At 34.4% G+C, this 115,343-nt stretch carries 108 protein-coding genes, 2 tRNA genes, 2 pseudogenes and 1 CRISPR repeat array (1 of these 113 cut by a window edge); of the genes and pseudogenes, 35 read left to right on the plus strand and 77 right to left on the minus strand.

What is annotated here, in order from left to right; genetic code table 11:
• A protein-coding gene (locus G6R40_RS06090) for an efflux RND transporter periplasmic adaptor subunit (protein ID WP_165133024.1) crosses the window boundary here: on the plus strand, nucleotides 1-281 show its 3' end. 916 nt of this gene lie to the left of the window's left edge; 281 of the gene's 1,197 nt are visible here — the last part of the coding sequence; its start codon lies off the left edge, out of view; the stop codon is at nucleotides 279-281.
• A 41-nt stretch (nucleotides 282-322) separates the two neighbouring features.
• Here G6R40_RS06090 and G6R40_RS06095 read toward each other — a convergent pair whose 3' ends face one another.
• Both G6R40_RS06095 and truA read right to left on the minus strand, forming a co-directional pair.
• On the minus strand, nucleotides 323-2,065 hold the full coding sequence (locus tag G6R40_RS06095) for an ABC transporter ATP-binding protein (RefSeq protein ID WP_165133025.1): 1,743 nt from the start codon (nucleotides 2,063-2,065) through the stop codon (nucleotides 323-325).
• Nucleotides 2,066-2,068: 3 nt separating this feature from the next.
• Nucleotides 2,069-2,806, minus strand: a complete 738-nt coding sequence (gene truA, locus G6R40_RS06100) for a tRNA pseudouridine(38-40) synthase TruA (protein WP_165133026.1) — start codon at nucleotides 2,804-2,806, stop codon at nucleotides 2,069-2,071.
• Between the two features lie 251 nt (nucleotides 2,807-3,057).
• On the opposite strand from truA, the gene G6R40_RS06105 reads away from it, so the two are divergent.
• Nucleotides 3,058-3,552, plus strand: a complete 495-nt coding sequence (locus G6R40_RS06105) for a metallophosphoesterase family protein (RefSeq protein WP_165133027.1) — start codon at nucleotides 3,058-3,060, stop codon at nucleotides 3,550-3,552.
• Complete coding sequence (locus G6R40_RS06110; protein ID WP_165133028.1) at nucleotides 3,549-4,043, plus strand: DNA mismatch repair protein; 495 nt, start codon at nucleotides 3,549-3,551, stop codon at nucleotides 4,041-4,043. Before G6R40_RS06105 ends, G6R40_RS06110 begins: the two co-directional genes overlap by 4 nt.
• Nucleotides 4,044-4,045: 2 nt before the next feature.
• On the opposite strand, the gene G6R40_RS06115 is transcribed toward G6R40_RS06110, so the two are convergent.
• Nucleotides 4,046-4,594 (minus strand): YqgE/AlgH family protein, encoded by a 549-nt coding sequence (locus tag G6R40_RS06115; protein WP_165133029.1) that lies wholly within the window; start codon nucleotides 4,592-4,594, stop codon nucleotides 4,046-4,048.
• A 75-nt stretch (nucleotides 4,595-4,669) separates the two neighbouring features.
• Between G6R40_RS06115 and pdxH the strand changes: the two genes are divergently transcribed.
• Complete coding sequence (gene pdxH / locus G6R40_RS06120; protein WP_165133030.1) at nucleotides 4,670-5,314, plus strand: pyridoxamine 5'-phosphate oxidase; 645 nt, start codon at nucleotides 4,670-4,672, stop codon at nucleotides 5,312-5,314.
• A 29-nt stretch (nucleotides 5,315-5,343) separates the two neighbouring features.
• Here pdxH and G6R40_RS06125 read toward each other — a convergent pair whose 3' ends face one another.
• The 6 genes from G6R40_RS06125 to G6R40_RS06150 form a co-directional block, all read right to left on the minus strand.
• A complete protein-coding gene (locus G6R40_RS06125; protein ID WP_410497358.1) occupies nucleotides 5,344-6,150 on the minus strand; it encodes an aminotransferase class IV in 807 nt (268 codons plus the stop codon).
• A 52-nt stretch (nucleotides 6,151-6,202) separates the two neighbouring features.
• On the minus strand, nucleotides 6,203-6,589 hold the full coding sequence (locus tag G6R40_RS06130; protein WP_165133033.1) for an START-like domain-containing protein: 387 nt from the start codon (nucleotides 6,587-6,589) through the stop codon (nucleotides 6,203-6,205).
• 136 nt (nucleotides 6,590-6,725) lie between these two features.
• Nucleotides 6,726-7,922, minus strand: coding sequence for an aspartate aminotransferase family protein (locus tag G6R40_RS06135; RefSeq protein ID WP_165137551.1), 1,197 nt, complete (start codon nucleotides 7,920-7,922; stop codon nucleotides 6,726-6,728).
• Nucleotides 7,923-8,331: 409 nt separating this feature from the next.
• Entirely contained in the window at nucleotides 8,332-10,065 is a 1,734-nt protein-coding gene (locus tag G6R40_RS06140) for an OstA-like protein (protein WP_165133035.1), read from the minus strand.
• A 3-nt stretch (nucleotides 10,066-10,068) separates the two neighbouring features.
• Nucleotides 10,069-10,542 (minus strand): Fur family transcriptional regulator, encoded by a 474-nt coding sequence (locus G6R40_RS06145; protein WP_165133037.1) that lies wholly within the window; start codon nucleotides 10,540-10,542, stop codon nucleotides 10,069-10,071.
• 60 nt (nucleotides 10,543-10,602) lie between these two features.
• On the minus strand, nucleotides 10,603-12,564 hold the full coding sequence (locus G6R40_RS06150; RefSeq protein WP_165133039.1) for a KUP/HAK/KT family potassium transporter: 1,962 nt from the start codon (nucleotides 12,562-12,564) through the stop codon (nucleotides 10,603-10,605).
• 452 nt (nucleotides 12,565-13,016) lie between these two features.
• Between G6R40_RS06150 and G6R40_RS06155 the strand changes: the two genes are divergently transcribed.
• Nucleotides 13,017-13,205, plus strand: coding sequence for a DUF5522 domain-containing protein (locus G6R40_RS06155; protein ID WP_165133041.1), 189 nt, complete (start codon nucleotides 13,017-13,019; stop codon nucleotides 13,203-13,205).
• Entirely contained in the window at nucleotides 13,202-13,732 is a 531-nt protein-coding gene (locus G6R40_RS06160) for a DUF4136 domain-containing protein (protein WP_165133043.1), read from the plus strand. Before G6R40_RS06155 ends, G6R40_RS06160 begins: the two co-directional genes overlap by 4 nt.
• A 41-nt stretch (nucleotides 13,733-13,773) precedes the next feature.
• On the opposite strand, the gene G6R40_RS06165 is transcribed toward G6R40_RS06160, so the two are convergent.
• Nucleotides 13,774-14,613, minus strand: coding sequence for a restriction endonuclease (locus G6R40_RS06165; RefSeq protein ID WP_165133045.1), 840 nt, complete (start codon nucleotides 14,611-14,613; stop codon nucleotides 13,774-13,776).
• A 115-nt stretch (nucleotides 14,614-14,728) separates the two neighbouring features.
• Between G6R40_RS06165 and fabV the strand changes: the two genes are divergently transcribed.
• Complete coding sequence (gene fabV / locus G6R40_RS06170) at nucleotides 14,729-15,931, plus strand: enoyl-ACP reductase FabV (RefSeq protein ID WP_165133047.1); 1,203 nt, start codon at nucleotides 14,729-14,731, stop codon at nucleotides 15,929-15,931.
• A gap of 117 nt (nucleotides 15,932-16,048) precedes the next feature.
• Nucleotides 16,049-16,957: an endonuclease/exonuclease/phosphatase family protein gene (locus G6R40_RS06175; protein WP_165133049.1), complete on the plus strand. Its 909-nt coding sequence runs from the start codon at nucleotides 16,049-16,051 to the stop codon at nucleotides 16,955-16,957.
• Between the two features lie 114 nt (nucleotides 16,958-17,071).
• On the opposite strand, the gene G6R40_RS06180 is transcribed toward G6R40_RS06175, so the two are convergent.
• The 13 genes from G6R40_RS06180 to G6R40_RS06240 form a co-directional block, all read right to left on the minus strand.
• Complete coding sequence (locus G6R40_RS06180) at nucleotides 17,072-17,266, minus strand: cold-shock protein (protein ID WP_165133052.1); 195 nt, start codon at nucleotides 17,264-17,266, stop codon at nucleotides 17,072-17,074.
• Between the two features lie 21 nt (nucleotides 17,267-17,287).
• Complete coding sequence (locus G6R40_RS06185; protein WP_165133055.1) at nucleotides 17,288-17,716, minus strand: cold-shock protein; 429 nt, start codon at nucleotides 17,714-17,716, stop codon at nucleotides 17,288-17,290.
• 591 nt (nucleotides 17,717-18,307) lie between these two features.
• On the minus strand, nucleotides 18,308-18,634 hold the full coding sequence (locus G6R40_RS06190; RefSeq protein ID WP_165133058.1) for a helix-turn-helix domain-containing protein: 327 nt from the start codon (nucleotides 18,632-18,634) through the stop codon (nucleotides 18,308-18,310).
• Nucleotides 18,635-18,646: 12 nt separating this feature from the next.
• Complete coding sequence (locus G6R40_RS06195) at nucleotides 18,647-18,934, minus strand: hypothetical protein (protein ID WP_165133061.1); 288 nt, start codon at nucleotides 18,932-18,934, stop codon at nucleotides 18,647-18,649.
• Nucleotides 18,901-19,326: a transposase gene (locus G6R40_RS06200; RefSeq protein WP_165133064.1), complete on the minus strand. Its 426-nt coding sequence runs from the start codon at nucleotides 19,324-19,326 to the stop codon at nucleotides 18,901-18,903. The genes G6R40_RS06195 and G6R40_RS06200 overlap by 34 nt, the downstream gene beginning before the upstream one ends.
• A 127-nt stretch (nucleotides 19,327-19,453) precedes the next feature.
• Entirely contained in the window at nucleotides 19,454-20,944 is a 1,491-nt protein-coding gene (locus tag G6R40_RS06205; RefSeq protein WP_165133067.1) for a LuxR C-terminal-related transcriptional regulator, read from the minus strand.
• Nucleotides 20,945-21,053: 109 nt separating this feature from the next.
• On the minus strand, nucleotides 21,054-24,158 hold the full coding sequence (locus tag G6R40_RS06210) for a DUF11 domain-containing protein (RefSeq protein WP_165133070.1): 3,105 nt from the start codon (nucleotides 24,156-24,158) through the stop codon (nucleotides 21,054-21,056).
• Between the two features lie 18 nt (nucleotides 24,159-24,176).
• Nucleotides 24,177-24,707, minus strand: a complete 531-nt coding sequence (locus G6R40_RS06215) for a hypothetical protein (protein ID WP_165133073.1) — start codon at nucleotides 24,705-24,707, stop codon at nucleotides 24,177-24,179.
• Between the two features lie 218 nt (nucleotides 24,708-24,925).
• Nucleotides 24,926-25,552, minus strand: a complete 627-nt coding sequence (locus G6R40_RS06220) for a hypothetical protein (RefSeq protein ID WP_165133076.1) — start codon at nucleotides 25,550-25,552, stop codon at nucleotides 24,926-24,928.
• A 277-nt stretch (nucleotides 25,553-25,829) separates the two neighbouring features.
• Entirely contained in the window at nucleotides 25,830-26,375 is a 546-nt protein-coding gene (locus tag G6R40_RS06225) for a hypothetical protein (protein WP_165133080.1), read from the minus strand.
• A gap of 233 nt (nucleotides 26,376-26,608) precedes the next feature.
• Nucleotides 26,609-26,803 carry a cold-shock protein gene (locus tag G6R40_RS06230; RefSeq protein ID WP_165133083.1) on the minus strand — a complete coding sequence of 65 codons (195 nt, stop codon included), beginning with the start codon at nucleotides 26,801-26,803 and terminating at the stop codon, nucleotides 26,609-26,611.
• A gap of 83 nt (nucleotides 26,804-26,886) precedes the next feature.
• Entirely contained in the window at nucleotides 26,887-27,150 is a 264-nt protein-coding gene (locus tag G6R40_RS06235) for an RNA recognition motif domain-containing protein (protein WP_165133086.1), read from the minus strand.
• Between the two features lie 248 nt (nucleotides 27,151-27,398).
• Nucleotides 27,399-27,950 (minus strand): calcium:proton antiporter, encoded by a 552-nt coding sequence (locus G6R40_RS06240; protein ID WP_228455934.1) that lies wholly within the window; start codon nucleotides 27,948-27,950, stop codon nucleotides 27,399-27,401.
• 165 nt (nucleotides 27,951-28,115) lie between these two features.
• Here G6R40_RS06240 and G6R40_RS06245 point away from each other — a divergent pair, with 165 nt between their 5' ends.
• Nucleotides 28,116-29,324: a T9SS type A sorting domain-containing protein gene (locus G6R40_RS06245; protein WP_165133089.1), complete on the plus strand. Its 1,209-nt coding sequence runs from the start codon at nucleotides 28,116-28,118 to the stop codon at nucleotides 29,322-29,324.
• A gap of 244 nt (nucleotides 29,325-29,568) precedes the next feature.
• Here the strand turns inward: G6R40_RS06245 and G6R40_RS15245 are convergent, their stop codons facing one another.
• The 11 genes from G6R40_RS15245 to G6R40_RS06290 all read right to left on the minus strand — a co-directional run bounded on the left by G6R40_RS15245 (nucleotide 29,569) and on the right by G6R40_RS06290 (nucleotide 39,374).
• Nucleotides 29,569-29,697: a hypothetical protein gene (locus G6R40_RS15245; protein WP_262887668.1), complete on the minus strand. Its 129-nt coding sequence runs from the start codon at nucleotides 29,695-29,697 to the stop codon at nucleotides 29,569-29,571.
• A gap of 39 nt (nucleotides 29,698-29,736) precedes the next feature.
• Nucleotides 29,737-29,859 (minus strand): hypothetical protein, encoded by a 123-nt coding sequence (locus G6R40_RS15250; RefSeq protein ID WP_262887669.1) that lies wholly within the window; start codon nucleotides 29,857-29,859, stop codon nucleotides 29,737-29,739.
• A gap of 242 nt (nucleotides 29,860-30,101) precedes the next feature.
• Nucleotides 30,102-30,623: an integrase core domain-containing protein gene (locus G6R40_RS06250; RefSeq protein WP_165133092.1), complete on the minus strand. Its 522-nt coding sequence runs from the start codon at nucleotides 30,621-30,623 to the stop codon at nucleotides 30,102-30,104.
• Nucleotides 30,616-30,984, minus strand: a complete 369-nt coding sequence (locus G6R40_RS15365; RefSeq protein WP_165133095.1) for an IS3 family transposase — start codon at nucleotides 30,982-30,984, stop codon at nucleotides 30,616-30,618. The genes G6R40_RS06250 and G6R40_RS15365 overlap by 8 nt, the downstream gene beginning before the upstream one ends.
• Before the next feature lie 32 nt (nucleotides 30,985-31,016).
• The gene (locus tag G6R40_RS06260; protein ID WP_165133098.1) at nucleotides 31,017-31,286 is read right to left on the minus strand and encodes a transposase; all 270 of its coding nucleotides are present in this window, start codon (nucleotides 31,284-31,286) and stop codon (nucleotides 31,017-31,019) included.
• A gap of 84 nt (nucleotides 31,287-31,370) precedes the next feature.
• Nucleotides 31,371-32,642: a T9SS type A sorting domain-containing protein gene (locus G6R40_RS06265; protein ID WP_165133101.1), complete on the minus strand. Its 1,272-nt coding sequence runs from the start codon at nucleotides 32,640-32,642 to the stop codon at nucleotides 31,371-31,373.
• Between the two features lie 431 nt (nucleotides 32,643-33,073).
• Entirely contained in the window at nucleotides 33,074-33,619 is a 546-nt protein-coding gene (locus G6R40_RS06270; protein WP_165133104.1) for a helix-turn-helix transcriptional regulator, read from the minus strand.
• 652 nt (nucleotides 33,620-34,271) lie between these two features.
• Complete coding sequence (locus tag G6R40_RS06275) at nucleotides 34,272-34,943, minus strand: hypothetical protein (RefSeq protein WP_165133107.1); 672 nt, start codon at nucleotides 34,941-34,943, stop codon at nucleotides 34,272-34,274.
• Nucleotides 34,944-35,010: 67 nt separating this feature from the next.
• On the minus strand, nucleotides 35,011-35,601 hold the full coding sequence (locus G6R40_RS06280) for a hypothetical protein (RefSeq protein ID WP_165133110.1): 591 nt from the start codon (nucleotides 35,599-35,601) through the stop codon (nucleotides 35,011-35,013).
• A 280-nt stretch (nucleotides 35,602-35,881) separates the two neighbouring features.
• On the minus strand, nucleotides 35,882-38,695 hold the full coding sequence (locus G6R40_RS06285) for a thrombospondin type 3 repeat-containing protein (protein WP_165133113.1): 2,814 nt from the start codon (nucleotides 38,693-38,695) through the stop codon (nucleotides 35,882-35,884).
• Nucleotides 38,696-38,777: 82 nt separating this feature from the next.
• Nucleotides 38,778-39,374, minus strand: a complete 597-nt coding sequence (locus G6R40_RS06290) for a hypothetical protein (RefSeq protein ID WP_165133116.1) — start codon at nucleotides 39,372-39,374, stop codon at nucleotides 38,778-38,780.
• A 114-nt stretch (nucleotides 39,375-39,488) separates the two neighbouring features.
• On the opposite strand from G6R40_RS06290, the gene G6R40_RS06295 reads away from it, so the two are divergent.
• A complete protein-coding gene (locus G6R40_RS06295; protein ID WP_165133119.1) occupies nucleotides 39,489-39,812 on the plus strand; it encodes a transposase in 324 nt (107 codons plus the stop codon).
• On the opposite strand, the gene G6R40_RS15370 is transcribed toward G6R40_RS06295, so the two are convergent.
• The 7 genes and pseudogenes from G6R40_RS15370 to G6R40_RS06330 all read right to left on the minus strand — a co-directional run bounded on the left by G6R40_RS15370 (nucleotide 39,707) and on the right by G6R40_RS06330 (nucleotide 45,821).
• Nucleotides 39,707-39,955, minus strand: a complete 249-nt coding sequence (locus G6R40_RS15370; protein ID WP_165133122.1) for an integrase core domain-containing protein — start codon at nucleotides 39,953-39,955, stop codon at nucleotides 39,707-39,709. The two genes, G6R40_RS06295 and G6R40_RS15370, sit on opposite strands and share 106 nt — an antisense overlap.
• Before the next feature lie 77 nt (nucleotides 39,956-40,032).
• Nucleotides 40,033-40,563, minus strand: a complete 531-nt coding sequence (locus G6R40_RS06305; RefSeq protein WP_165133125.1) for a DDE-type integrase/transposase/recombinase — start codon at nucleotides 40,561-40,563, stop codon at nucleotides 40,033-40,035.
• 5 nt (nucleotides 40,564-40,568) lie between these two features.
• Nucleotides 40,569-40,856 carry a transposase gene (locus tag G6R40_RS06310; protein ID WP_165133128.1) on the minus strand — a complete coding sequence of 96 codons (288 nt, stop codon included), beginning with the start codon at nucleotides 40,854-40,856 and terminating at the stop codon, nucleotides 40,569-40,571.
• 64 nt (nucleotides 40,857-40,920) lie between these two features.
• The gene (locus tag G6R40_RS06315; protein WP_165133131.1) at nucleotides 40,921-41,919 is read right to left on the minus strand and encodes a hypothetical protein; all 999 of its coding nucleotides are present in this window, start codon (nucleotides 41,917-41,919) and stop codon (nucleotides 40,921-40,923) included.
• Nucleotides 41,920-41,922: 3 nt separating this feature from the next.
• On the minus strand, nucleotides 41,923-43,335 hold the full coding sequence (locus G6R40_RS06320) for a helix-turn-helix transcriptional regulator (RefSeq protein ID WP_165133134.1): 1,413 nt from the start codon (nucleotides 43,333-43,335) through the stop codon (nucleotides 41,923-41,925).
• A 667-nt stretch (nucleotides 43,336-44,002) separates the two neighbouring features.
• Nucleotides 44,003-45,335 (minus strand): annotated as a pseudogene (locus G6R40_RS06325) (IS1182 family transposase).
• A 282-nt stretch (nucleotides 45,336-45,617) separates the two neighbouring features.
• Nucleotides 45,618-45,821 (minus strand): hypothetical protein, encoded by a 204-nt coding sequence (locus G6R40_RS06330; RefSeq protein ID WP_165133137.1) that lies wholly within the window; start codon nucleotides 45,819-45,821, stop codon nucleotides 45,618-45,620.
• Between the two features lie 240 nt (nucleotides 45,822-46,061).
• Between G6R40_RS06330 and G6R40_RS06335 the strand changes: the two genes are divergently transcribed.
• The 3 genes from G6R40_RS06335 to G6R40_RS06345 are packed head-to-tail and all read left to right on the plus strand — an operon-like array spanning nucleotide 46,062 to nucleotide 47,441.
• Nucleotides 46,062-46,817, plus strand: a complete 756-nt coding sequence (locus tag G6R40_RS06335) for a hypothetical protein (protein ID WP_165133140.1) — start codon at nucleotides 46,062-46,064, stop codon at nucleotides 46,815-46,817.
• Nucleotides 46,818-46,829: 12 nt separating this feature from the next.
• Nucleotides 46,830-47,225: a DUF5675 family protein gene (locus G6R40_RS06340; RefSeq protein WP_165133143.1), complete on the plus strand. Its 396-nt coding sequence runs from the start codon at nucleotides 46,830-46,832 to the stop codon at nucleotides 47,223-47,225.
• Nucleotides 47,226-47,228: 3 nt separating this feature from the next.
• Nucleotides 47,229-47,441 (plus strand): hypothetical protein, encoded by a 213-nt coding sequence (locus G6R40_RS06345; RefSeq protein WP_165133146.1) that lies wholly within the window; start codon nucleotides 47,229-47,231, stop codon nucleotides 47,439-47,441.
• A 284-nt stretch (nucleotides 47,442-47,725) separates the two neighbouring features.
• Here the strand turns inward: G6R40_RS06345 and G6R40_RS06350 are convergent, their stop codons facing one another.
• The 18 genes and pseudogenes from G6R40_RS06350 to G6R40_RS06440 all read right to left on the minus strand — a co-directional run bounded on the left by G6R40_RS06350 (nucleotide 47,726) and on the right by G6R40_RS06440 (nucleotide 64,768).
• Complete coding sequence (locus G6R40_RS06350) at nucleotides 47,726-48,151, minus strand: DUF6943 family protein (protein ID WP_165133149.1); 426 nt, start codon at nucleotides 48,149-48,151, stop codon at nucleotides 47,726-47,728.
• Between the two features lie 752 nt (nucleotides 48,152-48,903).
• The gene (locus G6R40_RS06355) at nucleotides 48,904-50,373 is read right to left on the minus strand and encodes a hypothetical protein (protein ID WP_165133152.1); all 1,470 of its coding nucleotides are present in this window, start codon (nucleotides 50,371-50,373) and stop codon (nucleotides 48,904-48,906) included.
• A pseudogene (locus tag G6R40_RS06365) lies at nucleotides 50,355-51,932 on the minus strand (VPA1262 family N-terminal domain-containing protein). Before G6R40_RS06365 ends, G6R40_RS06355 begins: the two are co-directional and overlap by 19 nt.
• A 7-nt stretch (nucleotides 51,933-51,939) precedes the next feature.
• Nucleotides 51,940-52,785: a hypothetical protein gene (locus G6R40_RS06370; protein WP_228455935.1), complete on the minus strand. Its 846-nt coding sequence runs from the start codon at nucleotides 52,783-52,785 to the stop codon at nucleotides 51,940-51,942.
• A gap of 265 nt (nucleotides 52,786-53,050) precedes the next feature.
• Nucleotides 53,051-54,733: a PIN domain-containing protein gene (locus tag G6R40_RS06375; protein ID WP_165133164.1), complete on the minus strand. Its 1,683-nt coding sequence runs from the start codon at nucleotides 54,731-54,733 to the stop codon at nucleotides 53,051-53,053.
• An 88-nt stretch (nucleotides 54,734-54,821) separates the two neighbouring features.
• The gene (locus tag G6R40_RS06380) at nucleotides 54,822-55,322 is read right to left on the minus strand and encodes a hypothetical protein (protein WP_165133167.1); all 501 of its coding nucleotides are present in this window, start codon (nucleotides 55,320-55,322) and stop codon (nucleotides 54,822-54,824) included.
• 135 nt (nucleotides 55,323-55,457) lie between these two features.
• Complete coding sequence (locus G6R40_RS06385; protein WP_165133170.1) at nucleotides 55,458-56,396, minus strand: phospholipase D family protein; 939 nt, start codon at nucleotides 56,394-56,396, stop codon at nucleotides 55,458-55,460.
• A gap of 22 nt (nucleotides 56,397-56,418) precedes the next feature.
• Nucleotides 56,419-57,432 (minus strand): nucleotidyl transferase AbiEii/AbiGii toxin family protein, encoded by a 1,014-nt coding sequence (locus G6R40_RS06390; RefSeq protein WP_165133172.1) that lies wholly within the window; start codon nucleotides 57,430-57,432, stop codon nucleotides 56,419-56,421.
• Between the two features lie 5 nt (nucleotides 57,433-57,437).
• Nucleotides 57,438-58,034 carry a DUF6088 family protein gene (locus G6R40_RS06395; protein ID WP_165133174.1) on the minus strand — a complete coding sequence of 199 codons (597 nt, stop codon included), beginning with the start codon at nucleotides 58,032-58,034 and terminating at the stop codon, nucleotides 57,438-57,440.
• Nucleotides 58,035-58,295: 261 nt separating this feature from the next.
• On the minus strand, nucleotides 58,296-58,937 hold the full coding sequence (locus G6R40_RS06400) for an AAA family ATPase (protein WP_165133176.1): 642 nt from the start codon (nucleotides 58,935-58,937) through the stop codon (nucleotides 58,296-58,298).
• On the minus strand, nucleotides 58,900-59,739 hold the full coding sequence (locus G6R40_RS06405; protein WP_165133177.1) for a transcriptional regulator: 840 nt from the start codon (nucleotides 59,737-59,739) through the stop codon (nucleotides 58,900-58,902). The genes G6R40_RS06400 and G6R40_RS06405 overlap by 38 nt, the downstream gene beginning before the upstream one ends.
• Before the next feature lie 6 nt (nucleotides 59,740-59,745).
• Complete coding sequence (locus tag G6R40_RS06410) at nucleotides 59,746-60,003, minus strand: helix-turn-helix domain-containing protein (protein ID WP_165133179.1); 258 nt, start codon at nucleotides 60,001-60,003, stop codon at nucleotides 59,746-59,748.
• Nucleotides 60,004-60,119: 116 nt separating this feature from the next.
• Nucleotides 60,120-60,968 (minus strand): RteC domain-containing protein, encoded by an 849-nt coding sequence (locus tag G6R40_RS06415; RefSeq protein ID WP_165133181.1) that lies wholly within the window; start codon nucleotides 60,966-60,968, stop codon nucleotides 60,120-60,122.
• A 40-nt stretch (nucleotides 60,969-61,008) separates the two neighbouring features.
• Nucleotides 61,009-61,332, minus strand: coding sequence for a helix-turn-helix domain-containing protein (locus G6R40_RS06420; protein ID WP_165133183.1), 324 nt, complete (start codon nucleotides 61,330-61,332; stop codon nucleotides 61,009-61,011).
• 9 nt (nucleotides 61,333-61,341) lie between these two features.
• Nucleotides 61,342-61,506 carry a hypothetical protein gene (locus tag G6R40_RS06425; RefSeq protein WP_165133185.1) on the minus strand — a complete coding sequence of 55 codons (165 nt, stop codon included), beginning with the start codon at nucleotides 61,504-61,506 and terminating at the stop codon, nucleotides 61,342-61,344.
• A gap of 128 nt (nucleotides 61,507-61,634) precedes the next feature.
• Nucleotides 61,635-62,075: a helix-turn-helix domain-containing protein gene (locus G6R40_RS06430; protein ID WP_165133187.1), complete on the minus strand. Its 441-nt coding sequence runs from the start codon at nucleotides 62,073-62,075 to the stop codon at nucleotides 61,635-61,637.
• Nucleotides 62,076-62,094: 19 nt separating this feature from the next.
• The gene (locus G6R40_RS06435) at nucleotides 62,095-63,228 is read right to left on the minus strand and encodes a hypothetical protein (RefSeq protein WP_165133190.1); all 1,134 of its coding nucleotides are present in this window, start codon (nucleotides 63,226-63,228) and stop codon (nucleotides 62,095-62,097) included.
• A gap of 28 nt (nucleotides 63,229-63,256) precedes the next feature.
• Entirely contained in the window at nucleotides 63,257-64,768 is a 1,512-nt protein-coding gene (locus tag G6R40_RS06440; protein WP_165133193.1) for a hypothetical protein, read from the minus strand.
• A gap of 342 nt (nucleotides 64,769-65,110) precedes the next feature.
• Between G6R40_RS06440 and G6R40_RS06445 the strand changes: the two genes are divergently transcribed.
• Entirely contained in the window at nucleotides 65,111-66,658 is a 1,548-nt protein-coding gene (locus G6R40_RS06445; RefSeq protein ID WP_165133196.1) for an AraC family transcriptional regulator, read from the plus strand.
• 158 nt (nucleotides 66,659-66,816) lie between these two features.
• Nucleotides 66,817-66,942 carry a hypothetical protein gene (locus G6R40_RS15255; RefSeq protein ID WP_262887670.1) on the plus strand — a complete coding sequence of 42 codons (126 nt, stop codon included), beginning with the start codon at nucleotides 66,817-66,819 and terminating at the stop codon, nucleotides 66,940-66,942.
• Here the strand turns inward: G6R40_RS15255 and G6R40_RS06450 are convergent.
• From G6R40_RS06450 to G6R40_RS06470, 5 genes are all read right to left on the minus strand, one after another.
• Complete coding sequence (locus tag G6R40_RS06450) at nucleotides 66,939-68,186, minus strand: site-specific integrase (RefSeq protein ID WP_165133199.1); 1,248 nt, start codon at nucleotides 68,184-68,186, stop codon at nucleotides 66,939-66,941. The two genes, G6R40_RS15255 and G6R40_RS06450, sit on opposite strands and share 4 nt — an antisense overlap.
• Before the next feature lie 247 nt (nucleotides 68,187-68,433).
• A tRNA-Phe gene (locus G6R40_RS06455) sits at nucleotides 68,434-68,506 on the minus strand.
• Between the two features lie 44 nt (nucleotides 68,507-68,550).
• A tRNA-Phe gene (locus G6R40_RS06460) sits at nucleotides 68,551-68,623 on the minus strand.
• 97 nt (nucleotides 68,624-68,720) lie between these two features.
• On the minus strand, nucleotides 68,721-70,571 hold the full coding sequence (locus G6R40_RS06465; RefSeq protein ID WP_165133202.1) for a lysophospholipid acyltransferase family protein: 1,851 nt from the start codon (nucleotides 70,569-70,571) through the stop codon (nucleotides 68,721-68,723).
• Nucleotide 70,572: 1 nt separating this feature from the next.
• Nucleotides 70,573-71,811: an aspartate kinase gene (locus G6R40_RS06470; RefSeq protein ID WP_165133205.1), complete on the minus strand. Its 1,239-nt coding sequence runs from the start codon at nucleotides 71,809-71,811 to the stop codon at nucleotides 70,573-70,575.
• A gap of 356 nt (nucleotides 71,812-72,167) precedes the next feature.
• Here G6R40_RS06470 and fbp point away from each other — a divergent pair, with 356 nt between their 5' ends.
• Entirely contained in the window at nucleotides 72,168-73,187 is a 1,020-nt protein-coding gene (gene fbp, locus G6R40_RS06475) for a class 1 fructose-bisphosphatase (RefSeq protein WP_165133208.1), read from the plus strand.
• A 4-nt stretch (nucleotides 73,188-73,191) separates the two neighbouring features.
• On the plus strand, nucleotides 73,192-74,199 hold the full coding sequence (locus G6R40_RS06480; protein WP_228455936.1) for an o-succinylbenzoate synthase: 1,008 nt from the start codon (nucleotides 73,192-73,194) through the stop codon (nucleotides 74,197-74,199).
• Here G6R40_RS06480 and G6R40_RS06485 read toward each other — a convergent pair.
• A complete protein-coding gene (locus G6R40_RS06485) occupies nucleotides 74,196-74,660 on the minus strand; it encodes a DUF6702 family protein (protein WP_165133211.1) in 465 nt (154 codons plus the stop codon). The two genes, G6R40_RS06480 and G6R40_RS06485, sit on opposite strands and share 4 nt — an antisense overlap.
• 140 nt (nucleotides 74,661-74,800) lie before the next feature.
• Here G6R40_RS06485 and G6R40_RS06490 point away from each other — a divergent pair, with 140 nt between their 5' ends.
• From G6R40_RS06490 to G6R40_RS06535, 11 genes are all read left to right on the plus strand, one after another.
• Nucleotides 74,801-75,379 carry a HupE/UreJ family protein gene (locus G6R40_RS06490; protein ID WP_165133214.1) on the plus strand — a complete coding sequence of 193 codons (579 nt, stop codon included), beginning with the start codon at nucleotides 74,801-74,803 and terminating at the stop codon, nucleotides 75,377-75,379.
• A gap of 65 nt (nucleotides 75,380-75,444) precedes the next feature.
• Nucleotides 75,445-77,820: a M1 family metallopeptidase gene (locus G6R40_RS06495; RefSeq protein WP_165133217.1), complete on the plus strand. Its 2,376-nt coding sequence runs from the start codon at nucleotides 75,445-75,447 to the stop codon at nucleotides 77,818-77,820.
• 345 nt (nucleotides 77,821-78,165) lie between these two features.
• Complete coding sequence (gene groES / locus G6R40_RS06500; RefSeq protein ID WP_165133220.1) at nucleotides 78,166-78,444, plus strand: co-chaperone GroES; 279 nt, start codon at nucleotides 78,166-78,168, stop codon at nucleotides 78,442-78,444.
• 40 nt (nucleotides 78,445-78,484) lie between these two features.
• Nucleotides 78,485-78,841: a four helix bundle protein gene (locus G6R40_RS06505; protein WP_165133223.1), complete on the plus strand. Its 357-nt coding sequence runs from the start codon at nucleotides 78,485-78,487 to the stop codon at nucleotides 78,839-78,841.
• Nucleotides 78,842-78,887: 46 nt separating this feature from the next.
• Nucleotides 78,888-80,513, plus strand: a complete 1,626-nt coding sequence (gene groL, locus G6R40_RS06510) for a chaperonin GroEL (RefSeq protein ID WP_165133226.1) — start codon at nucleotides 78,888-78,890, stop codon at nucleotides 80,511-80,513.
• Between the two features lie 106 nt (nucleotides 80,514-80,619).
• The gene (locus G6R40_RS15135; RefSeq protein WP_228455863.1) at nucleotides 80,620-81,048 is read left to right on the plus strand and encodes a helix-turn-helix domain-containing protein; all 429 of its coding nucleotides are present in this window, start codon (nucleotides 80,620-80,622) and stop codon (nucleotides 81,046-81,048) included.
• A 23-nt stretch (nucleotides 81,049-81,071) separates the two neighbouring features.
• Nucleotides 81,072-81,908: an IS3 family transposase gene (locus G6R40_RS06515; protein ID WP_262887671.1), complete on the plus strand. Its 837-nt coding sequence runs from the start codon at nucleotides 81,072-81,074 to the stop codon at nucleotides 81,906-81,908.
• A gap of 243 nt (nucleotides 81,909-82,151) precedes the next feature.
• Nucleotides 82,152-82,784 (plus strand): response regulator, encoded by a 633-nt coding sequence (locus G6R40_RS06520; protein WP_165133229.1) that lies wholly within the window; start codon nucleotides 82,152-82,154, stop codon nucleotides 82,782-82,784.
• A gap of 14 nt (nucleotides 82,785-82,798) precedes the next feature.
• Complete coding sequence (locus G6R40_RS06525; protein WP_165133232.1) at nucleotides 82,799-83,410, plus strand: hypothetical protein; 612 nt, start codon at nucleotides 82,799-82,801, stop codon at nucleotides 83,408-83,410.
• Between the two features lie 581 nt (nucleotides 83,411-83,991).
• Complete coding sequence (locus G6R40_RS06530) at nucleotides 83,992-84,795, plus strand: sensor histidine kinase (protein ID WP_165133235.1); 804 nt, start codon at nucleotides 83,992-83,994, stop codon at nucleotides 84,793-84,795.
• 204 nt (nucleotides 84,796-84,999) lie between these two features.
• Complete coding sequence (locus G6R40_RS06535) at nucleotides 85,000-86,439, plus strand: M20/M25/M40 family metallo-hydrolase (RefSeq protein ID WP_165133238.1); 1,440 nt, start codon at nucleotides 85,000-85,002, stop codon at nucleotides 86,437-86,439.
• Between the two features lie 15 nt (nucleotides 86,440-86,454).
• Here the strand turns inward: G6R40_RS06535 and G6R40_RS06540 are convergent, their stop codons facing one another.
• From G6R40_RS06540 to G6R40_RS06555, 4 genes are all read right to left on the minus strand, one after another.
• Nucleotides 86,455-86,787, minus strand: a complete 333-nt coding sequence (locus tag G6R40_RS06540) for a 2Fe-2S iron-sulfur cluster-binding protein (protein ID WP_165133241.1) — start codon at nucleotides 86,785-86,787, stop codon at nucleotides 86,455-86,457.
• A 265-nt stretch (nucleotides 86,788-87,052) separates the two neighbouring features.
• Nucleotides 87,053-88,105, minus strand: a complete 1,053-nt coding sequence (locus G6R40_RS06545) for an NAD(P)/FAD-dependent oxidoreductase (protein WP_165133244.1) — start codon at nucleotides 88,103-88,105, stop codon at nucleotides 87,053-87,055.
• Nucleotides 88,106-88,198: 93 nt separating this feature from the next.
• A complete protein-coding gene (locus tag G6R40_RS06550; RefSeq protein WP_165133247.1) occupies nucleotides 88,199-89,404 on the minus strand; it encodes an RsmB/NOP family class I SAM-dependent RNA methyltransferase in 1,206 nt (401 codons plus the stop codon).
• 62 nt (nucleotides 89,405-89,466) lie between these two features.
• Nucleotides 89,467-90,306 (minus strand): HNH endonuclease, encoded by an 840-nt coding sequence (locus tag G6R40_RS06555; protein WP_165133249.1) that lies wholly within the window; start codon nucleotides 90,304-90,306, stop codon nucleotides 89,467-89,469.
• A gap of 314 nt (nucleotides 90,307-90,620) precedes the next feature.
• Here G6R40_RS06555 and G6R40_RS06560 point away from each other — a divergent pair, with 314 nt between their 5' ends.
• From G6R40_RS06560 to G6R40_RS06575, 4 genes are read left to right on the plus strand one after another with little or no spacing between them, the layout of a single operon-like run.
• On the plus strand, nucleotides 90,621-91,217 hold the full coding sequence (locus G6R40_RS06560; protein WP_165133251.1) for a TetR/AcrR family transcriptional regulator: 597 nt from the start codon (nucleotides 90,621-90,623) through the stop codon (nucleotides 91,215-91,217).
• A gap of 23 nt (nucleotides 91,218-91,240) precedes the next feature.
• Nucleotides 91,241-92,587 (plus strand): TolC family protein, encoded by a 1,347-nt coding sequence (locus tag G6R40_RS06565; RefSeq protein WP_165133253.1) that lies wholly within the window; start codon nucleotides 91,241-91,243, stop codon nucleotides 92,585-92,587.
• A 19-nt stretch (nucleotides 92,588-92,606) separates the two neighbouring features.
• Nucleotides 92,607-93,668, plus strand: a complete 1,062-nt coding sequence (locus G6R40_RS06570; RefSeq protein ID WP_165133255.1) for an efflux RND transporter periplasmic adaptor subunit — start codon at nucleotides 92,607-92,609, stop codon at nucleotides 93,666-93,668.
• 8 nt (nucleotides 93,669-93,676) lie between these two features.
• Nucleotides 93,677-96,865 (plus strand): efflux RND transporter permease subunit, encoded by a 3,189-nt coding sequence (locus tag G6R40_RS06575; RefSeq protein ID WP_165133257.1) that lies wholly within the window; start codon nucleotides 93,677-93,679, stop codon nucleotides 96,863-96,865.
• 640 nt (nucleotides 96,866-97,505) lie between these two features.
• Here G6R40_RS06575 and G6R40_RS06580 read toward each other — a convergent pair.
• From G6R40_RS06580 to dnaE, 3 genes are all read right to left on the minus strand, one after another.
• Nucleotides 97,506-99,083 (minus strand): T9SS type A sorting domain-containing protein, encoded by a 1,578-nt coding sequence (locus G6R40_RS06580; protein ID WP_165133259.1) that lies wholly within the window; start codon nucleotides 99,081-99,083, stop codon nucleotides 97,506-97,508.
• Nucleotides 99,084-99,310: 227 nt separating this feature from the next.
• Nucleotides 99,311-100,804 carry a GEVED domain-containing protein gene (locus G6R40_RS06585; protein WP_165133261.1) on the minus strand — a complete coding sequence of 498 codons (1,494 nt, stop codon included), beginning with the start codon at nucleotides 100,802-100,804 and terminating at the stop codon, nucleotides 99,311-99,313.
• A gap of 457 nt (nucleotides 100,805-101,261) precedes the next feature.
• Entirely contained in the window at nucleotides 101,262-105,908 is a 4,647-nt protein-coding gene (dnaE, locus tag G6R40_RS06590) for a DNA polymerase III subunit alpha (protein WP_165133263.1), read from the minus strand.
• Nucleotides 105,909-106,115: 207 nt separating this feature from the next.
• Between dnaE and G6R40_RS06595 the strand changes: the two genes are divergently transcribed.
• Nucleotides 106,116-106,802 carry a hypothetical protein gene (locus tag G6R40_RS06595; RefSeq protein WP_165133265.1) on the plus strand — a complete coding sequence of 229 codons (687 nt, stop codon included), beginning with the start codon at nucleotides 106,116-106,118 and terminating at the stop codon, nucleotides 106,800-106,802.
• A 37-nt stretch (nucleotides 106,803-106,839) separates the two neighbouring features.
• Here G6R40_RS06595 and G6R40_RS06600 read toward each other — a convergent pair whose 3' ends face one another.
• The 4 genes from G6R40_RS06600 to G6R40_RS06615 form a co-directional block, all read right to left on the minus strand.
• A complete protein-coding gene (locus G6R40_RS06600) occupies nucleotides 106,840-107,865 on the minus strand; it encodes a L,D-transpeptidase (protein WP_165133268.1) in 1,026 nt (341 codons plus the stop codon).
• 64 nt (nucleotides 107,866-107,929) lie between these two features.
• A complete protein-coding gene (locus tag G6R40_RS06605; protein ID WP_165133271.1) occupies nucleotides 107,930-108,883 on the minus strand; it encodes a YpdA family putative bacillithiol disulfide reductase in 954 nt (317 codons plus the stop codon).
• Between the two features lie 32 nt (nucleotides 108,884-108,915).
• Nucleotides 108,916-109,230: a chaperone modulator CbpM gene (locus G6R40_RS06610; RefSeq protein WP_165133273.1), complete on the minus strand. Its 315-nt coding sequence runs from the start codon at nucleotides 109,228-109,230 to the stop codon at nucleotides 108,916-108,918.
• Between the two features lie 2 nt (nucleotides 109,231-109,232).
• Nucleotides 109,233-110,147 (minus strand): DnaJ C-terminal domain-containing protein, encoded by a 915-nt coding sequence (locus G6R40_RS06615; RefSeq protein ID WP_165133276.1) that lies wholly within the window; start codon nucleotides 110,145-110,147, stop codon nucleotides 109,233-109,235.
• Nucleotides 110,148-110,334: 187 nt separating this feature from the next.
• On the opposite strand from G6R40_RS06615, the gene G6R40_RS06620 reads away from it, so the two are divergent.
• Nucleotides 110,335-111,579, plus strand: coding sequence for a dicarboxylate/amino acid:cation symporter (locus G6R40_RS06620; RefSeq protein ID WP_165133279.1), 1,245 nt, complete (start codon nucleotides 110,335-110,337; stop codon nucleotides 111,577-111,579).
• A gap of 66 nt (nucleotides 111,580-111,645) precedes the next feature.
• On the opposite strand, the gene G6R40_RS06625 is transcribed toward G6R40_RS06620, so the two are convergent.
• Nucleotides 111,646-112,173: a GNAT family N-acetyltransferase gene (locus G6R40_RS06625; protein WP_228455937.1), complete on the minus strand. Its 528-nt coding sequence runs from the start codon at nucleotides 112,171-112,173 to the stop codon at nucleotides 111,646-111,648.
• A 101-nt stretch (nucleotides 112,174-112,274) separates the two neighbouring features.
• Between G6R40_RS06625 and G6R40_RS06630 the strand changes: the two genes are divergently transcribed.
• The gene (locus G6R40_RS06630) at nucleotides 112,275-113,822 is read left to right on the plus strand and encodes a M20/M25/M40 family metallo-hydrolase (RefSeq protein ID WP_185670505.1); all 1,548 of its coding nucleotides are present in this window, start codon (nucleotides 112,275-112,277) and stop codon (nucleotides 113,820-113,822) included.
• A 352-nt stretch (nucleotides 113,823-114,174) separates the two neighbouring features.
• Nucleotides 114,175-115,222: direct repeats of the CRISPR family, unit length 47 nt; unit sequence GTTGTGAATTGCTTTCATTTTTCAGTATCTTTGAGATACGACACAAC.
• Nucleotides 115,223-115,343: the final 121 nt, after the last annotated feature.

Genomic DNA, 115,343 nt, shown 5'->3' on the forward strand with positions numbered 1-115,343 from the left:
CAGGTTTCAGTGCTAATGGCGAAATCGTCTTGGACAGTCAAAAAAATGCGTTGTTATTGGATGAATCTTTAATACAGTATGAAAAAGTAAATAATGTTGACAAATCTTTTGTGGAAATAAAACAGCCCGATGGCAGTTTCAAGAAAGTCTATGTTAAGCTAGGCGCCAGCGACGGTATTCGTGTACAAATCCTTTCAGGCATTGATAAAAATGCGGAAGTTAAAGTTTGGAATCCTTCGGATAAGGACAAAGAAGAACTCAAAGAAAAGAAAAACAAATAGCAAAAAAAAAGCGATTTCTAACGAAATCGCTTTTTTTATTATTACTCCTCAGACAAGCTATCGCGAGATTGATTATTGTACAACAAGGCATAATAACCATTAAGTGCGAGAAGGTCTTCGTGACGGCCTTCTTCAACGATTTTACCTTTTTCCATGACGATTATTTTATCAGCCTTTTCGATGGTTGACAATCGATGCGCAATGATAATGGACGTTCGTTCTTTCGTAATTTTTTCGGTGGCACGTTGTATTAGTTTTTCACTTTCATGATCGATGGAAGAAGTCGCTTCGTCCAAAATCAAAATTTTAGGATCCGACAAATAAGCTCTTAAAAATGATAAAAGTTGACGTTGTCCAAGTGAAATCGACGAGCCTCTTTCGCTAACAACATAATTGTAACCACCTGGAAGACTTTCAATAAAATCATCTACTTCAATCTCTTGTGCCACTTTTTTAATTTGCTCCATCGTGATGCTTTCGTCACCCAAAGTTAAATTTTCAAAAATAGAACCATGGAACAAGAAAACATCTTGTAGAACCACACCAATATGGCTTCTTAAATTATACAATTCATAATCACGGATTTCGACATCATCCAAAAGAATCTCGCCAGAATTGATATCGTACAATCTTGTGATTAAGCTAATTATAGTGGATTTTCCAGCGCCAGTGGCACCAACTATCGCCACCGTTTCGCCAGGATTAACTTTAAAACTAATGCCTTTCAGAACTTCTTGTTTTTCATCATAAGCAAAACGAACATCTTTAAATTCAATTTTACCATCAAATTCACTTTTAACAATTTTACCTTCATTGGGCATCGCATTATCTTCATCCATAACGCCCAAAACACGCTCGGCACCCACCAATCCTCTTTGGATATTATTAAATCGATCCGCAATCTGGCGCAATGGTCGAATCAGCATATTGATAAACTGAATAAAGGCGATAATAACACCCGCTTTCGCCTCGATAAAACCACCATAAAACAAGATAAAACCAATAAAAATTGACGAAATCAATTCAACTACAGGAAAGAACAATGAGAAGATAAAAACCGTTCTCAACAAAGCTGCTTTCAGCTGAATATTAATATCATCAAACTTTTTAAACTCCGCTTCTTGACGATTAAAAACCTGAATAATAGACATCCCAGACAATCGTTCTTGTACAAAACTATTTTGTATCGCGGTCCAGCTACGCTCGTCACCAAAAGCCTTTTTAAGTCTCTTTTGGAAAATACGCGTTATAATCACCATTAATGGTAAAATCGCTAACGAAATATAACTGAGCTCCACATTCGTTTGGAACATCATAAATAACACAAATGCAATTCTTAAGATGTCACCAAAAACCATCAAAAAACCGTCCGTATAGACCACCGCAATCGTCTCCACATCGCCAACAGCACGTGTCACCAACTGTCCCAAAGCGGTTTTATCAAAAAAAGATGTTTTGAAATAAATCAGCTTATGATAAAGTCTTTCACGAATATCCCGAATCACATTCTGTGAGATAAAATTCGAAAAGTAAACTAGGAAAAAATTGAGCAACATTTCCGCAATTACTAATCCTATTAGGATATAGATATGCTTCATCATCAATCCTGTATCTTTCAGTTTCGTGATATCATTATCGACAATTTCCATGGTCAAATAAGGTCGATATGTCGACACAATTGACAACAAAATTGAAATAATTAAAGTCAAAATAAACCAAGACCGGAACTTCATCCCAATCACAAAGAGTCTTTTAACTATGTCCCAAGTATTTTGCTTTTCCATGTTTTAATCTAAAAAATCATAACCAACATCTACCAAAAAAAGTCCGTGCGCCGGCGCCGATGTTCCCGCTGAGTTGCGATGTTGCTCTTTGATGACGCGATGCATATCCTCTGGCTTCAGCTTACTACTGCCGACTTCCACCATTGTTCCAACAATTGCACGAACCATATTTCTCAAAAAACGATCTGCCGAAATCGTAAATTTCAACAAACTTCCGTCTTGTTCCCAATTTGCGTGATAGATTTTACAAATATTGGTTTTGTTATCCGCATGAAGCTTTGCAAAACTTGTAAAATCCGAATACTCGAACAGTATTTTACAAGCTTCGTTCATCGCATCGACATCCAATTTTTTGCGCCACATTTGCCACGCCGAATCTTTTGTAAAAGGATCTTTTTCTTCAGAAATAAAATAATTGTAAGTTCTGTACGTCGCACTAAAACGGGCATGGGCATCGTCTGCCACTTCAAAAATACGTTTTACAGCAATGCTCTCTGGAAGAAAGCTGTTAAGGCGATGCACCAAATTGGGCATCAAAACTTCATTATACTCAAAATGCGCAAAAATTTTCTTCGCATGCACGCCCGTATCTGTTCTGCCCGCGCCCGTTGTTTTTATCGGTTGGCGAAGTAGCACGGACAAAGCCTTTTCCAGTTCCTCCTGGACCGTAATTTGGTTCGGTTGTATCTGATAACCAAAGTATGGCGCACCATCGTAAGAAAATTCTATAAAGTATCGCATTGGTGCAAATTTCCTGATTTTTTTCCAATAAAAATAATTTGGGCGTTCCTTTTTCGCCCTCGCTTTTCCATCCCAAAAAGTCGGGCTGTTCGCTATATCTTTCTGTAGAGGTGGCTTCGGCTCCGCTCAGCCACCCCTACAGAAAGGATGCCGCTGCCATCCCTAACGCGGGATAGGTCAACAGAAGTTAGCTTGCTCAATTTTAATTTAACAACCTTTCAAACCTCACAAAAAAATAAGACCTTTGCAACATGAAAAGGATTTTGCTACTTTCCGATACGCATTCTTACATGGATGACCGAATTTTATCTTACGCCAAAGACGCGGATGAAGTTTGGCATGCAGGCGATTTTGGAAATATGCACGTCATCGAAGAACTGGAAAAGCTAAAACCTTTGACAGGCGTATTTGGCAATATCGATGAGGCAAAAATCCGAACAATCTTTCCGGAAGTCAAAAGCTTCATGTGCGAAGAAGTTAAAGTGTTGATGATTCATATCGGTGGTTATCCTGGAAAATATACCGCTTTGGCAAAACAACATATTGCGTCCGAACAACCACAATTATTTATTTCGGGACATTCTCATATCCTTAAGGCAATGTATGATGAGAAGAACAAACTTCTTCACCTCAACCCCGGCGCTTGTGGAAAACAAGGTTGGCACAAAGTCCGCACCATGATGCGCTTCAGTATTATCGGGAAAGAAATTAAAGATTTAGAAATTATAGAATTGGGACCAAAATGAAAATCGGAGATGCTGTAAGTATTTTGGATGATGACCTGCGTGGACACATCACTTCTGTTAAGCCAAATGGTTTTGATATCAAAGACGCGTTTGGTTTTATTCACTTTTATCCAAAAGAAAAAGTTATTCTTTTAGACAAAAGTATTTACGAAAACATTAAGGTTTCTGTAAAAAAAGAAACGTCCAAGCCCATTTCTAAAAAACATAAAAAAGATGCTTTTCGTATTGACCTTCACTTCGAAAATTTGGTAAAAAAACCTTATGAATACGAGTCCTTTGAAAGATTAATGATACAAAAAGAAAAACTTTTGGAAGCCATCGACTTCTGCAGAACTCACAAACTGAAACGAATGATTATTATCCACGGTATCGGCGATGGTATTTTACAAAATATGGTGCACCAGGTTGTCCAAGGTCTAGCAGATATCGAGTATGACGACGATGGATTTTTCTTTCATCAATCGGGTAGTTTGGAACTTATTTTCAAATAAAATTAGTTCATAGTTACATCATCTGGCGAGTTTGCAAAAATCAAAAAATCGCCGCCCAAATTTTGCATAATATCGCGCCAAAGCCCTCTATCATTCGGGAAGGTATAATCTAGATTATAGACATCTACCACCGTCCAATATTTACTTCTAATTTCTGTTTCTAGCTGCATCGCTGCCCAACCAGAATAACCTGCAAAAACCTTAACATCGGAAAGATTAAGCTTTTCATCAACAATGGCTGCAACGACTTTTTCGATATCTTCTGTCAAATAAAAATCGTCATTAATAAGGCTATGTTTCTCGGTAATTGGCTCACCTTTAATGATAAAAAATATCTTCTCGCGTTCTACTGGTCCTCCGTCATACACTTCTACTTCGAAACCAAAAATATCCAACAATCTATCGCTCATCATTTTATTCTTTTTGTTGAGTATAAGACCGAATCCGCCATGTCTATCATGCTGAACCATCAGGACCACCGAGCGCGAAAATATATCGCCCGATGCGTCAGGTGTTGAGATTAAAAGTTTACCTTTGTAAGAGTTATTCATAACTCAAAACTAAGTAAAATTATATTTTACGCCAATTTTTTTGAAATAGAACTTTGGTAATTTAACATTTCAAATATGGAAGATCTTCATCAACACAGAAAATCTTACGAAAAAGCAGAACTTACAGAATCAGAAATCCGCGAAAATCCAATTGAACAATTTCGGGATTGGTTCTTAGATGCAGAAGAAAATCCGTTGGTCGCAGAAGCCAATGCGATGGCAATTTCAACGTTAGAGTCTGACGGCTGCCCACGCACCCGAATGGTTTTATTAAAAGCATATAGCGCCGAAGGTTTTATATTCTACACCAATTATGACAGTCGCAAAGGTCAAGCTATTAAATCCAATCATAAAGCTTGTTTGCATTTTTTTTGGCCAAGTCTAGAACGTCAAATCATCATCAAAGCCAATCTTGAAAAAATAGCGCCTAATCTCAGCGACGGTTACTTTCATTCGAGACCACGGGGCAGTCAATTGGGTGCTTTGGTTTCGCCACAAAGTCATGAAATCCCCAATCGGGAATTTCTAGAAAACAAACTTCAGGATTTGGAAAAAGAATGGGAAGGCAAGGAAATCCCAAGACCCGAAAACTGGGGAGGTTATTTGGCAAGACCTTACGAAATCGAATTTTGGCAAGGTCGTCCCAACCGACTGCATGACCGCATCCTATACCAATTAGAAAACAATCTTGACTGGAAAATAAAAAGACTCGCACCGTAAACGAGTCTTTTTTATATTTTAGAAAAACTTTAGAAACTCAACTTCCAAGCGTCTAGCATTTCTGTAAATCGAGTCGAGTCAAAGCTTTTGCTTCTGATTTTGGAAACAATATGAATTCCTTTTTCATCTGATATTCTAATAATTTCATCAGACTTTTGGGATTCGAAAGCAATAATCTCAGCTTCTTCTATTTCTGCCAATTTATTTTTATGAACAAAGGTGACAAAGCTTTCCATAAGTGGCGAAATATAAGCACCTTCTGTCTGTTTCGGAATTTTAATCACATTGTCTTGCAAAAACAAAAGATTCCCAAAGATACTTCTCGCAATACGTTTGCTGGGATTTAATAATATCAAATCGTCCAAATCATTATCTCTGGCATAAATGCTAGCATAGATATTCTCAGGACAATGCACTTTGATATTGCTAAGAAGATTGGCATTGACATTAATTTCTTTTATCATATCCAATTCGATTGTTCCTTGGATAGCTAATGGATCGCTAACTTCTTTCACTTCAAAATAAAAAGAAGTTTTGGCTTTCGGGAGATTAGCTTGATCTGCTTCTTCACGATAAACCATAAAATCTATAATCGCATTCTGAATATTTTTTTCTAAAACTTCTTTCTGAAAAAGCTCTTGAAAAAACTCTAAGGTGTAAGACAACGGAATATCAAATCGCATTTTGCGCATCGACGCCATGAGGAAAAAGTAAACTTCTTCTGCCATTATTAGCGTATTGTTGCGCACAAAAAAGGACACTTTTACCGCATCTCCGTATAAAAATGCGCGGTTGACCGTTTGTAGATTGTCTTCTATATATTGTAACTTTTGCATCATAAATAAAAAAATAATGAACGATAAATATCGTCCATTTTTATAAGTTTAACTAGGCTGCACCTAATTTTATTTTAAGGTTTTCTATGAGGTTTTCCCAATATAGACGATTTTCTTCCTCATCTCCTTCGTCACAAAAATCAGTAATATTGAGCGACAAATCTTCGGTAAGCTCATCGATGATAATTGTTAACTCGAAGAAATATTTTGAGCCTTCGTCTTCTTCCCAACGGAAACGAACAAAACTCTCTGGTTTGTAACGGATAAGCGTTGCTCTCTCGGCAGGCCCACCTCCCCAGCTAAAATAAAAATCATCTCCACGTTCTACCACTTCATCGGCAAACCACTCTGACAGACCTTCCGCACTTGCTAAATACTCGTACAATATCTCTGATAGACAGTGCATATTATATTCGTAGTGAACTTTCGTTTTTGCCATAAATCGTATTTATAATCAGGGCGCAATATATAAATTAATTTCTTATTTGCAAATGCTTTATTAAGCTTAAAAATAAAATAAATCACAAAAAAACATGTTTTTTGTCACTTAATCACTAATTCTTTAATACTTTGATTTAATAGTTTTTATCTAAATTCTTAACCTCATCGATAGCTTCCAAAATTATTTGGCATCCTATCGTAATTTCTTCATTAGAAATCGTCAATGGTGGTGAAATTCTTAAAAACTCATTGCGGTAGAGTTGCCAGAAAACAATAAGACCTTTTTCCATGCAACGTTTTGCAACCGCCAAAGTAAATTCTGGACTTCCGAGATCCACTGCCAACATGAGACCTTTGCCATTTACTTTTTTAATATTTGGATGTACCAATAGTTCTCGGAAAAGCTGCTCTTTCTCATCCGTTAAGGTCATAAGTCCACTTTCTAAAACTTCTTCTAAAGTAGCTAAACACGCCGCAGCAATCAATGGGTTACCTCCAAAAGTCGTAATATGTCCTAACTTCGGCGAATGGGATAAACTGTCCATAATCTCGCGAGATGCCATAAAAGCGCCTACTGGAACACCACCGCCCATACCTTTTCCCATCACCAAAATATCGGGAACAATGCCATAATGTTCGAAAGCAAATAATTTTCCGGTTCTTCCAAAACCAGGCTGAATCTCATCCAAAATCAACAATGCACCGACTTTTTCACAATGTTTTTTAAGATTGATAAAATAATCTTGCGACGGTGTTATAAAGCCTGCTGCCCCCTGAATGGTTTCTACAATAACGCAAGCCGTTTTTTCGGTTATTTGTCCAAAATCGTTTTGGTTATCATATTCAATAAAGTCAATCATGGGTAATAGTGGGCGAAACTCACGCTTGTGCACTTCGTTGCCAGCCACACTCAGCGCACCATGTGTATTCCCGTGATAAGCATTTTTGAAGGCAACAATCTCTTCTCTCCCCGTATATCTTTTGGCAAGTTTTAGCGCACCATCGATTGCTTCGGCGCCACTGTTAACAAGATAAGTAACCTCCAAAGGCTCGGGCGTTGCTTCTGCCAATAGCCGACACAGTTTAACAGGAGCTTCTTGTGCATATTCGCCATATACCATAACGTGAAGATATTTGTCCGCTTGATTTTTGATGGCGTTAACGACTTTGGGGTGCGAATGTCCTAATGTGTTTGCCGATACACCAGCAACAAAATCCAAATAAGCTTTTCCGTCTTTTCCGTAGATGTAACTACCTTCTGCTCTTTCGACTTCGAAACCGGCTGCATAAGGTGTTGTCTGTGCTTGATATTTGAAGAAATTATTTTTGATATCCATTTTAAAATTCTAAAACTTTATGAAGATGCAAATTTACGACCTAGAAATTGAACTAAAAACCAAGTCAAAGCTTTTATCAAAATAATCTTTAAAATTTAGGAGAATTTTTCATTTAATCTTTATGCTGTATGTTTTTAAATCTAAACATTTTTTGTCATTAACGTTACCGAACCTTAGATTCCTCAACTCGCTTTGCTACTTTCGGAAGGACAATATTGAAATATTATGATTACTAATTGACAATTATAAAATAGAAATCCCAATCTGCGCCCCGGCGTAGGCGGAACTCCTTTTGCGAGAGGCTATGCCGAGCAAAAGAGTGGGAGCCGAAGACGGAAATGGCGCCCAAATAAAAGCCTCATAAATTTTGAAAACTTATGAGGCTAAAGTATGTTTTAAAATACTATCGTTTCTCGCGAACGGGCGTTTTGGGTTTGTTTTTTTCGGCTTGTTTTTGACGTTCTGCTTCTGCCAAGTCGTAAAGTTTGTTGTCGGACTCATAGACAATTTCGTCATAATTGGGCGTATCGAGGAAGATATCTTCCCATTTTTTCGGTCGGTCTTTGGTATTCCAATTGAAGTCTGGAAAAAATCGTTTTTCGCGTGGCAACATACTCATGGGATAGATGTCGGATTGCGCGCCAATACGGCAAGTCACCGTCTCTAGGCGTTTTTCGATAAAGTCCGCCTCGATCTGTCCGCACACAGCGATGGCCACACCAATGCGGCTCATCTCTTTTGTTTTTTCGTTTTCTTCGTCGGCGTAAGCGATGGATTGGGCATTTTCGACAGCTACGGCTTTTTTGATTTGGCCTTTTTCGAAATAAATTCCCATCCATTTGCTTTTGATTTGATGGAACTCGTCTTTCATATTCAGAGAGTCCACTTTGCTGATAGCAAAGGCATTTCCAAGGACTTTTACCGAGTCGATATCTTGCGTCGTGGTGTTCATAAAAACCTTGACCTCGTCGCCTGTAATCTGCTTGGTTCCTGACCAAAGTATTGGATTTTTCATCAAATGCAAAATGCCATCGGTCTCATTATAAGACATCGAATCGGCGCGTGCTTGCATATTGGTTTTGAAAACGCGAACCTTGTGATAAGCGCGTAGATAGCTTTTTTTCTGATTGGTAGAATCGGGTTTTTGAAAACTTAAAAATCGATCTGCAGAAATATACATGGAGTCTTTTTCGAAAATCTTAACGGCGTAAGGCTTGTTGGTTATCATTGCAGAGTCTTTTAACTCATAGATTTCTGCGTAACCACCTTTAACAAAGCGTTTTTCTTTGGGATCGTCCAGCATGACATTTCCTGTTCCTTTTCCAAAGCCTGTATTTCTGTTATAAACGAGCTCGTCTCCTGTAAGAATTTTGCCGTTGTAGTGAATTCTTGAGTTTTTTCTGAGGTGCGAAATACCTGTTTTCCCATCGTGCTCGCCCAATTCTGTGTAGACATAATTTCCGTAATTCGTTTTACTACGAATGGTTGTAGGTCCAAAGAATTTTGAAAGTTTTGTTGTTTGATTGGTTTTGATATTATCACTTTCTATCGTGTAATCTTTAGCATCAATGGTAGAGTGTCCAACAAAATCGATGTCTTTTGTATTGACATAATAGGTTGCTGACTTGGTGTACATGATGTTTTGTCCATCAGAAATTGTTCCTCCTGTATTAAAATAGGCTGTATTAGGAACACGGTCGTAATATAAAATTTCGGTTTTGATGCTTTGCTTGGGATCGGTCAATACAACATTTCGGCGTGCGATACCACGTTGCGAATTTCCGTCATATTCCATTTCCTCAGCCGTAATTTTGGTACCATCGGCGTTTAGCAATACAACATTTCCGATGGCTTTCAGGAAATTTTCTTTTTGATATAAAACGACTTTGTCAGCTGTAAGAACCGAACCTTGATGTTCAAATTTAACATTTCCCGAAAAGACAAGATTTCCTTCGTACTGATCGGGTTTTACGCCAGACTCATCGGAGTGTATGTGCTGAACTTTTGACGCTTGTTCCTGTTGGGGCTTGGGCGCAAAAAAAGGATCTCTCGGGTTGTTATTATAAGGTGTCTGCGCAACAATCCGAAACAATCCCGATAGGCTGAATATTAAAAATAATAGAAAAAATTTGTTCATTCCTTATGACTTCTTATGGCCATAAAAATAAAGCGAATGCGTGTCTATTTTAACACCAAAAGCTTGTTCAATAGATTCTTTGATACCTTGAATTCTTGGATCGCAAAATTCAATAATCTCGGCGATTTCCTTATCGGTGCCATCTTTATAAATGACCAAGTGATCGTGTTGTTTATCAAAATAGGATTTCTCATAAGATGATGAACTCAATGTTTTTTCTCCGAATTGATGCTTTCTGATAAGACCTGCATCCAAGAAAATCTCAATTGTATTATAAATCGTCGCTTTGCTGACATGATACTTTTTTTGCATCATAATCAGGTATAAATCATCAACATTGAAGTGATGGTCCAAGTTGTATATTTCTTCTAAAATGGTATAACGTTCTGGTGTATTTCTAAAACCTTTTTCTAAAAGATATTGTCTTAATACATCTTTGATTGTTACTACATTTAGTTCTTTTTGTGTTGTCTCCATAATCGATTCGATAGGACAAAATTACAATTAATTTTTGTAATGATTAGCAAGTCACCAAGTCTAGACTTTTCTAATTTTGTCATGTACATAACCTTGCTCCAAAAGTGGCGCCGACTCAACAACCACATTGTGAGAGGCTACACCATAGGCTTTGAAATCATTGCTACCCATAGTTCTGACAAAATTATAAACATTCATAATGAGTTTTTCACGGATATTTAATAGATAATCGTTGATATAGACATTGTCGATGATCACAAATTTGAGGTCTGGTGGGATATTATGCGATCGTAATGACGGATAGCTGCTCTTAGAAGGAATCATCTCTTCGTCCATCATATCGTCTAAAACCTGTCCAAAATAATCGCTAATTCTTCGATCGACTTTGAAACCAAGCAAGAAATTTACTTTATAAATCGTACCTGGAAGAATTTCTTCAAGATGGTATTTGAAAGTATAAGGCTCTTCCTGATTAATAACACTTAAAATAAAATAATGATCGGCTCTTTTCGGTTGCGATTTTATAATAGAATAAATAATTTTTGACTCGACTTCGTCTTCTTTTTGGGCGCGGCTGAAGAAGGCTAAATTCGTAGCATATTTGGGAATTGTCTCGTCCAATTTCATATCCATAATCGTGGATACATAATTGTTAAGTTTGACAAATTTAACAAACTGCGTTTTGATTTTGCGACCATTATACCAGCCGTACATACAAATTCCGATGAAACCTGCTAGTAATACAGAAATCCACCCGCCTTCGAAGAATTTAATAATATTGGCACTAAAGAATCCAAGCTCGATGGTTAAATAGGTAACACCAAATAAAGCAATCCAAATTTTTGGCGTTCTTGTTTTGAAAAACCAAAATACCAACAAAATCGTCGTCATCAACATGGTTACCGTAATAGAAAGTCCATAAGCGGCTTCCATTCTACCCGACTCTTTGAAGAATACGACAATAATGACGCACATCAAAAATATTCCCCAATTAATTCTAGGGATATACATTTGCCCTTTGATACCCGATGGATAATCGATTTGTTGATTTGGCCAAAGGTTAATGGACATTGCTTCCGAAAACATGGTAAATGCTCCTGTAATTACCGATTGACTGGCAATAATTGCCGCCGCAGTTGCGATGATAACACCAGGAAGGATAAACCATTCTGGCATAATTCCGAAGAAAGGATTTTTACCATTAAACACCTCATGATAGTTGTTTAGTAACCATGCACCTTGACCAAGATAATTAAGAATCAACATGGCTTTTACAAAGATCCAACTAATTCTAATATTACTTTTTCCGCAATGTCCAAGATCCGAATAAAGTGCTTCTGCCCCAGTAGTACAAAGAAAAACCGCACCTAGAATAATAATGGCTGAAGGCGAATTATAAATTAATTTTACAGCGTAGATGGGATTAAAAGCTTTTAAAATATAAGGCGCGTCCAAAAGATGATAAAGCCCCAATGTCCCCAACATCAAAAACCAAATCACCATAACTGGTCCAAAAAACTTCCCAATAAAACTCGTCCCAAATTGTTGCACAATAAATATAATAAACAATATAGTTAAAGTAATAGGTACAACTGGCGGATTATGCACCACAAGCTCTAAACCTTCAACAGCCGACATCACGGTTAAGGATGGCGTAATAATACTATCTGCCACCAAAGCAGCAGCACCTATTATTGCAATAATATACAACCATTTCTTACGAATTCGTTTCACCAAAGAATAAAGAGAAAGTATTCCACCTTCTCCTTTGTTGTCTGCTCGCAAAGCTATAATAACGTACTTAAGGGTTGTCTGTAGCGTAATGGTCCAGATAATACAAGACAATGCACCCTCTATATATTCTTCCGAAATAATTCCGCCAGACTTACCAGCATTGATAATAGCTTTCATCACATACAAAGGCGATGTACCGATGTCGCCAAAAACGATACCCAACGAAACGATAACGCCGAAGAAAGAAAGCTTTTTGATGTCTATATGACCACTAGAAGTTTGTGCCATTGTTTGAAAAAATAAAGTGCAAATTTATATTATTTTAGAAACGAAAATACATCTTGTTATTATTTTTTTTCATTAAAAATAAGTATCATTTCAAGTAATTTAAAAAAGACCAAAAGCCTTTGTTTCTCAGATAATTAAAATCCGTTTCATTTTCATAAGCTTCCTTTTCAAAAGATATCGCACGGTAAGCCTGGTATCGATTTCTTAAATAAATAAGGCGCAGAATATATTCTGTAACATATAAAAAGTAAAATGGCAAAATTAACAACTCCAACTGCTGTCGCAGATGTATGCGTTCATGATTAATCAAAACCCGATTCTTACAATCTTCTTTTCTTTGAAGAATAATAAAAGGAAACAAAGTAATCCCCGAAATTTTCATACTTTTGAGAAAAGTTCTTAACACAATAATCATATATCAAAGATATATTTTTTTGAAAACAATTTAACTTATGGCTAAAATTGAAATCAAAGAAAATGAAGACTTTTATTATAACGAGAACGGATACAAAGTTTTCACCGCAACTTTTCACCTCAAACGTGGATATTGTTGCAAAAACGGCTGTAGACATTGTCCTTACGGCTACGATAAAAGAACTGACACATTTTCTAAAGTTAAAAAAAATAACCTCCAGCAATGAAAAAATATCTTTTTATTTTAGGCTTAGCAGTAGCAGGATTGGTAACCTCTTGTAGTCCTTTTCAAGTAAAGTCAGATTATTCTGCCACTGCAAATTTCACAGATTACAAAACTTATTTGTTCAGTACAGATGATTTGAAACTTAACGATCTGGATAAAGATCGAGTGCTTAACGAGCTTTCAAAACAAGTACAGAGCAAAGGATTAACATCTTCGCAAACCCCAGATGTAATAATTAATGTAAAAGCATCGCACAAGAAAATCCAAGATATACAATCTTCTTCACCGTATGGTATGTATGGTTGGGGCGGTCCTTGGGGTTGGGGCGTAGGCGTTAACAACACCTGGACAAGCAATTATAACAGCGGAACTATCGTTGTTGATATGGTAGATGCAAAAACGAACAAACTAATTTGGCAAGGTGTCGGAAGTGGCATTTCGGTAGATTCTCCAAAATCAAAACAAAAACAAATCCCAGAAGTAATTGCCGAAATAATGGCTAATTATCCTCCTCAAAAAGGGAAATAAAAATAAAAAGGCTTCGAGTAAATTCGAAGCCTTTTTGGTGTCTATTCCGATATTTTGTTCACCAACAATTCTTTAGCTTCCTGCAACATTAATTGTTCACGCTCAGATTTCAAATGAAGTTCTTTCAAAAATTTTGGATTTTCAACCAACTCTTTTACCAAAACACATCCTTTTTCTAGAAGTTTTGTCTTTTCAAACTCATTAATTGTTGTTAAACAAGTTACGGGATAGAGAAGATTGGCATCCACCAAATTCTTTAATCCTTTATTTTTAGGATAATCCCAAGACAACATTCTCAAATTATAATATTCTCCAAAATCTATAGAATCAGTTGTAAAATAAGCATTCGTCACCAACCAACCATCTGTAAATCGCGTTGCTTTTCCGAACAATTGATAATCTATCCCCGAAATATCTTTAATCCTCGAGAGCACATACATCGGTGTGGTGACAGATATTTTGGCCTCTCCCGCATTACGGAATTTACATTCCATCCAATAGGTATATTCACCTTTGTGTGCAATGACATCAGCTTCATGAATCACCGCATGACCTTTGATATGTTGGCCTGTTTCAGTTTCGTAACCTAAAGCTTGAAAAACTCTCGAAATCCATTGTTCAAAATAAAATCCAGCAGGCCCCAACTCCAACAAAGCGCGCTTCAGACTATAACGTGCAGCTACCGAATTTGAGACTTTTTTTAAAGCATCAAAAGCCATTTTATAAAGTTCTTTGGTCGTAATTCCTTCAAAACATTTTGGAGTAATTAAACTCACAACTTTATCAATTGCATCTTCGCTAGCGCCTGAGCTTCTAAGAGATTCTTCTAATTTGGTTCGGTCAAACTCCACAAGTTCGCCAAAGTTGTTTTGGATTTTCATTCTAAATATTTAAAAAATTAGAGCAATACGTAATCGTGTTTCATAAAAACTAACAGCTTTAAAACGCGATTAAATGTAAAAATTTACTTAATTTGCATTGTTAAAATTACAAAAAATGATTATCCAACCAAGAACAAGAGGTTTCATTTGTCTTACAGCGCATCCAGACGGCGCTTTGCAAAGTGTAAAAAACCAAATTGAATACGTAAAATCAAAAGGAGAATTAGAAAATGGTCCAAAAAAAGTTTTGGTAATCGGTGCTTCCACAGGATTTGGATTATCTTCTCGTATTGAAGCAGCGTTTGGCTCTGGCGCCGCAACTATTGGTGTATTTTTCGAAAAAGCTTCATCCGAAGGAAAAATGGGAACAGCGGGTTGGTACAATTCGGCTGCATTCGAAAAAGAAGCTGCAGCAGCAGGTTTGTACGCAAAAAGCATCAATGGCGATGCTTTCTCCGACGAAGTTAAACAACAGACTATAGATTTAATCAAAAAAGATTTAGGCCAAATAGATTTAGTAGTTTATAGTTTAGCCTCTCCTAGAAGAACACATCCTAAAACTGGCGTGGCTTATGCATCGGTGCTTAAACCTATCGGGCAAGCTTTCACCAACAAAACTGTAGACTTCCACACAGGTGCCGTTACCGATATTAGCATTCAACCTGTTGATAAAGACGAAGATATCCAAAACACAATTGCTGTAATGGGCGGAGAAGATTGGAAATTCTGGATGGAAGATCTTAAAAATGCTGGCGTATTAGCAGATGGTGTAAAAACTGTTGCTTACTCTTACATTGGCCCAGAATTGACATTCCCGATTTACAGAAACGGAACCATTGGTCAAGCTAAAAACGATTTGGAAGCTAGCGTTACAACAATCGACAATCTATTAGCTGATATCCACGGAAAATCTTACGTATCGGTTAACAAAGCTTTGGTAACACAATCCAGTTCTGCAATTCCTGTAGTGCCTTTGTATATTTCTTTACTTTATAAAGTCATGAAAGCTAAAGGAACCCACGAAGGAACTATTGAACAAATGGAGCGCCTATTCTCAGAAAGATTATATACTGCAGATGGCAAAGTCCCTTTGGACGAAGCTGGACGAATCCGAATTGATGACTGGGAAATGGCAGACGATGTACAAGCAGAAGTTGCAAAACTTTGGGACAGCGTAACCTCTGAAAACTTATCAGAAATCAGCGATATCGAAGGTTATAGAAAAGAATTCTTTAATCTTTTTGGTTTCGAAATGGATGGTATCGACTACGAAAAAGACACCAACGAAGACGTAAAAATCCCGAGCATCGCAGAATAATTCATTATTTATAAAAGCAAAGTCCAATGATTTTTCGTTGGACTTTTTATATTATTAAAACTTTTTAAAAATAAATCTCAGCCTTAAATTTTAAGAAAATTTCTCTAAAAAAATCCCATGCAATCCGAACTCATTTTATTTTACAATGTTGAAAATTTTTTCCCGCCAGACGACAAATCAGATGGAAAAAAAATGTCTGGACTTTTCAATTGGGATGCGTATAAATACAATCTAAAACTCCGAAAAATCAACAATGTTTTTCGCTTGGTCGAAGAAGATTTTGGGAAACTACCATCGGTAATTGGCTTAGCAGAGATTGGCGATATTTCTGTTTTGGAAGATTTAAAGAAAGAAGATTCGCCGATCAAAAATTATGAAATCATTTACGAAAAGTCTAATGATTCTCGAGGACTAAGTGTTGCTTTACTTTACAATCCACAACGTTTAATTTTATTACAATATAAGCTTTTAAATTTTCCGGCTCAAGATTTTGATACCGAAGAAACACGCGATATTCTTGAAGTTGAATTCCTTTTAAATCATAAAAAGATCCATGTTTTTGTTCTTCATCTACCTTCCAAAAGGTTGCAGGATGCAAAAAAAGATTTCCGGGAATATATTTTTGATAGGTTCAAAAAAAGATTAGAACACCTATTTGAGACCAACGAAGCTATAATAATAATGGGCGATTTTAACGAAAATCCTAGCCACGAAAAAATCAAACAACTCTTGCTAGACCGGGATGAAAATCAGGTTTTGGAAAATCCATTTGAAAGTTTTTTCAGCAAACATCAATTCACGTCTTTTCATCGTAAAAATGGCGTTGTGTTTGACCAGTTTTTATATTCTAAAACTTTATTAAATGCGTTAAATTATTCGCTATCTGCAGGAATATTTGATCATATCAAATTAAGAAACTGTGACCGAAAAAATAATAAATTTCCATTAAGAACATATTCTGGGACGCGTTATATGGGTGGATACAGCGATCATTTTCCTATAATTTTACAATTGAAACACGACTAATTTATACATCAGCTTTGTTATGTAAAAGCAATTAGGAAAACAAAAAAAAGCCCTAAGAAGGGCTTTTTCAAATAATTTTTATAGTATTTTTCGACGATTTATTTGTCAAAAATATTATGCCAATTGTACGTTTACAGCGTTTAAACCTTTTTTACCTTGTTCAACTTCGTAAACTACTTTATCGTTTTCACGAATATTTCTGCTTTTCAAACCTGAAGAGTGTACAAAAATTTCTTCGCCTCCATTATCTGGAACTATAAATCCGAAACCTTTTTCTTCGTTGAAAAATTTTACTGTGCCTTGTTGCATTGTAATTATAATTAAAAATTGTTATTTTATTAATTCGATATTAACCGCTGAAAAACCTTTTGGAGATTTTTCTTTCTCGAAAGAAACTTTGTTACCTTTTTTTAAAGGGACAGAACAATTGTTGCTGTGGAAAAATACGTTTTCCTTAGAATCATTTTCTGTAATGAAACCATATCCTTTTTCGCTGAAGAACGTAATAAATCCTGTTTTTCTTACATCTTCTTCTTCGATTGGCGTAGCGCCCAAACGTATATCTTCCAGTTTAATTTCTTCTCTCTTTTCTGGAGGTGTAGAAGTTAATCTTCCGTATTCATCAACATAGGTAAATAAATCTTCTAAATCTTTGCCTTTGTTGTTACTTGTTTTACGTTCCTCGCGGCGTAGAGCCTTTTCTTTTTGTTTCTGAACTTTTTTCTTAAAATTTTCCTTTTTTGAGAAAGAATCTGCCATAAATAATTTTAGACTTGTTTTTTGATTAATATTATATAAATTGTTTTCGTTCCACTATTGGCATTATAAGACCAATAAATTGGGAATTTTTTCTTTGGTGTTTCTCTAGAAAACACATTCCGAGAATGATAAACTGGACTTTTTTATTCGCTTTTTTCTGTACTACAAATCCATTAATATTTTTCGGTTGTTAAACAATTCAGATTACCAATAAAACACCATCTTAAAAGATTGAGTATTAAAATATGGCGGCTGTAAGTGCAAAAACTGTAAGAAAAAAATAGATATTCTAAACTGTAAGAGAAAGCGAAGGCAGAGGCCTGTTTATTATTACGGTGCAAACATACGACAAATAATCAGCATAAGCACTATTTTAATTAATTGATTTTCAAAAAATTACATTTAGCAATTATATCCGAGTTGAAATACTTAGCAAAATTTGACGCAATTTGCTTCTAAAAAATTTGTAAAAAGTAAAAATAAATAATACAATATTTTATGAATATGATTATAAAAATCGTAAATCATATACTTCCTAAGCCTTTACAATATACAATTGGCATGGTAGAAACCTAAAAGAATACCTATAAATTAAACTAAAAACTTTTTCCTCCATTTAGAAACGGTATTTCTACTTATTTTGAAATGTTTTGCTAAATTACTGTTATTTAAGTTATGTTTTTTCTGATAATCTAATATATGGAAAACATCAGACTTTTTATAAGAACGGTGTTTTTGTTTTTTTTCCTCCGATTGCTTATCTGTAATACCGAAAATTATTTGATTTAGTGCTAAAATATCTAGAGTCGACAAGTTGTCTTTATGAAGAATCTCCTCACAGTTTCTTGTTTTTTCTGGATATTTTTTTTCCAAAATATCAGCGAATATCAATTTGTAATTGGGTGATTGGGTTTTCATTTCGCAATTGTATTATAATAAATTCATCACCTTGTACTCAGGATTTTCGCCTTTATAGTAGAAGATATTTTTGTACTCAATCCAAAAAATATATTCGGTAAGTGCAATATCAATTACCTTATCTTCTTCGAAAAAGAATGCAATTTCATCTTTAAAAATTCCCCAATGGTAATGGCGATAAAACCAGACTTCGGCATCCGAGTCTTGACAAGCTTTTCCAAAATTGTTTTCCAAATCAAGTTTTGACTGTCCTAAATGTTGATCTACTAATTTTTTGAGTTTCCGTATTTGCTTATCCATTTATAAAGTGTTGTTTTCGGTATTCTGTAGCGTTCCAAGACCTGATTTTTCGTCATTTCACCATTATTAATTTGTTCCAATATAAAATCGATTATTTCTTTGGTGTAGATATTTTTCCGAAATTGTGGTAGTTGACTTTTTCTTTCTTTTGTTTCCACGGCTGACGGGGGAGAATACAATATCAAATGCTGCGTGTATAAACGGAAAAAATCGTATTCTAAAAGTTTGCTCCACTTCAAGAGCATGTCCGTAGTCAGATTTTCCTCTTCATACATTTTTGATAGTTCTTCCTCGCTACATTTAAAAAAATTGCAAATGCGGGAAATCGACAAATTAAGTTCTTCAGTTCTTTGTTGAATAAGTTTCCCGATATGAATATTTTTTAAATCCATATTTTTTTTCTTCAAATCAACTAATATTATTGAGTAGAAAGAAATTTTGCACTTACCATTTGTACACTATTTAAAGAAAAAACCTCACAAAACAGGCTTGTGAGGTGATTATTATTGATTGATAAAATTAGGAGTCTGCTAAACTTTTCAGCCACAATTCCATATTTTCATCTGATGAAATATTTAGCTTATTGCGTAAGTTTTGTCGACGATTACGAACCGTATTGGTCGATTTAAAAGTGTATAATGCAACATCTTTTGAGGTAAAACCAAGAAAGAAATAAGCCAGTAAGGTTAGCTCTGTTACGCGAAGTTTAGGGTCAATCTCCAAAAGTTTTTGAATCACTTCTGGATAGACTTCTCGGAATCGGGTAAAAAACTCGGGACTATTGTCTTTTGCCAACTGAATAACTTCTTCAAAGGATTCGTTTACTTTTTGATGAAGTGCGGACATTCCTTTATCCAAAGCTACAAGCTCTTCTTGCTGTTGCTTGATGATTTCTTTTTTTAAATTTTTACTTTTTACAGCTCTAAAATAATACATTAAAAGAATTGAAGCTGTAAGCACAACGACAGCAATAATGCCCCAAAGAATCATTCTACTCTTGGACGATTTTTCCGCTTCATTTTCCATTTGATTTTTCAAAATCTCTTCAAAGGCTGTAGAATTGGTCTCAAGTTGCTCTGTTTTTAATTCATTTTGAAGTTCTAAAGCTTTTATTTTATAGTCTTTTGCTCTTTTTTCATCACCCAATTCTTTGTAGGTTAAAGCAAGTTTATTATAAACATACGGTATTTCGTTTCTGAAATTTGTTTTATTTAGGATATCCAAAGATTTCTCAAAATATGGCAATGCTGCTTTTGGTTGGTTCCTGTTTAATTCCATATCACCCCAATAGCGATAGGTAAAGGAGATGTAAGGGAAATTGTATTGTTTTGCTATACTTTCGGATTTTTTAAAATAATTTTCGGATTTATCAAAGTCATTTTTATCCGAATAATAAATACCTAACATTCCATAAAGCGTTATAAGATTTGGATATACAAGAGATGGATCTAAGTTGTTGAGTAAGTTTTCGTTTTTGTCAAGATAATAATAAAGTGAGTCGCTTTTGTTTAATTTATTATAATTGACTGCAAGATTTTCATAGGCTAAACTTGTTAAAAAAGCTTTGTCTTTTTCGGACTTTTGAATCAAAGGAACAACTCTCAAACCTTTTTTCTGTTCTCTATTGGCAGCATCTATAAGTTGCATTGAAGCATAAACTCGGCTTCTTACACGGAGAATTTCAAATGTAAGAAAATGGTCTTTAATGTTTTTGTTGATGCTTTCTGCTTTCTGTAGAATATCTAAAGACTGTTTGTACGCCATTAACTCAAAAAGCGCTTGCGCTAAGAAAAAATTACTCCAAGCTTCACCTTTTATATAATTGGTTTCTTTACTTTTCTTTAATGCTTTCTGTGCAAATAATGCACTGGATTTCATATCTACAATTGTTGTCTTTGCAAATGCGGAATCCAATAAAGTTTCTACTTCAGTGATGTCTTTATCTGAAGGTTTCTGACCCTGTATTGCAAAAGGCAAAAAAAGAATTAAAAGAATATAGAATATTTTCATAGGCAATTCCCAACTTGGGATATAAAATTAAAAAAAATAACCTGACGAAGCTTAATAGTTCGTCAGATTATTATTGTGAATATTAATAAGTTATAACATCTACATTATATTACTCGTTACAACTTTTCTCGAGACACTTCCAAGTGCTTCCGTTATATAACTTTACACATTGAGCATCGATGTCGTAAATCAACATTCCTTCTTTAGCTTCTGTAATGGTATTTGAGTTTTGAACTCTGGTAATTACCATTCCTTTTTCTTTAGATTCTAAAGCTATCCAACCGTTCGGGATATTTTCTGGCCAAGCAGCTTGTTTTTGCTGAACGGTGATCCCTACTTTAGAGTAGCCAGCAGGTGTACCTGTTAGTCCTGGTTTTGTACAATGACAATTTGCAAATTCTGGATCTGTTATTGTATAGTAAGAAACTTTAACTTCTACTCCTTCTAAATTTGTACAATGATTTAAATTAGCGTTCCAATAAAATACATAGTATGTACCAGGTCCAATTGCAGTAACATCATTAATTTTATTAGCAGCAATACGAGTTGGTGTAGTATACCACTCTACGGTATAGCCTGAAGGAGTAGTACTTAAAATAGCGTCTGCTAAATTACTTGTGCTTCCTGAACATATTTTTATATCTTTTACGTCTGGATAAGGAGGTAGAGGTAAAGCACATAAATTAGATAATTTAGCACCATCAAATAAATAAACAGAAGTTGATACAGAATTGCTATTAGCATAGGCTCCACTTTGATTATGACCTATGTATCCTAGTTTATAATCACAATCTTTAAAGATCGTAGAAATATGCCCACCTGTTTCTACAGCCAGTATCTTATCGTTAGGGTTCAAACCTCCTGTCATATAACGAGGATTAACTCCTTTCAGAAAACTGTAACCCGTATTTGCTGATGTTGCTGTTCCATTATCATCACCAAAGCCTAATGTACTATAATGATTAACTCCCCATGACCATAGTTTACCATCGGTAGTTAGAGCTTGTACAACAGCCATACCAGTATCGTCATGTTCGTTTGGACTAATCCAAGCAATATTCGTCATGTTGGTTGTAGCATTGGTTGATTTTACATTTATCCATACAAGACTTTCTGGTGTTGTAGTTCCATCAGAAAATATTCCCAATTGTTTTTTATCATTCGCACCCAAACTATATAAATTTCCGTTTGTTGCTAATAAATAGTATGAATTATTTCTTGTTGTTCCTGGCCTCGTACTAGTCATCCCAATCATTTTAGGAATAGCACCTGTTGGTAAAAGCATTTTGGTAGCAAATAGCTTATTAGATTTTGCATTCCCATCGCCTAAATAAACATCAGATCCCCAGGTATAAATTTCTCCTAAATCAGTCAAAGCCATCAATGCATTGGTTTGCCCCCTAACAGCAACGACTCTTGTTAATGGAACAGAACTATTTATCATTACTCTATGCCATATTTTAGCATTGTCATTTGTTTGTGCAGAACCATCTCCATTTTTATTACCTACATCAGATAAAACATAAGCATCTCCTGTACACGTTACAATAGACAAGGTCTTATAGGCCCCAAACATCATTTTTACATCTTGCGGATTAACGCCTGCAGGCAAACCATAAACATTGGCACCTGTTATATTAGTATTGTCAATTTTATTAAAAGCATCGTTCGCTTTTATTCCTGTACTCAATAAAACACCAGCTTCTCCCCAAGAATACAAACCAGTAGTTGTCAGTAAAGCATATTGGGCTTTTTTAGAAGAGCTAAGTGCTGTCCCCATTGCAACCTTTAAAGATGTTCCTGTATACGTATATCCATTTGCTGGAGAAAGTTCTGTAGGAGTCGTTAAATTATCAACACCGTTTGCTGCTGCACCTTGTCCCCAAATAAGATAATTACCTGAAGTTTGTTTAGCAATTGAACCATGATAGCCGGAAATTAAATTATCGTATTCTATCGTATTAGGATCCGATGTGTTAAGGAAAGTATTGTCATTACAATTACCCGACACACAATGATTGGTAATATTTTTTGTTTCAAAAACTATCTCATTTTGAGAATGGAAAGTCATACCATAGTTTGAAAAATCTCCAAGCTCGGTCCCATTTCGAAACGCCGTATAGCGCCAGGTATAAGTCTGTCCCAACATTACATTAAATGCAGTAGTAGCATTATTAATATTTGCGAATAAATCAATATTAGCAATCGGTTTTACGAAAGACCCAACTTCATTGCTGGCAAAATTATTAGAATATACTCTAATTGACTCATTTTTAACTCGTACATCTGGAGGTAAATTATTTATATAATTTCCAATAGTAATCTTAAAAGTACCTAAGGCTTCTAAATCAGAGTTTTTTAATTGTTCCGTAAACCAGTGGTCTGTATTAAGAGACGAAGAGTTAAAAGTTGTACTATTTCTGTTTTTTAAAGGCAAATTTCTGTACCATGAACTGGTGTTAGTAGTTGGATCTTGCAGATTAGCACGAACGACAAGGGCAGAACTTGTAGCAGAAATTACATATTTTGAAAGAGTATGGTTCCAACCATTAGTACTATAACTTGGTTTAGTATAAGTTACTGGTAAGGTAAAAGAATCCCCAATTCCTGGTATCGCAATGTCACCTGACTTTAAAGTAAATACAATATTGATTATTCCGTTTGATATTGAAATAGGATTGTTGAGCGCAATAGTAGCATCCGTATCCATTTTATATGTCGTTGTTGTATAATCTGCTACATTTCCACTATTAATATTGGTATTTCTTGTATAACTATTATTGCTTAAGTCTAGATCTGTTTGTCCTGATTGGAAGGATATTGTGGTTGTATTTGAAATAATTCCAGATGTTCCTGCCGTACCCCCTATTGAAAAAACCACCGCACTGCCAGAAGGTAAAGAAGGTATCAGAAGTCCTCCACTTTGCAACTGCGAAATACTAACGGAAGATGGACATAAAGACGAGCTTCCATTTCCTGCACCCGCCTTACAAGTAATTGATGTGGCATTGAAATTTCCAAAACTAGGTACTTTTACTAAAACATTAGTAGCAGTAGTAGGGCCATTATTGGATACATAAATTTTATAGGAAAAGGCTTGATTTGGACTAACTGCTGTTGGGCTTTCCACATTAACAGCAATATCTGTCTGTGCATATATTATGGTTGTTAGTATAACCAAAATAAATGCATAAATTTGTTTTAATTTTATCATTTTGTATTTTTTTAGTTGTTATTTCCAATAATTCCAAACATTACCATCAAAAACCGCAAGAGCCTTCCCTACGGTATCATAACACATCATGCCTGGATACGGGCTTTTTACAGTAAGATGTGGATTGGCAATTTTAGGTAAAATCATAGCTTTATTCTCTGATTCTAATACCAAAACACCTTTCGCTTCACTTGCATCTGAACCGATAATTGCACCTTGGTTTTGGGTATTTTCAGTCGTTGCATTATTCACAATTTGTGTTTTGTTTCCTGTGTCAGACAGCTCAACCCACGCACCATTCTCGTACATTTTGAGTTTAGCATCCGATTTATCAAACAAAAAAGTGCCGTTGTTTTGCGTTGTTGTAGTTGCCAAAGCATTGTTGATATTATCTACTGTGGGCAGAATAATTCCGCGAAAATTATCGGTTTGATCATAAAAATCCAAGAGGGCAGAATTGCCATTGACAGCTTCTTTCCCGATCGCGACTTGTGCACTAACCAAGGTAGTTACCATTAAGGCTGTTGTTGTAAGAATTATTTTTTTCATGTGTTTTAAATTTATTTATCGTGTAGAAAAAATGGCTGTATTCATATGGTATCAGCCTACTTACTATTTTTTTTCAGTGATATTGCTAGGCTTAGTAATATAAATACGAAAGAAATATAGATTCTAATCATAGAAAATATTATTTATACTCAATAGACATAGAAAAATATTTTCGATGCTTAGATAAATTTTTAATAAATAATATTTAATAATTTAGATTAACCTAAAAAAGGTGGAGCTCTTCCAAGAAGGGAAGTAGAATACTGAGAAGCGTAATGATTGCTGTAATAATAGTTTGGAGCAAGTCCTTTTATAGATGTGAGGAATAAAGTACGGACTGATTGTTTCGCTTCAATACAGTGATTTTGATTTTCATGCTGTGTAAGTACAGACATGTTAAAATGTAATTCTGAAAACGAAAGATGAGCATCAGAATTTCCTTCAGAGAAGTTAATCTTTGGCTGAGGTTGTATTGTTTTCTTTTGAGGAGAAGTTTTACGAGCAAGCGCTTTTTTCTCTTTATTTTTTAAAACATTATCCTTTGTACGCAACTTAGGAGTCGTTTGTGTTGCGGGGATATTTACTGTTTCATAATTACTTTCTTTATCTAAATTGGAAACAACAGTACCAGAAACAACATAAATTTTAGCTTTATTAGGCTTGACTTCGGATTTGCTTATACTTACTAAAGTATCTTTTGCTACATATAAAGTAGCACCATCAGAAAAATGGATTTGAGAAAAAGCTGAGTGAAAAACTAGAAGTAAAAACAAGCAAAGTCCTTGACGCAGAATTCGGTCAAAGACGTTATATTCTTTTCCATCATTTGTGTTTTTTCTCATCATTTGTGTATCCTGCAATTAGGATGAAACAAATAAATGTAATTATTATAATATATCAGTAAAAAAAGGCTTACCATCCTTGCACTATTTTCTCGCAAATAACTATTTATCAGTATTTTAAATCTTAAAAAAGCTTTATTATTGAAAATTAGAAACCTTTTAAAACGATGTAAAAACAAAACTATCTAGGTAAAAAAACTTTTTAAATCTTGGGAATTGAAAGAAATTCTTGTGAGAGGTGGCTTTATAATTGTGCTATTTATCGTTGCTCAAATCTTAATTATTCTCTTTCTGTTAAGTTTATTATTTCATCTGAATAGAAGTTATAATTGTTCAATGGATTTTCTTTATCCAATATTTTTTTCAATTGTTCTATTTTTAATTTGGCGCTATCTTTCTTTGTTTGAAAACGATTTATATTATAAGGGAAGCTTGGGATAAACTCAGCTTCTTTTTCATCAAAATTTTGGAGATATCTATATTTTAATCTTGTTATTCTATTTTTAGGTAATTTTACAATTTGACTAATATGATTACAATCATTCGTGAAAACACTACAGATAGCACTATCTATTTTCATGTTTTTAGAATAACTAGATATAAGTTCTGCTTTTATCATATGCGCCCCACCTAATGTATACAAGTCTAGATTTGGACTTAATATATAATAATTTTCTTTAGTCGTATTTTTTATATCAACAAAAATAGCATTCTTTTCTTTGTGAATTTCATTAATAAAAATAGAATTATTATTTTTTTGACAACCTATTGCTATAAAAAAAATTAAAAGCAGACCATTTTTCTCTATCATTTTATTTTGTTGCATAAATCACAATTTTTCACATTTGAATAATCGGCGAAACCAAAAGTAAAAAAAATATTGGCTATGTACGCCAACTTACGGCTGGAAAAGTTCACAAATTTTATAGCACATTTAAAGATCTGCTGCGCAGCGGAGGCTTTTTGTTGATTTTAAGCTATTTCAAACAAAAAAAGCCCCTTGCAGGGCTTTCCAAGTGATATTTAGAATCACTTTTTCGATAATATATATGGAAAATATTATGCTAATTTCACGTTAACCGCGTTTAATCCTTTTTGACCTTGCTCCACTTCAAAAACTACTTTATCATTTTCATGAATTGTTCTGCTTTTTAAACCTGAAGAGTGTACAAAAATGTCCTCACCTCCGTTGTCTGGAGAAATAAATCCGAAGCCTTTTGCTTCATTGTAAAATTTTACTGTGCCTTGTTGCATTGTAATTGTTATTAAAAATTGTTATTGTATTATTTACTTTGAATAGTAGATACTATTCACGAAGAATATTCATTAGAAAATATTCACATCGAAGTCTTTGTTAGATTGTTTTGCTTTGCTTGGTTTACGATAATGAAATAGCCGTCTACATCGAAACCATTAAGTTTGTCAATTGCATTTTCTGCTTCTTTTTGATCAGGCATTTCTATAAACCCGTATCCTCTAGATTTACCAGAATGTTGTTTGGTTATAATTTTTGAAGCATCAATAACACCAAAAGTCGTAAAAAGATCGTGTAGTTGTTTCTCGGTGGTCTGATGGTTCAGATTGCCAATATAAATATTCATCTGTAAAAGAATTTAAAGTTAAAAAATTGGCGGCTGAAAAAGCAAAAACTGTAAGAAAAAAATAGATATTCTAAACTGTAAGAAAAAGCGAAGGCAGGAACCTGTTGATTAATTATTGTACAAACTTACAACAAATAATCGGTATAAGCCATATTTAATTTATTGATTTTCAAAAAGATACTAATAACTTATGCAATAAAGCTAAAAAGCTGATATTTTATTGATGAGATGAATTAATGAAATAATGTTCAAGGAATCACAATCGTAAATAAATACATCAAAAAAATAGCGATCAGGACAAATCCCTGCATTATGTTGGTCTTTCCCGTTGCCAGAGAAATGGTAATAATGAATAGAGATAATCCTAATAAAATAGTGGACTTGATGTCAATTCCCAAAGTCATCCGGATTCCTGTAATCACAGATGTAATGGCAATTACAGGAATACTAAGTCCTATACTTGCCAATGCTGAACCAAAAGCCAAATTCAAAGAAGTCTGTATATGATTATTTCTGGCGGCTCTATAGGCAGCCATTCCTTCTGGAAGAAGTACAATCCCAGCAATAATTACCCCGACAAGTGATTTTGGTGCGCCTGCCCATTTTACGATATATTCCACGTCTTTTGAAAGTAACTTTGCTAACAAGACCACAATTCCCAAACAAAGAATCAAAAAAAGAATACTGATGTACATTTCTTTTTTTGAAGGCTTTTCAGGGAGAGGAATTTCATCATTGTTTTCCAACAATTTATTCTCAGGAGAAATAAAATAACTGCGATGTCTTATAGTCTGCATCATTGTAAACCCCAAATATAATCCTAAACAAATCAATGAAACAAAGATTAACTGTATCCACGTATATTCACCGCCATTATGACTAATCGTATAATTGGGTAATATCAAAATAAAAAAAACAATCAAAATGGTTTTTTTATTACATTTATTTAAAATAAACTTTATAATATGAAAACAATTTTATCTGCTATTTTATTATGGATTTGCTATTGCAATAGCCCTGCACAATGGGTTGAGCTTAACATTGGTAATTTGAATACATATTCCTTTTCCGATGTTTATGCCATAACGCCAGATAATGTAGTTGTAGTAGGCTCCAACGGGGCTATATTGAAAACTACTGATGGTGGTACAACCTGGCAAAAGAAAGATTCTGGCACAACCCAATTACTAAAAAAAGTTCGTTTTTCCAATGCTAATATTGGTTATACCTCGGGGAATTTAGGCGCACTTTTAAAAACAACTGATGGAGGAGAAACTTGGAATGCTCTAAATACAGGAATTGGTGATCAAGCTGAAGGCATATCTTGTTTAGGAGATAATTTTGTTGCCATTGCTGTTCCTTTTTCAGACCAGATATTAAAAAGTATAGATGGAGGCAACACGTGGCAGAGTTATCCCATGGATGACTTTTATAGTGGAAATATTCAATTTTTTTCAGAAAAAATTGCATATTCTACTAAAAGTAGTGGAACCTTGTCTAAAACAATAGATGGCGGATTGATATGGAATAATTTAGACGGATATGGTGAGTTTAATTTTATTAATGAACAGTTAGGCTTTGTTTACCATGATGGTCTCAAAAAAACCATTAATGGAGGAAATAGTTTTGAAAGGTTGGGATATGGTAATGCTGGAGTATTATCACAACTTTTTGCTATTAATGAAAATACGGTTTGGGGAGTTCTTGGCATATTATTAAATGGAGATGGTACTACCCAGGGTACAGTGAAAATAACCTACACTCCAGAAGAAGGCTATAAGGAAGTTTTTGATTATGATGGTCCAACTATAAATGTATCGTCTTTGTATTTCAGTAATGAAAAATTAGGTTATGCAGTAGGTTATAAAAATGGAAAAGGTGCTATATGGAAGAATACAACAGGTAATATTTTATCCACTAATAATGCAAAAAATATAGAACTAAAAATCTACCCCAATCCCACAACCAATGAAGTTAATATTGATTTTGGAATGCTGAAAGCTGAAGAAGCTACTGTTTCTATTGTGGATTTAGCAGGGAAGTCTGTTTATTCTCAAGTCCATAAAATAAGTACACCCCTCAAGATTAATACTTCTCATTTTACAAAAGGCAATTATCTCGTGACCGTAGAGCAAGCAGGTAAAAGAATTTCTCAAAAACTAATCATCCAATAAATACGTAGTTTCCATAAAAAAAGTTATTCGATATATACTATCATCTACTTTTCTATTGTCCGATTCATCACATAGAATAAGCCTATTCTGTAGGTCGTGTGTTGATAAATTAATAGTATTTTCAAGACATCATCTTCATATATATTTGTAGCTTGTTTTTACCTTAGAATGCTCAGTATGCCAGATTGGCCGGTTACTATTGCGCCATTGTCTATTTTAAGATTATGATTACTTATTAATACGGTCATGCTAAAAGTCTACTGGATTTTTGCCACATGATCCACAAATCCCAAGCATCAAAATGTCTTTGCTCTACTGCGTTGCCTTCTTCATCACTTATCGTCAAGATACTTCCGAAGTAATCCTTTTGCAAAAATTTATAAGAAGCCGAAGTTTTCTGATAATTCTTTAATTAAATAACATTATTTTCATAAGGTGCACCACCAGTTTTCTTGTCCTGTTCTGTTGTTACAGATGACTTCGTAGCCAGCCTCTTCAGCATAGCATTTGGTAAACTTGTCTTCAGCCTTTTCATAAAAACTATCAGCATAGATCGCCATTTGGCGCACATCGCTAAGGCCATAATCCCCCTTTTTCTTTTGGCAAGATTACATCATTCGCACGGATGCGCATCTGTAGGTTATCCTCTGCGCACAGGACAAGGCACGGGTGCGCATCGGTCGTATTACGGATGCGCACCCATTAACCCAGTGTAAGTCTCCCCAAACGTTGGACAGAATTATACCCTCATTTTGTTTTGTAAAACTATAAAATATTTCATTCTGTTGTTGATGTTGAAAAATTTTGTTGAAAAGGAGGAAACTCAATGATGGAATCCTGCTTTGGCGAGTTTTCCTTTTTCAACAAATATTGCATTGGGGATAAGTTTCCCAAGCTTTCATGCGGTCTTTCATTGTTGTATTGTGTTAACCATTCTGCAGTAATTTCTCTTACTTCTATCAAATTATTAAAGATTCTTGCATCCAAAACTTCCGTCCGGTAACTTCTATTGAATCTTTCAATAAAGGCATTTTGAACAGGTTTTCCTGGTTGAATGTATCGAATTTCAATTCTGTGTTTGTGACACCAATTCGTGAAAGTAGAACTGGTGAACTCAGGACCATTATCAGTCCGAATTGCTTTTGGCTTTCCTCTCTCTTTTACAATCCACTTCAACAGGTCGGTCATGTGCATTGCCCCAATGGAGAGACCAATTTCCATCCAAATGGCTTCTCTGTTGTAATCGTCAATGATATTTAGCGTTCGGAACCTTCTTGAATTGAACAATGCATCACTCATAAAACCTAACGAAGTGGTTCGACGTAGTCAAATCCATACTCCAAACTTCATTGTAGCGATTAGGAACTTCCAAATTCTGACGTTCTCTTGAAGCTAGCCTTCTTCTTCGTTTTCTCAAAAGATTTAGTCCGAGTTTTTTGTAAACTCGATATACTTTCTTGTGGTTCCATCCAAAACCCCGATTCCGAAGGCTATGGAACATTTTCTTAAATCCATAGCTTGGATGTTTCTCAGAAAGCTCACTCAAACAATCAATAAGTTCGGAATCTTCTTTTCTTTTAGATTGATAGTAGAAACTGCTCCTTTCCAAACTCACACATTTACACGCCTGTCTGATGTTGAGTGCATGTTCACGAGTCATAAATTCCACAATCTCTCGCTTTTTAACAGGCTTTACCACTTTTTTGACATCACATCTTTCAAAGCTTCATGTTCCAAACTTAAGTTGGCAAACATCTTTTTCAATCGGCTGTTCTCCGATTCTAATTCTTTGATTTTTTGAAGCTCTTTTGTAGAACTGATTCCACTAAATTTCTTCTTCCAATCGTGCAAGGTTTGGTAATGGAAACCGTATTTTCGAGATAATTCTTTTGCTGTTTGTCCCGATTCAAATTCTTTCAAAATTGCCAAAATCTGACTGTCTGTAAATTTACTTGTTCTCATATCCTAAAATTAATTGTTTTTTATCATTAATTGTAGGGTTATAATTTGTCCAGTTTTTAGGGAGACTTACAATAACATGCGAGCCTAATTGGACTTAATAAGTCGGATTAAATTGTTTTTGCCCTGCTTATTTTTGATAGAAATCAAATATATACCGATGCTAAGATCAGATATATCGTAAGAATCTTGTTTTGAATTAAATGATTTCACCAATTTTCCCTCTGTGGAAAAAATTGATATTTTTGAGAAATCAGTAATTCCTTTTAATGAAAAATAATCTTTTGTTGGATTTGGAAAAATAGTAATTGCAGATGTTTCATCTTGATTTACAGACAAATTCGGCCCTCCTAAGTCAACCATCCATCCTGGTACATTGCCATTACAATACCCGCCAATATATCTACCGTTGTCAGAAATTACAAATGCATTTCCTAAAATCGCCATTCCATCAGGCGTTTCATAGCTGATACCTTTTTCTGCCAAATAATCGCTGATATAAAATATCTTATTGGGGTCTTTTGATGGATCTATAATGATAGCTTCCGTATAAATAGGTGATATAGAAATTGTTGCATAGCCTACAGCTATCCCATTATCAGAAATATGTGTTAAATTGGTGATATACGATGGATATGGATTATCAGGGTAATCAAATGTACTTAAATGTTGTGTGCTAATATTGTATCTAAATCCAAAATCAGACCCAATCCTTCCTACTATCACATTATTATTATTGATATCATAAGACATATCAGCTACCCCTGCAGCTATATTCCCAAGTTGAAGCTCATGAACAACCTGATCTTGGAGATTCATATACATGGGGATACGGGTACTTTGCCCAGTTTTTGTTACATATCCGACAGCAATTCCGTTATTATTAATGCCATATAGACGAATGGTTTTATAAACTGAGTTAGTTGCATCAATAATTTTAGTAAATTGTTTAGTTTCTGTATTGAAAACAAATGAACCAAAATTTGTGGAACCAACACTCATATAACCAACAACATACCGGCCATTGGAGGAAATATTGCCAATATCAAAAGTGGAAATTGTAGGATCAGATTCTTCGAACCATGGAATTCTTTGCCATTCGGTATCGCTTGATAATTTATAAGCTGGCTGTACATTACTAGGATTATCCAACATCTCAATAGAGCCTGTAACATCTCCATTGTTATTGATATTAAACAGACGCACTATATTAGGTTCTACAGGCGTAAAAGTGTTGGTTGCAAAATCATAGTAAGTACTTGGGGTAATGGCCTTACCTAAGTCGTTTACAGAAACAATTGGCGGTCCGTAATTTTCGAATACATGGATACTTTGAGCTTTAGTTTGATTAAACAGCAAAGCGGTTGTAGATAATAAACTAACAACATAAGTAAAAGTTTTGTTCATAATATTATAATTTTAAGGTGTTGAAATTTATACTAGTATTCTAAAAAAAAATTAAAAAAAAGCGCGGTTCAAAAAGTCCCTCAAAAGCACAAACAACATTGTAATTATTCACAACATTGTTTAGATTTTGACAATAAATTTTTTATTATATAAAGACATTTGTATACTCGCTTTTTTAATATTTATATTTAAAAAACAAGCGACAGCAAATCTATAAGTACAACACTATAAACACCCTAAGAAACAGGTATTAAAACTACACACACAAGCCATAGAACTACTGACTCGATTACACCAATACACTCAAAAAAACGACAAAGCGCTAAAAATCAAAATATTAGCGCTTACATATTGATTTTTAAACTAAATCTTCCGTCCAACTATTATATTTTATTGATCCAATTATACATACAATCTTTCGTAGAGATTCCTAATTTTTTTCGTATTCTATACTTTTTAGCCTCAACCGCTCTTACAGAAAGCTTTCGTATTCTTGCAATTTCTTTAGTATTTAAATTCAGTTTTAATAATGCACAGAACTCTACATCGGTTGATTTAATTGAGGGATTGATTTTAGTAAGTTTCGAACTGAATTCTGGAAAAATTTTAAGGAAAGAAATGAAAAACATTTTATCATTCTTATAAGCCAATTCTGTCAAGTAAAGAATTAACTCTGGATCAGTTATAGAAAAGGAATTACTATTTTTATTTGATTCTCTTTTTTTAAATTTTGAGAATATTGTTGAAAACTTATTTTGTAAATAATCGAATAAATATTTCAATGAAAATCTATTATAATCTCTATCCGCTTTATTATTTATATATTCCTTTTCAACATCTATACCTTCTAATTTCGAGCACACTTTATTCATTTCTTCGCAAAAGTAAGGGCTCTGTTTATTTTCATTTATAAAATTTTCTTTTGACATTCTTTATAATCATTTGTGTTTAGACCCACTCAAAAATACTGTTTCAACAAAAAATACAAACAATAAGTTTGAAGTGATACTACCTGAAAACGCCATACTTATACTCAATTCAGTAGCTTTACTATATAATATTAATCATAAAATAATCGTGTAACTTTCCAAAATAAGGAAATGTAAGTTTTTGAAATGTAAATGTAAGATGTAAGTATAATATCTTTAAGTTTTTTAAGGCAGAGTTATTGGGAAATTGAAAATAATATTTTTATAAAAAAAGACGATAAACCTTTTCAATAGTCACAAGCAAATTATCAATACTAAATATTAATTGCTTTAATTAATAACAGTTATTTGTTTAGCCTTTAGATTTATAATCTAGAAAGCCTTGTGAAATATTTTTTTGAAATAAACAGGCTTAATTTTCCTGTGTTCGACTTTATATCTTTCAATACTAGTGATACATAGAAATTTTAATAATATCACAATTTCTATATCTATTCATTCTATATCGTTAAAAAGATTGCAGATGTAAGATTTTACTATTTTACGCTCGACCACTTTTTTCTGTCATTCCTCATAAGAATCATTTTTTTCTTTAAATGGCTGCAGAACAATTTCTACAGCCATTAAACATCATATGCATCTTCAGAATTTCTTAAGGCTTCCAAAAGCTCCAGACAGTACCGTTGTAAACAGCCAATTGCTTTTTGACTGTATCATAAGCCATCATTCCTGGTGTAGGATTTTTGATATTAAGATGTGGACTGGCTACTTTGGGTAATACCATCGCTTTGTTGGTATCGGTAAGAACCAGAATGCCAGCTGTTGTATCTGTTGCACCATTAGCCCCAATTGCCGCTTTTGCATCAGAACTCTCTTTTACATTATCCTGTAATGAACTGTTTATTGATACAAAATCTGCTGGACTGTTTACGGTAATAGCGGTATTAGAAGTATTGGTATAGGTTAACGGAAAACTTGGAGCGGTAAGGCTAAACCAAGCGCCGTCTTTACGGTATTTGACTTGCTTATCCGACAAGTCAAAAATAATTGTTCCATTTGCTATCGTGCCTTGCATTCCTCGATAACCAGCGCCCGTTGTTGCATTATAGGCTATAGGTTGGTTATTAACGGTAGAAGTCCAAGGTAAAACCAAGCCTTTTTTGTTATCGGCCTTATCATAAAATTCTAATGCAATACTAGGGTTGGTAATTGTATTAGCGGGTTGGATTTTGCTCAGTTCAGATTTACCTATTGCCACTTGAGCAACCGCTGAAAATGATAAACCTAATAAGCCTATTGCGAGTATATTTTTTATATTTTTCATGTAGATTGTTATTTAATCCTTCAAGGTTTTTTAAACCTTGAAGGATGGTTAAATAATTTTATAGTCATTAATCAGGACAAGCTGGCGTGGTAATACAATGCCATGCCATAGCTACATCGCCTTCTTTCAATGTATAAATCTTGAGACATTTAGCCTCTGTATCATACACCATCATACCTTCTATCGGGTTGGTAATATTTGCTAAACCAGCCGTAGTAGCCACTCTGTTCACGACAAAGCCTTTTTCTTTGGATTCTAAAACTGTCCAAGCGCTCTCTCTAAGCATTGGCCAGTTGCCGTTGTTAGCTCCTGCTCTACCCAAAGCTGTAATACCTTGCTGTGATGGATAAGTATTTCCTGTATCCATAATACCGGGTTTGTAGCACTGATTTTTCACAATAATTGCCGTCGTGGGACTATAGCAAATTGCTAACCCATCATAATAAGCCACATAATAAGTTGAACCTGATACAACTGCAGTATTATTTGTCAATTTATTAGCATCTGTAGCAGGAGTTCCTGAGTGAATAGTAATGACAGTACCTGTTGGTTGATTACTAGCAGATAATAACGAAATTAAATTTCCTATTGTAGAAACATTTGCATTAATAGTAGTGTTTGCTAATATAGGAGCATCTGTACCTGATTGGCAAACCATACAACCCCAGTATACATTGTTAGGGAACTGAAGCCCAATGTCTCTTCCATCTGTATTAAACTGTAACAATGAACCAACATTACTTGGAGGTGTATTTGCGTTGGTATTCAAGTAAAATAATCTTCTATTATTACTTACATAACCGATTTTGTATAATCTCCCATCGGGAGCTATTTTCAACTCATTCATACCAGCTGATGTGGCTTCAAGAGATGTTGTAAGCCCAGATTGAATATCATAATATTTTAGAATTCCAGTATTATTAGTGGCATTATATTCGTTATAATATATACCTACCATTTGGCGATATAGCAGCGCTATAACCAGTTGTGGAATTTTGATCTACAGTATTAACTGCCGAGTTAACAGTAACTTTTACCACCCAAGTACCTAATGCACCTGTGGATGGATTAAAATTAGCCAACCCCACTTTATTATGTCGTGCAATCAATAACTTCCCTGCTATTCTTGGGTCCCAAGATATAAATGAATTTACAGCAATTGCAGATGAACTTGCTCCTGCAAGGTTGCTAACATCGGTCGATGAGACAGCAGTAGAATTAAAACCACTTGCTTTGGAATAAAGGTATGATTTTACTTTCTGGTCAACTGTGTTTACCAAAATCCAATAATCTGTACCATTAGTATGAGGAATTACTTCTAATGATTCATAAATTGTATTGAAAGGCAAAACACTAGTAACTCCAGAAATAACGTTCGTATCAAGATTGTATTTAGCACTCAGTAATCCTCCAGGTGAATTTGCCGCGCTATTACCAAAAATAATAAAATCTCTTCCCAACACTCCTTGTGGATCAGGGATTACAGCAGCAGCTTCTTCACTAGTATTAGTACCTCCCACTGCTGGCCCAGTCGCTTGTGCTCCAGTTGCGCCTTTGTAAACCACATTACCATCTGTAACAAAAAGTAATTCTCCAGTTACAGGGTGCGTTACGGTTGTATTACCCTCAAATCCATTAAAAGTCCCCTGTCCTAAAAAGCCAGATGCTGGATTATTGAGAACCGCTGACCCTGTTTGAAAGTCTATTCTTACTTTATTAGTACCAGAAGGCAACCACCAAGTCTGTTGGGCTGCATAAGGGTCTGGCGGACAAACAAAAGCAATACAATCATTAAGCATAGTATTCTGCGCATTACCAACTCCTTGTCCTGCAGCCCCAGCAATTATCGGAACACCATTAGCATCCACTGTATTTCCTAAGTTTTGGTTAGGTGTTTGGCTGGCAATTATTCCTGTGGCTGTATGTAGATCAGCATTGGTAAAGTTAGCGCCACCTTCTATTGCATCAACGCAACCATCATCATCAGAATCTAAATCTAAATAGTTAGGAATCCCATCTCCGTCAGTATCACAGATCATAGCTTTAATTGATATATCATCCAATGCCCAATCATCATTGGCAGAGGTCATTTCAAAAGAAAGCGTTGCTGTAGCAGGTCCTGTGTATGGTATATAAATAATGAAATTTTGCCAATTAAAACCGTTTACTCCATTAGTACCATAAGTCACAAAATTACTTGTAGCACCATTTGCCATTGTAATAGTAATATTAGAATTATCTCGAAGTGTACTATTGTTTAGTGTGGCATAAATAACACCATTTAGTTTTATATTTAGCGAAGCTGTACTCCCAGCTGCTTGAGTTCCGTCTTGTGCTCCTAGGTTAAGATTTAGAGCAACAACGCTGCCTTTTACTTTGTCCAGATTGTTCAAAGTTTGTGTTAAGGCATAATTATTACTACCATTGTTTTGATTATTTATATAGTTGCTTATATAGGTCCATCCTGTCCCTAAAGTCCATCCATTAGCATTTCCGGTAAATGTCCCGTTGGTTACCAATTCCGTTGGCGGGCATTCTACATTATCCAAAATACCATCGTTGTCCGAGTCTAGGTCTTGCCAATCTGGCACGCCATCTCCATCTGAATCTTTTCCGGCAATTGTAACAGGAATAACACAAGATGTTGAAGAACCGTTTAGTGAAAATGTAACATTTCTAGTACCAATGTTTCCTGAACCAGTATAGTTAATTGGCACATCAATATATGTAGAACTAGCCGCCACAACTAAAGTAGCTACAGATGTTGTAAAATCTGCTCCAGATACATTAATATTATAAGTACCTGGTGTAATAACATTAATAATAGGTATTCTCATCGTTTTTGTAGAAGATGTCCCTTGGATAAAACTCCCTCCTTGTAAGGTTGCTCCTGCACAATTAAAATTAAAAGGAACATAATACGGGACCGATGCAAGATCAAGATTACCACCACCTATAGTTGATCCTGCCACTGTTGTTGTTGCAATATGTGAAGATACACCATCATTAATATTGACTTTATAAAAATTAATATTAGTATTTGTCTCAGTACCTGAAACCAAATATATAAATCCATTTAAATAGGCAGCACCTCTTGCATTTCCAATACTAGTAGCGTTACTTGCATTGGCTGTAGCATTGACAGTACCTACGGGACCCGAAATTTTTGAAACTTGAGTTGCTACTGTGGGTGTAGCTAAATTTATTTTGTATAAATATCTTTCACTACCATTTGTAATGATACAATAAAAATTATTTTGATAATCAAAGAAGACATCGGTCGCAAAAGTTGTCCCATTAGTCCAAGTAGTATCCCCAGTAATGGCACCAAGGTCTGCACTGGTAGGGTATGCTCTATACATTCGTTTTCCATCCATACCATATACAAAACCATAATAATTCCCTGGTACATTATTAGTTGTTAAACCTCCTAATGCTCCAAGTAAATTAAGACCTGTACCTGTGTTCTGGCCATTTTTATATAAAGTACTTACAGATGCTGTATTAGCATGCATAAAAACCAAAGGATTAGGAGTTACCGTGTCATAACCTAAAGCTAAGCTACTTACCGCTGTTCCATTATTAGCATTAAAATAAGATGGTGTTGTTATCGCTGTTACAGCACCATTAGTGGTATTAACCTCGTACACACGGCCCGTACTTCCAGACGAAAGATACAATTTACTCGCATCTTGCGAGAAAATTACTACCACGGAAAACAGCACAAGAAAAGCTGATAAATATTTTTTCATATTTCTCATTTAATAAATTTTTTAAAATTATAATAGGCCAAGAAAAAGAATAATCTCAGCAAAATTGTTTCTAAAAATTAAATTAAATGGATGTAGGTGGTCTGGTAAAGTATTGTTCTCCAAAATAATGTAAGGACAGCAGAGGATTTTTGTAATTCTTATTGAATTCTTTTAGTACCAATATTTTACCAATATTAATACTAAAAATTTTGTATGTTGCGAGATTAAAAGAATGGCTGCTACTAAACATCTCCGACTTCCTTGCTAGAATATTTTTAAATACTTCAGAGGAAGTAGGTGCTGTAAGTTGTAGATGAAGAGCTTTAGGCGTTTGTGGCAGGTTCTTTTTAACTAGTCTTTTAGCAACTAAGACTTTACTTTTAGTTTTCTGTGGATGCTGTTTATTTTTTTCTAAATAAACAATCTTTACATTTGAGAGGTTCTCAGCACCATAAATAATTGTACTATTAGAAACAGAAATTACAACTTTCTCAATATTAGACTTTCGATTTTCACTATGTTTTTGTTTAACTACATTTTTGTTAATAATAGTTATAGTTCTATCTTTTTTGTTTGTTATTCTAGAAGATAGATTATTAGTTTCTTCAAATCTTACTTGTCCATTAACAATAGAAATATTTAAAAAAAACAAGACAATAGCAAAAACTGTCTTATTCAAAACAATTTCTGATATCGGTTTAAAACTTGTAATTTTAAAGTACATTATAATACCCTCACAAAACTGGACCAATATTTAAGTTGAAAAAGATTAACTTTAAACAAGTCTAGAATTATGAAAACAGGGAGACGCAAATTCGATTCTGCATTTAAGGCAAAAGTAGCCCTTGAAGCATTAAAAGAGAGAGAAACTCTACAACAATTAGCTCTAAAATATGAGTTACATCCCAATCAAATCTCACAGTGGAAGCAGGAGTTTATAGAAAAATCTGCTCAGGTTTTTGAAAGTAAAGTTCTTAAAGAAAGTAGTGATGAGAGTGTTTCGGAGCTTTATCAAAAAATTGGCAAGCTAGAGATGGAGAAAGAATTTCTAAAAAAAAACTTGAAACGCTTCGGACTATTTTGGGGTTTGTTGTTTATTCCTTGGTGTTTACGATAATGGTATTTTTCTAGCCATTGTTTAATTCCTAAATAAAGGTCTAAACCATTGTCTTTGGGATTGAGGTAAATGTATTGATATTTTAAAGTTCTCCAAAATCTTTCAATAAAAATATTGTCCAAAGCTCTTCCTTTACCATCCATTGAGATTTTTATACGCTCGTTTTTAAGGTAGTTTACATACTCATAACAGGTAAACTGCGAGCCTTGGTCGGAATTGATTATTTCAGGTTTCCATAAGTTGCTACCGCTTGTTGTACTACTTTTAAAGATTCCAAGGCCTCCAAACTATTACTCAATCCCCAACCAACGATGTATCGGCTATACACATCAATAATGGCTGTGAGATACATAAATCCGTTTTTCATGGGTAGGTAGGTGATGTCTATTTGCCAAACTTCATTGGGCTTGGTAATGTTCATCCCTCTCAATAAATAGGGATAAATATATTTATTTTTCCCTTTTTGAGTAAGCATACGACGAGGATAAATAGGCATTATCTCTGCTTTACGCATCAACCTACGGACTCTTTCATAACTCATTTTCATACCACATTCCTCCAGCATACTCTGCATCGTGATAACTCCTGCGGTGGGTTCTTCGAGAATATGTTTATCCATAAGTTGCATGGCTTCTAAATTCTCTTTACGCTCTGCTTTAGCTCGATAATAGAATCCTGAACGATTAATCTCCAAAAGGTCACACTGCTCTCGAATACTAAATTGATCGTTTTTATCGATCAATAATCGCATATCTATCATAGTCCGAAGCGTTTCAAGTTTTTTTTTAGAAATTCTTTCTCCATCTCTAGCTTGCCAATTTTTTGATAAAGCTCCGAAACACTCTCATCACTACTTTCTTTAAGAACTTTACTTTCAAAAACCTGAGCAGATTTTTCTATAAACTCCTGCTTCCACTGTGAGATTTGATTGGGATGTAACTCATATTTTAGAGCTAATTGTTGTAGAGTTTCTCTCTCTTTTAATGCTTCAAGGGCTACTTTTGCCTTAAATGCAGAATCGAATTTGCGTCTCCCTGTTTTCATAATTCTAGACTTGTTTAAAGTTAATCTTTTTCAACTTAAATATTGGTCCAGTTTTGTGAGGGTATTATACATATGATTTCTGTTTATCTTGATAAACAATATTAGCCACCGCGGTTGTGTTCTTTTTCTTAATAGAATCTGTCAGTTTCGTATATTTATTAAGATAATAAACTTGCTTATCAATTTCATTTTTATCTTCATAGATGCGTGCTATTTCGGGGTATAGCAATTCCAGCAGTTCTGGGTTTTTATATTGTTGTGCATACTTTTCAGCCTTTTTAAAATGATAAAGACTACGATCTAGATAATCTTTTGAATTTTTTTCATAATCGAAGATATACTCTGCTTTTCTCTTATGATAATGTATCAAATCAAAAAGATTATCTATTTTATCGATATATTTCTCTTGAACTTTCAGATAATAATCAATTTGTTTGGGTTTTTTAGCATGAAAATAATAATGCGTTAAATATCCTGCTGAAGACACAATTATAATAGGCTTGGAGGCTTCCGTGTCGGGGAGTAGCAATGCTGTCTTCAATCTCTGATTTGAAAAATATTGTAAAGAGTCTTTATTATTTTGATATAAATTGATATACCTTGCATAATAATAGGTTTCCATAAACCTTCTTTTTCCAATATCTTCGATTTTGGGTATTAGTTTAAAGTTTTCATCCAATTTTTTTTTTGCCTTTGTATGAAGCTGAAGATGGCTAAGCATTGACACTTCCATCGCATTCGCTTTTGTCAAATAAAAATAATCTTGAATGTCATTGGAAAGCTTTTTGGTTTCGTCCAGATATTGTTCTACATCATCATAATTTCTACTATTAATTTTAAAAGCTATCTTTCGTAACAAAGCTTCTATTTGTCCTTTTTTATAATTGATTTGTTTTGATTGATAATACAACTCTGTACAGACAGCCTCAATTTTGTCGACATTTTGAGCATTTGTTGTCGCAATTGTATTTTGAATGCTATCAATCTGTTTTTCTGACCATTGTTTTTGTGAATAAAAAACAATGCTGTAAAACACAAAAAAAACCATATAAATTTTCCTCATAAATTATAGTTTAGAAATCCAAACATATATGTTTTCGTTTTGATTTATCTCAAGTGCTTTTCGAATGCGATATTTTCTCCCCTCAACAGATCTTATGGAAACATTTTTAATAACCGCTATTTGCTTAGTTGTAAAATTAAGCTTCATCAAAGCACAGACTTCCAGACCCATAGGTTTTAAAAGTGGATTTACTTTCAGTAGTTTATCTTCAAAACTGGGAAATACATTTTTAAAATTGGCATAGAATAATGGATTATTATCATGTGTTAAACTTGTTAATTCTGTAATAGATATTGGCGTGACTATATCTAAAAACTTTTTTTCGATTTCAATATGTATTGGTTTTGGTTTTCTAAAGGTTTTTCTTCGTTTAATCACAAAAATCAGCACAATCAATAAAATAACAACAATTAAAACACTTTTACTTTGCAAAAAATTTTGGCTTTCGTGACTTTGAAATTGGCTAATTCTGTCAATTTGGGCATGGGTAAGATATATTAAACTATCACTTATCGTGTTTCCATTTTTTAGATAATAGATGTGCTTTTTCAAATCATCTTTAGCCTTATAATACACAGCTAAATCATTATAAACCTTTATTTTTAAAATATCATAATTAATTTCTGATGCCAGAGAATCTGCTTTTTTATATAATTCTAAAGATAGCATTTCATTATTTTGTAGAAAAGCAATTTTTGCTTGGAGAAAAAGGTAATCCGCAGTTTGATATACACTTTTAATATTTTGTGAAATACTCATTAAATGCTTCTCTGCAGCTTCTGGTTGCTTTTCAGACAAGTGAAATTCAGCTATATGCAAAATTCCATCTGTCTTATAAAAAGCTTTATTCTGCGAAGTTTCGTTAATCTCAGAAGCTGTTGCAATAGCTTTGTTTAAATAATAAAAAACCGAATCTTTCTTATGCTGAAATTGGTAATATTTGGCTAAATAAATACAATTATTATAATCTAATATTTTCCGTTGTTCTTTATCTTTTAAAAACTTACTAAACTCAATACTTTTGTTTATATTTTTTTTCGCTTCTTCGTGAAAACCTGAATAAATCAATGCGCCTGCGATATAATTTTTTAAATGTGCTAACGATTGATAATCATTTATTTTATAAGCTATTCTTTTAGCATCTTCAGCTTTTACAATTATTTGATAAAATTTTTTCTGCAACACAAAGGAATTACTCAATAATAAGACAGCATCTATTTGGGCTTTTTCGTGACTTACTTCCTTAGCTAAATAGTATAGATCCGTTAGCTCTGCATCTCTATTTGTAAAACTATTTCTTGAATATTCTTTTCTATACAAAGCAATGCCCTGATCAATTTGTTTGACCATGTCATAATCTGTAGAAAATAGATGGGCATAAATTAAAATAAAATTTAAGAAAATAAATTTCTTCATAAATTGGCAAATTTTATGACTACAAAGCTATTATTTTTATTCATTTAATTTAAATATTACATTATTAAATTAAATCTGCTAATATATATAGTTTTTTAACAAAAAAAACATCATTAATAATACTTTAAAATTATTTATTAATAAAGTAAACACAACAGTCTTCTGATTCTGTTTGAGGGTATGCTGTCAAACACAAAGCGATTGGGATAAGCAGACCAACTTGGTAATTGTATTGTAAACTATTGCAACTTAACAGAACTCGAAAATCATACAAAAAAGTAAAAAAGAAAATTTCTGTAAGAGCTGATTTCCCAAATCAGGTTTGGCACATGGATGTGAGTGTATACAAAACTTAAGATGGCATAAAATATTACATTTACAGTATTGTTGATAATTTTTCAAGAAAAATATTGGCATTCGATTTTTCTACTGAACTTTCTGAAAAAACACGAATTGAAAGTTTAAAATCAGCTGTTGATTTTTTGCATCAGCAACAAAATATAGAATTAAGTGAGACTAAATAATTTCAAAAAAATAATCAAAAAAAAAGAGGCTGTCTCAAAAAGGCAGTCTCTTTTCTTATTTATTATAAGATTTTATTTTTTGAGGGGTTACATTTTTAAAATCTTGAAAAAAGAGAGAAAAAAGTTAAAAAAAGCAGTCTGTTTTAGGCTGCTTTTGCCATTTTCTTTAGATTGTGAGCAATAACAAGTATGCCGATTTCTACCTCGACTTTGTTTTTTCCTCGAAGCATGAAACGTTTAAAATTTTTGTTGTGTTTGAGTTCTGCAAAAACCGGCTCTACATCATGACACCGTTGTTTCCTGAGTTTGATGCCTTTCTTGGTTTGGAGAAGCTTGAATGTTTTTTCTCTGATTCTTGCCAATTTGGGATTGCTTTGTGAAGTGGTTATTTGTCCCGATTTTTGGTCTTTTCTGAAATAATTATATTTAACATAAGCCTTTATTTTCTTTGATTGTAGAAGATTATAATTTTCTTCCGAGCCATAACCTGCATCGGCAACAAGTTCTTTGGGAACTTTGTCATAGCTTTCTTCAAAGCCTTTTAGGTGAGATTCTAAGGTTTTGGTGTCGGTTGGATTGGGGTGAATGGAATAATGCAAAATAAATTGATTATTAGTAGAAATCTGTAGATTGTAAGCGGGTTTGAGTTGCCCGTTTCGCATGTAATCCTCCTTCATTCTCATAAAAGTAGCATCTGTATCTGTCTTGGAATAGGAATTTCTGTGCTCTAATATTTCTTGCTGTTTTTTGTATTTTTCTAAATTCGTAGCCCAGTTTTTCTTTGCATAATTCAGCTTTTGACGAATCTTTGAAGGTATTTTTTTTATTCTTCAAAACCTCATTAATCTTCTCAATAGTTTGAGTTACCTTTTCTGCATCTACTTCCTTAAAATCTAGAGTTTCTGGGTTTTGAAGTTCATTTTTTGCCACTTCTTCTGCGTAGTTCCAAAGTTCTTCAAGTTGCTCTGCAATCCTTGATTTATGCTTTTTGATGGCTCTTCCCCACACGAAAGTATAACGATTGGCATTAGCTTCTATCTTGGTTCCGTCCACAATAGTGGTTGCCAAACTCACCAAACCTTCCTTCTCCAAAAGCAAAACAATTTGAGTGAAAATGGATTTAATTTCACTTTTTAACCTCTCACTACGAAACCTGTTTAATGTATTATGATCGGGACGGCTCATCCCAGAAAGCCACATGAAATGAATGTTTTCTTTCAAGGCTTGTTCCATTTTACGGCTCGAGTACATATTACTTAAGTAGGCATAAACTAAAAGTTTCAATAGAATTTTAGGATGGTAACACGAAGTTCCACCTGGTTTATAATTTTTGATTAATGTTTTAATATCCAAGCCATCAATAATACTGGAAACTATTCTCACCGGATGCTTTTTATCGATCAACCCCGATAAATTGGGTGGAAAAAGCAAATTTTCTTCGGGGTTGTAAGCTTTAAAGACTGCCTTTGATTTAATTGACACACAGCCAATTAATCAATTTGCATCAATTAGGAAAGCTTTCGCTTTCCTTTTTTTATGAAAAACATAAAAAAAAAGCTGCCTCACTTTTGAGACAGCTTCTCTCGTGGTTTCTCCAGGAATATATATTTTTCATCTTACGGCTTTATTACAGGAGCTTTCATAAGATTGATTTTGTTAGGTAACCGAATATTCCACCTCGGAAATTTGAACAATTATTGTCAAATCGTATTAAGCAAATATATGAATTTCAGAGGAGTTATACAAATTTTGAATAGGTCAATCTCTTATCATTTCCGTAACTTTTTCTTCATCAATTCCGGCATAATTACAAAATTCTGAAACTGTCAGAAACTGATGCTCTTTCTTATTTAATTCCTGCATAATTCTACGGATAAGATTACGGCTGTATCGCTCACTACGTCCTGTGATTCTCTGAACATCTTTCGGGTAAATACAAAGTCTCTGCATTCTCTTTTTCATACTCTATCCATACTTTTGGCTGGGAGTTGCTATACTGATTCTGCGGTGACTATACAAATGTAAAATATTTCTTTTTCTTCCCCAAACCGAAACTTCTTACCAATTCGGTAAAATAGGTCTGTATTGGCACGTGAACTTGTATTGAATCTGCATTTTATGAAATTTTGTCTTGTGAATTCACGAGGTTTGAGCGGATGCACCTATGAACATCCGGAAATCAATCTAATAAAAAGTAAGACAATGGCAAGACAAAGAAGTATTATCAAACTGGACGGAACGATTGGAGGTATTACCTTCTATAAGTCCAAAGACGGCTATTTAGCCAGAGAAAAAGGAGGAATCCCTGCAGAGAGAATAAGAACCGATCCCGCTTTTCAAAGAACCCGGGAAAACGGTGCGGAGTTCGGACGTGCAGGAAAAGCCGGGAAAGTTCTGCGAAATTCTATCCGACAGCTTTTGCAAAATATCAATGACAGCAAAATGGTAAGCCGGCTGACCAAAGAAATGGTCAAAGTCATTCAAATGGATGCTACCAACCCAAGAGGTCAAAGAAATGTTATTGATGGCGAAGCGGAGCTTTTAATCGGTTTTGATTTCAATGCTAATGGAAAATTGGGAAATACTATTTATGCTCCCTGGACAAGTGCATTAGACAGAGCAACAGGTGAAGCCGGTGTAACTTTCGATCCTTTTATTCCGGCGAATATGATTGCAGCTCCGGGAGGAACGACTCATTTCAAATTGACCGCTGCAGCAATGGAAATCGATTTTGAGAATGAAAGCTATATTGCTCCAACAGGGGAAACAATTATTTATCCTTGGGACAATACCTTAACGGCTGCGATTGATATTCCTTTGCAACTGACTGCAGATTCTACAAAACCGCTATTTTTAGCTTTGGGTGTGGAATTTTATCAGGAAGTAAATAGCGAAAAGTATTCATTGAAAAATGGAGCTTTTAACGCTTTGAAACTCATTGATGTGGTTGGATTGTAATCTGTTTTAATTATGAAACTGGTATTACAAAGACAGTATTTTTCTTCAGGAACTAATGGAATTTTATTTTTTAATGGTAAGGAAATCTGTAAAACGATTGAACTGTTCTGGAAAGATAACCAAAGAAGAATCTCCTGCATTCCTGAAGGAATATACAAAGTCAGAAAGCGTTTCAGTCCAAAATTCAAATGGCATCTGGAAGTGATGAATGTAAAAAACAGGGATTATATTTTATTCCATCCTGCCAATGATGCTTTGAAGGAGCTGAATGGATGTATTGCTCCGGTATCGGAATTAACCGGAGAAGGAAAAGGAATCCGCTCGCGGATTGCCTTTGAACGATTGAAAGAAATCGTTTTTCCATACCTGGAAAAAGGTTTTGTGATTGAGTTAATCATTAAAAGTTAGTCAATGAAAAAAGTAATAGAAAGAATCCAGGAACCGACTCCGAAATTCTTTAAGATGATAAGAAATATTGGTTTGGCTCTGACAGCTGTCAGTGGAGTTATTGCAACAGCTCCGGTTTCGCTTCCAGCGTTTGTAATAACTGTTGCGGGATATTTGGCAGTTGCTGGCGGAATTGCTTCAGCAATTAGCCAGACGGCTGTTTATCGGGATAATTAATTCATTTTAAGCCATATTATTATGAATTACGTGGATAACTCAACAAAAGTAAGTACGGCATTTGGAATGATGTTAACTATATTTGTCAATATCCAGACCGAAGACCTAATCAAGACAGTTTTATTGGCTGCAGTTGGTGGAGTTTCGAGTTTTATGGCAACCTTACTAGTCAAATTTCTTATCAGAAACATAAAAAGCAAGTTCCAGAAATAAAAGTTGTGGTGACTTTGGAACAAATGAGCCTCTCAAAGATTTGAGAGGCTCTTGTTTTTGACAATATGAGATTAAATTTTGTAATAGTATTTCTGTACGAGAATACCACGAAGCTCTGAAAGTTGTTTCAATTGTTTGGAATAATGTTGTTCGAGTTGATAGACTGCTTTGATGTCCTGCAGTATTTTTCCGTTTTGTTCCATTTTGGAAAAGCTTGGAATAATCCAATTTTGAAGAACTTTTTTGAGTTCTGAAAGTCGAAGCATATCAATTACACTTCCGCAGAGATACGGATGGAAAAATCCGTTTTTCCAAAGGGTGTAAAATATCCAGTACAGGTTTTCTTTTTCGGTTTCGTTCCTGCAATATAGGATAAAACAATTCGGGCAAGGTTCAAAAAGTGGTTTTCCTGCGTTTTTTCCTCTTGATAAAATGAAAATTGAATTTTCAGGCGTTCCTTTTTCGGAATTGTACGTGCGTACTTTGAAATTGAGCATAGTTTTCGATTTAAAAATTGATGCTCCGCCGAAATATTTTGAAAAGAAAACCAAGAAAAAACCGAAAAAAAAGAAAAAAAGAAAGCCGATTGAAAGGGGGCGTGGCGTTCTGTCAAGGTTTTTTGGAAAAAATTTTTGCGTATATTTTATACGAAAAAATCTTTTCCCAAAAACACGAAGTGCTTGACCTTTATAGAACTTAGCGGCTGGATTCAGGAAGCCCCCTAACTTGCTTTGCTTTTTTTATTTTTTGACAGCACAACTTCTTACAGAATTTCTAAGTATGGAAATTAGGGTAGACAAGTCCGCACAAAAAGATGCTTCTCAAAATGGTCAATAAACCATAAATATTTTTTGATAACAAACCGTGACAAGTCGCTGGAAAGATAGCTGTATGACGATAGGAATACTGCTATGTGCGTGAGTGAAAGTGGCTGTATAGCGGAACTATTTTTATTTTTCTCCCAAAAATAGTTCCGCTATATAGCTACTGTAACGATTGGCAAAAGACCAAACGTGTGCATCTTTTTTGTGCATCCTATGAAGATGGGTGGGTGGGAAAAAGCGTTGGCAAGGCGTGGGAGCAAAAGGGCTTTGCCCGTTGCAAGGAAAGCATTTAACATAATCCCAAGTTATAGGCACCAAATGGCATTTGCACGGAGCGGAGCTTTGCGGAGTGGAGGGCAACGTTTCGTAGCTGCCGTGCGTATAACTTTGATTATGTTACTTGCTGCGGAAAAGCGGTGATACTTTTACTTATAGTTAATATTCAAATAACCGGTTTTCAAAAACTCAATTGTTTCTTCAGAAGCATATCTTTTAAGTAGTATTTTGTTATTTAAAAGCTCATTATATAAGGTAGTAATTTCTTGAATATTCAGATTTTTATTTTTATATTCGTATGTAAGAATATGTATTTCAGAGTTATATAAATGGAATTTGGTTATCTGTTGTGATTCTGAAATAGCCCATTCAGAATCAATGAAAATTATATTATCTAAAAGATTTTTTAATTTATTGACTATCAGTTCTTCATCAACATAAGAGACATAATAATGAAGTATATAATTTGCATAGTCTGTCAATAAAATATTATTTAAATAAAATTTTTCATCCTGATATAATTCTTTCAAAAACCTTTCATATTGGTTAAATATTGATGTGAAGAATGTTTTTGCTTTTTCATCATTTGCATAATTACTGAATTGGTCTTTCAGAAAATCTCTATTTTCCAGATTATTACTATACTTATCAAATACAAAGCATTCAGAAATTATTGCTGTTATTTTATCGTCTTCAGTTTCAGTTAAAGAAATTCCCAAAGCTGAATTATACAATTTACTTCTACTAAAGTACTTAATACTCTGTTTAAAAAAATCAAAATTATCGTTGTTTATCCTAATCAAAACATCTTTAACAATTCTTATTTCTTCATCTGAAATGACAGATCTTTTATTTTCTTTCTTCGTTAATTGCCGAACAATTTCAAAATTTATCCATTTATTGAAAAAGGACGATTCATTAGATATTTTTATTAATTCATCAAAATTGAAACTTTGTAAATAGAAAATAATATTACTTATATTTTGTTGCTTGGATAAGATTTCGATAAAGATTGGAAAATTGATTTCATATAAAAACTTGATTAAATTTTCTAATAAGTAATTAAAATGAAATCCTCTATTACTACCTCTTTCAATAGCTTCAATAAGATTGTATACTTTTTCTATATTATTTTGAGAGTATCCCTCCGTATAAGCCGAAAATTTCATTTTTTCATTAATTGGAGCTTCGGGCAAAGCTTTAATATCTAATATAGCTTTAGTAAGAAGTTCCTTAATTTTCTCACAAATGGAGTGTATATTGAAATCTCCATTTTCAATAAATTTATCTATATTAATTTGTAGATAACAATTAATGCTTAAAAATAATAGTATGGATTTTACATCTGCATCTAAAATTCCTTTTTCAAAATAACGACGAGCCGTATATATTAAGTTAGCTACTTTTTTTATATTTTCTTCTTCACTTTCTTGGTAATATAAGGCATTATTAACGCTGTTTCGGATATCTCTGTCAATTTTAGATATTTCTTGATTTCCTTGTTCCAAAATTTCATCTATTGAAAATCTACCTAATTCAGAGATAATCACATCTAATTCCTTGTAAATTGATGGATTTTTATATAAAAAAGCTTTTGTTATTATTTCGGATATTTCCATACTATACAGTCTTGATGGTTTAACTTTTCCCATAAATCGTTGAAAGCATCAACAACAGGTTGCGGATGAGAAACTTCCTGCAATATATGATGACTCTTGCCATAAGAATTCAGAGAAGTACCTAAAGAATAAACTTTAGCTTTTCTTGTTTTGCTGCTCGGAAATATCAAAAATCTATCGTGAAAATCCCAGCCAAATTTAGTGTGCTGAATTCTAAATTCAAGATTTAATCCGTAATTATTGTGGTTAGTATTATCAAGAGCCAACTTATTCTTTTGGATATAGTCATTTACCGATGTAATATCATCTTCATCAAATTCATTTATATAAACTTTTTTTACTTTTCTGTCAAAAGAACCTATAGCTTTGAGCTCAACACCTGCTGTGGATGAAAAATACAGCGTTTTTAGTATATCTTCAGCTGTTAAATACGGATCCTATAGGAATACTCCATTTTCATCATTTTGCTTAATCAGCTTTCTGATATCTTCCAAAGCTTTATCTGAATCTATTTCAATATATTGTTTGAAAGAAAGGGTTTCTTCCAATCTGCGTTTTTCACTATCATAAAGATTATTAGCTATCTGAGTGGTATAGCTTTGTGATTTTTCTTTTGAAGTCTGACTATCTGAACTTACAACTTCAACTTGCTGAGGATTTCCTTTAATTTCAAAAATTCGTGGTTCAGGATTTACAATATTCATTTGAAGCCTAAAATCACGAAAATATGTACCTATGGATGAGTACAGTAATAAACTAGGTTCTTTTCTCCATATTTTTATATGATTCATTCCGTCTAAATTACCTACTTTTAGTATTTGAGTATCCATTTTATTATAATTCTCAATAACTGATGCCAAATAATTCCTATCAAATTCAGATTCTGCCTGTATCAGACAATCCGGCAATTCCTCAAGCTGATTATGCCAAGTGAATTTTAAATCAATTCCGTCCCAAGAAGAAAGTGCTGTAGAGTCTATTTCCAATATTGTTACGGGAAATTGAAAAATAAAATTGCCTATTCTATCTCTTGCTACTGATAAATCAATCGGAACAACCTTCTTTATATCTTCACATATTGTATTAAACTTCTTTAGTTTTTCAATATTCAATAAATCATCTAAGGAATTTTTATTCTCATCAAAAAATTCAATTATGTATGAACCATTATGATAATTATTTTTTAGAATATGATTTAATCTAATTCCTTCATTAGCTGTAATAAATTGTTTGGAAATATATTTCAGCTCCGAAGCATTGTAATTGGATTCTATAGAAGTCCAGCAATTTTTGTTTTTCAAATTTTTAAGCTTAGCTTCTGTTTCATCTAGTGTCAGCCAAAACCTTTTAATTCCAATAAAACTATCTTCGTTTACTTTTATTCGTTCTCCCAATAATTTTTCATTTATTTCGCTATAAGGTTTTTCTTCTAAAACTAATAGCGTGAACAGATTATATATTCTCTTGCTTTTCTTATTGAAAAGAAAAATCTCTGTAACTTCACAGCATTGATAAAAACCCATAATACCTTTTTTCAATAATGAATCCCATTCTTCCATAAAAAAATTAATTATAACCTATCTTGAAAAACACTGATGCTATTTTGCTGTTCGATGTTTTCTTAAGATAATCCTTCAAATATTCGTGCAACTTTTTTGATTTACTCATTTGCTTGAAAAAAAAGCGTGTTTTATAAAGTGTAATCCAATTTGGATCAAATTCTGTATAATCAAACACCTCCATTCCTAAAAGCCATTTATAATACCCATTAATTTGTTTCAATTTTTTTATGGTACTTTCTCCGATTTCCATCTCAAATTTGAATGCTAAATTGAGTAATTCATTTAAATGTGGTAAAACCGGATCTTCTTGCCCACCAAATGCAGCCTTAAATGACCTATAATTTTCAAGAGGAGGCTGGAAATTATCAAGATGTTCTTGTAAAATTTTATTATCAAAATCGATAATGTCAAGCAAGGTTGCTAGATAAAAAACTTCAAAGGAAAATTTTTGTTTTAAAGAATTAATAATTTCATTTTTTATAATATTTTTCTTTTGTTTATTTGTCTTTTCATATAAAGAAACTAGGGCATCTACTCCGTGATTATTACCACAATGATTACATTTATTTAAAGCCATATTCAACAGTAAATAAAATTGTGTATCTGAAATTTCTATCAGAGAATCTTTCTTAAAACAATCTATCAGCTGTTCCAAATAAGAAACGGAATGCCATTTTTTACTTGTAACAAAATAATTAAAGTAATCTAATAGTACTTTATGAAATACTAATCTTCTTTTCCTCTGAATGAAAAATAATATTGATTCAATGTTATGCCAAGCCAATATATTCTCTTTTTTTATAAGATTCAAAGCCTTGATAGCTAGTTTATTTATTGTAGCAGAATCCAAATCCAAAAAAGAACATAGAGTCATAATATTATCAAAATAAGTATTCAGTTCTCTGTGTAAAAAATCATTATTTTCATCAGTTTTCCGAGTAATTTCTCCTTGATTATTATGTCTAAATAAATTAGTGGCGATTTGAAGTATATGCTTTTGCCCATCTTGATTTTCAGATAACTTCAGATTATTAATTTTATATCGCTTAATATGTTGTTTTATTGAATCTTTTTTTGAATGGAAAATTATATTACTGATCCAATAATTATCTATACTACAAATTCTTCCTCCCCTGATCTGGTTCTAATGCATATGACGCTAATATACCTTCCAATGTTGAATCAAAAAGTTTAGTGAAATGGTCATATTCATCACAAATAATATAATTCTCTTTTATGAATTGTTGAAGTTTGGCAAATTCGTTAATTAGAGACCATATTTTGCTATTGGAACTCCAACCTCCTCTTAACTGCATATTATAGTGTTCTATAATACTATTTGAAAGCTCTGTGATTTTTTGAAATGCCCAATTGAAATAAGATTCATCTACTAAAAATTCAGCAAAATTATAATCAATATGTCCTTTTACCTGTAAAGCTATTTCATATAAATCTATTTCATTCAGCTCATCTGAAAGTTTTTCATTTAAAGAATAATTTCTAAAAATATTTTTTAGAAGTGGTGCTATATTTTTCAAATTGTAATTAGCAATGAGATAAATGAAAAATTCTTTATTTTGAATGGCAGAAGGCAATATTTCTTTATATAAACAAATAGCAGAAGAAAGATTTCCAAGCTTATAATGATAATAGGCCATTTTGAGCCTTTCTCTGTTATCAATAGATTTACATTTTTCGAGATTTTCTAAAGCTTTATAAAAATTAAATTTTTCATAATTGCATTTATAGCAATCACATTTTATATTGGAATGATATTCAATTTCTACCTCTTCTCGTGATGTATGCTCATCTAAGTAGTAGATTATGTTTCTTCTTAAATTCCTTAAAGATTCACGTGTTTTCTTTTCATAATCTCTGATTCCTTTAACTTCCACCGGTTCTTTAAAAATAATTTTACCATTCTTCTGTATTTTTACATTTTTGAAAAAATGAACTAATTCAGCATTAACGTTTGAAAGCCGGAATAAATCAGAATAAACTTTTGATTTTTTTGACGTGGAGAATGGATATAAATTTCTCAATATATTTAATGGAATATAACCTAACTCTTTATACGTATCATTAAATATTCTATCCAATGCATCTAATACATTATTTGACAAACTGGATTCAAAACTAAATTTTGAATTGGGTAAAATCTTATAAGATAAGATTTGCTGTCTCTGAAAATTATATGAATTTATTTCATTAAAAAAATCAGCAATATTTTTTATGTAAATAATATTTACTTCCTTGAACCTATTACTTAAAGAAGAATGCAATTTTTTATCTTCTCCGCTTTCGTGCCCAAAATCAGTATGATTAAAAGATATGAAGAATAAGCTTGGAATATTATAGTTTGTACAATAAATTGCTGCACTTCCTATTATTTCCCAGTCGTTTATACTTTTTGTTTTGTTATGAAAAGGAGCCTGTCTTTGTTTTAGCCTCTCAAAACTTTCATTTTTTATTCCTTCAGGAGTGTTAATTTTTATTCCATTTTCTAATATCTTATCAATTGAAGAAAGCTGTTCTTCTAAATGTTGTCTTGGATTATTAAAAAGAACCGGAAGGTTTTCAGAATTTGAAGGATTTTTGTTTATAAAATTTAATTTCCGTTCAATATCTTTTCTCCATTTAATTTTATGTCGTTCCCATTCTTCAATTATATTATTATGCACCAAAAGACTTATTTCTCCTTGATCAATTAAGTTCTTTAAGTGTGTAATATATTTGCTATACGAATTATGGTCTATCAAATGTCTAAGAGAACAAGTATCAATTAATACATACTTCATATGGAATCATTATTTTTTATATAATTTACAGAATATAAGTATTATCATAATTTTGATAATGTTATTTGCTAAGGAAAAGTTGTGTTCATTAAGATAGCCAACTATTTATATACAAGAATTGATCAATTTCATCATTCATTAAAGCATAGGTAAAATAGTGGAGTGGATTTAGAAAGTATAAAAAACTTCTGATAATATCTTTATGGCTGTATTCTTCTATCAAAGAAAAATTTGAATAATATTCTAAAAAATTTCTATCATAATGCGCTACAGATTTATTTCTAATTTTAGGCATTATTTTGTCGTAATCAAATTCATCCTTGAAATCTGCCAATTCTCTGTTTAGCATATCAAAGAAAGTATGAAAAAACTCTTCATAATCCTTTTTTACTGTCTTATAGATTTCTCCTTTAAATTTATAATAGGTATTAATTGTCTCGTAAGCAATCAAATATGCAATTTTAATGTTATAATAATTTTCCCATTCAGATTTAGATCTCTGAAGGTTTCTATAAACACAGAGCCAATCTATATAACTGGTCGTTACAAAACAAAAAAACTCAACTTTGAGTTTATGAGCTTTTGCCAAATTCTTTACATCATCATTATCATTTTTTTAAAATAATTCAGTTTGTGCAATTTCATCAGTACATTTTTTGAGCTCAACCTCATAATGAGAAATTTTTTCATCTACTTCTTTAAAAGTCATTATCTTCATTATCAATTATTTTTTTGTCTTTGCGATTTCAGGTTTTAGGAGTTTAAAGAATTCATTTAATCCTTTGAAATATCCTTCCAAAAATTCTTTACTATTTTGGTCAAAATCCCAAATTTTGTGTTTAGTGTAAGAATACAATTTTGGGGAGAATTTATGTGATGTCCAAAACATTCTAAAACAATCTATAATTCGATAATCATATTGATAACTATTTGTTTTTAATCGCTCATAAATATTTAAAGTCCTACTTTCATCAAAATTAAGTTCTATTGAAATTCTATTGTTTTCAATAATTAGATGAACATTATCAACGAAATCATCGCATCGGCATAACCATTCTTCTCCATCTTGAAAAACAATGAATTTTTTATTCTTTGAAAATGTATTTAACAAATCACATCTATCAAAAGCAAAATCTTTATTAGATTTAATAATAGATATATCAAATTTATTTGTTTTTGTCTTAAAACTTTCTTTTTCAAAATCAGAGCTACTTAAAATACTTCCAATTTCTTCAATTGCATCTTGAAAAATACTGTCATCATCTTTCCCTTTTTTATAATCATTCCAACCGTTTGCTTCGTCATCTGTTCTTCGAAATAAAACACCCATCTCTCTGTTGTGCTTTTGCGAATACTCATAAAGATTCATAGAAGTTACCAATAGATATTTCTCGTTATAAAGACACTTACTGTGTAAATTTGAATGAAATAATAAGTTTAAATTTTCAATCTCATCAAATTTTTCACGTTCTTTCTTTGATAATTCTCCTTCTTTATAAATCAAAGTGATTTCTACGCTCCTTTTCTCTGCTTGTTTTAGAAGGTTAAATATTTTATCTGAAATTTTTATATAAGGACTTATGATAATTAATTCTTTTTCTGACGTTTCAATTATTTTAGGAATCCATTCCAATAATTTTTCTTTGTTGAGAAATTCAGCCATATTATTCTTTTGGTTTTATATCTTACGGTTTTCCGTAATCCACAGTTTTTAGTTTTTCATTCAATTTTTTAATCCGCTTCATCAATTCTTCAAAATCCAAAGATTCTCCGTAAAACATATTTTCCTGCATTGTTTTGTAGTCTTGTTCCCAAAGTGAAATAACTTCATCCGGCGGAATAATATTCAATGTTTTAGGTGTATGTAAATCATAAGAGATTCCTCTTAGTGGTGTATATTTCTTTCGATGCTCTACAATGGTTTCAAATAACTCTTTATTTTCTAAAGCTTCTTTACCATACGGATGATCCATCAGCCTTTCCAAATCATATAAATGCCTGGTCATTCTCAAATGGCGAATCTTATCTTTGGGCTTCAAAAATTCTTCGTGCAGAAGAAGTATTTTTTCCAAAAATGTTCTTGTAGGTATAACTACCGAAACATCAAATGGTTTTATTGCGAACTTCTGTTCCGGGAACACACTTCCAATAATAGATTCAATTGGTCTGGATTCTGCGGGTTCCATTAAGGAACGAGAGCCAATTTCTATCAAAACTCTCTGTGGCAAATAGTCTCCCTGCTCTACAATAGACTGGTATTGTAATTCTATAGTGTGCGGATCGCTGGTATCATCAATTTCATTATTGGTTACCAATTCATATTCTTCATCCGGAATTCCAAGTTCTTTCAACTGAATTTTTAATTCATTAAAAAAATCTGTTATGATAAATTTCCCAGATGCCTTTCTTAATTTTTTGATTTGTGTCTTTGATAATTCGCCATCGAATCCTAAAAATTTCCGGTCAATAGCTAAATCAATATCTTCGGAAAACCTGTCAATTAAATGATATGCTTTACTCAAGGATGTCCCACCTTTGAATACGAAATGTTCTGCAAATCTTGATGAAAAAACCGCTTTGAGTACCATTGTTACCCACCAATCTTTTTCCACAGCTTGAACCGGCAAGCCTAAACGATTGTTAACCTGCTCTAAAATTTCTATCCTTCTCTTTTTCGATAGTTTTAACCACTCATTCATTTGCTTTAATTATTTAAGGATAAAACTTCATTTCGCACCCAAACCGGAGCATTTAAAATTTCTTCTTTTAAAATTTCTACCGGAACTTTCTCCAATGCCTGATTGATTTTTGGTTTAACTTCGTCCGTAATATTCTCTTTTCCTAATTCCTTCAAACCCTGTACAATATTGGACAGGACTTTATTTTTTATTGCCAAATTCTTAGGAGCTGTTTTCTTAAAAGTAATTGTTCTTTTCCCCACTTTGATTTTACGGGGAGCACCGTCTGTAAGATAAATTACATTCATAGGGATTTGAGTAGATATTCCCAATTGCTGTAAAGCATAAATGCCTGTAGGAATAATCCGTATTTTATCTCTTTTCGCAATTGCTTCGGCTATACTTTCTGTAGATGGATACAATATCCCTAATTCTTTATCAATTTTGGGATAGAGGTATATGCCGTGTGCTAATCTTACTAGAAGTTGTTTTTTTTCTAAACGTAGCAATACCTTTTTCACGTTTTCGGCAGTACCAAACTCCGCAAAATCTGAAACAAAAATTATCGCTCCTTTTTTTAAATTTAATATCTTATCTTCTAGCTGACTATGAATAGATTGCATTATTAAAAATACTTATTATTTGTCCCAAATTTAGTGAAAATTTGGGACAGTATTTTATTGTTTAATGAAAATAATATTTTCTTGATAAACTTAAATTTCAATAATAAACCTAATTGGTTTATTAACCAAATTCAGGTTTATTCTGTCCCAAAAATTTACTATAATTGGGACAAAACATTTGCGATATGCTACACATTTTGTAGCATATCGCAAATGAAATATGATCGTATAAACTCCGTTGTAACTCCGAAGAAGCTCCGTTCATTTTCTTTTATCATCTGAAGATTCTTCATACCCAAACAAATTAAACATTTCACGCATTCTTGAACGCAAACGATTGCCGTATTGGGATTCTATCTCTCCCGCAGACAAGTTTGTTGTAAGGTGTGTTATCAAGTCTTTTTCTTTGAATAAATCGTAGCGAGTTAAAAGAATCTCTGCCATAACGTTACAGTCGTTGCCGAAATATTTGGATGAGGTTTCTGTTCCTAAATCGTCAAAGCAAAGATATCTTGGTTTTTGCTGATTATTATACGGAATTCCGTTTGAGTATTTTTCTAATATTTCGTAGCCTTCCCGCATAAATTCTGAAACAATATGACGGGTTGATACAATCCCGTATTTTGCTGCAGGGAAATTGCAGTATCTCAAGATTTTGAATAGTGTTGTTTTTCCGCATCCGATAGGACCAGATAATAAAATTCCTTTGTTGAGGTCAAAGTTCATTTCTTTTGCTACCAAATCATCTTTCAACATCCAGGCAATCAAGGCGAAAATAATTCCTTTTTCGGATTCTGAAATAACATATTCTTTGCCGATAAATTTTGATGCTTTCTTTCGGAACCAAGGAATGATTTTGTTATAATCATAACGGCTCTCGATAGCTTTTTCCGGTAGTTGCATTGAGATTGGTATTTTTTGTTGTGGTGAGATTCTTCTCTACGCTCTGAATGACAGATGAAGAACTAAATTTTTTGGAATTCAAGAGCCAGTTTCTTGCGGCTGCCTGCCAGTTTTTCATTTTGGATTTTCCGCCTACCAGCCAACCGTTACTCTCGTAATGATTGAAAAATTTTTCAGCTTCTTCTAATGATGCTTCTTTTTCTGCGAAATACATTTGGATTTCGGGAATGTGTGGCGGGCAGAAATTAGTTGTCGGTTGATGGTTGTTTGTTGATAGAGACTCTTCATTGGGCTGCTCTTCTTCATTAGGAATGACAAAACCTTGTTCAAATAATGAATTACTTTCGGGTGGGGTTACAATAGTTTTATTGTTTGATATGTTTGTATTGTTTATAGAAGGTATTAATGCTTGTCTATTAGATGTATCGTTTTTGATATGGTGCTGGTCTAATGCTTGTTCGGAGGTTGTTTGTTTTTTGTTATGCTTCTTATTCAAATTCTTAACATCTGAATTTTCAAAGTTGTAGAGATTTACCAAGCTGCCTTTGTATGGATTGAAAGAGGGAATGTATTCGATATAACCAAAATTCTGTAATTCTTTGATGCATTTGTGATAAGTCCCAAATGCTGATATTTTGCTTAACCTCATCATTTCGTTTCGGGAAATGCTGATAGGGTTCTGAAAATGATTTAGATTCCAAAACTGAAACAATGCAAGATACAAACTGATATGTGTCGGATTCAGGCGTTCGTCCAGTTGGATCTTGTCATAAAAACCTGTAAGATGTCGAATATAGTTCATAACAAGCTATTTTTGATTCAACATTTTTTCTATGTCTTGATAGTTGTAATACAATGTGCCTCCAACTCTGGAATAACGAAGTGTGCCATTTACACGAAGGTTTTGTAATGTTCCAGAGGAAATTTTCAAAAGTTCTTTGACTTCTGAGGAACGAAGCCATAATTTCTGCTCCGAAGTTTTGATGTGAAACAGATTTTTAATCTCTTCCAATAATTCATCTTTGAATTCCTGAAGGTCTTCTTTGGTAATAATGCTTACTGCCATAATTTTTTTATATTAAAGATTATGGTTTCAAAATTGTGTGTTTTGAATGGAACTTTTTCAGAAGGTTTACAGAAGTTCTGAAAGATTTTGGTTGAAAAAAGTATAAAATCTATTGTTTATGGCGTTTCGTCCACATCATCCATTTTTCTGGTAAGGACTTCTTTCAGTAAATCCAGAAATTTTGTTCTTGCATTTTTTCTTTCGCGCAATTCGAGGAAACTTCTGTGGTATTGTCCAAGATCTATATTAAACATTTTCTCAAACAAATCTACTGTTGCATTGAGTTCTAATTGTCCGTGATTAAAGACTCCGGCAGCATTTAATGCATACAATAATTCTATCAAAGAAACTTTTGTTCCCGTCCAATAAACTGCTGATTTTGGCAGAACTTCTGACTGACTTCTGTTTTCTTTTCTATCCAGATTGAACAGCTGGTCTTCCAAGTATACCTGAATAAGATCGTTTGCGAGAATCTTTGCCACTTTAAAATCGTGAGAAGTACAAAAATCCAAATCGGCTTCGAAATAGAAACTGTCTAAACTCTGCTTAATATCAAATGTTCCCCGCAAAAAATATTTGTAGTCCAGATAGGTGCTTCCTGTTCTGTAATATTTGTAGAAATCCAAATTATTATCAAAAAAACGCTTAAGCTTTGTCAACTCATTGTTATAATATTTTTTTACAATACGTAGTCCTCCGTACGGTTTTTTAGTTTCAATTTTATAAATGGTGTTATAGTATATTCTTTTGGAGGTAAATTGTGGTTTGACCTCTTTAAAAAACGAAATTTCTTCCTGCTGCGATCTGAAATTGTATTTTGAAACAAGCTTTTTTAGTTTACCTATGGATTCTATACAAATTTCTAATGCCTTCTCACTTTTATACACCATATTGTCGGTTTCCAAATCTATAAAATGGAGCTGTTCGATAAGATTTTGCAATAATGTATTTGTACGGTTTATCATTTTTACTTTATTAAAAAAGGAGGCTTTTCGCCTCCTCATATTACACAACAAACATCTTCTTCCACTTTGCCACCGTATTTCTACTCAGACTAAAATGAATCGCTAACTGGCTATTATTAAGTTTGTGTTTTTTCTGATAATCTAATATCTTCAAAATATCAGACTTGCCATAAGAGCGATGTTTTTGGCTGTATAATTCGGTTTCTTTATCAACCCCAAAGATTTGTTTATTAATTTTGATAATGTCTATTGATGTAAGATTACCTTTTTGCAACAACGGAAGGCAATCTTCTATTTTTTGTGGAAATTTATATTCAAGAATGTCAGCAAATATCCGTTTGTAATCAATATTTATATTTTTCATTATGATTATTTAATTTGAATCTTTTTCGGGGAAATGGTTTTTTATTTTGGTTATAAGATTGGATACCAGATACCCGCGGTTGTTGTCATTGTTTTGATAGAAAATATTTCTCACTGCAAAACCAAAAACATATTCCGTAATTGTAATATCTGTTACTTTTTCGTTTTCTATCATAAAAGCAATCTCATCTTTTCATATTATTTTCCTAGAAAGAGAATAGAACAAAATATTGCTATCAGAAAATTGCAGAGGTTTTCCCAGTTTTCTATGGATATCTTCTACTGTTTTTCCCAGATATTCTTTTAGGTATTTTTGAAGTTTTTGTATTTGTCTATCCATTTGTAAAGAGTAGTTTTGGGAATACCGTATTGTTCGATCACTTGATTTTTGGTCATTTCTCCATTCTCCATCCGTTCCAGAATAAAATCTATGATTTCTTTGGTATAAATATTTTTACGAAATTGAGGCAATGCAGATTTTTTAGATTTTATTTTATCATTTTCTGTACGTGCCGAAGGCGGGGCATATAAAATAAGATGCTGTGTATAAACCCTGAAAAAATCATAATCAAGAAGTTTGCTCCATTTTAGAAGCAGTTCCGTATCAAGACTTTTACTTTCATACATTTCAGAAATATGTTCTTCTGAACATTTTAGAAAATTACAAATACGGGATATTTCTATCCCGCTTTCTGTAACTTTGGTTTTCATCATTTGTCCAATATGGATGTCTTTGAAAATCATTGTTTTTTTTATGCCATTACTAATTATGCAACTTTTTCCAAGTAGTACCGGCACAACCATAAAAACTTTGGGAAGCATCATGGTACACCATTGTTCCCGGTTTGGTACAAGAACCTCCTTCGGTTACAGTACCGGCTGTGTTGGTAGAGGAAATTTTTACAGCACCAGCAACCTCTAATTTTTCTTGAGGATAATTAACTCCTATACCTAAAAAACCTATAGGAGTATTTGGGTTAACGGAACGAACTTCTCTACCAAAAATAAAATTACCAATGTTCATGGTGTAGTCTTCTTCAGCCATAGCTTGTGTTAATGCTGTGAAATAACCTATAGAAATAGTCCTATTTTGTGTTGTTACACCATGGTTATCTGTATGACTTTTATTTCCTGCATGATATCCTATCGCTAAATTATATTGTCCAGAAATATTATTACTTAAACTCCCTGATCCTAGTCCTGTATTGAATCTTCCAGATTCATTATTTTGCATCGAATTACTTCCTATAGCCGTATTATTATTTCCTGTTTGATTATTCATTAAAGCATTATTCCCATATACTGAATTAAAAGACCCTGTTGTGTTTAAAGTTAGCCCTCCACCAACAACCACGTTGTTTACTCCTGTAGTTGTTTCATTACCTCCATTAATAAAAACGTTGAAATTACTAAAGCTAGTGAACGGAATTATAAATCTTCCTGTAGGTGTAATACGAAGGTGTTCCTTATTGTTTACTTTGAAAACCAAAGGTTGATTATCTGTTGTTCCAATAAAATGAGTTGCAGGGTTTGTACCTGCATTACCACCTAATTTCCAGTCGTTCGAAGCTTCTGTAGTAACCGCTACCCATCGGTTACTTGTCGTATTCCAGTAATAATAACCGGGTGTTACCGCATTAGCACCGGTAACTGTTGCGGTGTTGAACACCGTAAGGGCATTTACTCTATTGGGAACAGTGGTGGTGTCTGTTGTGCCTGTAAGGGCTACACGTGGTAGCAAAACCCCTTTGTCTGTAGCCTCAACTTCTAATACCGCACCTGCATTCTTAGTGGTTGGGTTAGTACCTATTTTCTGAGATGTAACCTGTGCGTTTGCATTCAACCCAAGAATAATAAATCCGAGAATCGTTGCTGATATTATATATCTGTTTTTCATTTTTTTTAAATTTTTTATTAAGCTTATTTTAGTCGATTAAATACCATGCTGTACCGTCGGACTGTATGCGAAGGGTACTATTCACATTAAGTGAAGTGATACTGGTAGTCTCAGAAACTTTGATTGCACGGCTAAATGTTACCGCATTTGCTGTTTCGTCTATTTTACGAATAACCAAGATACGCCCTGTATTGGTTGCCAGTGTTGGGTTTGGTAACGTAATCGCGAAACCAGCCGTTGTTGCATTTGCCAAAATGGTATAATCGGTTGCAGTAACGGTATGTGCTGCTGTTACTTTGGCTATCGCATTTACATTAGCTACCGCTTGTCTGTCAACAGTTTTTAGTACACCTGTTGCATCGGCTACTACCATTTTGTCGGTGGCTGTACCAGCTCTTAAACCTTGAATGCGAACCGGGTCTGAACTACTATCAGGAGCATTTACGTGCAAGCGATGTTCCGGATTATTAACGCCTACACCGATAAAACCTGCCGGAGCATTAGGATTTTGGCTGGTTAATGCTCTACCAAAAATCAAGTTCCCGATGTTCATCGTATTGTCTTGTCCTACCAGCGTGTTTGGTATTCCGGTATGATCACCAATATTGATGGAATATGACTCTGTTGTAATCCCCTGACTCATGACACCTGGGTTTGGATTCGCAGAACCGGAATAGTGTCCTAACGCTATGTTTCGACTCCCGGTTGTAGCATTAGACAGTGCTGCATTACCTATTGCAGTATTTGCGATACCTGTTGTATTAAGAATTAAACTTCCGTTACCTATTGCCGTATTGTTACTACCCGTTGTAATGGCTTCCATACTGTAATTACCAACAGCTGTATTACGTAGACCAGAAACTATTTTATTCAAACTAAAGTTTCCGACTGCTGTATTCCAAGAACCTTCTGTGTTTGCAGGCATAGATTGGGTACCCAACGCTAAATTGTAGGAACCTGTTGTATTGGCTACTAATGCGGCTTGCCCCAAAGCGGTGTTTCTGGTTCCGGTCATGGTTTCATTACCACCTTCAACCAAAACATTGGCTAAGGCAGACGGATTAGAAAAATCTAATCTTCCGGCAGGTGTAATGCGTAGTTTTTCTGAGTTGTTGACTCTGAAAACCAAAGGCTGTTCGTCAGTAGTTCCTACAAAATTATTTGCTGGGTTAGTACCTGTGTTACCGGTAAGCTTCCAATCGTTACTAGATACAGCCCTCCAAACTCCGGCTGTAGCGGTTGGTTGGTCGTAATAGTAATACCCCGGTGAAGTAACGTTAATGGTTTTTGTTGCTGGTGCTGTATCGGCTTCGGTAACATAAATTAATGTTCCGTTTTGTGCCTGAGTATAGACTGCATTTTTTGCACGTAGTTGGTCGCCTGTAATACGTGGAGCAATAATACCATCTGCAGCAGTAACAGTGGTTGCTTTTCCAGTTACATCAAGTGTAGCTTGTGGTGTTTCGGTATTAATACCTACCTGACTAAATGCAGTTGTGGATACAACCAAACAGCCTAGAAGAATGTACTTATTTTTCATTTTGTTAATTTATTATACAATTATATGTTATTGTACTATTTGTAAAACGGTATTGTTTTGCGAACAAAAGCTTCACTTATTTTTGAAATAAGTCTGTGCGAAAATACATTGAAAAGTTTTTGTACATGGGTTTTTGTGTAGCACAATTACAGAATTTTGTTAGTTTTTTTATTGATTATTGCCGATTATTATATGCATGATAAACAGCTATTTATAGATGTGTTTTTATTGTTTTTGTTTAGAACAAAATATTCGATGATTGATGTTTTTGAAATGACTAGTTTTTACCCTTTGTTTTTATATTTTTGCAACGCAATAAAAAATAATTGCATTAAAATAACCATGAATAAGATTTTATTATTGACGTTTTTGTTTTTGTATCCGTGTACATTGCATTGTCAAGCAGGGAAAGAATCCACGGATGAAGATTATGTTGTATTAAGAAATAAATATGTAAGAAATGAAAACAATCTTTCTCCGTCCAGAATTTCGGCAATTGGAGATTCTTTGTACAGAAAATCCAATACGAATGTAAAAAGAGCAAATGCTTTACTAATTCAGATTATGGCAAGCAGCTCTCAAAAAGAAGCGGATAAATCCATTTTTTATGCACAAAAATTAGACTCTATAGCAGTTGTGGACAAAATGTATGATTACAGAATTAAAGCTAACGGAGTTATGGCTTCTATGTACCGGCATCATGGTCTTTTTACAAAAAGCAATGAAAAATTAGATCTAATACTAGACTTGATTAAGAAAACTCATAAAGAGAATACTCCGCTATATTCAACAACATTACTGGAGTTGGGAACGAATTATTTTTCTGAAAAAAACTATAATAAAGCTAAATACTTTCTGCAGAAAAGTTTAACGCATTTTAAGAAGGAAAATAATTACGAAGAAGTATTTTTTATACAAACAATTGGGGCTAAAATGATGCTTGGGAATACATACAGAGAGCTTAATCAATTTGAAGAGGCTGAAGTTCAGTTTAAATCAGCCTTAAAACAATATGATAAATTCAGCCATAATAAAATATACAAGACCCAGATTCTGACAGGTTTAGGAAAAACCTATATTAAGCAGGGAAAATATGATTTGGCTTACACTCATCTTACTAAAGCAAAAGAATTAGCTAAAGATAGAAATGATAGTTATGAGATAAACGAAATACAGAAAGCTTTTGAAGATTATTATACTAAAATTGACAAGCCAAAGTCTGCTGACAGCGTGAGAATTCATTTACTGGATGAAGCCGCACGAAATGAAAAGACAATCTTAAAAGTTGCAAATAAAGCTTTGACAGAAAATAAAATAAAAATTGAAGAACAATCTGATACAATTAGATGGGTAAGTGTTGTTGCTGCATTTTTTATTATAAGTACTATTGTATTTATTTTCATAAAAAGGAGAGAGAAAATAGTAAAAGAGATCCATTTTGTAGAAAGGATTAAAGAGATTGAAAAAAATAGTGCAATTGAAGAAAACCAAAAAACATCTTTAGACAGAGCTAATAATTTAGATATTTCTTCGGGTAAGGAAGCAGAAATAGTGGAAGGATTGAATAAATTTGAAAAACAAAATAAGTTTACAGATAATATTTCCTTAGCTTCTATGGCATCAATGCTTAATACAAACACTAAGTATTTGTCTTTCGTACTGGAAAAACATCGCCAATCTACTTTTACAGACTATATTAACTATCAAAGGATTGACTATATTACAAAAAAACTATACAATGATCCCGATGCCAGAAAATTCAAGATAAGCTATCTCGCTGAACTTTGTGGTTTTTCATCACATAGCTATTTTGCAAAAGTTTTTAAAAAAGAAATGAAAATTTCGCCTTCCGAATTTATTGATAAACTGAACGAAAGAGAGGTAAAATAGTTTTCCGTTTTTCTTTAACGGATGAAGTCTTTACTGATTCAGATCATTATATGAAATTTTCATATAAAGACATTGTTCATTTATTATGAACTTTCCTTAAATAATAAACAAAAGATTTACCTCAATTAAAGAAACTAAATAAGTATATTCCACTTTTAATGGAAGCTACCGGACATAGTACGGAACAGATGTTTCTACGATACATCAATCCTGTAGATAATGATAGAATTATGAGCCTCAGTAATTATTTTGACAAAATGTATGAGGAAAGGAAAGTAAGCTAAACTGATTGTTGTTTTTCTAAATGATTGTTGCTTGATAAAAGCTTTTGTTTTAAAAGCATCATATCTGTACTTACTTTTTTGTCCAAAATCTTCGCATAATGCTGAGTGGTCTTTATGCTTTTATGACCGAGCATTTTGCTGACGCTTTCCATTGACACATTGTTTCCCAAAGTAACAGAAGTAGCAAAGGTATGACGGGCAACGTGAAATGTCAGTTTTTTATCAATTTCGCAATTTTCAGCAATGGTTTTGAGATATTCGTTTACTTTCTGATTGGTGTACACAGGAAGTAATTTTCCGGATTGCAATACCGAAGGATGGTTTTCGTATTTTTTTATGATTTCTTCAGCAATTGGAAGGAGAGGGACATTGGAAGATGTTCCCGTTTTCTGGCGATTGGTCATAATCCACAAACTGCCGTCTATGCCTGTTGTGATGTGATTATTGGTCAAGTTATAAATGTCAATATATGCCAAACCTGTATAACAACTGAAAATAAAAATATCCCGCACAAGGTTTAATCCTTTTCCCGCGAAATCTTTGGTTCTGATCGTTTCTATTTCGTCTTCTGTAAGAAAGTTTACCGTAACTTCATTATACCGACCTTTGTAGTACATTACCATATCTTTTTCAATCCAATTATTCTGATAGCATATTTTGAGAATTTTAGCAAGTCCTTTGCTATGTTTGACTGCAGAGTTATTTCCGCATTTCCCTTCAGTTCGTAAGAAGAAATCAAAGTCATTCAAAAAAGACGGCTCAATCTTCACCAGATTAATATCTGACTTTTTGTAAAATTTCCATAAAAATAGTTTCAAATGGGATAAGCAGGTATTAAAGTTCTTTAATGTTGCGGGAGCGTATTCTTTCCCCAAAAGTTTTTTCATACGATCATTATGATCCTGAAAAACAGGTATCAGATAACGCTCTGTTTCTTTATTCCCCGATAATATGTTTTTGATATCAGTAGCATCAAATGGTTCGCCTGACAAAAGAAGGCTGTTTTCGATTTCCAGCACTTTGGATTGTAATACATCGAAATGCTTATTAATAATCCGTACCTCTTCGGAATTGCCCTTTAAACGGCTTAGCTCTGAACTCCATTTACTAATATCGACATCTTTACCTGTGGAAAATTCTGCACGTTTCCCGTTTACTGTGATTCTCAAATAAACCGGGACACGGGAATTAGATTTTGCTTTGGATTTTTTGGCATAGAATAATACCGAAACTCTGGCATTCATAGTGGTGACTTTATAGGTTAAAATTAATTTCCGGTAACCTGCTAATCAAGATGTTCAAATCTGCTACACCTTTATTAACAAGCCTTTTGGAAAAATTCGGTTACCTAAAAAGTTTGAAAATGATGAGGTCACCTAAAAGGTCACCTTTAATTTGAGAATAATTGGTTCTTTCTGAAAATCTCTAAAAATAAAAACCCCTCAGAATCTGCGATTTGAGGGGTTTTGTTAGAAATTGTTTAATTTCTCGTGGTTTCTCCAGGAATCGAACCAGGGACACATGGATTTTCAATCCATTGCTCTACCAACTGAGCTAAGAAACCTTTTGGTTTAAAAAACAAGCCTCAATAAGAGGCTCTGAAATTTGTGGTTTCTCCAGGAATCGAACCAGGGACACATGGATTTTCAATCCATTGCTCTACCAACTGAGCTAAGAAACCGCCTTTCAAACAATAATATTTATTGTTTTTAGTGGTGCAAAAGTAGGAAGAATTAATATACAATACAAGACATTCTTTACTTTTTCTTAAAATATTTTTAAACTGATTGATTTTCAGATGAATTATTTTCTTGTTCTTTTCTTATCTGCTCACTCATTTCTTCTAATACTGGCCGAATAGTATCTTCGGGAAGGTCACTTATTCTGAGATACATCAATCCATCAATCGCATCATTGAAATTAGGATCAACATTGAAGGCAATAACTTTTGCGTTTTGTTTAATATATTTTTTAATTAAAACTGGCAGACGAAGTTCTGGTTCTAGGTCGTCAATAATTTTGTCTAATTTATTAACATCAGAATCCATATCGCCAAAGAACAAAGCTTTGTCACGTTCTTTCAGGATAACTTTATAATCATTTTTCGGATGAACGTATTGCGCGACAGCAGAATCATAATAATGCGAACGCATGAACTCAATCATCAAGGATTTTGAAAATTCTGAAAATTTGTTGCTAATACTAACGCCACCCATCAAAAATTTGTGTTCTGGATTTCTCAAACAAACATGGATAATGCCTCGCCAAAGCAAAAATAAAGGAAATGGCTTTTGCTGATATTCTGTCGAAATATAAGCGCGGCCCATCTCGATAACCTTTCGGAAGAATGGCTGCAACTCTTGGTCATACTCAAATAACGAACTGGTGTAGAAACCATCTATTCCGTACTTTTTCATCACCTCAACTCCCAAAGCCATACGATAAGCACCGACTAATTTTTGGTTGGCATTATCCCATAAAAACAAGTGATGGTAATGTTTATCATACTCATCCAAGTCAAATGGTAGATTGGTCCCCTCGCCTATTTTGCGGAAAGTCAACTCGCGTTGACGACCAATTTCGCGCATGATGTTAGGGATCTCCTCATATTTCGTAAAAAACATATCGTAATCGCTGTAAGAGAACAAATGTTTTTTATCATCTTTTTTCAACAATTCGATTTCTGCCAAAATATCTTCTTTTGGCGTTTCTTCAATGATATTCTGAACGATATTTTGCTGTTTGCTCAAAGGTAACTTCAACGACAGATTCGGGATCATCAAAGTTTCTGCTATGCTTTTTCTTTTTTCATAATAAGATTTTAGCATGTAGACTTTTTTCTTCAGATAATCACCAAGTTCTTCAATATTTTCCTGCTCATCCATTTGTTTTACAGAAATAGCTTTACCGATTCTGATCCTTATTGGGTTATCTCGTTTTTTCATCATTTCGGAAGGCAACATCAACGTTTGCAAATCTGGATGAAGCTTCGCAAGATTGTAAAAAATTCGACTATTACGGGCATGGAAATACATGGGTACAACGGGTACTTTTGCTTTTTTGATAAGCTTTAGCGCTGGCGATTCCCAAACTTTGTCCATCACCTCGTTATATTCATTATTCTTGTTAGAAACTTCGCCAGCTGGAAAGATTCCGATACAGCCGCCTTCCTGCAAATGCTTCAAGGTTTCGCGCATACCAGAACTGCTGTTGTAGGCTTCTTTGCGACCTTCGAATGGATTAACAGAAACAACATAAGGCGCCATAGGCTTTATCTTCTCAAGAAGAAAATTTCCCATCACCTTGAAATCTGGACGAATTGCCGAAAGGATTTTGCACATCAAAACGCCATCTATCGCACCCAAAGGATGATTGGAAACCAAAATAAATGGTCCTGTTTTAGGAATTTTCGCCAAGTCTTCTTCGAAAACGACATATTTCAAATCCAATTCTTTAACAAATCCAGAAAAGAAATCTTGACCTTCTTTGTCTTTCAGTTTATCATACAGCTTATTAACCTCGTTGATTTTGGTCAAACGAAGTACAGACGAAGCAATAGGATTTTTTAAAAAACCAAATTTGTTAAGACCTGCGACTTTTATTAAATCTTCTTTCGATATTAAACTCATGTTATTGGATTACCATTTGTAAAGTATTCTTGGACAATTGTTCCAATAGCACTTTTTGATCTTTATAAAATTTTTCTACCTCTTCAATATTAACATTACGCACCGTGAAAAGCGATACGTTTTGTATTAATTGGGTTTGGAAATTAGCATGTAAGTCTTGGACAAACTCAGCAATATGCCCGAATTTATCTTCCAAACACAATTCTAGCGAGATGGCAGAATTTTGCATCAAGGATACTTTGATATTATATTTTAAAAGTAGCGAAAAAATTTCTTTCAAATGATCTTCTGCAATAAAAGAAAAATCTCTTGTATCTACCATTAAATAATTTTGATTTTTTTTCAGAATATACGATTCCAGATACTGGTTGTCATCAGCATTGCCAATTTTGGTTCCTGGCATCGAAGGATCCAAGAAAGATTTTACAAAAAAAGGAATATCTTTCTGCTTCAGCGGTTGCAAGGTTTTTGGGTGAATTACCGATGCGCCGTAATAAGCCATCTCAATCGCTTCTTCGTAAGAAATGCTGCTTAACAATTCAACATCATCAAAAATTCTTGGATCGCCCGTCATCACACCAGGTACGTCTTTCCAGATTGTCATTTCTGACGCATCAAAACCATAAGCGAAAATCGCCGCGGTATAATCCGAACCTTCGCGGCCTAAAGTCACTGTAAAGTTATGTTCGTCTGAAGCTATAAAACCTTGTGTCACATAATTCTTTGAAGCATCCAATTTTTTAATATTCTCTTGTGTACCTTTCCAGTTAACAACACCTTCCCGATAGGTATTATCGGTTTTGATATAATCTCGTGCGTCCAACCAAACATTTCCGAACTGCGACTCGTTAAGAAATTCGCTAACAATTTTTGAAGAAATCATTTCGCCACAACTTACCACCTGGTCATACACGAAGTTATAATTCGGCGATTTGTTTCTTCTTAAAAAAGAGTCGATATCATCAAAAAACAAATTAATCTCAGCATAGACGGGATGTTCCTCGGGAAAAAGTCCTTTGGCAATATCGATATGAAATTGTTTTATTTCTTCTATTTCTTGTTGGTAGTCTTTCTTCGCGAAATAATCTGCCACCACCATTTCTAAGGCATTGGTGGTTTTTCCCATCGCCGAAACTACCATTAAACAATTTTTAAAACCCTGGTTATCAAGCACCAAAGCCACATTTTTTACACTCTCTGCATCTTTTACCGATGCGCCACCAAATTTGAATACTTTCACTTTACAAAGCTTTATTCTGAATATATTATTTTCAAACCCCAAAAATATTAATAATGACTGACTTAATAAAAAAACTTGTTAACAAATATTAACTTTATGAGAAATAAATTTTAAAATCCCATTATAATCATTTACCAAAGCGCATTATAAAAAATGAGAATTTTAATAACGCCAATGTCGGCATCTACATTTGGAATCATTAAAAACAAATCCAAAAAACATACTTATCATCAAAAAAAATTAAATTAATTTAAAATAAAATCAATAAAATCAACAAATTTCCTTAACTTTAAAAGAGTTTAGATTAATCAAAAAAAATCCATTAAATTTGGTCAATTTTCTAATAAATACTAAAAATGAGTAAAGAACCATTACAAACCCTAGGCGAATTTATCATTGAGAAACAAGATGACTTCAAATATTCTTCGGGTGAGTTATCGAGACTTTTGAGCTGTATCCGTATGGCTTCAAAATTGGTCAACAGAGAAGTTAACAAAGCCGGAATCGCTGATATTATCGGCATTGCAGGCAACGAAAATATACAAGGCGAACAACAACAAAAATTGGATGTTTTGGCTAATGAAATTTTCATTACAGCGCTTTCGCAACGCGAAGTGGTTTGTGGTATCGCATCGGAAGAGAACGATGATTTCATAGAAATCACTTGCAAAGGCAATGCGCATCTTAGCAAATATGTTGTATTAATCGATCCTTTGGACGGTTCTTCAAACATTGACGTTAACGTATCGGTAGGTACTATTTTTTCAATCTATAGAAGAATTACAAATCCTGGCGATCCTGTGGAACTGAAGGACTTTTTACAAAAAGGATCCAAACAAATTGCAGCAGGTTATGTCGTGTATGGTTCATCAACGATGATTGTCTATACAACAGGCAACGGCGTTAACGGATTTACACTAGACCCAGCAATCGGAACTTACTATTTGTCTCACAAAGATGTTAAGATTCCTACAAGCGGAAAAATATATTCTATTAACGAAGGTAACTATATCAAATTTCCACAAGGGGTAAAAGACTACATCAAATATTGCCAGGAAGAAGAAGCTGACAGACCTTATACATCGCGTTACATAGGATCTTTGGTATCAGACTTTCATAGAAATATGCTGAAAGGTGGCATCTACATCTACCCTTCTACATCGCAATCTCCAAAAGGAAAACTAAGACTATTGTACGAATGCAACCCAATGGCCATGTTGGCAGAACAAGCTGGCGGAAAAGCAAGCGACGGCTTCAAAAGAATTTTAGATATAGAACCGACAGAACTTCACCAGCGTGTGCCTTTCTTTTGTGGAAGCGCCGCTATGGTGACAAAAGCAGAAGAATTCATGTCTAAAGCAGTTGACAAAAATTAAGATATTGAAAACAGCAAGTTTCGAAAAATATACTTTAAACTTCAAACGCCCGAGTGGAACATCTCGCGGCGTTTTGAATATTAAAGAAACCTATTTCATTCGCATTTCCGAAGATGGAAAAACAGGAATCGGCGAAGCCAATCTTTTCAAAGGATTAAGCTTTGACGACGACGACGATTACGAAGAAGCTTTAACATGGGCTTGTCAGAATGTACATCTTGGGTTGCCACATCTTCGCGAAGAAATGATCAATCACCCTTCCATTATTTTCGGTTTAGAACAAGCCTTTCTCAATCTGGAACATGGCGACAATCTGTATTTTCCAAGCGATTTTACAGAAGCTAAAGATTCTATTCAAATTAATGGTTTAATATGGATGGGCGGAATCGATTTCATGAAGGAGCAAATTGAGGAAAAGCTCAAACAAAATTTCCATTGTATCAAATTAAAAATCGGTGTCGATTGGGACCATGAAAAACAAGTCATTGCCGAACTCCGAAAAAAATACCCTAAGGATATTTTGGAACTCCGTGTTGATGCCAACGGTGCTTTCTCTCCGGAAAAGGCGAAATCTGTTTTGGAAGAATTAGCAGACTTACAAATTCACTCTATCGAACAACCAATCGAAGCTGGCAACTGGAAAGCGATGGCACAACTTTGTGCCGAAACACCTACGCCAATTGCTTTGGACGAAGAACTTATCGGCATGCTCAACCGTGATTCCAAAATCGAATTATTAAAAGAAATTCAGCCGCAGTACATCATCTTAAAACCAACTTTGGTTGGTGGATTTTCTGGAAGCGACGAATGGATAGAACTGGCCGAACAACAACATATCGGTTGGTGGATTACTTCAGCTTTAGAAAGTAATGTCGGCCTCAACGCCATTGCACAATATACTTATCCAAAACACAATCCGATGCCACAAGGTCTTGGCACAGGTGGACTTTTCACCAATAACACAGCGTCTTGTCTGGAACTAAAAGGCGAACAACTTTGGTTTAAAAACTAAAATTGCTGATACAAATAACGGTTCGGGAAAGTGAGTTTTTCACTTTTTCGTTTTCCGTTTACGATGATGTGGACAATATTCATCTGGTCATCAAACAAATTATACAACATGCTAATCGAGGTTTCTACTTTTTTGGGATGTTCCACAACGGCAGATTCCAGATACACATCAACACTCTCGCTATCTTCTTCGAAACCTAGATAATTAATTTTCACAAATTGGTTATTGACTTTCAGTTTGACATATTCGGCGCAATAATTTTTCATTGCCTCATCTATTGCAGCCTTCACTTTTGCATCTTGAAATTTCAGATTTTTAGGGTATTTTTTATTAAGCGCATTTTCCATATCGTCTAAAAAGAATTTTCCCGAAATCTCAAAGGTCTTGGTTTTTTGATTATAATTAAATTCCAACGAGCCAACATGATAAGGGTGTACATTTTCTTTGAACGAAGAAAGCATAAAAAAAACAAACAGCAAAAAGAATATCACCTTTCTCAAAAGTCTTAGTATTAAAGTGTTTATACAGATCTTTTTAGTTTCAAAAAACTTTTCAAATTTAATTAAAATTTGTATTATCGCATTTGCTAAAAATTAAAACTATGCAGGATTTTTTATTTTATCTAAAACTCGGCTGGGAACACATTATTTCTCTCGACGCTTTGGACCATCAACTTTTTATACTAGCCTTGGTTGCAGTATATTCTTTTAATGATTGGAAAAAAATATTAATTCTTGTAACAGCCTTTACAATAGGCCATTCGGTGACATTAGCATTAAGTGTTTTCAATATGTTAAAAATCCCTTCCAATTGGGTAGAATTTTTAATTCCGTTGACCATCACGATTACGGCCTTGGATAATATTCTGATGAGAAACAAACAAAAAAGCCTTATGACGATGAATTATTATCTGGCTTTATTTTTTGGATTAATCCACGGAATGGGTTTTGCAAACACCGCGCGAATGATGTTAGCAAAAGAGCAAAGTATTTTTGTGCCGCTTTTAGGCTTTAATATTGGTTTAGAACTTGGTCAAATTGTCGTTGTTTTTGCAATTTTAATCATTCTTTTTATATTATTAAACATCTTTAAAGTCAACAGAAAAGATTGGATTATGTTTGTTTCTTCAGGCGTTTTTGCTTTGGCTTTAAAAATAACTTTAGAAAGAATTCCGTTTTAGACTAATAAAAATGTAACTTTTTCATAACTTCGTTACACTAATCTTATTCATAATCTTCATTCGAAATGAAATTAAAAATATCAGCAATCGCTATTAGCTGTTCTGCATTAGTATTTGCGCAGAACATTCAAAACAATCCAGGAAGCAATCATGGAAACAAATTTGAACAATTAGGCACGATTCTTCCAACACCTAATTCTTATAGAGCTGCTTCTGGAGCGCCTGGACATGCCTATTGGCAGAACCGTGCAGATTATGACATTTCGGCATATTTGGATGAAGACAAACGCAATCTACGTGGTGTAGAAACTGTAACCTACCACAACAATTCGCCAGACACTTTGGATTACATCTGGTTGCAATTGGATGAAAATCAACAATCAAGCGTTAAAAATGCGAATTATCAATTTTCATCAAAGCTTCCAACAACGATAACAAGTGACAACTTAAAAACCACCGACCTTCCTGCCAAAGACAATTCTTACGGGGTTAATTTAACGAAAGTTACAGATGCATCAGGCAAAAACCTTAGTTATGTGGTTAACAAAACCATGATGCGAATTGACCTTCCAAAAGCTATAAAAAAAGGCGAAACATTTACATTTAAAATCGAATGGAATTATAATATCCCCAACCGAATCCAACTTGGCGGTCGTGGAGGTTATGAGTTTTTCCCTGAAGATGGCAACGACTTATACACCATCACGCAATGGTTCCCACGACTTTGCGTCTATAGCGATTTCCAAGGTTGGCAGAACCACCAATTCACTGGGCGTGGAGAATTTGCTTTGGTGTTCGGGAATTATAAAGTAAGTATTAATGTTCCTGCGGATCATATTGTTGGCGCAACTGGCGAAGGAAAAAACTTCGACAAAGTTCTAACATCTGCACAATTTGCAAGATATCAACAAGCGAAAACCGCGAAAGAACCCATTGAAATTGTCACTTTAGAGGAAGCTAAAAAAGCTGAAAAATCTAAATCCAAAGAACGTAAAACTTGGATTTTTGAAGCCAAAGATGTGCGTGATTTTGCTTGGACATCGTCACGAAAATTTGTTTGGGACGGGATGAATGTCAACATTCCAGAAAACAACAACAATGTAATGGCCATGAGTCTTTATGGCAAAGAAGCCTATGGACTTTACCGAAAATATTCGACAAAAGCGGTAGCGCATACCATCAAAACTTATTCAGAATTTACGGTGCCATATCCGTATCCTGTAGCGCAATCTGTAGAAGCTGCCAATGGTATGGAATATCCGATGATTTGTTTCAATTACGGAAGAACCGAGAAAGACGGCACGTATTCTGAAGCGATAAAAAACGGCATGATTGGCGTAATTATCCATGAAGTGGGGCACAATTTTTTTCCAATGATTATCAACTCCGACGAAAGACAATGGAGCTGGATGGATGAAGGGCTGAACACTTTTGTACAGTTTTTAACAGAAACAAAATGGGATAACAAGTTCCCTTCTAGACGTGGTCCAGCAGACAAAATTGTTGATTATATGAAATTGCCAAAAGATCAACTAGAACCGATTATGAGCAACTCCGAAAACATTGTTCAGTTTGGCCCAAATGCATATTCTAAACCAGCGACAGGACTTAATATTCTTCGCGAAACTGTTATGGGACGCGATTTATTCGATCAAGCTTTCAAAACTTACTCCAAGCGTTGGGCATTTCGTCATCCAGAACCTGCAGATTTTTTCAGAACCATGGAAGATGCTAGTGGAGAAGATTTGGATTGGTTTTGGAGAGGTTGGTTTTACAGCACAGATCCTGTTGACATTGCTTTATCAAAAGTTTCTTTAGCGAAACCAAATTTCGATGCAAAACCAAATTCTAGACAAATTAATTATAAAATAGATCCACCCGCAGAAGATGACATTAATGACATTTCTAAAGTAAGAGCGCGTGAGCAAAAAACAAAATTTTATGTTGATGAGGACAAAGATCTGCAAGATTTCTATTACCGCTATGCAAGAGGTCAGGAAAAAATAGACACCAACAAAACCTATTCTTTCACCGAAGATTATTTTGACAGCTTATCAAAAGATGAACAAAATAAATTCAAAAACATACAAGCCTACCAATTGGATTTTGAAAATAAAGGAGGTATGGTGATGCCTATTATTTTAGAATTTACTTTTGAAGATGGATCAAAACTAGAGGACCATATCCCAGCACAAATCTGGCGACATAACGAACAGAAGGTTTCTAAAATCTATTATTTTGATAAAAGATTAAAATCTGTACAACTAGATCCACGCAAACAAACTGCCGATATCGACATCTCTAACAATTATTGGTCAACAACGGACAATGCTTTGCCAGAAAGCAAGTTCCAAGTTTTCAAACAAAAACAACAAGGCGCCGTGCGCGGTGCTTCTAATGGACAGCTTAATCCAATGCAGGCATCCGGAAAAAGTAAATAATATTGTCGACCTTCAAAAGAGGTTTTGTCCTAAAAATGTAAAAAGTAAGTTTAGCACAAAATCTCTTTTTTCGGCCTTGTTAATAAACATTAATTTTTAATAACAATTTTATTATCAATAACTTTCCCCATGTCAAACCCATTTGCCCCGCAATAAAATCCGAATTAATTCGTGAAAATTAGATAAAAACAGCTTCCCTCATTATTCTTTTTCTGCCAAAATTTCACATTTTTATTTTTCTTCTGCCAATATTTATCCAAGAACCCTAGACAAAGCACCAAGAACCAAGATGGCACATTCTTGGAGAATAAGAGAATAGATAAAAATTAAAAAATAAATATAATTATGTCAGTTAATTTCAAACCACTTTCAGATAGAGTTCTTGTTGAGCCTATCGCTGCAGAAACTAAGACTGCTTCAGGAATCATTATCCCAGACACAGCTAAAGAAAAACCACAAGAAGGTACCGTAGTTGCTGTTGGAGCTGGAAAAAAAGACGAACCTATGACGGTAAAAGTTGGAGACAAAGTACTTTATGGAAAATATTCTGGTCAAGAATTAAAATTAGATGGCAAAGATTTCTTAATCGTTAGAGAAGCTGACCTTTTAGGAATTATTGGTTAATTGCTATAGACAATAGGCAATAGGCATTAAGCTATAAGCAATGAGAGATTTCAGAAAATATGATGTTTGGCAACTAAATCATGAGTTTGTTTTAGAAATTTACAAAATCACCAATGACTTTCCCAAAGAAGAATTATATAATCTTACATCTCAATTACGAAGAGCTAGTGCTTCAATTCCAACAAATATAAGTGAAGGTTGTGGACGAAATTCAGATAAAGAATTTAATCATTTCCTAAACATTGCTTTAGGTTCAGCTTCTGAAACTGAATATTTAATTATTCTTTCAAAAGATTTAGACTTAATTGATAATTCAACAGCTTCAAATCTTTTAGAAAAATTAAATCATTTCAAAAGAAAATTATATAAATTAAAAGAAAAATTAAACTCGCATTAAGAATATAGCCGAAAGCTTATCGCTTAATGCTTAACGCATAAAAATTATGGCAAAAGAAATAAAATTCGATATTGAATCAAGAGACGCCCTAAAAAGAGGGGTTGATGCATTGGCTAATGCAGTAAAAGTAACTTTAGGACCAAAAGGTAGAAACGTAGTTATTGAAAAAGCTTTCGGTGCTCCACACGTAACTAAAGACGGGGTTTCTGTTGCAAAAGAAATTGAGCTAGAAGACAGAGTAGAAAATATGGGTGCTCAAATGGTGAAAGAAGTAGCTTCTAAAACCAATGACATCGCGGGTGACGGTACTACAACGGCTACAGTTTTGGCTCAGGCTATCGTAAGAGAAGGTCTTAAAAACGTAGCTGCAGGCGCTAACCCAATGGATTTAAAAAGAGGTATCGACAAAGCAGTAACGGCTGTTGTTGAAAACTTAAAATCTCAATCTCAAGCGGTTGGAGATTCTTCAGAAAAAATTAAACAAGTGGCTTCTGTTTCAGCTAATAATGATGAAACAATCGGCTCTCTAATAGCTGAAGCTTTCGGAAAAGTAGGTAAAGAAGGAGTTATCACTGTTGAAGAAGCTAAAGGCATCGATACAACAGTAGATGTTGTTGAAGGTATGCAATTCGATAGAGGTTACCAATCTCCATACTTCGTTACTAACCCAGAGAAAATGATCGCTGAGTTAGACAATCCTTATATCCTTTTAGTAGAGAAAAAAATCTCTTCAATGAAGGAATTATTACCAGTTCTTGAGCCAGTTGCACAAGGTGGAAAATCATTATTAATCATCTCTGAAGAGGTTGAAGGTGAAGCTTTGGCTACTTTAGTGGTAAATAAACTTAGAGGTTCTCTTAAAATTGCTGCTGTAAAAGCACCTGGATTTGGTGACAGAAGAAAAGCAATGTTAGAAGATATCGCAATTTTAACTGGTGGACAAGTAGTTTCTGAAGAAAGAGGAATTACTATGGAAAACCTTACTTTAGACATGCTAGGAACTGCTGAAAAAGTAGTTATCGATAAAGACAATACAACTATTGTAAACGGTGCTGGTGACGAAGCTCAAATTAAAGGAAGAGTTTCTCAAATTAAAGCTCAAATAGAGTCTTCTACATCTGATTATGATAAAGAAAAACTTCAGGAAAGATTGGCTAAACTAGCTGGTGGTGTGGCTGTACTTTACGTAGGTGCTGCTTCTGAAGTGGAAATGAAAGAGAAAAAAGACAGAGTAGATGACGCTTTACACGCTACAAGAGCAGCTGTGGAAGAAGGTATCGTAGCTGGTGGTGGTGTAGCTTTAGTAAGAGCGATTTCTGCATTAACAAACCTTACTGGTGAAAACCCTGACGAAACTACTGGTATGAAAATCGTAAAAAGAGCTATTGAAGAGCCATTAAGACAAATTGTAAGCAATGCAGGTGAAGAAGGTTCTGTAGTTGTTGCTAAAGTTGCTGATGGTTCTGGTGATTTCGGATACAATGCTAAAACTGGTGATTATGTAAACATGCTTGAAGCAGGTATTATAGACCCAACTAAAGTAACAAGAGTTGCGCTAGAAAATGCAGCTTCTGTTTCTGGAATGCTTTTAACTACGGAATGCGTAATTACAGAAGTAAAAAAAGATGATCCAGCAATGCCTCCAATGGGTGGTATGCCAGGAATGATGTAAGCATCTTTGATGCCCAAAATAAAAACCGTTCAGAAATTCTGAACGGTTTTTTTATTATTCCTATGTCCCGTCCTGAAATAGCGATACAAAAAAAATAATCGTTATTATGGAAGAAAGAAACAATTATGTCAAACGCACTCAGCGCGATTACAGTATGTCTTTTAAGTTGAACGTTGTAAAAGAAATCGAGTCTGGAGAACTCTCTACCACTGTTGCTTGCCGAAAATATGGCATCCAAGCTCGAAGCACAGTTGTGAGTTGGCTCAGAAAATTTGGTACCTTTGATTGGGAGAACCAAACGCCTTCGAATATGCCAAAGTCACCAGAACAAAAGATCATGGAGCTTGAAGCCCAAGTAAAGCTTTTGCAAAAGCAGAAGGCTTTCCTTGAGAAACAGGCTTATGTGGCTGATAAAAAAGCCATTATTTTCGATATGATGATTAACCTTGCCGAAGAGGAATATCAAATTGATATACGAAAAAACTCACCACCCGAACTATCGACTCTTTCCGAAAGGAACAAAAAGAAACCATAAGTTTCTCCTGTGAATTGTTCGGGGTGGACCGACAGGTTTATTATCGTCATTTAAAGCGAAGAGCAAAGCGGCAGCAAAGTGCACAGCAGGTTGTGGATTGGGTTGGAGAAATAAGGATTGTCCATCCCAAAATGGGTGGAAAAAAATTATATTTTCTTTTGAAAGAGAAACTTGAAATCTTAAAGATTGGCAGAGACAAATTCTTTGATATCCTAAGAGCTAACCATTTGTTAATCATCCCTAAAAGATGTTATCACAAAACAACCAATTCGTATCATCGTTTTAAGAAACATAAAAATTTAATTAAAGATTATCAATGCAGAAAACCAAATAATGTATGGGTGTCGGATATCACCTACTTGGGAAACAGAGAAAATCCTGCCTATTTAAGCTTGATAACCGATGCTTATTCTAAGAAAATCGTAGGCTTTGACGTGTCGGATTCTTTGGCTACAGCATCTTGTTTAAATGCTCTAAAAATGGCATTGAAAAAAGAAAACCCGAAGAGTCTTATTCATCACTCAGACAGAGGATTACAATATTGTTCCGATGATTATCAAAAGTTATTAAAAAAGCATAAAATACGTTGTAGTATGACACAAGAATCAGATCCTTATGAGAATGCCATAGCCGAAAGAATTAATGGAATTTTAAAACAAGAGTATGATATTGATAAATCTAATGTAGATTTGAATACAAGAAAGATTTTGGTCAAACAAACCGTAAAGGTCTATAATGAGTTACGACCGCATTTGTCAAACTATTATTTAACACCGATGCAAATACACCAGCAACAAGATTTAATACCAAAATCGTACAAAAAGAAAAACAGTACAAATACGAATATATGTACTGTTTAAAATAAAATTTTATTGGTCTAATCCTGTATCATTTTTTCAGGACGTTACACTAATTCAAAAGCAAGTAAAACAAAATACAATTTCAACAACAACTAAAGCTTACATTTAAAAAAATCATAACATATTCAAACTTAGTTAACAAATTATTTATAAATATTATTAACTTTATAAAATAATTACATACCCCAAATTCGGTATTTTATATGTCATAATTTTTTATAATTTTTGTATAAACTAATAACCATGAAAATCCAAGTTGCTATTGTCGAAGACGATAAGAACTATAATAACACGCTTAAAAAGCTGATTAATTATAATGAGCAAATGTGTTGTGTCGGGCAGTTTTTTTCGGGCAAAGCAGCTCTGGATAATCTGGTAACACTCAAGCCTGAAATCGTACTCATGGATCTTCAACTCTATGATTCTTGGGGGACCGACATTATTAGGGATTTAAAAATTCAAGATTCCAAAATACAATTTATCATTTGTACCAATTATGAAGACGACGAAAAAGTTTTTGACGCGCTTCGTTCTGGCGCTGTTGGTTATTTAATAAAAGGCGAAAGTTTAGAAAATATAACCCAAGCTATTATTACGGCATACAATGGCGGCAGTCCTATGAGTAACAATATTGCCAAAAAAGTATTGCTCCATTTTCAACATCAGGAACAAGATCAACAATTGGTAGACGAATTAACACCTACCGAAAAATACACTCTCAATGGCTTGGCAGAAGGGCTTCAGTACAAAGAAATTGCCGCTAACAAAGGTATTTCTCCTGAAACCGTAAAAAAACACGTTGCCAGTATCTATCGTAAACTAAATGTCAACAACAAAGTTGAAGCACTTAATAAACTGAATTATAACAAATATTAAAAACATAACAAACCATGAATCAGGATCAAGAACCACCAAACATATCAGGACCGATTCCTCAGGATAAAGCCTTTGAAATGATGAAAAATTTCGAAGATGCTTTTGGTGGGGACATTCTTATTGGCAAAACTTTTAAAATAAGTTATACTTTATTACAAGGTTTAATTAGCCAAAGAAAAGATTTGGTTTTACGATTTGCACAAGTTGACAAAGAACTCAATCTACTTTTTATTGATGAAAATACAAAAACCAAATTACTAATCGATCCCCATGTTGCAGCAGAAGTTGACAGTACTGTAACCGATGCGATGCGAAATAACTTCAACGATGCTAGCAAAGGATTAAGACCGAAGTTTGATAACTACATCACAAGAATGTTTGACGACGGCACAACGCACGAGAACACGCGACAAATCACCATAACTTATGAAAATAATTTTGACGCCTTTGATCCTCAAAAATATACAGGAATAATTTTGCAAATGGCTATTGACAGCAATACAACTGATAGAGATAGATTACACAAATTAACTTTTGTAATGCATTTTGAACCCAAAGCGGCTTCTCCTACAAAAGTAGTCTATTACGATTTCATGCAGTTATGTCCGCCTGGTCAGTGTTTCTAAATGACTGTACTATATATTTATTTAGTTATTGTTCTATTATGTTTTGCTTCTTCTATTATCAACAAAGAAGCAAAACATAATTTTCTATGGCTTTATTTTGCTTCGGTTTTTACATGTGAGATACTCAATATATTAAAGATTTTACCTTACATGGTATATGTCCTTACAATGCCTATTTATATATTATTCTTTATTTATTATTTTAGTTCAGAAGAAAAAAACAAAATAATAAGTTGGATACTCGCGATAGGAACACTTATTACAAGTACACTCTACTATAAAAAAGATGTCAATTATCAAATCATACTAAGCGTTAATATGAGCTTTGTCTATATTTTTCTAAGCTTACGATGGTTTTTTCTACAACTGCAACATACAGATCTGATTCCTATTTTTAAAAAACAAAAATTTTGGGTGTCAACCAGTCTTCTTTTTTTCGGAATCGTCTTTATATTCCGGATGGTTCCTGTCAATATTTTTGATGTCGTTGATAAAGATTTTTTAATGGCGATCAATAAAAGTTTTCATTATGCCGTAATTATATCTTATCTTTTATTTTTAAAAGCAACAACTTGTAAAGCATGATTCTAGCCGTTCCTTATGAAGTAAAATTAACTTTTGCATTTGCTGTTGTGCTTTTGCTGCTTTTTATTGGCTTTCTCATCTTCGTCGTTTTACTTTATAACAAGAACCAAATCAATCATATTAAAGAAAACCAAATTAAAGATATTGAACATAAAAACCTTATTCTCCAAAAAGAAATAGAAAAACAAAAATCCTTACAATCCGAAAGAGAAAGGATTTCGCATGACATGCACGATGATATAGGCGCGGGACTTTCTGCCATTAAATTGCAATCCGAAATCCTCAAACACAACATCGATAACAAAAGTATTAGCAAAACAGAAATCGATGAACTTATCCGGATTTCTGAAGAGATTAATCTTTCTATGCGGGAAATATTATGGTCTCTTAATTCTTCAAACGATAATCTGCGCCGCATGATTGACTATTGCCAAAACTATGTGGACAGTTATTTATCCAAAACAGATATTGAGTTTTCATATTCCCAAAACATTGAAAATCCGGACAAAATAGTGAGCGCCGAGATACGTCGCAATGTGTTATTAATTATAAAAGAAGCCTGCCACAATATCGTAAAACACAGCCAGGCAACCCATGTTAGTTTTGATGTTAAAGAAAATCAAAATGACATTGCAATTACAATTCAAGACAATGGAATCGGCATACAGCAAGAACGCGTGGATGGCTACGGACTAACAACCATGAAATCTCGAGCAGAAAGTATCGGCGGTGATTTTGAAATCTGTAAAGAGTCCAAAGGCACCAAAATTAATATCAGCATAAAACTAGACCACGAATAATAAAGGCTAGAACTTCTAAAGCCTTTGGTTTTTCTTACATTCCTGCTTATATATAAATTCTACCATGCTTACATTATAACTTAAGTTGGGCACACCAAATTAAATTAACACTTGACAACTTCGTGTGTAAATATTTAAATAAACTTAAATATGAATTGCTTTTAATTAAATTTTATATTTACAAAACCTAAACTTACTATTAAAATGAAAAAATGTTTACCATTATTAGCAGCATTCTTTTTTTCGAATGCTGTTGTAGCACAAGAAAGTCAAGCTTTCCATGCAACAATGGACGGAAAAAGTGCTATTGAACTTCAAAAACTATTTCCCAGCGAAGTTGAAATTTTAAAGACAACCGACAATCAATCGGCCGTTTTCTTAACCGAAAAAGCCGCGCAACATCTTCACAAAAATATTCTGACACATGGTCCTGGTTATGTTTATCAACAAGATGCAGAAACAGCCTTGGACGTTTTATCAAAAAAAACAGATAACAACCAAAAGCTTCTTAATCTTACAATAACTGAAAACGATTGGGTTAATCATAGTATTTCTAAAGTAAATGCCGAGAATATTAAAAATCATATCATGACTTTGCAGGCTTATGGCACACGTCGTCACGATAATCCCAAAGGGAAACAGGCGGCACTTGACCTAAAGACAAAATGGGAAAATATGATAACCGCTTCTGGACGCACAGACATTAGCGTTTCCATCTTTAACCACAATGCAACACCAATGCCTTCTGTAATTTTGAAAATTAACGGCGCCACAACGCCTAACCAATCGGTTATTATTGGTGGACATTTGGATTCGATTTCTTTTTCTGGACAAGCGCCTGGCGCAGACGATAATGCTTCTGGAATAGCCAGTATTACTGAAATGTTGCGCGTATTACTTGACATTAATTTCAAACCTCAAAGAACGATTGAAATCATGGCTTATTCTGCTGAAGAAGTTGGATTGGTGGGATCAAAAGATATTGCACAAAAGTATGCTTCTGAAAACAAAGACGTGTTGGCGTATGTGCAATTCGACATGACCAATTATAAAGGATCGGCAAAAGACGTGTATTTAACAACCGATTCTTATAATAGCAATGATCTCAATTTGTTTTTAGTAGAGTTGATGGAACATTATAACAAAACGGGCGCACATACATTCACTTACGGCAATACGATTTGTAACTATGGTTGCTCGGACCATTTTAGCTGGGCACAAAAAGGCTACAATGCCGCGTTCCCTTTTGAAGCGAGTTTTGATGACTCTAATCCGTACATCCATTCTTCGCAAGATCTAATTTCTGTTAGCGGAAGCACAGCAACACATGCTGCAAAATTCGCAAAATTAGGTTTAGAATTTTTAATAGAAGCGGCAAAATCCAGCCAAGCTTATATGGCTGTACAAACTACTAAAACTAATGATTTTAAAGTTGTTGTTGATAAGAAAATTTTAAAACTTATCAATTTTAAAACCGACATTACATCTATTAAAATAATAGATGCTTCTGGGAAAATTGTAAAAGAGGTTGTTAATCCAAAATCAGATTTTATTTCTTTAGAACATTTAAAAGAAGCCTATTATCTCTGTGTTATCGAAGATAATAATGGAAAAATAAGTACTACAAAATTTATTAATCAATAAAAAAGTCCCAGAAAGTTAACTTTCTGGGGCTAATTCTATCACAAGACCTTCTAGTTCATCGGTTGCGGGAATTTGGCAACTAAGACGGCTATTGGGTTTTACATTGTAAGCTTCATCCAGCATCGCTTCTTCGTCCACTTGCATTTCTGGTAAAGCAAGGTTTTCGCTTAACACATAACATTGGCAAGATGCACACATCGCCAAACCGCCACAGATACCGATTGTTCCTTCTGGAACCAACTCGTACGCGCGAATAACCTCCATAAGACTCATCGCCATATCGGTAGGCGCTGCAACATCATGAGAAACGCCTTCTCTATCTATGATTGTAATATTTACATCAGACATTTTTTAATCTTTTTACAAATTTAATAAATATTAGTGGTAAAGAAAATTTCGATTGAGAATAAAAATACCTAGAACTCGGTATATTTTATCATTTAATATAACTTAAATTTGATGTAAGAAAATGTTTGACAACATATTTTTATAGTCCTCAGTTAGAATAACCATGAATTCTTAAATCATATTTCACAGTTTTATTATTTAAATTTATCACTAAAAAAAGCCTAAGTCAAAAACTTAGGCTTTATGTATATATTTTAAAAACTGATTAATCTATTGATTTCACAACGGCTTTTTCAGCTTCTTTTCTTGTTCCATCAAAACCATCAATTCCTGATACTGTCGTATATTTAAGAACAAACTTCTTACCTGGATTAAGTCTGTTATAAACACTTTGACACATCAAGGTCGCCTCGTGGAAACCACAAAGAATCAACTTCAATTTCCCAGGATAGGTATTGATATCGCCGATGGCGTAGATACCATCAATATTGGTTTGGTAATCCAATGCGTTGTTAACTTTAATTGCATTTTTTTCAATGTCTAAGCCCCAACTTCCTAAAGGTCCCAACTTCGGCGTTAACCCGAACAATGGAATTAAATAATCGGTTTCAATAACGGATGTTTCACCATCTTTAGTAACTTCAATAGCGGTTAACTTCTCCTCACCTAGCAATCCTGTGACTTCGGCTGGAGTTATAAGATTAATTTTTCCCGCTTTTTTAAGTGCTGATACTTTTTCAACAGAATCTAGAGCACCACGGAATTCGTTTCTTCTGTGAATTAAGGTAACATCCGAAGCAACCTCTGCCAAGAAGATCGACCAGTCCAATGCAGAATCTCCTCCTCCTGCGATAACGACTTTTTGGTCGCGGAACATTTCTGGATTTCTCACGAAATATTCAACGCCATTTTCTTCAAATTTATCAAGATTTTCCAACTCAGGTTTACGAGGATCGAAACTTCCAAGTCCTCCAGCAATAGCAATTGCTTTACCTTTGATCTTGGTTCCTCGATTGGTTGTTACAATAAAATCACCTTCTTCCGTCTTCTCATAAGTCATTGCTTTTTCTGACAAAGAAAACTGGGGCTCGAATTGTTTGATTTGTTCCATCAAATTATCAACAAGAACGCCGGCATCTACACTAGGAAAACCAGGAATGTCAAAGATTGGTTTTTTGGGATAAAGCTCCGTTAATTGTCCGCCAGGTTGTGGCAAAGCATCAATAAGATGACATCTTAACTTTAATAATCCTGCTTCGAATACCGCAAATAATCCTGTTGGACCTGCGCCTATAATAATAATATCTGTTTCGAACATTGTATAAAAATTTTCTGTATGCAAAGCTAAACATTTCAAGTACATTTAGCTTGATAGTCAATAATGATATTGATTAGTTTTATTTAATTTTAATTAATTATTACGCTGAATAAGAGCCATATAAAAGCCATCATAACCTTGGCTCGGCATTATCTTTTCTTCTTTTACCAAAGAATAATTCGGATTTTTTGTCAAAAATTTTTCAACCTGAAGATTATTTTCTGATGGCAAAATAGAACAGGTCGCATAGATTAACTGTCCTCCTACTTTTATCATTTTAGAATAATCTTGAAGAATTTGTTCTTGCTCACCTTTGATTCTATCGATAAAATCTTGGTCAATTTTCCATTTGGAATCTGGATTTCTTTTCAAAACCCCAAGTCCAGAACATGGCGCATCAATTAACAGACGATCCGCTTTATCGTGCAATCTTTTGATAACTTTAGAATCCGAAATAAAACGAGGTTCAATATTATGCGCACCAGCACGTTTTGCACGACGCTTAAGCTCTGCCAACTTCCATTCGAAAATATCAAGCGCAATAATTTGGCCTTTATTCTTCATCAAAGCGGCTAAATGCAGCGTTTTTCCTCCTGCGCCAGCACAAGCATCTACGACGCGCATACCTTCTTTAACGCCCAATAACTCACCAATTAACTGCGATGAAGCATCCTGAACTTCGAACAAGCCATCTTTAAAAGCAGATGTTAAAAATACATTTTTCTTCTCCTCCAACTGTACAGCATCTGGATAACCATTGATGGTGAATGCTTCGACCTGTTCGTCTTTAAGATCGGCAACCAATTCTTTAGGTGTTGTTTTCAACGTATTGGCACGCAAAACAGTTGGTGCTTGTTCGTTAAGTGCCAGCATTTCTTTTTCCCATTTTGGTCCCAACTCTTTCTCCAAAGTTTCTGCTAACCAATCTGGAATCGAATATTCTATTGCTTTTGTCGGCAAATAACCTTTTTTAAGTTTGGTTAAAATATCTGCAATTTTTACACCGTCAAATTCTTCAAACTTCTTATAATGGGTTTTGCTCCAAAGCAGATAAGCTAGGATTAGTTTGTAAACATTATTCGGTTTAACACCTTCTCCCATATAATATTCGAGGCGTTTTTTCCAACGGATAATGTTGTAGAAAATCTCCGATACAACTTGTCTGTCCTGGCTTCCCCATTTTCTATTGGCTTTCAAAAGTCTTTCGATAACTTTATCAGCATATTTTTTCTCCTGAAAAAATGTTTCTTGTAAAGCGTCGTGGATGCCGATAAGAAGATTGCGATGTATTAATTCCATAAAGTAAAGCTTCTAATAATAAAGAAGTGTGCAAATTTACGAAAAATAAAAAAGTTCAGAAATTAATTCTGAACTTTGGATATTTCGTTTTGCTTGGTTTTATTTTTGGGCAAAAGGCTCACTTCTACATCACTCCAATTTTCTCCCGTTTTGATGCGGTGTATTTGCATATCAGAAACGCCAAATCTTCTCGCCAATCTTGCCATAGGCTCGCCTTTTTGCAATTTCATTTTGATGAAAACAACATCGCTGTACGATAACTTGGCATGATCTCTATGTTTTTTTTCTTTACGTTCTAATTTGAGATTATGTTCTATCCATTTCGGGCTTTTCAAGCCATGTTCCACAACTTCTTCTTTTGTAGCCCATGCGAGATTTTCTGCTCTATTGTCTTTTTTATCAAAATTTTTATGAATAACAAATTTCTTAGTTTCTGGTTGATCATTTTCTACAAACAATTCGGCAACAGCTTTGTGCACCAAAACATGAAAATATTTGGCGCGTTTCTTATTAATCTTTGCGCGTTCTTTGGAAAGTTTTTTTAACAATTTATCTAAAGCTTCTTTTTTAGAAAATAGTTTTCTCTCAATTTTTCGACTTTCATCGTAAATGGTGGATTTTTTCTTTAGTGAAGCATTCAAAACTTTAATTTCTGCACGAAGCTCATCGACTTCTTTTTGAAAATCAGATAAAGCTGCAGCAGAAACTTCATCCATTTCTGCCAATCTTTTGAAACGGATAATTGGATAGCCTTCTTGTAAGCCGCCATTTATAATTCTGCCTTGGGGACAATTTACACTATAAGATTTGACTTCTCCATAAACAGAAAATTCGAGTTTTGTATTCTCATCCTGAGATTCATCGTTTGGATATACTTTCCAAATTACATTAGTTCTCTCCACATTAATTACATTTTGAACAAAAATAGGAATTCAGATCAAATAAAGTCCAAATAGAGACTTAAAAACATGATTTATTAACATATTTTATAGAATTCATTCGGTCTTGGCATGGTATTTAATAAAATTGATGCCTAACAACTTAGGCTAAGACAATCTACTAATCAAGCTAAACAAAAAATTAACGCAGAAGGTATTGGTGAGATTTTTTTACCAAAACAGCGTTTACTGTTAATTTATTGTTAATTACGTTTTGACATTTTTGTTAAATATAATAATTTAATAATTTTGTCAAACTTTTTTGTTAAAACCTAGAAATGAGTCAAGAAATCAAAAAGGATGACACCGAAGCAATAATCCGAAGAACCGCTAAAAAATTATTTTTTGGTGAAGGAAAATTCAATGCTACAACGCAAGAAATAGCTGATGCTGCAGGTGTTAACCGTACTTTAATCAATTATTATTTCCGTTCAAGAGACAATTTGTTTAATTCAGTTTTTGAAGAAGCCCTTAAAAAGGAGAAGGAAAAATCAGAATTTATTCTTAACTCTGAGATGACTTTCAAAGAAAAATTAAGTTTTTTCATCGAAGATTCTATGAACAAAGCGATGCAGTATCCATATTTGGAAATCTATATTGTAACACAAATGAACCAAGGTTGTGTCTACAACAAGCCGGAAAACTATGACGAGATCATGTTAAAATTAGGCGATGAGTTGGAGAACGAAATAAAAATTGGGAATGTTAAACCAATTTCGGTGCAACAATTCTTACTCAATTTAGCATCTTTAGTTTCTTTTCCTACTTGCATGCGTCCTTTGCTAAAGGAAACCATGAAGTTAGATGATGAGGCGTTCGACAATCTTCTAAAAGAGCGAAAAGAAATCATCCTCAATACTTTATTTTTAAATTAAGAAAAACGTAGAATTTATATATTATGAAACATTACACTAATTACAAAGCGAAAGCCATATTATCTGGCGCGCTATTAGTGTTCGGTATGTTTTCTGGTATTGCCCAAGAGTCGGTTTCCTTATCGGAAGCCATTCAGAAAGCTTTACAAAACAAAGCCGAAGCCAAGAAAGCTGCTTTGCAAGTGCAAAAAGCAGAGTACAAAATCGACGAAGCGAGAGCGGGCGCACTTCCACAAGTGAAAGTTGGCGGAAACCTCACCTACAACCCAGTCATCCAACAGTCTGTTTTACAGATGGGCGACCAAACTTTGGTTGTTAAAATGGGACAACCCTGGACTTCCAACATCGCAGCAACAGTTAACCAAGCGCTGTTTGACCAAAAAGTTTTTATTGGTCTAAAAGCAGCAAAATCAACTAGAGAATTTTATGTTCTTAATGCCCAGTTGACGAATGAGCAGATTATTGCCAATGTGGCTACCGCATACTACAACGTCTTTATTCAAGAAGAAAATCTTAGAACTCTAGAAGCCAGCTACAACAACACAGAAAAGGTACGAAACATTATAAAAAGTCTTGTTGATAATGGTCTGGCAAAACAGATCGACCTGGACAGAACCAATGTACAGTTAACCAACATCGCTTCTAACAAGCAAAGAGTAATTAATGGCGTTGAATTATCAAAAAACGCACTTAAATTCTACATGGGAGTTCCTATGGAAACCGCTATTGTTTTAGAAGAAAAATCAATTGAGCCAAAGCCAGAACTTATAGAAACATTAGCCAATATGGATAATCGTTCTGAAGTTAAAGTTTTGGAAAAACAAAAAGAGTTATTACAATATAATAAAAAAGCGACACAAGCGGCACTTTACCCAACGGTAGGACTACAAGGTCAATATGGTTGGTATGGTATGGGAACAAAATTTCCATTGACCAATGGTACATCAAACGGTGTTAACTGGAGCGACTTTGCATCTGTTGGGCTTAATGTCAACATCCCCATCTTCACAGGTGGAGCTACGAAAGCCAGAATACAGCAAGCTGAAATCGACATTCAGGATGTAGAACAGGATATCGAAAATACCAAACAAAGTTTAAATCTAGATTACAAAAACTCTGTTACTAATATCGAAAATGCTTTAATCAACCTTAATAGCATGAAAGATAATGTGGACTTAGCTGAGAAAGTTCAGAAAAATACACAGTCTAATTACCAATATGGTTTGGCAAATCTAACCGAGCTTTTGGACTCAGAAAATGCTTTAACACAAGCGAGACAAAACTATGCTAATGCATTATTGGATTATAAACAAGCCGAAATTCAGTTAATCAAAGCTAAAGGAGAACTTAATACCTTAACACAACCATAATAAATAAACGATTCAGAAAATGAAAAAAACTCTTATATATATCATTGTAGCAGCGGTTCTTGTAGGATTGTTCGTGTACAAAATTACCACCAACAAAGAAGAACAAACGGCTAAAGTAGCTGAAGTTGCTAAACAAGTTGACAAAATTAATGTAAATGTTATAACAGCATCTAGATCAGACATTAATACAGATTATTCTGCCAACGGAACTTTTATTCCTAAAGCTGAGACTAATCTTTCTTCGGAAATTGCTGGTCGTGTGGTAAGTGTTTTGGTAAAAGAAGGTTCTAGAGTTGGCGCTGGACAAGTGGTTGCAACCATCAAAAAAGATGCAATCGAAGTAGACATGACACAAGCGCAAAACAATTTGCAAAACGCTATTATTGATAATCAACGTTACGAAAATGCTTACAAAACAGGTGGTGTAACAAAACAACAAGTTGATAACTCTAGACTACAACTTAAAAATGCACAGGCTGCAGTACGTGCACAAGGCGTGCGAGTTAACGATGCGACAGTCCGTGCAGGTATCAGCGGAACAATTAACAAAAGAATGATTGAGCCTGGTGCTGTAGTTTCTCCAGGAACACCAATGTTCGAAATCGTAAATATTAACACGCTTAAACTTTCTGTTTTAGTAGACGAAAGTCAGGTTGGAAAAATTCAGTTAGGGCAAATCGTAAATATTAATGTTAATGTTTTACCAGAAGAATCTTTCGCAGGTAAAATTACATTTATCGCCCCAAAAAGTGATGCGTCGCTTAACTTCCCAGTAGAAATCGAAGTTGCAAATAATGGGCAGCTAAAAGCAGGTATGTACGCTACAGCTATCTTCAAAACCAACCACGGTGCCGCTACTCAAAATATGTTAACAGTTCCTGCTGAAGCTTTCGTAAATGGAGTAAGTTCTGGACAATTATTTATCGTGAACAATGGCGTTGCTAAAATGGTAAAAGTAACTACCGGAAAAGTGTACGGTGATAAAGTACAAATCCTTTCAGGTCTTAATGGTGGCGAACAAGTAATTACCAGTGGGCAAATTAACCTAAACGAAGGATCAAAAGTCAATATTGTAAAGTAAGTTAGAACATGAAGTTAGCAGAAATATCGATCAAAAGACCAACTTTAGTAATTGTACTTTTTACATTACTAACCTTGGGCGGATTGCTGAGTTATTCCATGATGGGATACGAGCTTATCCCAAAATTTGAAACCAATATGGTAACCATTTCTACGGTTTATCCTGGAGCTTCACCAAGTGAGGTGGAAACTTCGGTAACCCGAAAAATTGAAGATGCCGTTGGTTCCCTAGAAAACGTAAAAAAAGTAGAAGCATCTTCGTATGAAAGTTTATCGGTAATTATGGTTCAGTTGAATACTGGTGCCGATGTAGATTTCGCATTGAATGATGCCCAACGTAAAGTAAATGCCATCCTTTCTGAACTTCCTGATGATGCGGATGCGCCATCACTTAACAAATTCTCGCTAGACGATATGCCAATTATGACATTGAGTATCTCCAGTGAAAAACTAAACTCGAAAGAACTTTACGATCTTTTAGATAAAAAAATTGAGCCTACCTTTTCTCGTGTAAATGGTGTGGCACAAATTGACCTTGTTGGTGGACAAGAAAGAGAAATTCAAGTCAATATTGATGAGAAAAAATTGCAAGGCTACGGACTGTCAATTGGACAAGTTCAGCAGGCTATTTTATCCTCCAATTTGGATTTCCCAACGGGTAATGTTAAAACAAGAACGTCAAAATCTACCATTAGATTAGCGGGTAAATACAAGTCTATTGAAGAAATGAGAAACCTAGTTATCGCGGATAACAATGGTGCTCAGGTTCGTTTGTCAGACATTGCAACTGTATTCGATACAACTCAGGATATAGAAAAATTGGCGCGTTACAACCAACTTTCAACCATATTAATTCAGGTTAAAAAACAATCTGATGCCAATGCGGTAGCGGTTTCGGAGAGTATTCAGAAAACCATGCAGGAAGTGGAAAAAAACTACGCAGCACAAGGTATTAAACTGAATATTGTAAACGACTCAACAGAGTTTACACTAGCTGCAGCCGATCACGTAATCTTCGACTTGTTCTTGGCGATTATCTTGGTAGCAGTGGTGATGTTGTTATTCTTACACTCTATTCGTAACGCATTTATCGTAATGGTAGCCATTCCGATGTCGTTAATTGCAGCTTTCATTGGTATGAACTTAATGGGTTATACCCTAAACTTGATGTCGTTACTAGGGCTTTCGCTCGTGGTTGGTATCTTGGTGGATGACGCGATTGTGGTGTTAGAAAACATTTACCGTCACATGGAGATGGGTAAATCTAAAATTAGAGCCGCTTATGATGGTGCTTCAGAAATTGGATTTACAGTAACAGCAATTACATTGGTAATTGTGGTGGTGTTCTTACCAATTGCGATGAGTACAGGTTTGGTAGCTAACATCTTGGCGCAATTCTGTGTTACGGTAGTTATTGCCACTTTATTATCATTATTGGCTTCATTTACCATTATTCCTTGGTTGTCATCAAGATATGGTAAACTAGAACATTTAACAGGTAAAAACGCTTTCCAAAAATTCATCCTTTGGTTCGAAAAACAATTGGATGTATTCACACACTGGATTTCTGGTATTTTGGAATGGTGTCTTAAAACCACTTTAAGAAGAGTAACTACAGTTATTGTAACATTCTTACTATTACTTTCATCGTTTAGTTTAGTAGGTTTAGGATTTATCGGTGGTGAATTCTTCCCGAAATTGGATAAAGGTGAATTCTTGGTTCAAATGGAATTGCCGAAAGATGCTTCTATTGAAAAAACCAACCAAGTCACTTTGGAAGTTGAAAGATTCTTGAGAGAATATCCAGAAGTGGTAAACATGATTACAACTGTTGGACAACAATCTGGAGGAATGGGTGCCGCTCAATCTACAGCCTATCAATCGGAAGTTCACGTTATATTAACCGACAAGTCTGAAAGATCCGAAAGTACAGATATCTTATCTGCAAAAATTAAAAGAGATCTTGAGGAGAAATTCACAGGAGTAGAATTTAAAACGGCACCAATGGGTATTATGGGGGCGGAAAGAGCGCCAATTGAAATGGTGGTAACCGCTCCAGATGTAGAAACAGCAACTAAAGAAGCGGAAAGAATTTTAGCTTTATTGAAAAAAGTTCCTGGCGCTATTGGTTCCGAACTTTCTACAGATACAGGTAACCCTGAAATCCGTGTGAACATGGATCGTGACAAAATGGCTTCGCTAGGTCTTAACCTTTCTAGTGTTGGGCAAGCGATGCAAACAGCTTTCAATGGTAATACAGATGGTAAATTCCGTGCTGGTGAATACGAATACGATATCAATATTAGATTTGCTGATGAAAGTAGAAAATCTATTGAGGATGTTAGAAATTTAATTTTCATTAATACAAAAGGAGAACAAGTAAGACTTAGTCAATTTGCTGATGTAGAAATGAGTTCTGGACCGAGTTTGTTACAACGTCGTGACAAATCTCCAGCGGTGAAAGTTCAGTCAAAAGTAGTAGGTCGTCCTTCGGGAGATGTTGCTAACGAATGGGCTGCTATGTTCATGGATAATGAGAAAACAAAACCTGCAGGTGTAGATTACATTTGGGGTGGAGATATGGAAAATCAATCCGAAGGTTTCGGTACTTTAGGGATTTCATTATTAGCAGCGATTATCTTGGTATACTTGGTAATGGTTTCTTTATACGACTCGTTTGTATATCCGTTCGTGGTATTATTCTCAATTCCATTGGCGTTAATTGGGGTAATGGTCATCCTTGCCCTAACAGGAAATTCTTTGAATATCTTCACCATGTTGGGTATGATTATGTTGATTGGTCTCGTTGCAAAAAACGCGATTATGATTGTCGATTTTGCTAATATGAGAAAAGCAGCCGGTGCTAACACACACGATGCCTTAATCCAAGCGAACCACGCACGTCTTCGTCCTATTTTGATGACCACCATTGCCATGATTTTTGGTATGATTCCAATTGCATTGGCAAAAGGTGCGGGTGCTGAGATGAACAACGGTCTTGCATGGGTAATTATCGGTGGTTTGACCTCATCGTTATTCCTAACCTTGATTATCGTACCAGTGGTGTATTCATTATTTGATTCGGTACTAAGAAAATTCGGAAAAGAAGAAAAAATCGATTACGAAGCCGAAATGAAAGCCGACTATGAACACAGAGAACTGAGTGATGATGGTTTTACACCAAAACATGTCAATTAAATTTATTAATCAATTATATTTTTAACCTTAGATCCCGCTGGCTTTTGTCAGTGGGATTTTTTATTGAGAAACTGTCGCGAAGTTTTTAATTAAATATGAAACCAAAGATTAAACATAAGCCGTTGTGCATTTTGAAGCAAAAAAAATTCACTGATAATCAGTAGTATTTCATTCTTTTAGTATTATTTATATAAACAAAGTGTCTTTGTTTATCTTTAAAAGGACTTTACTGAACAAAACTTTGTTTTCCATTACGATAATTTAAACACAAAGCAAGACAAGAATTATTCAATACCATAATGAAAATAATTATAAACAAAGGCATTACATATATTCACCAAATACAATGAGTTAAAATGTACAATAGGTTAAACATAATTAAATCTCTAATACCCATCATTTAGATTTCTCATTTCACTTTGTTTCATTCGAAATGGCAATCTTGAGACAAGCTGTTCTAAAGTCTAAAAGCATTAGGTTTTGTCATTCCGACAAAGCTAGTATTATTACTGATATCGGATATTTGTAATAAGCAATCGAATATTATAAATGAGGCATATATAATGTTAATAATATGCAAACACAAAAAAAGCCGATTTCGAAAGAAATCGGCTTCATTTTATTAAAATTAATTTAAATATTAATCTTTAATTACTTTTGTAGTGGATACTGAACCGTCGTTTGATTTAATAGTTACTAAATAAACGCCCTTCTTAAGATCACCTAATTGTAATTCTTCAGCAGCTGCTAAAGTTTTAACTGTTCTTCCTGAAATATCTGAAACAATAATAGAAGATACATTCTTAACATCTGAAAGTTTTAATACATCTTTGAATGGGTTAGGATATACAGATGCTTTCAGTTTGTTAACATCTGATACTGCTAATTCACCATAAGCAATCATATAATCTTCTGCCTGACCATTACCCATTTCGCTACAAGCTGTTGCTAGAGCTGGGTGCATAGTTGTAGAAGCACCTGACATGAAGTTATATTTAACTCTCATTGTTTTGTAACCAGGTGTTACTCCTGCAGGGATTGCAATATTACCATTTAATATAACAGGGTTATTGGTCGTACCTGAAGTTTGTACTTTTGTTGCGATCGTGTTGAAGTAAGATTCTCCAGCATCGTTAAAGTCACCATCGTTATTCCAGTCGATAAATACTGTAGTTGCCCATCCGTTAGCTGCGTTACCATTCGTTACACCTTGTACTTTGATAGGTAAAGTTGTAGCTGAAGTTGGTACAGGGATAACAATATTTCTGAAATCTTCATATGGTGTAACGGATCCTGGTGTAGCAGAAGACGTATTCGTAATACCAGAGAAAGTCATCGAAGAAATCGGGAATACATTCGTTGGTTGATTACTTGTTAATGGTCCACATACACCAACTGTTGCGTTAGTCATAAATGAAATTTCTTGACAACCTGTAGCTTCTCCAACTGGGTTAACAGGCACTACTTTAGCATAATATGTTGTATTAGCCGCCAAAGATACGTTAATAGACGTAGATGAAGCTGAAATAGTCTCGTTGTAAATATTTGATCCACCAGGTGTTGTCCCTACTGTAACTTTATAGCTTGCAGTATTTGTACTTGCGTTCCATTTGATAGTATTAGTTCCTGAAGAAACTGTAGATCCTGCAGTTGGTGAAATAAATGTTGTACAGTTAGGTACAGTAGTCGCTACCTCTTGAACAATTTTTATATCATCTACAAAGAAGTTTCCAGTTCCTGAAGTTCTTTGCACCCAAACTCCTACTGCGTTAACAGCATCTGGTGCTAAAACACCTGAAGGGATTGTTGCTGTTACAGTTGTACATGATGTTAATGCATCTGTCGTTAAAGTAATTGGATCCCCAACATAGTTGATATTCCAAAGACCACTATCTGGATCTTCAACAAAATAAGCCAAACGAGCTGTTCCTACTAGGCCTGCAGCTTTTTTGTATTTAATGCTTAATGTTGCGCCCATACCGTTACTGATCTGTCCTGTAGCATCTAACTGCACCATCCAACCCGTACTTGCTTGTGAAGGCGACAAAGCTAATTGTCCACCAAAACTACCAGCACAAGCCGCTGCACCTGTTACAGTACCACCACCGAATTGGCCATAGTAACCATCTTCTGTATCTTCAAAAGTTCCTGTAAAATTGTATTGAGCATTTGCCCCAATACCTAATGCCAAAAGGCAAGGGAATAGAATTTTCTTCATATTAATAATTTATTTTTCAGTTCAACAAATCTAAATATTTAATTCTATTTAAGCAAATTTTAAAAACAAATAGTTCCATAAACTTAAAACTAATCTTTTTTAAGTACCGATTTCACAATCGTATAAATAAAAAAAATATATCAATCTTATCCATTTTAATTGAACTATTTGATAAAAAAAAACACCATACATTTCTGTATGGTGTTATCATTAATATGGATAAAAAGTTATTCTTTAATCACTTTAGTTGATTTAACTTCTCCGTTTGCATATTTAATCGTTACAATATATACGCCTTTGTTAAGTGTTGACAAGTTAAGCTCTGTTGCAGGCTTCATGTCAGCTACTGTTCTTCCTGAAAGATCAGAAACGATAACAGATGTAGCATCTTTAACTTCCGAAATTCTTAATACATCTTTAAATGGATTAGGATATACAGATACATTAGACTTGTTGATATCAGACACTGCAGCCGTTGGTTCTTTTATTAAAATTGTATAATCCTCAACTTGCCCGTACTGTGTAGATCCACAAGCTGGTCCTTCTACACTAAAATTCATTCTTACACGCATACGTGTATTACCTAAAACTGCGTTAGTTGGGATAGTGATATTACCTGTAGCTGTCGCTGTACTTGATAATGATGTTTTTTCGTTGTCTGAGAAAACACCGTCATTATTATAATCAATCCACACAGCCGTTTTATCTGAATCAAACTGACTAATTGTTACAGAAATTGGGTAAGCCGCTCCTCTATTAACAGTTCCAAGAACGCCTGCCGTATTAGTAAAATCCTCATAACCAGCCGTTGATGTAGAACTATTATCAATACCTGCAAAAACTACTTTAGAAATCTTTTCATATTGTGTACTTGTTGCACCTGCAGCACAATAAGCTTTAGTAGAGTTAGTAGTGAATGTTACCTCTTGACATCCAACTGCATCTCCAACTGCATTCGAAGGAACTATTTTAGCATAATATGTCTTGTTAACTTCTAATGGTACATACTGGGAAGTTATAGAACCTGCAACAGTTTGGTTGTATGCGTCGTTACCTCCAGGAGTTGTTCCAATAGATATTTTAAAATTAGTAGCTCCAGATACTGCGTTCCATTTCATTTCATAACCTCCTGCATTAACTTCAGCTCCAGCTGTAGGCGCAGTAATTGTGGTACATGTCGGTACGCTAGTTACTACCTCTTGTTTAATATCTATATCGTCAACAAAAATATTACCACTACCCGAAGTTCTCACATAAAACGCTCCAAAGCCAACAATTTGTCCTGGCATAATTGTTCCTGCAGGAATTGTTCTTGTAGCAGTTGTACAAGTTGTTGTCGCCCCAGAAGTCAAAGAAATTGCTGCTCCCACAGGTACAACACTCCATTGATCAGAATCTTCATTATAAACGAAGTAAGCAACATACAAACTCCCAACAGCACCAGCCGCCTTTTTGTAACTGATTTTAAGATCAACTTTTTGACCGTTAGTAATTTGTCCTGTTTCCTCCATCATAACCATCCATCCCGTTTGCGATACTGATGCACTTGTTGCGAGCTGCCCTCCATACGTTCCTGTACAAGCAGCTGCAGTAGTAATAGTTCCTCCACCAAATTGTGCATAGTAACCATCTGCCGCATCTTCAAAAGTCCCGGTAAAATTAAATTGTGCATTTGCTACAAAACCTAATCCTAGCAATGCCGAAAATAAAATTTTCTTCATAATTATTAAATTGTTTAATGAACGCCAAAAATAGACAATAAGTAGCATTTTGCAAATTTTAACAATCAATAAATAAATAAAAAATAATAAAACCCCAATAACAACACTATAAACAGGCATTTTAATAAAAATTAAAAAAATATTAAATATTATCAAATTCTTAATACTTTAAAATATATAGTTGATATATCTTAAAAATAGAGCTGTTACAGAAAAAAAATCTATCTCGGGTTTGTCTAGAAAAAACCACTATTCCCTAAAAAAGACAACAAAACCAATGTCGCGTGAGGGATCGCCGTGGAAATCCTTATGCATGACGCGAGGCGGCGGAGCGTAGCGGAGCCGTCCGAGGGTCATGCATAAGATTGAAACAAAGAGCCCGACCACAAGATTTTCGACTTGGAAATAGCCTTGGAAAATCTTGTGGGCACGCCCAAAAAAATTTAGTTAAAAATATTTAGTTTAGGAAAACTTCGTAGTTGTTAACATCGTGTACTATGCTGAGCAATTCATCGTTGATCTTGATGCGATGTTGCATGGATACCAATTCGATAACGCTGTTATCTTCAGGGTTTTTGACAAAGAAGCTTAGTTTTTGATCACCATAATCGTGTCCCAAAAATGAGTTTTTGAAAAAGTTAATATCCGAAGGGCGCAAACTATCCAGACTAACCACCACCGACATACTTTTTGCAAACTTGTCAAAAGCTTCTTTAAGTTCAATAACATCGTTAACATTGACAAATACACGACCGTCTTTAACTTGCGCAAATTTGATTTTCAAAATGACAAATCGCTGAACTTCCAATTTTTCTTTCAGTTTCATATAATCGCGATCGCCCAACCGAAAAGAGTAAGAGCCTGTATAATCCTCCAAGGTTACAAACGCAACTTTCTCACCACTTTTGAAGCCATCCTGCACACGATATTCTGTGATAAGTCCCGCCACAGAATATTCTTTCCCTGTGTCTTTATCACGGTTGCGCCAATCTTTCTTTTCTTCGGCTGGTTTTGCCAACTTCGGGAATACATTGTCTTTAAAATAATCTAACTCGTCGAGATTAAAGAAATTAAAACTGCCTTTTGGCTCTGCTTGTTTTTTAGAAGTTTCTACCAATTCTGAAGTACCGTCTGGATCTTCAACATCGATATCAAAACTAACATCATCTTCTTTATCTTCTTCTAAACTTAATAAAGCATCCATTGTATCTTGAGGCACCTCATCGTTCTGACTTTCCAAAACTGCTTTTTTGGACAAAACCCCTTGTATAAACTGAAACTGATATTTGAATTCATCCAAAGGATGCGCCGAAAGGTAGAAACCGATACTTTCTTTTTCTTTATTCAGCTTGTACATGTTTGGCCATTCTGCACAAGGCAAAAGTTTTGGCTTTTCTATTTGGATTTCGTCAGCAAAATCAGCAAACAAAGAGTTTTCGACTTCATTTTTACCTTCATGGAAACTTTGTCCATAGCGGATCAGCCGTTCCACATTGGTTTTGCCAGAATTATCGATATCAAAATATTGCGCACGATGATAATCATCCAAACCATCGAAAGCACCAGCGATTACCAAACTTTCGACAACACGTTTGTTAACCTGCGAACTTGGTACGCGCTCAAAAAACTCATATATATTTTTGAATTTTCCATTTTGTCGCTCTTCATAAATCGCCTCGCTTGGTCCTTCTCCAATACCTTTAATCGCTCCCAAACCAAATCGAATTTGACCTTTTTCGTTAACTGCAAATTTGTACTGCGATTCGTTAACATCTGGTCCCAAAACATCAACGCCCATACTTTTGCAATCTTCCATGAACATGGTAATCTGATCCGTATTGTTGATGTTATTACTCATCACACTCGCCATATATTCTGCGGGATAATTGGCTTTAAGATAAGCCGTTTGGTAAGCAATAAACGCATAACATGTAGAGTGCGACTTGTTAAAAGCATATTCTGCAAAGGCTTTCCAGTCGTTCCAAATTTTTTCTAAAGGTCCTTCATCGAGATTATTTTTTCGTCCGCCTTCTATGAATTTCGGATACATTTTATTAAGAACATCAATTTGCTTTTTACCCATTGCTTTTCTTAACGTATCGGCCTCCCCTTTTGTAAAGTTTGCCAACTTCTGCGACAGCAACATTACCTGCTCTTGATACACCGTAATACCGTAGGTTTCTTTAAGATATTCTTCGGTTTCTGGTAAATCATAAACGATTTCCTCAATCCCGTGTTTACGATTAATAAAGTTCGGGATATACTTGATAGGGCCTGGACGGTAAAGTGCATTCATGGCAATAAGGTCAGCAAAAACCGTTGGTTTCAGCTCACGCATATATTTTTGCATTCCGGGACTTTCGTATTGGAAAATTCCAACCGTTCTTCCTTCTTTAAATAATTGATAGGTTTTGGCATCATCCAAGGGAATAAGATCGGGATCAATATCAATATCGTATCGTTGTTTTACCAACTTCAAAGCATCTTTAATAATCGTAAGCGTTCTTAATCCTAGGAAGTCCATCTTCAAAAGACCGGCACTTTCCGCCACCGAGTTATCAAATTGTGAAACCAAAATATCAGCGTCTTTTGCAGCAATAGTTACAGGAACAAGATTGCTAACATCTTCTGGCGTAATAATAACCCCACAAGCATGAATCCCTGTATTTCTTACGCAACCTTCCATTTTTTTTGCACTAGCCAAAACCTGGTGACGATGATCATTGGGATCATCCAACACCATTTTCATTTCATCCACCAAAAGCTGTTCTTCTGGTTTTAGTTTATCATACTTTGCTAAAGCTTTAGCGATGTTCATTCCTGGTGTGGAAGGAATCAATTTAGCGATATTGTTGGTATCGGGAATTGGAAGATCCAAAACCCTTCCAGCGTCTTTAATCGCCGACTTACCCCCAAGAATTGAATATGTAATGATCTGCGCAACTTGCGTTTTACCATATTTTTCAACCACCCATTTGATAATTTTGTCACGGCCTTCATCATCAAAGTCGATATCAATATCTGGCATCGATACACGCTCTGGATTAAGAAAACGCTCAAATAGCAAATCATATTTAATGGGATCAACATTGGTAATTCCGATGCAATATGCCACCGCCGAACCTGCTGCCGACCCACGTCCTGGACCAACCCAAACGCCCATATTTCTAGCTTCGTTACAGAAATCCTGTACAATCAAAAAGTAACCCGGATAACCTGTATTCGCGATAACATCGAGCTCAAAATCAAGACGTTCTTTGATCTCATCGGTAATGCCCGTTTCGACATATCTTTTCTTAGCTCCTTCATAAGTCAAATGGGTCAAATATGCCATTTCGCCACGCTTTCCACCATCAACCTCATCTTCTGGATGGACAAACTGTTCTGGAATATCGAACTTCGGAAGCAAAACATCACGTTTCAAACGATAAGGTTTAAACTTTCCTACAAACTCTTCATAAGCATCAAAAGCATCAGGATAATCCTGAAATGCACGTTTGAGCTCATCACCAGTTTTTATATAATATTCTTGCGTGTTAAGACCTTTACGTTTCCCAAAACCTTTACCAACAGGCGTTGACAATTTTTCACCATCTTTTATACATACCAAAATATCTTGGATATTGGCATCTTCTTTATGGGTATAAAAAGTTTCGTTTTGTGCTAAAATTTTAACTTCATATTTCTCAGCAAATTGCAAAAGTACGTCGTTGAGGTGTTCTTCTTCTGGCAAATTATGATTCTGAATCTGAACATAAAAATCATCCCCAAACTCCTCTTTCCACCATTTGAAACGCTCCTCACCTTTTTGTTCCCCTATGTTAAGAATCGCATCTGGAATATCACCATTAATACTTGAGGTTAAAGCAATCAAGCCTTCTTTGTATTGGGAAATAACTTCTCGACTAATTCTTGGAACACCAAAATAAAATCCCTTAACAAAACCGATACTAGACAGTTTTGCTAAATTTTTATAACCTTCAAAATCCTTGGCAAGAAGCACCATTTGTGTTCTTTTATCTGGATCATCTTTGGTAAATTGTTTTTGCTCGTACCGATCTGATATAAAAAACTCGCAACCGATAATCGGAATCAAAGGTTCTTTGTTAGGTTCTTCCTCTGTAAAATCTTCCGACTTTTCTTCCGCTTCTTGTTTCTTTTCAAGGTAAGATTTATAGGCTTTTTCGCGATCGCCATTAACAGCTTCCACAGCAGAAACAAATTTGAAAGCGCCCATCATATTCCCAATATCCACCATCCCAACTGCAGGATAATTTTCTGTGGTTGCGATTTTAATTAAATCGTTAATACTAGACGACGCTTGCAATGTGGAATAAACACTGTGACTATTAAAGTTGAAATATTTACCAAGATCAATCTCGTCAATACTTCCAAAATCTTGCTTTTTCTTTTTGTTATTAAACCCAGCTACCTGCCGACGAATAACAATATCAAAAGGCTGGATCGGCTCTGGATGTAATTTTTGATAAAGCTTAAGTTGATCTTCCGAAATCTTTAATAGATCTGCTGGGATAAGACCAATTCTCATCATCTCAAAAAAGACCTGTGCCGTCGCATTAACATCGGCTGCGGCATTGTGCGCTTCATCGAAATCGGTTCCATAGAGTTTTTCGTAAAGCTCACCCAATTTCGGCGATTTGTACCTTCCATTTCTACCGCCACCTAATTTACAAAAGCCGGTCCCCAAATGCATGGTATCCGCTTTTGGTTTTTCTTGCAAATTATCGGTAATTTCTTTTCGGAAAAATTCTGCGCCAACAATATTGTAATCGAATTCTACATTATGACCAGACACAACTTTAGAACGACTCAAGACTTCAGAAAATTCTAACAAAACCTCCTGAAGATCACGACCTTCTTCCTGCGCCATTTTCGTGGAAATACCATGAATTCTTGTTGCATTAAACGGAATATCATAAGCCTCAGGCTTTATGATATAATCCTGATTTTCTACAAGATTACCTTCTTCATCGTGTAATTGCCAAGCAATCTGCACCATGCGCGGCCAGTTGTCCGAGTCTGATAAAGGAGCGTTAAAATTCTTTGGTAAACCAGTTGTTTCGGTATCGAAAACTAAATACATTGAGGCGTCTTTTTATTCTAATGAGATGTAAAGTTAAGATATAATTTGTCAGAAAAAAAGTGACAGAAATTTGATTTTATAAAAAAAACACAAAAGTGTTAATCTCGGTTAAATATCACTGAAGTTTTAGTTTTAAATTTAATTTTAAGAAAAAATAACGTGAGGATAATTTTACTATTATTTCTATTTGTATTCGTTCAATTGGCAATGGCTCAAAACATTTCGGGAAGGCTTTTCTATAATCAGATTCCAGTAAAATCAGCTTTAATAATTAATTTAAAAACGGATCAAAAAACGCTCACAAATGACAAAGGAGAATTTATAATCCCAGCAAATACAAATGATAAAATAAGAATTACAAAAGAAGGTTTTGAAATAATTGAATTCCGAAGTTCCGAAGATAGTAGCAGCAAAGATTATATTCTAAAACCTATACCTACAGAAATTGAAGAGGTAAAAATCACTTATCTACCAACGGGCAATCTAAAAAAAGACAGCGAATATTATGGTGCAAGTCTTAGAGAACGACGTGTTAATACTGGTTTGCGCAAATATTTCAAAAAACCTTCCGACTTATCGGTTTTACAACCAAAACCTGGCGAATTTATCCAACCTGTTGGCTCTGGATTTAGCTTTGGAAAAATTGATGATAAGTGGGCGCTTAGCGATTTTGTCATGTGGTTACATGCAGAACTGTCTGACGAATACTTTGCTGAATTTGAGATTTCTCCCAATGATATCGATCGTTTTATATACTTTTCTTTAAGCAGTTTTAATCAAAAAGAAAAACAGAATATTTTGAAATACGGCTATTGCAGTAATTTTAATATTGGCCAACTAAAACTTCTTTTTGAAAAAACGATTTTAAATTTCAAAAAAAATGATTCCAAATAAACCTAGAATCATCTTCCTGTTATATGTCAGCTTCAAACTAAATGGCAATATCCAAAGAGTCTTGTCTTTTCTTTTCGGCTTTTTCAATAAGAACTTGTGCCGCAACTTGATCGCGATTCTCTTGTTCTTTTAAGATTTTTTCTAGCTCAGGTTCAATAATTTTGGTCATATCATCCACCGAAATATCATTAGCTTTTGGGTTTTCCATAAGATTGTACCACGGTTTTCTGCCGCCCCATTTGTAATCTCCATAGACATAAACTGGTGTTCCGTTTGCGCGCACCGTTGCCCCACCTGGGTTAAGAATCCATGTATCCGCAAAAGTGTACATCCATTTGGCATCTTTTTCCAAAAGGCGCAGGCAAGAATGTGACGCTGGATAACCTGGCATTTCATATTGATGCCAGCCAATTCCTCTGAAATTGCTGATATTAAAATTCCATCTCAGTTTCCATTCGTCGCTAACCGTTGAGATGGAAACTTCTTTTTTCCAATTCGCAAAATGTAAACCGCGATCCGTTTGCGTTGACTTTTTCCCCATAGAGGTTGGTCCCCATTTAATCAAATTTCCATATTCATAAACCCCAAAAGCCTGAATAGGATATGAGAAAAATACAAATTTCTTAACATCTTTCAACACAGGCAAATTGCCAGGAAATGGCGAATAACGGAGAAAATCTTTCTCAACTACGCTTGGCACGACCAAAGTGTCTGCACGATAAAGATTTTTTTTATCCAAACGGTTGATTGCCAAAATCGTGTAAAGTTCTTCTGCGGAATATTTCTTTTTGAAGTCTTTGGCTAAAGAATCATTTTTTTTGTAAGGCAAAGCTGTGTAATGAAAATCTTTGTTAGGGATAATTTTCTTCTCGATTTCTTTTTTAAGCTCAACCTGTTTGCCTTTAATAACAGTATCAATCTTCACAACATGTATGTTGGGATTGGTTTGCAAAGTTGCGGAAGGCCTAGAGATATTGTCAGCCAAAGCCTCTTCTTTTTTACATTGAATAAAAACAAAAACTGAAGAAAGAAGCCAAAACACTGGTTTAAAATAGTTTTTCATACGCGTTTTTTAACAATTCTTTAACATTCAAAAACCAGACCAAGTTCAGTTGGGCAAACCGCTATTAAGAATTTGTAATATGCTTAATAATCTTCTTCGCGTGAATTCTGGAATTCTCTATAAACCACAAATGCGTGTTGCGTCCACCACAAACTACGCCTGCAAGATACAAAGATTTAACATTGGTTTCCATTGTGTTATCATCATGTACGGGAATATCGGCATCACCTTCCAAAATAATTCCGGCGTTTTTTAAAAATTGAAAATCTGGTAAATAACCTGTCAACGCGAGTACAAAATCGTTTTCAATATCTTGTTCTCCATTTTCGTTTTTAAATTTAACAGCAGATTCAGTAATTTCTGTCAACTCAGAATTGAAATAAGCTTTAATACTTCCTTCTGCTATTCGGTTTTCAATATCTGGTTTCACCCAATATTTCACGCGATTCCCTATTTCGGCCCCTCGAATAATCATTGACACCTCGCCTCCTTTTCGATAAATTTCCAAAGCAGCATCCACTGCCGAATTGCTGGCGCCGACAACCACAACTTTTTGTTGCGCATAGGGATACGGTTCGGTGTAATAATGATGGACTTTTTGTAAATCTTCGCCTTTCACGTGTAACAAATTCGGGATATCATAAAAACCAGTTGCAATGATGACATTTTTCGCTAAATATCCGGTTTTGGACGTTGTCACCTGAAAGTTGTTTTTATCTTTTTGAATCATTAAAACTTCTTCGTAAAGTTTAATATTCAGTTTTCGTTGACGTGTAATGCCTTGATAATATTCTAAAGCATCTTGTCTGCCAGGTTTTGGCGAGCTTGTAATAAATGGAATTTCGTCGATCTCCAATCGTTCAGCAGTTGAGAAAAACCGCATATACAAAGGATAATTGTACAAACTATTGGCAATGCTTCCTTTTTCTAAAATGAGATAAGAAAAGCCTTTTTTTTCGGCTTCTATCGCACATGCAATTCCAATTGGACCACCGCCTACAATGATAATATCAAGCATTTTTGTTTTAATTTAATTTAAATTTCAAAAACTTAAAAATTATCATCCGCATCTTCCCACTCTAGCTTTGTTATGCCTAAACGTTGTGTGAGATTTCTGTTTTCCTCTTGTAAATGTCTTAGTTTTTTTAACATTTCATGAATGATCTCAATGCCTTGCAAATTGACATCGAGGTCGTAATGCCAATTGATAAAACGCTCGAAATCCGACAATTCATCATGAACGATATAACGAATGCTGTTATCAATCTGGGGATGCAACAATTCTGAATCGATGAGATCATCTACAAAACTGTAATCAACTTTATAAATTCTAATAATTTCTTCTATGGATATTCTGTCAGACATGCTTAGCTATTTTTAAGTTGTTCTACTAATTCTTTTTGTTTTTCGTTGAGTTCTTTTGGGAAATCAATGCGGTAAGTCACGAACAAATCGCCATAATGACCTTCTTTTTTATAAACTGGAAAACCTTTGCCTTTGAGGCGTACACTGGTTCCGGGTTGTGTTACAGATTTCACTTTCAGTTTGACTTGCCCGTCCAAAGTCGGCACCATGACATCGCCACCCAACAAAGCTGTGTAAAGATCAATGTTAACATCAATTTTTAAATCGTCGCCATTTCTTTTGAAAACGGAATCTTCAGCGATATTAAAAGTAATATACAAATCACCATGTGGACCGCCGTTAACACCAGGATTTCCATGGCCTTTCAGTTTTATCTGTTGACCATCGTAAATCCCCGCAGGAATGGTAATTCTAACTTTTTTGCCATTGATTTCAAAAGTTTGTTGGTGGGTCGTTGCTGCATCACGTAAAGTTAAATTAAGTTCTGCGGCAATATCTTGGCCTTTGAATTTTCCAGATGCGCTACCTCGGCTACTACGTCCAAAACCGCCACCAGAAGCACCAAACATGGATTGGAAAAAATCCGAAAAATTGTCGTTCTCTCCAAAGTTAGCCCCTTGAAAACTGCCACCGTCATAATTTTGAGAATATTGACGCTGTTGTTGCTTTTGAGCTTTTTCAAATTCTTCGCCGTGTTTCCAATTTTCGCCGTATTTATCATATTTTGCACGGTTTTCTGGATTTGAAAGAACTTCGTTAGCTTCGTTAAGATCTTTGAATTTTTTTTCCGCTTCTTTGTTGTTAGGATTAAGATCGGGATGTAGCTTTCGCGCTAGCTTGCGGTAAGCTTTTTTGATGTCATCTTGGCTAGCATTTTTGTCAACACCAAGTATTTTGTAGTAATCTATAAATGCCATATTTCTAGGTTATTTTATTAATCATCGACCACAACAGACTTGCAATAACTGTTCCTTATAAGGCTTTTCTCATCATTAATTTTAAAAAGAAAAGTTATATCATTTTTTTTAATTTCTTTATAAATTAATTAGCATAGTTCAATAATCAAAAACATAATTAACTTTACTTATATAAAAAAATTAAAGAATGTCTTTTACCCAATCGACTTTTTGGCAAAGCTATTCCAATATCATTCTTTTGTTAATAGGGATTAGTTTCGGTAGTATTGTAGGAATCTTTTTTCCCAACATGGTTAATTTTCTGAAACCAGTTGGTGATATTTTCCTGAATTTACTTTTTGTAACTGTCATACCCTTGGTATTTTTTGCAATTGTAACGTCTGTATCTTCTATCGAACAAGGTAACAAACTTGGCAAAATTCTTTTTGCAATGATGTTTACTTTTCTGGCTTTTGTATTGATTGCGGCTTTATTTAGTATTGTCGCTGTTTATCTTTTTCCTACCGAACGTCCTACTGGGAACATGGCAACTGTTGTTGTGGAAAATATTACCGATACAGAATCTTGGGGCGATCGCATTGTACGTTTCTTTAGTGTTGGTGAATTTTATATGTTGCTTTCTCGACAAAATATGTTAGCACTTTTGATTTTTTCTTTTTTAGTAGGAATTTCGATTCGACAATCCAATCCAGAAAAGGTGAAAACCTTTAAAAGCTTTATCGAAGGTGGCAACGAGATTATGAAAAATCTTCTTCTATTAATAATGAAAGCTGCGCCAATTGGTCTAGGTGCTTATATTGCTTATCAAGTCGGCACTTTGGGGCCACAACTGGTCGGCTTTTACGCCAAACCTTTGGCTGTATATTATGGTGCTGGGTTGGTGTACTTTTTTGTATTCTTCAGTCTTTATGCTTTTATTGGTCGTGGTTCAAAAGGTGTCACTTTATTTTGGAGAAATAATATTTTACCGAGTTTTACAGCGATAAGTACTTGTAGTAGTCTTGCAACAATGCCTGTCAATCTGGATGCGGCAAGGAAAATAGGTATTCCTGCATCTGTAGCCAATGTTGTGATCCCCATCGGAACAAGCATTCATAAAAACGGTTCTTCCATATCTTCGATTGTCAAAATATATGTCGCTTTTCTTTTGTTGGGTTGGGAGTTTTTCACGTTCAACAACCTGATTATTGCATTAGGAATAACTGTTTTTGTTAGCGTGGTGGCTGGAGGCATACCAAATGGCGGTTACATTGGAGAAATGTTGATGATTTCGGCCTATCAACTTCCGCAAGAAGCCATCCCAGCAGTAATGATTATTGGGACATTGGTTGACCCTTTAGCAACTGTTCTCAATGCTACAGGAGATACGGTAGCCGCGATGGTGACAGCAAGGCTTATCGGTGAAAAATACGATCCGCCCAACGAAGTTTAAACTTCAATTTTATTTTTTTAAATTTTATTTAAATCGATTTTAAATCAAGACAATTAAGATCAAAAGTCAAGGGATTTTCATTTCAAAAATTAAGTTATCGAGATTGTCGTCATCGACTCTTGATTCGTTCAAGACAAAATCATTATTCGTCAACAATTTTATTGAGGCCTCATTATATGTACTTGTAAAGGCTTCTATTAAATTAAGTTTTAATTCCTCCCGACCATATTTAATAATGGCATTAAGCGCTTCTGTCATATAGCCTTTTCCTTGATGTATAGGTTGAAGATCATAACCAATTTCTGCTGTTTTGCGATCTTCAGAAAAATTCCAAAAACAAATTGACCCCAACAAGTCGCCTTCTTCTTCGAAACGCAGCGCCCAAGTTATTGATAAATCATTTTCAAACTGATGGCTTATCATTTTAATAAAATCTTCGGCTTGTTCAATACTTGTATAAGGATCTCGTTTGATGTATTTTGTAACTTCGGGACTAGAGCGCAGAAAAAACACTACTTCCGCATCCGTAGGTTTGTAAGCGTTCATGACTAGGCGTTTGGTTTTCAACTGTGGAAAAACATTCATTGATTTCATAATTTTAATCAAAAATAGGAATTTGTTTAAAATAAAAACTTGCTTTGCAAGCTCGCATTTAATTCTTAAATTGAAAACTTAAATGTATAAAAGAATAGTGTATGAAAATCAACATGAAAACGAGTTTTGCAACTTTGCTATTGTCCTCACAAATAGTTTTTGCACAACAACATGTCTCAGAAGAAAAACTAGATCCCATCGTCCAAAGCATCGTCAACGAAGTTAATAATAACTCGCAGCTAGAGCAACTTGCTTTTGAGCTTTTGGATGTTATCGGTCCACGTCTTGTAGGCTCTCCTGCGATGGAGCAAGCCAACAATTGGTCGGTTGATAAATTTAGATCTTGGGGTATTGAAGCCAAAAATCAACAATTCGGAGAATGGGCTTCTTGGCAGCGTGGCATCACTCAAGTTGAAATGACCTATCCTAGAATAAAAAGTTTAGAAGCCATGCAGTTGGCGTGGTCACCATCTACTAAAAAACCTGTAGAAGCTGAAGTTGTGGTTTTACCAAGAGTGAATAACGCACAAGAATTCAGTAATTGGTTGAAAAACGTTAAAGGAAAAATAGTGTTAATTTCCCAATATCAAAGATCTGGACGCCCAGATCATCAAATTAAAGAATTTGCTACTCCAGAATTGTACGAGCAATTCAAGGCGCAACGAGCAAAAGATACGGAAGATTTTAAAAATTTAATCAAGCACACAGGTTACGACAACAACAGCTTACCTGAAGCTTTAGAAAAAGCAGGTGCCGCTGGCATCGTTATTTCTAATTGGACAGGAATCATGGGAGCCAACCGTATATTTGGTGCCAAGACCAAGACAATCCCAACTATAGACATTGCAGTAGAAGATTATGGTATGCTTTATCGGATGGCATCCAATGATAAAAAACCAAAAATAAAAATCAATACTGAATCTAAAAACTTAGGCAAAGCAAAATCGTTTAATACCATTGCTACAATACCTGGTAAAGAAAAGCCTAACGAATATATTATTCTGTCTGCACACCTTGACTCTTGGGACGGCGCACAAGGCGCTACAGATAACGGAACAGGCACCATTACTATGATGGAAGCTGCACGTATTTTAAAAAAATATTATCCCAATAACAAGAGAACAATTATAGTAGGACTTTGGGGAAGCGAAGAACAGGGACTTAACGGCTCTCGAGCTTTCGTAAAAGATAATCCCGAAATTATCAACAATACGCAAGTGGCTTTTAACCAAGACAATGGGACTGGCCGCGTGGTCAACATCCAAGGTCAAGGTTTTGTTGATGCCTATGACTATCTCGGAAGATGGATGGCGGCTTTACCAAAAAAAGTTAGCAAGCACATAGAAACAACTTTCCCTGGTACACCAGGTGGCGGTGGGTCCGACCATGCTTCTTTTGTTGCGGCAGGAATTCCAGGCATTTCTCTAAGTTCACTCAATTGGGGATATTCGGGTTACACTTGGCATACCAATAGAGATACTTATGATAAAATAATGTTTGATGAAGTTAAAAATAATGTCATTGCGGCAGCTGTTTTAGCCTATATGGCTTCTGAAGATCCTGAACAAACCAGCAAACAGAAAAGAGTACTTCCAGCTGGACAAACTTGGCCAGAAATAAAAGAGCCAAAAAGAACTGGAACAAATTAAAAAACGTTCGCAAGCCAAAAGCTTGCGAACTATTTTGTTAAAAGTTACTAGATTCTAATTCTTCTTTAGATTAAGTTTTACTTATAACTACGTATACCAATTTTTAGTCTATCATTTTACGAGATATAATTAATAATTACACAGATTTCTTTCGATATCTTTGGGATACAACACAACTGATTATTATGAGGAATATTGGGACAAAGAGTTGTGAATTGCTTTAGCTCAGCCTATACTGTTTTCCATTGCATTTCGCTGAATCCCATCCGCCGCATTCCCATATAGGATTTCATTTTTCAGTATCTTTGGGATACAACACAACACATTATGAATTGGACAGAACCAAAACCACGTTGTGAATTGCTTTCATTTTTCAGTATCTTTGGGATACAACACAACGGGAATTAACCGTTTTAAAATAGATTGTAAGTTGTGAATTGCTTTCATTTTTCAGTATCTTTGGGATACAACACAACATCGCTGTAACGCTTACGGATGAAGAAAAAGTTGTGAATTGCTTTCATTTTTCAGTATCTTTGGGATACAACACAACATACCCCAATCTTTTAATTCAGCTTCATCCGTTGTGAATTGCTTTCATTTTTCAGTATCTTTGAGATACGACACAACTAAAAATGGTAATACTTCAATTTACCCACAGTTGTGAATTGCTTTCATTTTTCAGTATCTTTGAGATACGACACAACAGTACTAAGTTTCGGAAGTGATGTACTATCGTTGTGAATTGCTTTCATTTTTCAGTATCTTTGAGATACGACACAACTAAAAAAATAATCTTAAAAGAACTTTCTGAGTTGTGAATTGCTTTCATTTTTCAGTATCTTTGAGATACGACACAACCAAACAAGATTAATCATACAAAAACATGGCGTTGTGAATTGCTTTCATTTTTCAGTATCTTTGAGATACGACACAACTATCCCTTACATACGTTTGTAGCTATATGCGTTGTGAATTGCTTTCATTTTTCAGTATCTTTGAGATACGACACAACTATTAACACTTACCCAACTTTCACATGGTGGTTGTGAATTGCTTTCATTTTTCAGTATCTTTGAGATACGACACAACCAAGCGCAAAATATAGAGCTCGATATTTATGTTGTGAATTGCTTTCATTTTTCAGTATCTTTGAGATACGACACAACAAAGTCGGATGTTTTACCTGTGGCACGACCGTTGTGAATTGCTTTCATTTTTCAGTATCTTTGAGATACGACACAACTATGGCAGGAACTTTAATTGATATTCCAACGTTGTGAATTGCTTTCATTTTTCAGTATCTTTGAGATACGACACAACTTTTTGATAAAAGAAAATACATGGGTAACCGTTGTGAATTGCTTTCATTTTTCAGTATCTTTGAGATACGACACAACCTCAATGCTTAACCTTCTGTTTTTCAGAAGGTTTATTTGTTTTATAGGATTTTAAAAATGGGATTTGTCCCCTTAATCATTTACATTTTTAAAGATTTTTGAATTGCTTTAGTTCAGCCTA

Origin of the sequence: Chryseobacterium sp. POL2 (assembly GCF_011058315.1) — a bacterium.
GTDB lineage: Bacteria > Bacteroidota > Bacteroidia > Flavobacteriales > Weeksellaceae > Soonwooa.

What these genes read in the sequence shown, in the direction of transcription:
- G6R40_RS06095 (WP_165133025.1), bottom strand. Translation starts at nt 2,065, where the DNA reads ATGGAAAAGCAAAATACTTGGGACATAGTTAAAAGACTCTTTGTGATT.
- truA (WP_165133026.1), bottom strand. Translation starts at nt 2,806, where the DNA reads ATGCGATACTTTATAGAATTTTCTTACGATGGTGCGCCATACTTTGGT.
- G6R40_RS06105 (WP_165133027.1), top strand. Translation starts at nt 3,058, where the DNA reads ATGAAAAGGATTTTGCTACTTTCCGATACGCATTCTTACATGGATGAC.
- G6R40_RS06110 (WP_165133028.1), top strand. Translation starts at nt 3,549, where the DNA reads ATGAAAATCGGAGATGCTGTAAGTATTTTGGATGATGACCTGCGTGGA.
- G6R40_RS06115 (WP_165133029.1), bottom strand. Translation starts at nt 4,594, where the DNA reads ATGAATAACTCTTACAAAGGTAAACTTTTAATCTCAACACCTGACGCA.
- pdxH (WP_165133030.1), top strand. Translation starts at nt 4,670, where the DNA reads ATGGAAGATCTTCATCAACACAGAAAATCTTACGAAAAAGCAGAACTT.
- G6R40_RS06125 (WP_410497358.1), bottom strand. Translation starts at nt 6,150, where the DNA reads ATGCAAAAGTTACAATATATAGAAGACAATCTACAAACGGTCAACCGC.
- G6R40_RS06130 (WP_165133033.1), bottom strand. Translation starts at nt 6,589, where the DNA reads ATGGCAAAAACGAAAGTTCACTACGAATATAATATGCACTGTCTATCA.
- G6R40_RS06140 (WP_165133035.1), bottom strand. Translation starts at nt 10,065, where the DNA reads ATGAACAAATTTTTTCTATTATTTTTAATATTCAGCCTATCGGGATTG.
- G6R40_RS06145 (WP_165133037.1), bottom strand. Translation starts at nt 10,542, where the DNA reads ATGGAGACAACACAAAAAGAACTAAATGTAGTAACAATCAAAGATGTA.
- G6R40_RS06150 (WP_165133039.1), bottom strand. Translation starts at nt 12,564, where the DNA reads ATGGCACAAACTTCTAGTGGTCATATAGACATCAAAAAGCTTTCTTTC.
- G6R40_RS06155 (WP_165133041.1), top strand. Translation starts at nt 13,017, where the DNA reads ATGGCTAAAATTGAAATCAAAGAAAATGAAGACTTTTATTATAACGAG.
- G6R40_RS06160 (WP_165133043.1), top strand. Translation starts at nt 13,202, where the DNA reads ATGAAAAAATATCTTTTTATTTTAGGCTTAGCAGTAGCAGGATTGGTA.
- G6R40_RS06165 (WP_165133045.1), bottom strand. Translation starts at nt 14,613, where the DNA reads ATGAAAATCCAAAACAACTTTGGCGAACTTGTGGAGTTTGACCGAACC.
- fabV (WP_165133047.1), top strand. Translation starts at nt 14,729, where the DNA reads ATGATTATCCAACCAAGAACAAGAGGTTTCATTTGTCTTACAGCGCAT.
- G6R40_RS06175 (WP_165133049.1), top strand. Translation starts at nt 16,049, where the DNA reads ATGCAATCCGAACTCATTTTATTTTACAATGTTGAAAATTTTTTCCCG.
- G6R40_RS06180 (WP_165133052.1), bottom strand. Translation starts at nt 17,266, where the DNA reads ATGCAACAAGGCACAGTAAAATTTTTCAACGAAGAAAAAGGTTTCGGA.
- G6R40_RS06185 (WP_165133055.1), bottom strand. Translation starts at nt 17,716, where the DNA reads ATGGCAGATTCTTTCTCAAAAAAGGAAAATTTTAAGAAAAAAGTTCAG.
- G6R40_RS06190 (WP_165133058.1), bottom strand. Translation starts at nt 18,634, where the DNA reads ATGAAAACCCAATCACCCAATTACAAATTGATATTCGCTGATATTTTG.
- G6R40_RS06195 (WP_165133061.1), bottom strand. Translation starts at nt 18,934, where the DNA reads ATGGATAAGCAAATACGGAAACTCAAAAAATTAGTAGATCAACATTTA.
- G6R40_RS06200 (WP_165133064.1), bottom strand. Translation starts at nt 19,326, where the DNA reads ATGGATTTAAAAAATATTCATATCGGGAAACTTATTCAACAAAGAACT.
- G6R40_RS06205 (WP_165133067.1), bottom strand. Translation starts at nt 20,944, where the DNA reads ATGAAAATATTCTATATTCTTTTAATTCTTTTTTTGCCTTTTGCAATA.
- G6R40_RS06210 (WP_165133070.1), bottom strand. Translation starts at nt 24,158, where the DNA reads ATGATAAAATTAAAACAAATTTATGCATTTATTTTGGTTATACTAACA.
- G6R40_RS06215 (WP_165133073.1), bottom strand. Translation starts at nt 24,707, where the DNA reads ATGAAAAAAATAATTCTTACAACAACAGCCTTAATGGTAACTACCTTG.
- G6R40_RS06220 (WP_165133076.1), bottom strand. Translation starts at nt 25,552, where the DNA reads ATGATGAGAAAAAACACAAATGATGGAAAAGAATATAACGTCTTTGAC.
- G6R40_RS06225 (WP_165133080.1), bottom strand. Translation starts at nt 26,375, where the DNA reads ATGCAACAAAATAAAATGATAGAGAAAAATGGTCTGCTTTTAATTTTT.
- G6R40_RS06230 (WP_165133083.1), bottom strand. Translation starts at nt 26,803, where the DNA reads ATGCAACAAGGCACAGTAAAATTTTACAATGAAGCAAAAGGCTTCGGA.
- G6R40_RS06235 (WP_165133086.1), bottom strand. Translation starts at nt 27,150, where the DNA reads ATGAATATTTATATTGGCAATCTGAACCATCAGACCACCGAGAAACAA.
- G6R40_RS06240 (WP_228455934.1), bottom strand. Translation starts at nt 27,950, where the DNA reads ATGATGCAGACTATAAGACATCGCAGTTATTTTATTTCTCCTGAGAAT.
- G6R40_RS06245 (WP_165133089.1), top strand. Translation starts at nt 28,116, where the DNA reads ATGAAAACAATTTTATCTGCTATTTTATTATGGATTTGCTATTGCAAT.
- G6R40_RS15250 (WP_262887669.1), bottom strand. Translation starts at nt 29,859, where the DNA reads ATGAAAAGGCTGAAGACAAGTTTACCAAATGCTATGCTGAAGAGGCTG.
- G6R40_RS06250 (WP_165133092.1), bottom strand. Translation starts at nt 30,623, where the DNA reads ATGAGTGATGCATTGTTCAATTCAAGAAGGTTCCGAACGCTAAATATC.
- G6R40_RS15365 (WP_165133095.1), bottom strand. Translation starts at nt 30,984, where the DNA reads ATGACTCGTGAACATGCACTCAACATCAGACAGGCGTGTAAATGTGTG.
- G6R40_RS06260 (WP_165133098.1), bottom strand. Translation starts at nt 31,286, where the DNA reads ATGAGAACAAGTAAATTTACAGACAGTCAGATTTTGGCAATTTTGAAA.
- G6R40_RS06270 (WP_165133104.1), bottom strand. Translation starts at nt 33,619, where the DNA reads ATGTCAAAAGAAAATTTTATAAATGAAAATAAACAGAGCCCTTACTTT.
- G6R40_RS06275 (WP_165133107.1), bottom strand. Translation starts at nt 34,943, where the DNA reads ATGAAAAATATAAAAAATATACTCGCAATAGGCTTATTAGGTTTATCA.
- G6R40_RS06280 (WP_165133110.1), bottom strand. Translation starts at nt 35,601, where the DNA reads ATGGTTTGCCAATCAGGTACAGATGCTCCTATATTAGCAAACACTACT.
- G6R40_RS06285 (WP_165133113.1), bottom strand. Translation starts at nt 38,695, where the DNA reads ATGAAAAAATATTTATCAGCTTTTCTTGTGCTGTTTTCCGTGGTAGTA.
- G6R40_RS06295 (WP_165133119.1), top strand. Translation starts at nt 39,489, where the DNA reads ATGAAAACAGGGAGACGCAAATTCGATTCTGCATTTAAGGCAAAAGTA.
- G6R40_RS15370 (WP_165133122.1), bottom strand. Translation starts at nt 39,955, where the DNA reads ATGGATGGTAAAGGAAGAGCTTTGGACAATATTTTTATTGAAAGATTT.
- G6R40_RS06305 (WP_165133125.1), bottom strand. Translation starts at nt 40,563, where the DNA reads ATGCGATTATTGATCGATAAAAACGATCAATTTAGTATTCGAGAGCAG.
- G6R40_RS06310 (WP_165133128.1), bottom strand. Translation starts at nt 40,856, where the DNA reads ATGAAAACAGGGAGACGCAAATTCGATTCTGCATTTAAGGCAAAAGTA.
- G6R40_RS06315 (WP_165133131.1), bottom strand. Translation starts at nt 41,919, where the DNA reads ATGAGGAAAATTTATATGGTTTTTTTTGTGTTTTACAGCATTGTTTTT.
- G6R40_RS06320 (WP_165133134.1), bottom strand. Translation starts at nt 43,335, where the DNA reads ATGAAGAAATTTATTTTCTTAAATTTTATTTTAATTTATGCCCATCTA.
- G6R40_RS06330 (WP_165133137.1), bottom strand. Translation starts at nt 45,821, where the DNA reads ATGAAAAAGAGAATGCAGAGACTTTGTATTTACCCGAAAGATGTTCAG.
- G6R40_RS06335 (WP_165133140.1), top strand. Translation starts at nt 46,062, where the DNA reads ATGGCAAGACAAAGAAGTATTATCAAACTGGACGGAACGATTGGAGGT.
- G6R40_RS06340 (WP_165133143.1), top strand. Translation starts at nt 46,830, where the DNA reads ATGAAACTGGTATTACAAAGACAGTATTTTTCTTCAGGAACTAATGGA.
- G6R40_RS06345 (WP_165133146.1), top strand. Translation starts at nt 47,229, where the DNA reads ATGAAAAAAGTAATAGAAAGAATCCAGGAACCGACTCCGAAATTCTTT.
- G6R40_RS06350 (WP_165133149.1), bottom strand. Translation starts at nt 48,151, where the DNA reads ATGCTCAATTTCAAAGTACGCACGTACAATTCCGAAAAAGGAACGCCT.
- G6R40_RS06355 (WP_165133152.1), bottom strand. Translation starts at nt 50,373, where the DNA reads ATGGAAATATCCGAAATAATAACAAAAGCTTTTTTATATAAAAATCCA.
- G6R40_RS06375 (WP_165133164.1), bottom strand. Translation starts at nt 54,733, where the DNA reads ATGAAGTATGTATTAATTGATACTTGTTCTCTTAGACATTTGATAGAC.
- G6R40_RS06385 (WP_165133170.1), bottom strand. Translation starts at nt 56,396, where the DNA reads ATGGCTGAATTTCTCAACAAAGAAAAATTATTGGAATGGATTCCTAAA.
- G6R40_RS06390 (WP_165133172.1), bottom strand. Translation starts at nt 57,432, where the DNA reads ATGAATGAGTGGTTAAAACTATCGAAAAAGAGAAGGATAGAAATTTTA.
- G6R40_RS06395 (WP_165133174.1), bottom strand. Translation starts at nt 58,034, where the DNA reads ATGCAATCTATTCATAGTCAGCTAGAAGATAAGATATTAAATTTAAAA.
- G6R40_RS06400 (WP_165133176.1), bottom strand. Translation starts at nt 58,937, where the DNA reads ATGCAACTACCGGAAAAAGCTATCGAGAGCCGTTATGATTATAACAAA.
- G6R40_RS06405 (WP_165133177.1), bottom strand. Translation starts at nt 59,739, where the DNA reads ATGAACTATATTCGACATCTTACAGGTTTTTATGACAAGATCCAACTG.
- G6R40_RS06410 (WP_165133179.1), bottom strand. Translation starts at nt 60,003, where the DNA reads ATGGCAGTAAGCATTATTACCAAAGAAGACCTTCAGGAATTCAAAGAT.
- G6R40_RS06415 (WP_165133181.1), bottom strand. Translation starts at nt 60,968, where the DNA reads ATGATAAACCGTACAAATACATTATTGCAAAATCTTATCGAACAGCTC.
- G6R40_RS06420 (WP_165133183.1), bottom strand. Translation starts at nt 61,332, where the DNA reads ATGAAAAATATAAATATTGATTACAAACGGATATTTGCTGACATTCTT.
- G6R40_RS06425 (WP_165133185.1), bottom strand. Translation starts at nt 61,506, where the DNA reads ATGATAGAAAACGAAAAAGTAACAGATATTACAATTACGGAATATGTT.
- G6R40_RS06430 (WP_165133187.1), bottom strand. Translation starts at nt 62,075, where the DNA reads ATGATTTTCAAAGACATCCATATTGGACAAATGATGAAAACCAAAGTT.
- G6R40_RS06435 (WP_165133190.1), bottom strand. Translation starts at nt 63,228, where the DNA reads ATGAAAAACAGATATATAATATCAGCAACGATTCTCGGATTTATTATT.
- G6R40_RS06440 (WP_165133193.1), bottom strand. Translation starts at nt 64,768, where the DNA reads ATGAAAAATAAGTACATTCTTCTAGGCTGTTTGGTTGTATCCACAACT.
- G6R40_RS06445 (WP_165133196.1), top strand. Translation starts at nt 65,111, where the DNA reads ATGAATAAGATTTTATTATTGACGTTTTTGTTTTTGTATCCGTGTACA.
- G6R40_RS15255 (WP_262887670.1), top strand. Translation starts at nt 66,817, where the DNA reads ATGGAAGCTACCGGACATAGTACGGAACAGATGTTTCTACGATACATC.
- G6R40_RS06450 (WP_165133199.1), bottom strand. Translation starts at nt 68,186, where the DNA reads ATGAATGCCAGAGTTTCGGTATTATTCTATGCCAAAAAATCCAAAGCA.
- G6R40_RS06465 (WP_165133202.1), bottom strand. Translation starts at nt 70,571, where the DNA reads ATGAGTTTAATATCGAAAGAAGATTTAATAAAAGTCGCAGGTCTTAAC.
- fbp (WP_165133208.1), top strand. Translation starts at nt 72,168, where the DNA reads ATGAGTAAAGAACCATTACAAACCCTAGGCGAATTTATCATTGAGAAA.
- G6R40_RS06485 (WP_165133211.1), bottom strand. Translation starts at nt 74,660, where the DNA reads ATGCTTTCTTCGTTCAAAGAAAATGTACACCCTTATCATGTTGGCTCG.
- G6R40_RS06490 (WP_165133214.1), top strand. Translation starts at nt 74,801, where the DNA reads ATGCAGGATTTTTTATTTTATCTAAAACTCGGCTGGGAACACATTATT.
- G6R40_RS06495 (WP_165133217.1), top strand. Translation starts at nt 75,445, where the DNA reads ATGAAATTAAAAATATCAGCAATCGCTATTAGCTGTTCTGCATTAGTA.
- groES (WP_165133220.1), top strand. Translation starts at nt 78,166, where the DNA reads ATGTCAGTTAATTTCAAACCACTTTCAGATAGAGTTCTTGTTGAGCCT.
- G6R40_RS06505 (WP_165133223.1), top strand. Translation starts at nt 78,485, where the DNA reads ATGAGAGATTTCAGAAAATATGATGTTTGGCAACTAAATCATGAGTTT.
- groL (WP_165133226.1), top strand. Translation starts at nt 78,888, where the DNA reads ATGGCAAAAGAAATAAAATTCGATATTGAATCAAGAGACGCCCTAAAA.
- G6R40_RS15135 (WP_228455863.1), top strand. Translation starts at nt 80,620, where the DNA reads ATGGAAGAAAGAAACAATTATGTCAAACGCACTCAGCGCGATTACAGT.
- G6R40_RS06520 (WP_165133229.1), top strand. Translation starts at nt 82,152, where the DNA reads ATGAAAATCCAAGTTGCTATTGTCGAAGACGATAAGAACTATAATAAC.
- G6R40_RS06525 (WP_165133232.1), top strand. Translation starts at nt 82,799, where the DNA reads ATGAATCAGGATCAAGAACCACCAAACATATCAGGACCGATTCCTCAG.
- G6R40_RS06530 (WP_165133235.1), top strand. Translation starts at nt 83,992, where the DNA reads ATGATTCTAGCCGTTCCTTATGAAGTAAAATTAACTTTTGCATTTGCT.
- G6R40_RS06535 (WP_165133238.1), top strand. Translation starts at nt 85,000, where the DNA reads ATGAAAAAATGTTTACCATTATTAGCAGCATTCTTTTTTTCGAATGCT.
- G6R40_RS06540 (WP_165133241.1), bottom strand. Translation starts at nt 86,787, where the DNA reads ATGTCTGATGTAAATATTACAATCATAGATAGAGAAGGCGTTTCTCAT.
- G6R40_RS06545 (WP_165133244.1), bottom strand. Translation starts at nt 88,105, where the DNA reads ATGTTCGAAACAGATATTATTATTATAGGCGCAGGTCCAACAGGATTA.
- G6R40_RS06550 (WP_165133247.1), bottom strand. Translation starts at nt 89,404, where the DNA reads ATGGAATTAATACATCGCAATCTTCTTATCGGCATCCACGACGCTTTA.
- G6R40_RS06560 (WP_165133251.1), top strand. Translation starts at nt 90,621, where the DNA reads ATGAGTCAAGAAATCAAAAAGGATGACACCGAAGCAATAATCCGAAGA.
- G6R40_RS06565 (WP_165133253.1), top strand. Translation starts at nt 91,241, where the DNA reads ATGAAACATTACACTAATTACAAAGCGAAAGCCATATTATCTGGCGCG.
- G6R40_RS06570 (WP_165133255.1), top strand. Translation starts at nt 92,607, where the DNA reads ATGAAAAAAACTCTTATATATATCATTGTAGCAGCGGTTCTTGTAGGA.
- G6R40_RS06575 (WP_165133257.1), top strand. Translation starts at nt 93,677, where the DNA reads ATGAAGTTAGCAGAAATATCGATCAAAAGACCAACTTTAGTAATTGTA.
- G6R40_RS06580 (WP_165133259.1), bottom strand. Translation starts at nt 99,083, where the DNA reads ATGAAGAAAATTCTATTCCCTTGCCTTTTGGCATTAGGTATTGGGGCA.
- G6R40_RS06585 (WP_165133261.1), bottom strand. Translation starts at nt 100,804, where the DNA reads ATGAAGAAAATTTTATTTTCGGCATTGCTAGGATTAGGTTTTGTAGCA.
- dnaE (WP_165133263.1), bottom strand. Translation starts at nt 105,908, where the DNA reads ATGTATTTAGTTTTCGATACCGAAACAACTGGTTTACCAAAGAATTTT.
- G6R40_RS06595 (WP_165133265.1), top strand. Translation starts at nt 106,116, where the DNA reads ATGGCTCAAAACATTTCGGGAAGGCTTTTCTATAATCAGATTCCAGTA.
- G6R40_RS06600 (WP_165133268.1), bottom strand. Translation starts at nt 107,865, where the DNA reads ATGAAAAACTATTTTAAACCAGTGTTTTGGCTTCTTTCTTCAGTTTTT.
- G6R40_RS06605 (WP_165133271.1), bottom strand. Translation starts at nt 108,883, where the DNA reads ATGCTTGATATTATCATTGTAGGCGGTGGTCCAATTGGAATTGCATGT.
- G6R40_RS06610 (WP_165133273.1), bottom strand. Translation starts at nt 109,230, where the DNA reads ATGTCTGACAGAATATCCATAGAAGAAATTATTAGAATTTATAAAGTT.
- G6R40_RS06615 (WP_165133276.1), bottom strand. Translation starts at nt 110,147, where the DNA reads ATGGCATTTATAGATTACTACAAAATACTTGGTGTTGACAAAAATGCT.
- G6R40_RS06620 (WP_165133279.1), top strand. Translation starts at nt 110,335, where the DNA reads ATGTCTTTTACCCAATCGACTTTTTGGCAAAGCTATTCCAATATCATT.
- G6R40_RS06625 (WP_228455937.1), bottom strand. Translation starts at nt 112,173, where the DNA reads ATGAAATCAATGAATGTTTTTCCACAGTTGAAAACCAAACGCCTAGTC.
- G6R40_RS06630 (WP_185670505.1), top strand. Translation starts at nt 112,275, where the DNA reads ATGAAAATCAACATGAAAACGAGTTTTGCAACTTTGCTATTGTCCTCA.